The sequence below is a fragment of the Nostoc sp. DSM 114159 genome (genome assembly GCF_053470285.1).
The window spans coordinates 3,174,427-3,289,769 of record NZ_JBPFEH010000001.1 but is presented as its reverse complement, the minus strand read 5'-3'; the positions used below and the strand labels follow the sequence as shown (position 1 = coordinate 3,289,769).

The following is a 115,343-nucleotide window of genomic DNA, read 5'->3' as shown; positions in this document are numbered from 1 at the left end:
CAAACAAGAAGAACAAAAGCCGATTCAAGATGTTTCATCTGCCGTTAAATCAGATAAATCAGATAAGACTCAGTATGAAGTCAGCAAAACAGTAGAAGTCTGGGATGATGATGAAGAGGATTGGTATCAGGGAACCATTGAGAAAATCCAAGATGACCAGTTCTTTATTCATTACCTTGGTTACGGTTCATCTTATGACGAGTGGGTAGGCGAAGATGACATTCGGACTCGCGATCTTCGCTCCACTGATGAAAATGGATATGCAGTAGGTCAAAAGGTAAAATGTTGGGATGATGACCAAGAGGCTTGGTATTCCGCAACGATTCAGCAAATCCAAGGCCAGCAATACTATCTTCACTACGTTGGTTATGACTCATCTTATGACGAGTGGGTTGATAGCGATGAGATTTCCTAATTGTTGAATTAGCAAGGAGTTAACGAGAATTGCAACCCGCAGCTCCCCGACTTTTCAAAAAAGTCGGGGAGCTTGTTTTTCACGAATGGATTCAGGGTTGTTCTAGTACTTTGAAAAATTCATAATTGACAGTTTGGTAATCAATTACGAATTACGAATTACGAATTACGAATTACAAATTATCTTGACACTTGCGCTACGATATCCCCTATTGCTTTCATGCAATGTACGTGAGGAGTAGTAGAGATGAAACAGATGACAGAAGAATTCAATACACAGGTCGCAGAGAATCTGGTGGCGATCGCTAACCAATTCGCCCCACTGGGGAAGGTTACAGGCGTTAAAGCTTTTGGCAGTGGTAATATAAATGACACTTTTTTAGCAACTCTCGATTCTTCAAAGGAACAATATTTTGTCTTGCAACGCATTAACACACAGGTGTTTCGTCAGCCACAACTGATTATGCAGAATATGCGTACCTTAACTGAACACGTTCAAAAAAGGTTGCAGGATACACCCCTGAATCGTCGCTGGGAAGTGCCACGCGTACTGTTGACCAAAAACGCTCAAGACCACTGGAAGGATGCAGATGGCTCATTTTGGCGGGCAATCAGCTTTATTCCAGGCTCCCAGTCTTTTGATAGTATGCGCGATCGCTCCCACGCCAAAGAAATCGGTTATGCGTTGGGGATGTTTCACAATCTAATCAGCGATTTGCCAGCAGAAAAACTAGCTGACACCCTCAAAGGCTTCCATATTACACCGTTTTATCTCCAGCATTACGAGGAAGTTTTGCCGAAAACTAGTGCGCCTCAATCTTCGGAAGTGAATTATTGCTTACAGTTTGTTAGCGATCGCCAAGCTTTTGCACATATCCTCGAAAATGCCAAAGCTGAAGGCAAGCTACCCCTACGTCTGATGCACGGCGATCCCAAAATCAATAACGTGATGTTTGACACTGTTACCCAGCAAGCCGTCAGCGTCATCGACCTCGACACCGTGAAACCCGGTTTGGTACATTACGATATTGGTGATTGCCTGCGATCGGGTTGCAATCCGGCTGGCGAAGAAACCGAGAATTGGGAAAGTATTTATTTCGATACCGATCTGTGTCAAGAAATTCTCCAGGGTTATCTCGCTGTGGCTAAGGCATTTCTGACCGAAAATGATTATGCATACATCTATGATGCCATTCGTCTAATTACTTTTGAACTAGGACTGAGATTTTTTGCTGATTATTTAGCAGGGAATGTCTACTTCAAAGTTAAGCACCCAGAACATAACTTAGCAAGAGCGATCGTTCAGTTTAAGCTGACTGAAAGTATTGAATCTCAAGAAACGCAGATTCGCAAAATTATCCAAGATATGAAATGAACAAGCAGACATTTTCCCTGCAATCCTTTTCTTCCACCGAGTCTTTTCCTGATTTGAAAATTACAGGCAATATCTGCCGAAATGCTAATCAACTTACTATCTACTACAACCTTGGAGGTGACTTCAAAGAAATTGCAATTGCTCCAACATCAAATGCACCATCACGCAAGCATAAACTTTGGGAAGATACCTGCTTCGAGTTTTTTCTTGGCATTAAAGATTCTGCACGATATTGGGAATTCAACCTCTCCCCCGCCGGACACTGGAATGTCTATCGCTTTGATGGATATCGTCAAGGGATGCAAGAGGAAACTGCCTTTAAAAAGCTACCATTTAGCGTTCAGAATCAAACCGATGCTTTGGTACTTGCGTTAGATGTCGATTTGGATCGAATCGTCTCGGCAAACCAAGCCATCGAAATTAGCATTACTACCGTTATCAAACACAGAGATGGTGAAGTGACTTACTGGGCGTTAACTCATCGAGGCGCGGAGGCTGACTTTCATCTCCGAGACAGTTTCATCGTTGAGTTGTGAAATGTGGTTACTGCTACCAATATGCCAAAACGAGAAGGCGGCAACAAGTCACCCATTTGGATGAAAGGCAATTCAACCATTTGGGTGAGTCAATTGTATGAGGTTAATTTCTATAAATAAGGGGAATCTATTAGTAGAAACTATTAATTCCACTTCACTATAGTTAAGGAGTACCTGATGAAATTAATAACATTGATAAATTCTACAGTTATCATTGCCTCTCTTGCCTTCACATCTGGCATTGCTAGCGCTCAAACAGCCAGATCGATAAACACAGCAGTTAATCCTGATGCATTAAGCAGTAATTCTACCAATGCCAGCTACATTCAGCCGTTTAATCTTGTTAATCTTGCTTACCAAGGTGCTTTCAAACAGCAAGGAGTTCCTAGCGGAGGAGCTTTGATTTCTCAAGGTCAGCGCGGAAATATTACTGCGAAAGATTTAGTCAAAGCTGCGATCGATGCTAAAAAATTACCAGCACAAGTTTTAAGCGATCGAACTTACATAAGTGCTGTTAGTTCACAATTGCAAACATTAACCGGGGTAAGTTATCCTGAATAAGTACAGCTTTGTCTATGGCTATGTTTAAGTTTTTAATTGGATGAAATACAAGTTAACCTTTTCCTTAAAGCATTCCGTACCAGTTGAAATAACCCCTGTACATCTAAAGTATGGAGGTTTTAGATTAGGGGTCTGCTAAATAATTTTGTTTAAGGCAAGATACGCGATAAATCGCCGTCTCTACAATCATCAGATAATAAACAAACTAATTTACTTCTTTCGTTTGATAGAGTTAATTAAAAGATAAGTAAGATATATAAATAAAAGCCAATTATCGAATATTAGCTTTATGCAAACAAAATATGGCAATCTTCAGGGTAGAAAATATAGTAAAACAAAACAATTACAACGGTTTTTTAAACAAATTTACCCAAAAGGTAGATTGATTTTACCGAATTTTATTAAATACTTAGCTGCAATTACTAAAGAAATTGTCTTGAACCAAGATCGGGTTCTGCTGGCAGGAGTGCAGACAGAAAATGTATCTGTCCAATTGTTTGAGGATGGGGTTTTTGGGAGGGCTAAATGAACTCAAAATATAACTTTCAATACTTTCAAGGAAGTTCTCTTTCCGATCTGTTTGCTCAAGATATCACAGATGCATCTTATGGGTTTATCCTCAATTACCCTGCAACTGCTAGTTGGGCTGCTTATCCCAATCTAGAAAAATATTTTATTCAAGATGGCAGTAGTGAAGCCACCAAAACCTCCTTTGACAAGATTTGCCAAAAGGAACCTTGGAAAATTTTAGCTGTGTTAGGCGATCGCATTCCTGGAATTGTGATTAATCCGCCGCCAAAGTCGCTGCTTGCATACTGGCAAGAGCATTTTGGCTTCAGCTACTCCAATAGGTTGATAATGGATCGCTTAACTTATTTGGACGATCTCAGCCACAGCGATCGCTTTGACAAACTCATCACTCTATTTCCCTTCGATCGCCTCAAAAAAGAAAAACACGCTGTTGATTCAGACACTCATTACCGTTTACTCAGCAAAGTTACTTTAGCCGAATTGGGAGTGCAATGTCCAAAATACCAGAGTTACAATTTGCACGCTCATAGTCTAGAAGACATTCATTTACCACAACAATTTCCCTATTTAATCAAAACATCGCACGGACTCTCAGGGGAAGGCACTTATATCATCAAAAGCCTCAACGATTTGAACTACTGCTTTGAGGAAATCAGAAAATATCTCAAGATTAAGTCGCTCGATAGAATTATTGTCTCGGAGTTCGTCAAGAATGAGGTGCAGAATTACTGCGTACAGTTTTATGTCAACAAAGCGGGAGAGATAACCTTCATCGGCACTACCAGCCAACTCGTCACTCCAGAAGGCAACTATTTAGGCGGACTAATTGACTACCGCAACACTGACACGAGCAAATTCTTTGAAATGATTGCCGCCATTGGTCAGTATGCTTACAAACATGGTTATTTCGGCGTGATTGGGTTCGATGTGCTAGAAGATCGAGACGGAGAATTTTATGCGATCGATGCCAATTTCCGAGTCAATGGATCGACTCCGTTGTGCTTACAGCGTCACACCCTACTGGAACTGGGAAAGGAAGTTGCTAAATATTCTAGTAGCTACCGCATGGAAGGTACATTGGATTCAATTTTAGTCACCTTAAAACCAGAACTAGATCGCAAAGACTTAATCGTTCTGTCCGCTTTAGAGAAGGTCAAATACGGAAAAATCTACACCGAAATTTATGCGATCGTGACTGGAGAAACTATCCAGGAAATGCAGCATATCGAGCAGAAATTACAGGATAAGGGATTACAATGGCTCCCTTAAACAGGTTGGGGACAAGGGGGAATTTTTGAACAAATCTCTCCCAAGTCTCCCCCCTCTTCCTTGTCTCTTCTCCATGCCCTCTGCCCCTCGGTCACTGAGCGTAGCCGTACCCCTCCGGGGAAGCAAGCTACGCGGAGCGTCTCGCAGAGAAGTGCTGCCCCTCTGCTCCATCAAACGCCTGAAGCTTGTGAGAAATGCGGGTAAAGCGTCCTTACTTTAATCCCACTTTTTAAACGTGGGTTCCTCCTGCTTCCTGAAATCTACTTCCTGTGGCGCTTTCAAATTCCCCAATAGACAGAGAAATGCAACCGTAATAATAATTAACGTATATATGTACTAGGAGAGTTATTAAGAAATATTTTTAATAACAACTGATACTAACAAAGTGGCTGAATTACCTATTGAAGCTATCTCTAAGATTCTCGAAGCCAATTCCCAATCCCTAATTTATTTTAAAACGTAACACTTATGCAATTAAAGCCAATCAATCAGCAAGTCGTTTCTGTCGTCGGAGCCTCCAGCGGGATCGGACGTGTCACAGCTCTTGAGTTTGCTAGACGCGGCGCAAAAGTCGTAGTCTCGGCTCGGAGTGAGTTGAAGCTAAAGTCTTTAGTGGAGGAGATTCGCGGCTTTGGCGGTGAGGCAACTTTTTACGTAGCTGATGTGGAAGTATTTGAGCAAGTTAAAGCGATCGCAGATAAAACTGTGGAAGTGTACGGGCGACTCGATACATGGGTACATGTCTCTGCGATCGGCATCTTTGCCACTTTCGACAACATCACACCAGAAGAGTTTAAGCATGTCATTGATGTCGATCTCATGGGACAAGTGTATGGTGCAATGGCAGCCCTACCCCATCTAAAGCGTGAGGGACGGGGGGCACTGATCCACGTCTCTTCAATGGAAGGTAAGCGATCGCTCCCCTACCAAAGTGCTTACTCGGCAGCCAAGCACGGAGTCGAGGGCTTTATCGAAGCCATGCGCCTTGAGTTACTACATGAAAAATGGCCGATTAGCGTCACGAGTGTGAAACCAGCAGTGATTAACACCCCCTTTTGGAATAATGGTCTGACGAAATTAGGCGTAAAGCCTTCCGGGATACCACCTTACTACGATCCTAAACTTGTAGCTGATGCTATCCTCTACGTAGCCGAACATCCAACTCGTGACTACTTAGTTGGGGATGTAGCTAAAATATTAGATGTGGTACAGCGCGTCTCACCATCATTAGTAGATTCACTGTTACTGCTCGTCGGCTTTGATTTACTACGTTCTTCTGAGGCGAAATCTGAAGATGCACCAAATAATTTTTACCAATCTGTTCCTGAAGACGACAGAGTTAAGGGTGATTTTAGTAACTTAGTTATACCTAGCGTATCCGACTGGCTAGAAAAAAATCCGCTTCTTCAGTGGGGTGCGATCGCTGGTACAGCAGCATTAGCGTTGTTAGCAGCTAAAGTATTCAAAGATTAAGGATAAATAGACTTTTCGGAAAATTTGCAATTCAGTTTTTACAAGGATTTGAGAGAAATCATTGCAAACTTTTTAGCAACATAGTGATGAGATTTTGAGATAATTACTAATAATGCCATTTGGTAGTTATAAAAATCTTTTTAACTATTGATACTTTGCACAATCATAAGTTTCTTGTAATTAGAGTAAATCTCAGCAGTCAAATTTTCCGATCCAGGAGCATTCTAGCCAATGACAGACTATCAACGCACCTTACCGCCTCTGTGGATAGGTTCGGCGATCGCTTTCTATGCCTTTATTGCCATTGGTATTGCTGAAGCAGGATTAGGAGTTCTTTTGCCCTCGATTCTGTCTACCTATAACCTAACTCCCGCAACCGTCACTCTGCTGTTTCTCAGTCAAATTAGCGGTTACATTCTGGCAGCATTCACCAGCAGTCTGGTGAGTAGTCGGCTGGGGTTAGCCCGAATGCTGTTGATTGCTGCGGGCGCGCTGACGATGGCACTGACGATCTATGCCATCTCACCCTCCTGGTTTCTCATGGTTGCGGCTGGATCGGCGTTGGGATTGGGCATTGGGTTGATTGATGCAGGCATTAACACCTACATTGTCCAAGATTCCCGCAGTGCCAGTTTAATTGGTTTGCTCCATGCTTTCTATGGTATTGGCGCTCTTTCAGGCCCGGCGATCGCTACTACTTTATTAGCAGTTGGCATGAACTGGCGACAAGTTTATGGGGTATTAGCTGGAATTGTCAGTCTATTAATTGTGAGCGTGCTGGGTGTTATCATCTTCAACTACACACCAATGACAGTACGGATATTGCCATCAAAGACAACTGCCTTAGAAAATCTGGGCAGAGCGCTGCAAACTCCGATAGTACTGCTAACTGGGCTACTTTTGCTGGTTTATGTTGGCACTGAAGCCTGCATTGGTAACTGGGCATACACTGTGCAGTCTGTCGCTCGTCACACTCCCACGCTGATTGCTGGTTACAGCGTTAGTGCTTACTGGGTGGGATTAACATTAGGACGTTTCATCTTAGGTTATTTCTTGCAATCCCTTGGGGCGGTGCGCACAATCAGTATGTCGCTCAGTCTTGTAATCATTGGATTGCTTGCTTGGTGGCAATTGCCCGATCAATGGATTAGCTTACCGTTGATTGGCTTTGGGTTGGCAGCCATCTTTCCTGCAACCATTTGGTTAATCCCTCAACGATTACCAGATCCCCATGTTCCTGCGGCTGTTAGCATTGCCACTAGTGCCGCCAGTTTGGGCGCTGCGATCGTACCCACTGGAGCCGGTTGGGTTGCAAGTTGGACAACTTTAGAAATCATCCCAATGTTGATGCTGCCATTGGCGCTGTTAATGGTGGGCTTACATTGCTGGCTGGTACAACATTCGGTAACTGACTTTTCTCGTTAAGTCTCAAAAAACTTACCCATATTTGTTATCCAAAGTATCTAATACCCCCCCTAACCCCCTTTTCAAGGTTACGGTGTATACACAAGTGTTGGTGCGGTGTATCTATCCCGCCTCGGAATTTATTCCGAGTCTCATAACCAAAGTCCTCTAAAAGACAATACAGTTCAGTTAAGAAAAATTGTAGGTTGGGTGAAGCAAAGCGCAACCCAACAAAGCTATGAAAATGTTGGGTTTCGTTCCTCAAACGCCACGTGCTACAAGTCGGCATAGCCGCCCAACGCAGTGGCTCCCCAACCTACACAACTTAAGTTTTTTGGCGCTAACTGAACTGTATTGCTCTAAAAGAGGACTAAACAAGAAATTTAGTTTAGTCCTCTAAAAGAGGACTGTTAGCTATCAGCCCGGAACTTTAGTTCTGGGCGTTATGAGCGGGATATTTGCTCAGTGTGCGACTTTCACTTGAACAGAAATATTGGGTGGGTAGGATTTTTAGAGATGTGTGTACACCGTAGCTTGTCAAGGGGAGGGGAAATAGTTTCTTAAAGCCTCCCAATACATCGGGGAGTTGGGGGGATAATGTCAAAATTTAATATGCTATAGGACACTTTTTTAACATTCTCTAAGCAATAACTAATGCCTTTAACTCCTCAGTTTTTAATCTTGGCCCATAGCATGTAACAATCTTAGAAGCTGCGGCCGATGCTAATTTTCCGGCTTCTTCATAGCTCATACCTTGGGTAATTCCATAGAGGAAAGCTCCTGCATACATATCTCCTGCTCCTACTGTATCTACAGCTTTTACTTGAGGTGCAGCGATTTCGATTAATTTCTCACCGTCAAATACTACTGATCCCTTGGAACCGCGAGTGATAGCAAATTTCTTACTCAGGGTTTTTAGTTTGTCTACAGCTACTTGAAAATCTTCTGTATCTGCTAGTTCTAATGCTTCACTTTCATTAGCAAAAATCAAGTCTAAACCAGGCCCAATGATCTCTAATAAACCATCTTTAAAAAATTTCACCATGTTGTAATCAGATAGGGACATGGTAGTTTTTACTCCCGCTTTTTCAGCTATTTCTCTAGCCTTTATAGCTGCTTCTTTTCCTGTAGGAGAAGCCACTAAATATCCTTCTATATATATATATTCTGAATCAGCGATCGCTGATGATACTAATTCTTGTGTAGAAAATTCTCCAGTAATTCCCAAAAATGTATTCATGGTGCGATCTGCATCGGGAGTTACTAACACCAAACATTTACCTGTAATTCCTGATTGGCGATCGCCATTTTTTAAGTTGGTATCTACCTGAGAGTTGACTAAATCTTCGATGTAAAAGTCTCCAAATTCATCATTAGCTACTTTGCAGGAATAAAAAGTTTTTCCTCCTAGTTGACTAATTGCCACTATTGTGTTGGCGGCTGAACCTCCACAACTCTTATGGCAATCAAGATTTTTGAGATTTTCCAAAATATGATTTTGACTGTCTTCATCTAGAAGTGTCATTACACCTTTATCAATCTTTAGCTTTTGTAGTAACTCTGGAGAAACTTCGTATTCTATATCTACTAAAGCATTACCTACACCATAAACATCATATTTCTTGCCCATTGTCGATCTCCGAGAATAATTTCTATCTGACTTGAACAGAACTGATGATAACAGATAGACAACTCTCGTAGGTAGAAAAAGCTTACTCGTTGATGAAATACTTTCAAAAAAACGAGCAAGCAAATATAATTACTACTACTGTGACGCTACGAGTACAAATCCTCAGAATGGCACGAAGAAAAACTCAGGCGATCGCTACATCTAAAACGTGACGATTTTACACGAAGTTATACTTAGTGAGACAATTGTGCTTTCAGATGGTCAGCTAATCGAATTGCCAAGGCGATAATGGTCAGCGTCGGATTAGCATAGCCTCCTGTAGGGAAAACAGAGCTACCTGCCATAAATAAATTAGAGATGCCGTGAACTTGACAATTTGCATCAACTACTCCTTGTTTTGGGTCGTGATGCATACGCGTTGTTCCCATATTATGATGGGTACTAAGAGAAGCAACTGGACGATCTCCATCTAATTCAATTTGCAACTCACCCAGTCCGGCGCTAGCAAACTCTTGTGCAAATACTAACTGCGATCGCTTCACACTGCAAATATCTATTTCGCTCCAATAATTAATTAATTTTGCTTGCGGACAACCCAGCTTATCTAGTTGATTGCTGAGTGTCACTCGATTATCTGGATTTGGGGTTTGTTCAGTTTGGCTGAGAACTTCAAACTTAGTATATTTCTGTTCATTACCTTCATGCTCAGACCATCCTCCATGACTTAAATCAGGGAATAAATATTCTTTTTTGAGATTATATTTATACCAATCAGCGACTAAATCATCAATATTCGTTATGACATTTTGCAAATGCTGAAAAATATTTTTAGGTAACTTTTTTTGTCGAACTGAAGAGAACAAAATTTTTGCAGAAGCCTTTGCTGCCGATCTAAATCTTTCATCTCTGGGATATAACAACGCGGTCATATTTAATAATTTATCGCGGCGCATCACTTGTTCCGTCAGAGCAAATTTTCCCATGACTGTGACATTGTTCACGCGGCGTAAATCATACAAAGCCATCGAATTAAATATTTTGCGATTTGGCGGAACAAGCATACCACAACGGATAAATGGATGATCCATGAAGAATCTACCCACTAAATCATGTTGATTGCCTAATCCATTCTTTTGAATTCTGTTTGATAGTAATAACAACCGCGCGTTTTCAATCCCACCTGCGGCTAAAATAAATACTTTTGCAACAACCCAAAATTTATTACCAGATAAACAAGCAACTTGCACGCGTTTCACTGTTTGGGCTGTTTCGTCTGCCTCAATTTCTACCACATTGGCGTTGAGGTATGTAGTTATATTAGGAGATTGATTGATTTGGCGGCGATATTCATTAGTAAAAATATCGCGCGGGCCAAACTGAAACATACTAGTAGTAACTCGGTCACTTGTGAAATGTGTCCGAGGAGATTGAGCATTTTCCCAAGCCTCAGCTTCGTAAGCAAAAGAACCGAGTTTACAGACTGCTTGAGCGCGCTCATAAAATGGATTGAGGTGAGATTTACTAAAAGGCCAGCCACTATATGGAACCCAATCTCGTTTTTCAAAATCTATTGCGTCTAACGGCACGTGCCTCAGACCAAGTTGATTTTTATTAATTTCAATATTCCAGACATTAGCCATTCCACCAAATTGACGATGACGCATATCTTGTAAGGGGGGAAAAGGATCTCCAACCGTTTCACCTTTACCAAGAGATGCAGTTTCTCGATCAAATTCTAAATCACCACTTTCTAGTAAGCACACTCGAAAGTCTTGCCCAATTAATTCTCGTGCAAGTGTAATTCCGGCTGGGCCAGCACCAACTATACAAACTTCCGTATTGATAATTTCATCTATTGGTAATTTGCGGCTATCAATCAACATTGATTTAATTCCTTTTGCATAAATATTTTTTATATTGCGCAGATGTATAGAGGATATTAATTACGAAGTGTAAATGCGTTTGTAGTAAGGACTTTAGTCCTGAATTTTTAAGCACTAAAGTGCTTACTACAAACCGATCAAAACTTTTGTGATAGAGGGCTAGGCATTACAGAGCGGATTGCATTAATAAAATTTTGGGCATAATTCTGCGTTGAAAAATCGAGGGCGCGTTGTCTAGCAGCTATTCCCGCACTTCGGGCAAATTCTTGCTCGTCAAGATAGCGGAGAATTGCGATCGCTAATTTATCCGCATCGCCGTAAGGTGTTAATAATCCATTCATTCCATCGGTAATAATCTCTGTCGGCCCGCCTGCACTACCAGCAATTACAGGTTTACCCAGCGCCATCGCCTCAATAATCACAATCCCAAACGGTTCTTTATCCGATGCATGAACAAATACATCCATTGCTTGCACCCATTCCGGGATATTACGCTGTAGTCCAGCCATAATTACTTGGTCTTCCAAGCCCAAAGCGGTGATTTCGGCTTTTAAGAAGTCCTCATAATCCGGTTCCAAATCGTGCTTACCGCCAACTACCAGACAATGGGCATCGGGATACTTCTGTAAAATTTTGGGCATCGCTTGCACCAATACGTGCATTCCCTTCCATCGTTGCAATCGTCCCACAATTCCAATCAACGGCCCGTGTAAAGGTAAGCCTAATTTTCGCCGTGCTTCTTCTGGAGTTGGTAAAGCATTCGGCTCAAATCGGTCTAATGCGACACCAGGATAAACCAAAGGCGTTGGTCTGTGCGGCCAAATCTCTGCCTGTGCTTGCTTGCCATCTTGCGAAAGAGTGATAATTGCCCGCGCTGGGATTAAAGTAGCAAGTCGCACCAACAAAGTTCGATCGCTAGGTACTTCTAGTTGATACCACACAGCAGGCAACCCTGCCAGCATTGCCGCCAAACCTCCAGATATATGCGTAATCCACATCCAATTGACAATTATATCTGCACGTTCGCGGCGTGCGATCGCAGCTATCCGCAAAACAGCGCCAATAAAACGGTGGATTTGGCGTAAACGTCCACTTTCTACAACTCGCGCATCAATACCGAGAGACTTTACTTGTTCCACCATCGGGCCGGATTCTAAAAATATCACCAGCCACTCAACACCAGCATTACGTCCCTGCTGCACCAAATCCCAAAGCATCATTTCACCACCGCCTCGTTGCTCGGCTAGTGGCATGACAATAATTACTTTCATAATCTATATCAGTCCTATTTAAGTTATAAGATTTATGAGATTCTCGACTTATTAGAGAAGTTAGAAATATTGGAGAACATCTGAGGATTGCTATAGTACTTATGTCCTGCCATAGCCATAGCTAAAAATCCCCAAAGAATCATCCCTGAGACGCTCAACATCCCGCTACCGATAACTAACTGTGAAGCAGAACTGATGCCAATGGCGCGGGCAGCACTGACAAAACTATCGAAACGACCTTCACTATAGCTGCTAACAGTAATAATCAACAAGATTAATCCACCCATATAAAATATGCCTCCAAACCAACCAAGGGTGAAAAACATATCTAAAATGCCACTATCAATTACCACTACTTCAATTTGACCAGTTTTTTCGTTGACTTTCCAAATATTTCCTAAGCCGTTACCTAGACCATTAGAAAGGGCTAAACCAAGATTTCTGTCATAAGTTCCCGATCTATCTTTAAAGCTGCCATCTTCTTGAATATTAGAAAAAGTTTCAAAACGTGCTGCTACTACTCCAGCAATTGGTTCGATAGTTGTCAATGGCACAACACAAATAGCCATGATTACAATTATGGTAATTAAGCGCATTTGAATTTTGGCTTTGACTGAACCCATAATCATAATTATTCCAAATAACCAGCCTCCCCAATTAGTACGTGCTTGTGTTAATAGAAAAGATAAATAACCAACAGCTGAAGCCGGAAAAATTAAGCTTCCCGAACCGGTCAATAATAAGAGTAATCCAGCCTGCATAACCGAACCAAAGGGGCCGACTGAGTGTAATGTACTCCAGACGCGCATCCCGAAAGGTACAGGGTTTCCAGAACTCATGAATAATTTTGATTGGATGAGCCAGTATCTATCCCACTCAGGAGCTACTACAAATTGATATACGCCATAAGTTCCTAAAATCAACACAGACCAGAGAAATGTTCGCTGAATGTTCTGGCGATAACTGGGATAATCTCGCCAGTTGATAAATAAGTGAAAAGCGAAAATCACCGGACTGAGCCAATCCATTAATCCGCGTGCTACAGGGATAGGTGGGTTGTAAATTAGACCGATGAGAAACCCATAAAAAACTCCAATAAAAGCCAAAACAAACGGCAAACCCCCTTGGCGAGAAGCGCGGGGAAAGTGTCGCAAAAATGTTGCTATAGTAATAAACACCACCAAGTAGGGTGCTATGAGCATTTGACGGCTAGCATCCCAGCCTACCCGATAATCAACTAAGCGAGTCGCTAAGGGTGTGAGAAACCAAATCCACCAGGTAAAGCCAATGTAGAGAATGGGATGCCGCAAGTATAAAAATACGGCTACTACTAAAGCTGTCGCCGGGTAAATTAGGCGCAATCCGGCAGTAACACCACCAAAATAGCAAACTACAGTTAGTAATATAAAGCCTGCGATCGCCATCCAACCTTGTAGCGATCGCTCTTCGGGAGAATAGTTTTCTTGTAAAAAACTATTGAAAAGTATCTGCTTAGAATTCATTCAATTTTAGATGTACATATAAATAAGTTCAACTCGTTCCCAGGCTCTAGCCTGGGAATGAAGTCATTCGAGGCTCTGCCTCATTCTGAATTGCGAATTCTGAATTTTGAAATGTTTATATCCCTGCCAACGTCCACGCCAGGATGCTAATAACTTTTTCCCCGCCAACTGCCCTTGACTAGGTAAAAATCTCAGCCATTGTACTAAGCCCAAACTATCGCATGTACCCACAAATACTGCCCAGAACAAAAATGCAATCCGGCGGATAAATGGTAAATGCTCTAGTAAAACTAAGGTTTCATTATGGACTAAATTAATAAAGGCAATTTCATTAAAGTTATTTCGCTGATCTTCATCAAAACGTTGTGCTGGATAATGATCTACAGCAACGCGAGGATCGTAAATTATCTTCCAACCCGCCCGCTTTAATGCCAGGGTGAATGCCATTTCAAAGTGTACTTGCGCTCCAGTACCGCGCATCCGCTCGTCAAAGCGTAGTTGTCCGATAGCTTGGGTACGAAAACTCATGTTCACGCCCTTGAGAATATCGACTTCGCGGGGTTCTCCCACTCCCAGGTGATGGTTGCCAATGACTCGCCCAAACCATTGCAACTGTCCCACTACTGGGCGGGATTCGTCTTCTAATTTGCTGCCGTGGTATATCCAATCACGCCCTCCCAGACCGCCGAGGCGACGATCGCAGCTAAAGTAAGCCGCAATCCGCTCTAACCAATCGGGATGGGGTGCGGCATCATCATCAGTAATGGAAACAATATCGCCCTCCACTGCTGCTAATCCGGCGTTGAGAGCTGCTACTACCCCCGGTTGTGTCACTTTCACGGGATGCAGTGGCAAATTGTGCGCTGTGTATTGGGCCAGAAATTCCCAAGTTTCTGCATCCGTATCGCGGACAACCACGATCGCTTGATCGACTGGTTTAGTTTGCTCCTGTAGCGCCAAAAGGCAGCGTGAGAGGTCTTGTGGACGGCGATAAGTCGGTATCAGAACAGTGTTCCGCATTGCTTAACTCCTCGAATAAATCCACATAAGTTTGTGCCATAGTAGTCCAGCTATGTTGTTCTGCCACAGAACGAGCAGCTTGACTCATTTGCTGTATGAGCATATCTCCACTTACCAAGGACATCATCGCCACAGCCAAAGCATCGATATCATTTGAGTCGGTTAAGACGATGCCACATTCTGGTGTCACCAACTCTGCACCCCCGGTAGCTGTGGCAGTAATTACTGGTAGTCCTGAAGAAAGTGCTTCTAACAATACGAGGCTACAAGCTTCATATCGGGAAGGAAAAATAAATAAATCTACTGACCGCATAATTTCGGGGATATCACGGCGAAATCCGACAAAATGCACGCGATCGCTTAACCCCAAGGATGCCGCTAGTTGTGGGAAGGGACTACCTTCGATATGACCTACCACCGCCAAATGTAAATCGGGAACTTTCACCAAGGCGTGTAGTACTGTATCTAAATTCTTTCTGGGTGTGCGGATATCTCCAGCAAACAAAGCTAGGGTGACATTCTCCGGTAAACCTAATTTTTGGCGATTGCTTTGGCCAGGGGTAAACTCTTCTAAATCTACGCCATTGACAATTACCCGAATTCGAGAACGCGGTACACCAATGTTGACTAATTCTTGGGCTACCTTTTCCGATACAGCTACAACAACCTGCGCTTTTTGGAAAGCTTGTTTTTCCCAACGGGCATTAAAAGCCGTAAATAGCCACTGGTAAAAACCATAGAAATCGCGGCGGTTGCGAGAAATATGAACTGGCGATCGCAACCATGAACTGTGGACAAAATGCACAGCATTCACATCAGCCGCAGCCAGATTAATTGCTCCATTGACTTTAACTAAATCAATTTCAGAGCGATGTTTGCGCAACCAATCTGCACTTTTTTGAGCAAAGATGAAATTACGCACAAATTCTGTAGGATAGCCTTTGACTGAAATTTGAATCCAATTAACTTGGCTATTTTCTTCTAGTTCTGGTGCGACTTCACTAGCTAATAATGTCAAATGATGACCGCGACGAATTGCTTCCTTAGCAACCTCATAGTTTACCCGCCCCTGACCATCACCTTTTTTGATTTTATGAGTAACAATACAAAGTTTCATACACTATTTCCTTAAGGATAAAATCCTTGAATCACCCCTCCCCAACCCTCCCCGTATGTATTGGGTAGGGGGCAATATTTCAAGTTTCCCCCCTTTATAAAGGGGGATTAAGGGGGGTCTATTCGACTTATGCAAGAGATATCTTTAAGAAAGAAATTCCTCAACTCAGAGATATTGAGATATTATTTCGATATTCCGATTAACTTACTTGTTAAAAATCGCGGCGTAAAACTAAGACTAAGTGCTGCCATAGTTCGCACATTAAATTTTTGTTGATTCAGCGCTTGCCAAAAATAAGGGCGTGCTGCGGCTATCTGTTCGCTTCGTAGCAAACCAATTCCCAAAGTAGTATTAGCTTCTAACCATTTCTCCTGAAAATGAGTTCTAAATTCCTGTAACCGAGGATCTTCCATAAATACTTGATAGCAAAACATTTCGCTTTTCGCTTTGCGAATTTTTGCTTGTACATCTCGACTACCACTGAGCATAGTATCAGTTTGCTCATGGGCACGATATCGCGTCAATCTTTCTGGACAATAGTAAGCACCATAACCAGATATACAGAATAGATAGGTTAAATATAAATCCCACATCCCACCAACTTCTGAGGGAATACTATACCAATCCACCAAATTATTCCGAATCACGCAAGATGCAGCAGTAGGTATACTTTTATCTACCAATCCAATTTTGGAAAAAGGCTTATAAATTCCTTTGGCTAGTTTGTCTCGCTTGTAAGCGCGTGTATTTTCTTCAGTACCAGCATGATTAATTATGCCATCAGCATCTATAATATATTGGTCACAAAAAGCGAGAATTAAATCAGAATTGGCTTCTAGTGGTGGTACAAGCGTTGCTAAAAAATCTTCATGCCAAATATCATCGTCATGGAGACTAGCAACATATTTACCTTGCGCCATGCTAAAGCCATACTGCTGATTAGCTAACATCCCCACATTTTGCGGATGCTGCCAAAATTTGATGCGTGAATCACCAAAAGATGCGACAATTGCTTGGGGATTTTCGGAACTACAATTGTCAGAAATAATAATTTCAATATTTTGATAAGTTTGTTTTATCGCACTTGCGATCGCTTGCTTGAGATAGTCTGGTCGATTATAGGTGGGGATAACAATACTGACTAAAGGTTGTTGACATTCTTGATGCAATGACATATTTTTCTCCCTTAATATTTTCTAAGTAAAAGATGCAATATTTGATGTTTTTAGTAAATTCAGCTTATTTAGCTGGAGAGATACTATATACTTTGTTCGCTTGGGAAGGAAATTCAGCTATTGTTTTTGCATAAATTGTTCGGAGATTATTTACATGAGCAGCCATTGTAAATTCCTTCATCAATAAAGTATGACCTTGCTCACCCATGTATCGGCTTTTTTGATAATCTCTAGACAATTCATTAATAGCATCAGCCAGCTTTTGAATATTATTGCCTGGAACAAGAATACCCGTTTCTCCATCTTGTAAATGTTCTGGAATTCCTCCGACTGCACTACCAATTACAGGACGACAACGAGAGTATGCTTCTAGAGTTACAAGACCAGCAGGTTCAGGCCAAACACTGGGAAAGATGACTGCAAAACACTGTTGATAAAGTTTATCTAATTTATCCGAATCGCACCAACCATGCCAAGTGATTCGCTTATTCAATCCGAGTGTGCTTGCTAACTTTTCTAACCGCGGCCGTTCCCAACCTTCACCTGCAATATCAAGTTGAATTTTTGGGTCTGTATGTATTAAGGTTTTCAGTAACCATTCCAGACCTTTATCAGAAACAATTCGTCCAGCAAACAAAATTCGATGATTTTGATGTACTTCCAAACTTAGGGGTGAACTTGCTGTTTCTGGTATAGAGATTCCACAGTGTAGGGTTATAACTTGTTCAGGGGATACACCGTTTTGAATTAACTCTTGCCGCACATATTCGCTATTCGCAATGAAAGTAATTTTTAGCCTTTTTAAGACATCTAAAAACTGATGAGTGGTTTGAAGTTCTCTAAGAGTTCTTAAAGGTCTACGGCTACCACATTTATCTGCTAATTTACCCCAGGTACACCCTAAATAAGAGAAGTTGCGATCGCAGATTGTCCGTTGCTCTGCTAAATACTTTGTGCCGCTAGGGCAGTAGAATGAGTGATTATGAACGCTGAAGATAGCAGGACATTCGCCTGTAAGCTGCAATAGCAAATCTGGACTGTGGATGTGCAGCAGTTTGAACTGTTTTTGATCGATATTTTTAAGTGATTTTATCACGCGATCGCTAACATCACGTGGTCGATGTTCAAACAGAGAAGCTAAATAAGTTTCAACACCTCCGCTCCCACCGACACCAAAACTTGAGCATTGATAAATTAGGTCTTTGTCAAAGATTTCCTGGGACATATTTTCTATGAATTTTAAGTATATAGGATTAATTTTAATAACTTATTTATAGATAGAATAAGTGGTTAAAATTTTTTTGTTTTACTATTTTGCAAAATTACTGATACATATTTGAGAGTTTACGGCTGTAGAGATGTACAGCCGATTAATATGTTGTAATTACTTTGGTAATTGGATGTTGTTTTTAATCTGGCTGCCTTACTTCATATTGCATTTGATGATATTTCCAAAGCTTGCCTTTTAGTTCCAATAGTTCTTGATACTTACCTTGCTCTACTATTCGTCCCTGTTCTAAAACTACAACTTTATCTGCTTTAGAAATAGTAGAAAGACGGTGAGCGATCGCAATTACTGTTTTACCCACAGATAGCTTTTCTAATGAATCTTGAATTAAGCGCTCAGATAGGGAATCTAAGGCACTAGTTGCTTCATCCAAAATCAAAATTTCTGGGTTCCGCAGTAGAGCGCGTGCAATAGCAATTCGCTGTCTTTGTCCTCCAGATAACCTAACACCCCGATCTCCTAATTGGGTATCAAAACCTTCGGGCATTTCCAAAATAAATTCTAGTGCATTCGCTAGTTTAGCTGCTTCTTGAATTTCCTCATTCGTTGCCTCCGGAGTTCCGTAAGCAATATTTTGCCAAACATTAGTATTGAAAATAAAAGTATCCTGACTGACGACAGCTATTTTGCGACGGAGAGAGTTAATTTCAAACTGTTGAATCTCGATTTCATCAATATAAATATATCCATCTGTAGCATTATAAAATCGGGGAATCAAATCAGCAAGAGTTGTTTTACCAGCGCCAGACGAGCCGACTAATGCTGTCATCTTTCCCTTTTCAATCGTCAGGGTAATATTATGCAACACTAGATTTTCATCATCATAGCCAAAATCCACAGATACTAAATCTATTGACCTGTTTAATCCCTTAAACTGAATTCTGCCATTTTGAAAGTAATATTTTTCATCACTTTTCAACAGATTTTTAATATTGTCTGCTGAACCATGTAAAGTGCTAAGATATGCTCTCGTACCATTAATATCTTGAACAAATGGAATAAAGCGAAATAGTACAAAGAAAAAGGTTAGTAAAGAAGCAACTTGTAGCGTTCCATTAGTCACAAGACTAGTGAATGCCAAAATAATCATTCCGATCAATACCGTAGTCGCTACCGCTTCGGCAATTGGCTTCACAAGTGTCCAGGTAAATACAACCTTTGTTGTGCTACTTATTACTTTATCGCTAGCTTTATAGTAACGCTGACGTTCAAATTCTTGAGTACCACAAGAATGAACAGTGCGAATGCCATTAATAAATTCTATGGCTGTTGATGTGAAATTAGCATTAGCAGTTGTCATGCCAAAACTTGATTCTCTGACTCTAGCATTCAGATTTGACAACCCCACACCTAACAGTGTAAATAGCAATGCTGAGATTATCGTCAATTGCCATGAGATCAAAAACATTGATATTAAGTAGACAAAGGTTGTGAGTCCTCTAGTTACTAAAAAAGCTCCGCCACTAAAACCTTGTCTGATTCTCTCAATTTCTGTAGTAATTGTGTTAATTAGTTCGCCAGAACGAGTTTTACTAAAGTAACTTAGCGATAATGATTGTAACTGTTCAAAAATTTGCTTGCGTAAGCGATCGGCAAGATGTAGTTGAGATAATTCAGTATAAACTTGAGAAAAATAATTGAAGGTGGCACGTAACCAAGTACTCAATAAAATCAGCAAAGATACGCGATATAAACGATTAATTGCTGATGTCTTGGCTCCTAAAATCCAAAGATCGAACCATTCTATTCCTGTTTGTACGGGTTGAGCATTGGGGCTAGTTAAGCTTTGCAAGAATGAAAGTAAGAAACCAATACTTACACCTTCAAAGGTTGCCGCCAAAATTGAGAAAACCAGAGCTGAAATTGCAATTTTGCGAAAGTGTTTAAATTCTCGCAATATCAAATAGTTGTCCTGCCAAAAGCTACTAGCTTTGAGCAGATTACTGACTGGTTGAGGAAGCTGTAAATTCATTAATTTTCTCATAATATTTTGGCAAGTTACATAGACATCTATAGATCGATACAGTTCAGATAAGCTCAAAACCCTGACGTAAAGATGCTATTTATCGCGTTTGAAAAACTAATTATCTAGAATCTGATACTACATAAATAATTTTTTTGAGTCTCAGTGCGATAAATGAAATCATCAATTACCGCACCGATAAATTACAGGGTTTGGCTATCGAGATGTAACAGATGAGACTGTGCCTCTACTTCCCAGGAAGTTGTAATTTCTGGTAATTTATTTAGCTGTACTGCATCTTCCAAAGTCCAACAACGAGATCCGGTTAAACTCATGTCACCCCGTAGCACATTAAATAACTGTGGCAGATTGTCGAGATTGTATTTACCCATCCGACGCCCTAGTGGTGTGGTATTGTCGGTGCAAAAACTCATCGCTTGAAAGAGTTTACCCCGTTCCCCAACACGCCATTCATGACAAAAAAGAGGCCCTGGCGAGTAAACCTGCATTAATACAATCAATCCCAACATGACTGGACTTACTAATAGCAGCAATATAAAAGCGGCAATCCAATCAATTACTCGCTGCAATTGTCTGAAGGGTTGGTTAGGGAGTTTTTTGCTAGCGGGTATGCTTAGGAATATTGGTTTTTGAGCTGCTTCACATGCATCTGCCCAAAATTTGAGCAAAGTCTCACCCAATTTTGGATCTATGCTGACCAAACTTACTGGAGAATGTTGTAAGCATTCTACTAGCGATCGCTTATTATCTAATGAAGCCAGATATGGTTGTTTCACTCCTCCAAGCGGCTTCACCAACAGCTTACCCCGTCGCCACTGGAGTGTGCAGTACCCACGATTATCTTGGTGTGACTGGGTTACATCATATAAATTCTCTAGAGTTGGAATTATTGAAGTTGTCATAATGTCTTTGGGTTTATACAGGAGTGAATTACTGAGGCGTTATCAAAGGCTATTAATGCCAAAGACCCAAATCCGAATCTTGTTGTAAGTCCAAAAATATGCTATAGTATTTGCCACTCAGCCAAGCATGTATTGCGTAGAATTCTGCTGGTGTAGAGATTTACAAATTAGACAGATACTAATTACATAAGTAGCAATCACCGAATTTTAGATTTTAAATTTTGGATTTTGGATTGAAGATTCAAAATCCAAAATTTAAAAAGGTTTGAAGCCCCCGAATTTATTCGTGGAATAAATCTCAAATCCAAAATTCTTTATTCAAGCCCCTGACTTGATTGCTGGGGTCAATCTAAAATCTAAAATCTAAAATCCAAAATTGTGTGACCGCTACTATTAACATTCATGGGCAAATCTTGATTTTCCGGAAACTACTGACAGTAGAGAAGTGTAGAGAGAAATTACCCATGAATCTATATCTACGTTGAATTACGCTGAGGTGTCCATTATCTTGATAGATTTGAAAAACCAGTCTGCTCTTGTCTTCTAGCCTTTATGAAGGTGCTTTAATCTCTAGAATATAAGACTCTGTAGAAATAGCGATCGCTCAAATAACTTCTTTATCTATTCTTTAAAGAGTCAGTGATTTCTCTGAAAAACCATAAAGATAGCATAAATATACTGAATTCTTCCCGATAGCAACAAAATTAAATTTGGTTCATCAAAACGCAGAAACAATTCATGAATCATTGCTATCAATTTAAGGTAAAAACTAGCTTTTAGCAGATTGCCTCGTTCCCAGTCTCAGACTGGGAATGCCCGTCCTTGAGGCTCCGCCTCTTTTACTCGCGGCAGCAGCCCAATGAACCAATACGCTTAGATTAAGCATTTTTTCTCTTCTCTCTGTTTCCTCTGCGCCTCTGCGGTAGCCTGCGGCAAGCCGTTCGCGTAGCGTCTCGTAGAGAAGCGTCTACGTTAAAAATTTGACATTTACTCGCGGCAGCAGCCCAATTAACAGCATTTCTAGCCTCTAGCTAGAAACGAAAAAAAATCCAAAACGCAAAATCCCCGACTTCTTTAAGAAGTCGGGGATTTATCATCTAGCCGTACTAGCTACTTTTCTACAGCTTGACGTAGAGCCAATTGTTGTTGTTTGACATTAGGTACGTAATTATTACTATTTGATACCCCATTAGCTACAACTCCAATCAGATTTAACTTACTCAGCATCGCTGTCGCTTGATTCAGCTGACTTCGCGTCACAATACCAATGCTTGCCACCATAATCACACTACGACAAGATGATGCAGTAAGCATGGCATCCACCAAACCGAGAACTGGGGGCGCATCTATCAGAACCAAATCATAGTTTTCCTCAAATGCTGTCATTAATTGGATCATTCGAGGAGAACTCAACAGATTAGCTGGGTCGGCAGGTTTGGGGCCAGCGGTCAAAATATCGATGTAGGCGGAACCTGAGTATTGAAGACTAATTTGGTTGGGTAGAGTTGTATCACTCGCCAATAAAGTTGAAAGTCCCTGCTCATTAGGAAGATTCAGTTGGTGGTGCAAACTGGGATCGCGTAAGTTGGCATCAATCAGCAGTACTCTTTTGTGTAAACGAGCAGCACTCATTGCCAAACCCAACGCCAAAGCTGATTTACCTTCATCGGCTAAAGCCGAGGTAATCATCAAAGATTTTAAATTAGTAACAGTATTTAAAAGTTCAATGTTTTTGTAAATCAGATCCAGCGATTCCCAACGCGGTGGAGATTGCAATACCTGAATCGTCCAAGGAGCGAGAACTTCTGGCTTGCCAAAAGGCAACTTAATCATTGATTCTCTAGGTTTGGCTGGCGGTAACTTGGGAGTTGTTCCCAACAAAGGCATAGCCATTTGCTTCTCTAATTCAGCAGTGGTGTGAACTGCATCATCAGCCGATTCGCGAATAAAGGCAGCAATACCTCCTAACATTAACCCAACCACAGCACCTAACAGCAAATTCTGTTGAAGATTGGGGCCTAATTTTGCACCTTTTTGAGGATCTTCTACCACTTCCCAATTGAATCCACCCTTGGAAAGTTCTTGCCGTAATTGTTGTTCTGCTCTTAAAAGCTGCTCTAATCTTTCACGACTAAATTGCAACTGTGGTAGCATTCGATTGTAATAAGCCAACAGAGGCGGGAAACGTTTGATTTCCAAACGCAGCTCGTTTTCTTTCTGAGCCAAAGTTTGATCGCGAGCAGTTAAAGCAACTATAGTTGTCTGCGTTTCTACTAACTGACCGGCAAGGCTGAGATCGATTTGACCCAACTGCCCTTTTTCGAGAAGAGAATCTCCAGAAGTGAACGCGCCAGCAGACTTTTCGCCTAAAGTTCTTCCTACCTCTTGTTGCAATAATTCCTTTTGGCCCTGAAGCTGTTCTTTGAGCTTTTGCACGCTCGGAGTTTGATCTGTAAAGCGTAAGCGTTCTTGTGCTAGTGCCAATTCGCTTTTTTGGATTTCGTTTAGTAAGCCTTGATAGCGAGTAGACTGACTCAAACGAGAAGCAACTAAAGCATTTTGGGGAGAACGGTTAAGTTGTTCTTCTAAAGATTTTTGGCGTGCTAAAGCTTCCCCATACTGAGCGCGAGTTGTCTGTCTTTCTTGGGAAAGATTGTTCAAAGCTGTTTCAATCGCTTTCGCCTGTGACTCTGGATCGATTAAGTTTTGATTTCTACGAAATCTTTGTAAATTTGTCTCAGATGCGTTTACTTCTTCGCTGGCTTTACTTAACTGTTCCCTAATGATTTGCAGACCTTTTTGTAAACGCGCAGTCTGTTGTTGTTTGTTATATTCCAGATAAACTTGTCGAATGGCATCTAGAACTTTTTGGGTTTTTTCAGGATCTCCAGCGGTATATTCAACTTGAAAGATTTTAGTAGCGACATTATCTTCTTTGCTCCTAATTTGAGTTAAGACCAAAGAAGCTTTAATTTCCGCCGAAGTTATATCTGGATAATTAGACTGAAGTTTATCAACTGCTTTTTGAATGAGTCCCGAACTTTGCATCAAGTTAAGCTGGGTGGCAGTATCTATGACCACATTAGAGTCAGTAAACTGATTGTCTACTCCCGCACCACCTTCCGTTTTACCTTGATAGTTAGGTTCTACTAGCAGTTGCATAGAACTTTTATAAGTAGGCTTTGTTTTTACAGTTACTATGCTGGCAATAACAAGAGAACTAATTAATACTGCTAAGAACCAAGGAAATCTCCGCACAAATACGGCAAACATTTGCCCGTAACTTGGTTCACTTTCAGAAGCTAGGGCTAGATGAGGATTTAGACTATTTTGAACCACTTTTATATCCTTGTCTTCAAGACTTACGCTAAGAGATTCTCCGAAAATTACCTATTTTTTTGACAAATAAATAGGTAATCTGATAGTGGAAAATTCAGAAATCAAATGAATAATTGCTGCACGCCACAAGCTTGGTTAATAATTTGCTCAACCTTGCCAAAGAATGCATTTTCTGAAAAGTTTGCTACTGCATGATTGCGGATGCGATCGTAATCCCAAGAAATGCCATTGGCTTCTAGTAAGGCAACTTGGAGAGATTCAGGTGTTTGTCTTTTGAAAAAGACTCCTGTTTCACCTGGTATTTGAGTATCTAATACTCCACCCGCTCCATAAGCGATGACTGGTGTACCGCTAGCGTTAGCCTCTACTGGCACTAACCCATAATCTTCTAAGGCTGCGACAATAATAGACTTGGCTTTGGAAAACAAGTCTTTGCGGGTTCTATCACTTACGTGTCCCAAGAACACAATATTTTGTAATGCTTTGGATTTTAACCGTGCTAATTCTGGCCCGTCACCAGATATTAATAGCCGCCACCCTAACCAATTAAAAGCTTCGACTATTATATCAAGTCGCTTATAACCGATCATCCGGGCGGAGGCCAGATAATATTCATCTTTTATATCGGAAAAAACAAATTTACTAGTATCAATTGGATAGTTCACCATCATTGCCTTTTTGCCATAAATTTTTTCAATTCGGCGGGCAACAACACTAGAATTAGCAATGTAAAGGTCAGGCTCCTGTGCATATTTCAAGTCTACCTTTCTCATTACTTGAAATATTTGTTCGATTAAAGGAGCAAAATATCTATAGTCTCCGTACTCTCTTAAATAAGTTGCTGTATCCCATAAGAAACGGGTGACGTTATGGCAAAAACAAATATGGTGGGCATTGGGATTTTTTCGTACTGCTTTGGCGAAGCTGGTGCTACTACTAATAATTAAATCGTAGTCTTGCAGATCCAAGGCACGAAAGGCAGGAAAATATAAAGGAGCCATCGACCTAAAATATTTTGCTGCACCAGGAATCTTTTGTAAGAAGGTTGTATTAACTATGCGATCGCCTAGATCGATAGTTTTTTGGGGATCGTACAAAGATGTGAAAATGTCTGCTTCAGGATAGCGCTTACAAAGCAGTTCAAACACACGCTCTGCCCCACCTCGCTGGGTTAAATAATCATGGACGAGAGCAATTTTCATGAAATTTGACCTAAAGTTTCGATCGGGTTTGTTGAAACGCTCCCCAGCAAGTTGTACCAATTCAAAATTCAAAATTCAAAATTAAGAAAGCCAGACAAAACGGAGGTTTGGAAGTGTTTATCTGTCGCATTCTTTTTTAAAATTGGTATTACTATCAACAACTTTAGTGTCCCGCAGTATAGCTTTCTATCCTCTTGATGAAATTCTGGCGACAAATATATAGGGGCTTCGGAGATCCCCCCAACCCCCCTTAAAAAGGGGGGCTTTTTCTCCTCTTTACCCCTTTTTTAAGGGGGTCGCCGCAGGTGGGGGGATCTTATCCGAAACGTATTAGGGGCGTACAGCTGTACGCCCCTACAGCTAATTCATTTGTGGCGAATATTTTTAGAACCGATATTATCCAACTGCTACTAAGATTTTTTCTGGAGCGAAATAGGCATTTTGCTCGGCTCGTAGTCGGTCGCAAAGTCTGCCTTCGGGTAATTCTACATCCTCATAAGTGAGGACTCGATCTTTAGAAATATCTCGTTTGAGGCGGCACCCTTCAGCTAAACCCATTGGTAGAAGATTTTGCTGTTGGACGATATCGGAATTTTCACATTGTCCGTAGGTCATGTAGTAGCCGATGCCATCTAGGGTTTCTCCTGCTTTCAGGTCGATTTTGGCGGTGGTGACAACATCTACTAGCGGGCCTGCTAGTGGAGACATAACGGCATCACCAAATAAAACAGCACGCGCTACGGACAAGGGAACTTCAAAATGACAGAGGTGATAAGGAGTATAGAAGCTGTAAAGTGGGCCTTCGCCTAATTTATATAAGTTGAGATAGTGGCGTTGCTTGGGGTCGTCGTGAGTGGCAAATACATATACGCCTGGGCCTGGTTTTGCTCCAACTACATAATCGACAATACCGCCTAGTTCTTTGAGTTGTTCAACATCATATAACTGGGTCATTTCATCGACATGACCGCTGAAGTCATATCCCAACATTCCCCGTTTGGCGACTTTCATGCCTGTGGCATTGGCAACGATCGCTTGCTCGAAGGAAATTTTGCTTCCGTCGGCGAAGCTAGCCACCATGTGGGGCTTTTGACCCCAACGTTTAGCAAATCCTTCCTGGGTGGTGGGATTGCGATAGGGGTCTTGAAGTCCTTTAATGTTACCGCACAATAAGGGAGTTAAACCAATGCTTTTTACAAAGCGATAAAGGTTCATTTGCACCCCTGGCTGATCGCCATCACAAGCGCTGAGAATCACGCCTGCTTTGTCGGCATACACTTTCAGGATGGGGCCAATGGTGCCATCGAGTTCGGCATTCATCATAATCACATGTTTGCGATGGGCGATCGCTTCCATAACGATCCCAGCACCAAATTCCACTGCACCCGTGACTTCGATTAATGCATCGATGCCTTCAGCCTGACACAGTAACTTAGCGTCTTCTGTGACTGCATACTTACCGTTAGCGATCGCATCTTCTAATTCGCTGATAGTTGCAACAACTTGAATATCTTCAATCCCTGCTTCCGAATAAGCTTGTTTAGCTGCACCAATCTGACGATTAGAGATAGCAACTAACTCCATTCCTGGCACTGAATTGACAATTTGGTTGGCAATTCCTCTACCCATAAAACCAGCACCGATCATTCCCACTTTGATAGGATTTCCTGCTGCTGCACGGGCTTGTAAGGCGCGATCGATAATAATCATGAACTAAACTCCTTTTTGGAACTGTTTGTTGTGTTACAAATTCTCGATAATTTTGCACTTAATAATTTTTTACAGTTCAACATTAAGTACATTTTCATGGTAATTATCATTAATGATAGCTACTAACTGGTTGCTTGCTAGATGCCATAACAGCAGTTTGTTTTTCCGGCTATGATTTTTGATAATTTGCTTGACAGTATTTCTGTAGGCTTGGGCAAACTTTTCTTATTGATTTGCTCTTGCATATTCCCTCCCCTTGCCTCTATAGCGATGGTATTTTTTTGGAAGTACCTTACCTCATACAGAGGAGCCAGTGTGTTGTGTGGAAAACACCTGGCACAGAGAAATAGTCTATACGCCAACAGTCATCATTCTCAACAAAGGCCAATTTAAATCTTTTTCGGAGATTTCAGTCACATCTAGAGGCCAATCAATGTTAAAAAATGGGTCGTCATAGCGTAAACCTCTTTCATATCCTGGGGTGTAAAATTCGCCCACTTGATATACAACTTCTGTCTCATCGGTGAGTGCTTGATAGCCATGAGCAAACATTTCTGGAACATATAAAGCGCGGCGATTTTCTGGAGTTAGCTCTACACCAATATGTGATAAAAAGCTAGGAGATTCAGGACGCATATCAATAATTACGTCGTAGATTGCACCTTTCGTACAGCGAATTAATTTTGTTTCTGCTGCTGGCAAAATTTGATAGTGCATTCCCCGGATAGTGCCTTTTTTATAATTAAAAGACAGGTTACATTGAGCAACTGTTGGCTTTAATCCGTGTGCTGCAAATTCTTGAGCGCAGAAAGACCGAGCGAAAAAACCACGGTGGTCTGGCTTTTCTTCTAAATCAATAATGAATGCGTCTTTGAGTGCAGTTGAAGTGAAGATCATGAATGAATAACCTTGAGAAGAATATTGAGGACAACAAAACTTGTTACAAACCTCATCAAAAATAGTTTTGAGTGGGTTTTTAGATTAACAATTAGCTTGCTTGGACTGAACTATATGGTGCTAACTTTGGTTGGGGAAAAGTATTGTCTCGATATTGAGTACAAACTTCTGGACGGTCGGGAGAAGTAGATGTGTAGCACGAGAATAAAGTTAACCTATCTTCAGTGCGTGATGTACCGTGATGTATGGCTTTTTTGGGATCGACAATAATGACTGTTCCTGCCGATCCTGTACAAGATTTCCAAGCCTGTTTCGGGATGATTTCATTTAGTTCTTCATTGGTGATACCTAAATGACCAGATTGCCAAAGCTTGTAGTAAGTACGGTAATAGTTTAATTTAAATAAAGAGGTTAAAGAAGCTGGGATATATTCAAAGGGCCCGTGCTTTTCTTCAACATCATTTAAGTAAATAATGATTTTGATCATCCGGCGGTCTTCTGCATCTTTATGCCATAGTTGTGTACCAAACTGATTTTTATTAGGGAAATCTTTGCGGAGATGTACACCATGAAAAATGATTGGCAGACCAATGTAGTTTTCAATGATGTTTAGGAGCCTTTTTTCGTTTCCCCAAGTAGCAAATTCAGGTAAATATGTAACTGTGTAAACTTGGGGAATTTTTTCATGTGAATCGTCATGATTGCCAGATTCCATTTGGGACGAATAAGCATAAGCTGCCTTGAGCAATTCTGCTGTTGAATCAAATCCCAATTCAGCAAGTGTGGTAACATGAATACCATCACATTTAAGGTCATCAAGAATTTTGCGATCGCTTGCTTCTAGTACAGGCAAATTAGCAGCGTGTTTCCAAAGTGCTAATCTGTAAACTAACTCAGATCCCAGTGAAAATATTTTGCGTTTAATCTTGAGCAGCATGGCATGACTACCTTTAATAGACTATCGGCTATTTTCTACTTGTTGTCTTAACTCTGCTCTGGGATAAGTATCATCCCAGTATTGGGTACAGAGTTCTGGTCTTTCAGGAGGGTTGGCGGTATAACAAAAGAATAGTGTTGAGCGTTCTTCTGTGCGGACTGTGCCGTGATGCAAAGCATTTTTCGTATCTACAATAATCACAGTACCTGCTGGGCCTGGGCAGGATTTCCAAGCTGATTTGGGGATGACTGGTTTCACTTCTTCATCATCAATGCCCATATAGCCTGATTTCCAAAGTTTGTAGTAAAGCTGAATATAATTCCAACTAAACAAGGAAGTTAAAGAGCGGGGAATGTATTCAAAAGGCCCAGTTTTTTCTTCGACATCATTCAAGTAAATAAAGATTTTGATAATCCGACGATCTTCGGCATCGCTATGCCATAGTAGCGTGCCAAACTGATGTTTGCTAGGGAAATCTTTACGTAAGTGTACGCCGTGAAAAGCAATCGGCAGACCAATATAATTCTCGATTAGATTGAGAAGTCTTTTCTCCATTCCCCAGGCATAAAATTCTGGTAAACCTGTAACTGTGTAAATTTGTGGCAACTTTTCGTCTAGATGGTCGTTGTTGGGATTTTCCATCTGAGACAATTGCTGGTAAGCAGCTTTGAGTAGTTCGGAGCTAGAAGTTAATCCTAAATCTGCTAGAGTTGTGACGCAAACGCCGTCTTTTTTAAGAGCCTTGAGGATATTGCGCTCGCGCCCTTCCAATGCTGGCAGATTTCTGCTATGCTTCCAACGAGCTACATAATATTCAAAGTCAGCAGACAGCGTAGATATTTTGCGTTTAATTACATTAAACATGTGGTAAACTCTTTCTAATTTTAATGTCGATTTCTCAGTAATTTAGTAGCTTATGGCTTATAGCTTCGTACTTCTTGAGCAGGTATTTCATTTGATTCGGCTAAACTAAATTCTTTAGAAATCATCACGTCAAAAGCACATAAACCGACTAAAGCTAAAAATGGGACTACTGTCTTAATGGCAGACATAGGCCATCTTCTTAAAGCACCTAAGAAAACTTTCAAGTTGACTTCTTTACCGTTTTGCAAAAGCATCCGCCGACAAAACTGCTTAGAATATCCACTCTGCTCCAATTTCAAAATTACTTCGGGTATGTGTTTGTATTGCATTAAAAGTGCAGATTTTGGTTCTTTCTGCCAATAACTCACACCCACAACACATTCCAAATAAGTCTCTTTCGTGACAATTACACGACCATTAGAAGCACAATACCCGGCTAAATATGCTAAAGATATCCAATTATTCTCAGCATCTTGCCAATTTTGTAGAGCGCGTTTCACTAAATCAGTGCGGTAGATTGTCGCAGTCAGAAAAATGACTGCACCGACACTTTTTGAGAAACAATGCTCAAATATAGCTTTACCATCACCATCACCATCTTCACTCTCTATATCAAACCAGCGATTACCAACAATTGTTGGTGGATGAACTGGTTCACCAGTAATTTGGTTCCGACCGGAAAAGTTGAGAAACAACAATGATAAATCTTCATATTGCTTAAGTTTGCTAATCACATAAGCAATAGCTCTATCTTGAATTGGGTCATCATCACCAATCGTCCAAACATATTTTGTTGTAGTAGAATTTAGGCAATACATAATATTTTTGACAACGCCTAAATTTTGAGGATTTTTATTTGATTTAAATGGAATATTGCTAAGTATTATTTGCCATTTTTTGATTGTATCTTGAGTATTGTCTGTTGAACAATTATCAGAAACCAAAATTTCACAATCATCTTCAAAACCTTTGATAGCTTGAGCTAGCCATGCTAACTGTTTATCCAGCAATTCAGCACGATTATAAGTTGGTATAGCAATAGTTAGTAATTTCTGCATGGTAAGAAATAGTAGTTAATAAATTGATATATGAATAGTTACAAATTACTCTCTAGCTGTTTGGGTGGAAAAAGAATTGCCCAAGCTGATATACTTAACAAACGGAGGTAAGGAAGAAATATCTTGATTGTCAATAAAGGCCAACGTTTGAAAGCACCTAATAGGATTTTCAAGTCAGTTTTTTGATGGAAATTCTGCCAAATCATTTCCTGACAAAATTTATGAGGATATCCTACTTTTAGTAGTTTTATATAAACTTCAGGTATGTATGCATATCGCATTTTAAAGTTCCATGTCGGATCGAGATCCAAAAGACTAGCGCCCATAGTACATTCTAAATAAGTGTCTTTAGTGACGATGACACTCCCATGAGCAGCACAAAATGCAGTCCAATATGCTTGAGATGCCCAATTATTAGTAGCAGACGGCCATTTTTGTAAAGCGCGTTGCACTAGATTTGTGCGATAAATTGCTGCTGATATAAAAAGTACACCGCCAAAATTTTCATTCAGATAACTTTGAAATACAGTTTTACCATCAACTTTTAGTTCGTCGTTATCGCTATTCAACCAGCGTTCGACAACCAGTTGACCTGTTTGTTTTTGACGACCAGAGAAGTTTAAAAACATTAGTGCTAAATCTGAATGTTTTTTTAGTGTTGTTAGCACATAATCTAGGGTTCTCTCTTGAATTGGGTCGTCATCACCAATTGTCCAAACATATTTACTATTTGGAGCTTTTAAGCAACAAGCAATATTACTCATTACCCCAACATTTTCACTATTCTTATTTGATCTAAATGTGACATTACTAAGAATTATCTGCCACTTTTTAATAACTTCTTGAGTATTATCTGTAGAACAATTATCAGAAATAAAGATTTCACAGTCAGACTCAAACCCTTTAATAGATTTAGCTAACCAAGTAAGTTGTTTATCTAAAATCTGGGCACGATTGAATGTAGGGATTGCGATAGTCAGCAATTTATTCATCTTCGACTTTGTTTATTTGGCTTTTTCTCAAAATGTAGCGATGCAGTCCAGCGACAATCTCTTTAGTTTTCAGATGGCTAACTCGTTTACTAATGCTGACATGAATGCCATAAATTTTAACTCGCTGATTGCAAATAACTTGAGGAATAGAATAAGCCCGAATCAATACTATTTGATTCGGAAGCTTAGATTCTTTTTCTGTTGCAGCTAGGCAGCTTTAGTATTTTTTATTCCAGAAGAAATCTTTGTCAATTTGCTCTGTCCGAATTAGATACTCTAGCTGTTTTAAACGAGTAAATCCTCTAAACAAGAAAGTATCTTCAGCCATGTGTATTTGACTGAATAAATCAAATAGCTGCTGGGCACCAAGTCGGGCATTCCAATCACATTTAAATCCAGGTAGGATTGTGTTGATTTTCTCGAAGGATACGCGATAGCTGCGGTTATCTGCGCCGTTGTCACCAAAGGACAATTTGCAATCTGGAAAAACATCAGCAATAATTTCTGCGATTTCTTTAACGCGATAGTTATTCGCTGTATCTCCCACGTTGAAGATTTGGTTATGTACAATGTCTCGTGGTGCTTCTAAGGTGCAAACTATTGCTTTGCAAATATCCAATGCATGGACTAATGGCCGCCAAGGTGTGCCATCACTAATCATTTTGATTTCTTTGCTAGTCCATGCCAACCCTGCTAAGTTGTTTAAAACAATATCGAAGCGCATTCTGGGAGAAGCACCAAAAGCTGTTGCATTCCGCATAAAGGTGGGAGAAAAGTCATCGTCAGCGAGTGGTGCGACATCTCTTTCTACAAGAGTTTTGCATTCTGCGTAGGCTGTTTGAGGATTAACTGCGGATTTTTCTGTGACATCACCTGCGGTAGCAACACCGTAGACACTGCACGAAGACATATATACGAAGCGACGCACACCCATAGCCTTAGCTAGACTAGCTAGACGAACTGAACCTACATGATTAATTTCGTAGGTAATATTGGGTGCTAATTGTCCGGCTGGGTCGTTGGAGAGTTCTGCCATGTGAACTATGGCTTCAATACCTTCCAAATCATCAGGGGTGATGTTGCGGATATCTTTGTTAAGGGTTTTGGGTGTGACTCCACTAGGGTTGTACAGCCAACCAACTTTATAGAAGCCGGTATCTAGACCAATAACTTCATGTCCTCGTTCGATTAACAAAGGGGGTAATAACGAACCTAGATAGCCTTCTGTGCCAGTTACTAATATTTTCATTGTGGTTAATTCCTTTGTATTGTATTGATGAGTTAAATTCTTCGTTTAGCTGGACGCACAGATGTATGTCCTAGAGTGTTGTTGCATCTAGAAGGGAACCGCTATATTTTTAGTTTGTAGGCTAAAAACTAAAACTGGTGTAGGTTGGGTTGAGGAACGAAACCCAACATTGTCAAGGCTTTGTTGGGTTTCGCTGTTGCTCAACCCAACCTACTATTCTTCTTAACCCAAGCGTATTGTCTTATACCAATTCAATTAATGATTACAACACATCCTTGGGTCAAGACGCGATGAATCGCGTCTCTACAAATGGTGTATTTGTCGCATTCTTTTTTCCAATTGGTATTACCTGTTTCTTGTATTTTCAGGCAGGTAAAGATGCCCACTATACAAGATTCATCCCTTAATTCAGCAGTCCCGGAAATAACAACTGTGATATCTATGCAGTGACTACACTCTCTAGATGCGAAAGTTGGGGAATTTCTGCCACAAGTGCTTTGCCGATTTCTAGAGAGGATGTCGCAGCAGGAGAAGGAGCATTGCAAACATGAATGGAGTTTTGACCGGAAACAATCAAAAAGTCGTCTACAAGCTTGCCATCGTTCATTAAGGCTTGAGCGCGAACTCCTGCATGGGTGGGAACTAAATCTTCTGCTTGCACTTCGGGAATTAGTTTTTGTAAACTTCTGGTGAAGGCTGCTTTGCTAAAAGAACGAATGATTTCTTGGATGCCTTCATCAGCGTGTTTAGCTGCTAACTTCCAGAAGCCGGCATAAGTGATGACTTCCATAAAATCCCGTAAGTCAAAGTCGGTTTTTTTGTAACCTTCGCGTTTGAGGGATAGAACTGCGTTTGGCCCTGCATGGACGCTACCATCAATCATCCGGGTAAAGTGGACACCCAGGAAGGGGAAATCTGGATTGGGAACTGGGTAGATTAATGTCTTGACTAGATAGCGTTTTTCTGGGGTGAGTTCGTAGTATTCTCCCCGGAATGGGACAATTTTGGCTTGGGGTTCAACTTGCCCTAGTTTAGCGGTGCGATCGCTATGCAATCCAGTACAATTAATTACAAAGCGGGTTTCAAAGCTACCCTTGTTTGTTTGCAGTACCTGATTTTTACCACTTGGAGAGATTTTCAGGACTTTTGTATTCAGGTGTAAATCTCCACCCTGCTGTTGAATTAGCTGGGCATATTTCAAACAAACTTGCTTGTAATTAACAATACCAGTTGAAAATACCCGAATGCCACCTACACATCTTACGTGAGGTTCAATTTCCCTGACTTCTTCAGGACTAATTCTCTGGACTTCTATGCCATTCTCTAAGCCGCGTTGGTAGAGATTTTCTAAGCGTGGTAGTTCTTGTTCTTCAGTTGCAACAATTACTTTACCACAAACTTCATGGTCAATTCTATGCTCTTGGCAGAATTCTACCATTGAACGAGAACCATCACGACAAAATTTAGCTTTGAAACTCCCTGGCTTGTAGTAAATACCAGAATGAATTACCCCGCTATTATTGCCAGTTTGGTGAAATGCCCATTGACTCTCTTTTTCTAGTACTAAAATGCGGGCATTGGGATAGCGTTTTCCTAAAGCTAACGCTGTCGAGAGTCCAACTATTCCCCCACCGATAATCGCAAAATCATACATTAGTATTATCGCACTTCAAATTACAGTAAATCTATAAAGTCATTTGTCATTTGTCATTTGTCATTTGTTATTTAACTCCTGACTCTTAACTTTTGTACAGACAAGGGTTAATCGCGTCTCTACTCCTAACTCTTCTCTTACCATACCTTCCAAGGAGCCTGATTGTTTTTCCACAGCCCTTCGAGATAGTTTTTATCGCGTAAAGTATCCATTGGTTGCCAAAACCCATCATGTTTGAAAGCAGATAGCTGCTCCATATCAGCTAGCTTTTCTAATGGCTCTTGTTCCCATACCGTAGAGTCATCAGCAATTAAGTTGATTACTTCTGGTTCTAACACAAAATAACCGCCATTAATCCAAGCTCCATCACCTTCCGGTTTTTCCCGAAAGCTAGTGATTTTAGTTTGCTCATATCCTAAAGAAATAGCACCAAAACGTCCAGCTGGCTGAACGGCTGTAAGTGTTCCTAAGCTATTTTGTTCTCTGTGAAATTTAACTAGCTCGGTGATATTAATATTACTAACACCATCGCCATAAGTAAAGCAAAAAGTTTCATTACCAAGATGTTCGCTGATTCGCTTTAAGCGTCCGCCTGTCATTGTATTATCACCCGTATTTACTAAGGTGACACGCCAGGGTTCTGCATAACCAGAATGCACGTTCATCTGGTTAAAGCGCATGTCAAAGGTAACATCTGACATGTGTAAGAAGTAGTTAGCAAAATACTCCTTAATGATGTAACCTTTATAACCACAACAAATAATAAAGTCATTAATGCCGTGGGCAGAGTAAGTTTTCATTATGTGCCAAAGAATTGGCTTACCACCAATCTCAACCATCGGCTTGGGTCTAACACTGGTTTCTTCACTGAGGCGTGTACCAAGACCTCCAGCCAAAATCACCGCTTTCATGCAATTACCTCGGAGATTTGTAGGGATATGATTATTCGACTTTTGCGAGATGAAGAGGATGCACTTTAAGGCAGAGAAATGTATTTCTGATTTCTGTTTCTCCGTCAATAATCTAACTGTAATTTACGATGAAATTATAAAGGTAAGATAAATTAAAATCTTTTCTATATAAAAGCTCTATGAATATCTATAAATACAGAAATAAATTACTCAATGAAATAAAAATATCACCTATAAAATAACTAGGATTAGCTGGCGCTAACCCTAGTCATACTTGATTTTTTCAATCAAAATCAACAAGATGCTAGTAACAAAACTTACTCATTTCTAGTTAGTTTTTTCCACATTACTTGAGCCTTGGAATAAAGGGTCACATTTGTTTTCGATGACTACACACATATTACTGAGTGCTTGTTGATAATTATCCATGTCATCTTGCTCAAGAAATATTTTGGCAGATGCCTGTATATCTTCGACAGCTTTCGCTTGGTTTTTGTTAGCTTCACTACCGCCATATTGTGCCAGTTCATAGCGAACCATACCTCGTTTGAGATATGCTTTTGCTAGTTTGGGGCTGAGAGTTAATGCTTGGTTAAAGTCAGCGATCGCTTGATTATATTCTTGCTGATAATTGCTGCTATATTGCGCAATTTGATAATAAACAACACCCCGCTGGAAGTAAGCTTCGGCTTTGGAGATATTACGTTTTATTGCCTGAGTAAAATCTGCGATCGCTTTTGTGTAAGCTTGTTGAGATTCACCGCTGTATTTAGCCATTTGGGCGCGGACAATTCCTCGTCTGATATAAGCTTCAATTTCATTATTATCCAGACCAATGGCTCGATTATAGTCTGCGATCGCTAGATTATATTCTCGGTCGGGATCGTTGCTATATTCGGCGAGCATATAGCGGGCATTGCCCCGATTTACCAGAGCTTTGGTTTGATTGGGATTGATTTTCAAAGCTTGGCTATAATCTGTAACTGCTCCTTCGTAGTCTTTCAGGTTATAGCGGGCATTACCACGATTTACAATTGCTCTAGCATGTGTCGGTTCTTGTTCAATTGCTTGGCTAAAGTTGACAATTGCTTTGTCATAGTCTCGCTCTTTATAAGCAATATAACCTTGCTGATAAGAATCAGCGAAGCTAAGTTTATTATTTGGCTGGGAAGACTTGATTGTTTGTTGGGTGTAAGCATTTTGGGAAACCAACGGCTGAGTAAATTTAATCATCACGTCTGCATATCCCAATAAACCAAAGCCCAGCAAACAACAAATAATCGGGTACAACTTTGACTTTTTGGAAGGTTTGTATGAACCGCTGGGAGTCATTATTGGCTGCCAGTAATTAGCTAGCTGCTGCGGTGACATGGCTCGCTGGGGAAAATGCGGTGTCTGATTGTAGCGTTTTCTCGCTTTGACTCGCGGTTGGAGATGTTCTCTAGCTTCTATAGCCCGATGTGATGGGAAGGGGTCGCGTCCGCCTAATCGCACGGTGCGTTCGCACCACGGACAGCTACGCATATGGTTGTTGTAGCGATGCTGGGGATTTGTTGTGCAGGTAATTAGGGACTCTTCGGCTTCAGCGATGGCTGAGAGCCAAGTCTGGGCACTGGGGCGCAGTTGGGGATTGTTATGACCCTCTTCAAAACAACGGACAAATAATTCCTGTAAGCTGGGATGGAGAATTTCCCAAGGGGGGGCAATGGGTGTCGGCAGGTAGGGTACGTAACGCTTTTGGCTGTAAGTGAAATGACCCGACGCAATGCGTGCTTCGTAGGGTGGTGGCTCAATCGCACCTTGAAAAATCCCCGAAAATGGGTGGGTGCCTTCCATTAAGAGTTGAAATACTAACACCCCTAACCCAAATAAATCGTGAGAAATTTCGCGATCGTGCTGGGCAAAAGTTTTATTCTGTAATTCTGGCGGAGTAAACTCTGGTTTACCTACTGGGCAACGATAAACAACATTGCTGTTTGGGTCGGTTACTTGGAAAGAGTCTGTGTCTATCAAGGTCACCAGTGCTGTATCACTGACGAGGATATTGGACTCGTTCACATCACCAATGCAATATCCACTAGCGTGCAAAGCGGCAAAAGCCGCCGCCAAGTTACGAGCCGTGCGGAGCAGGTACTGATAGTTGAATAGGGGGCAATGTTGCCGACGGGTTCTGGGGTTGTAAAAGTCGATGATTGGACGCATCCCCTGAATACGTGGCATCAAAAAGCCCAGGATGCTATTTTTGCCATCTGCCGCCCGTAATAAATCCTCTGGCCAAGCGATAGAGATATGCCCCAAACTCGCCGTCGGGTTTTCTGGCGGGTTGGCAAGCATCGCCTGGAGTTTTTCTGCATGAGCAGTGGTTGGCTTGTGGTAAATCTTTGCCACGAAGTCGTTATCGGATGGCACTGCATAAACACAAGCTTCACCGCCACGTCCCAAACTGACATTGAGACTGAGGATTTCTTTTCTGGGGGAACAACGTAGTACCTGCATAATGAAATTACCGCTAACGGAAGTTATTGTAAGATGTAGAAACCTGTAGATTTGTTGCTCATGAGTCGTTGAATGCAGCTATAATGAGTGTCAAATCATCATCAGTGCGTTGCGTAATCCGCTCTGAGCGTAAAAATTTTACCAATTGCTCCTTTGCTTCTGTCTTATCCTCGGTATTGGCGACAAATTCAAACAGCGGAAAAAAGAATGGTTTGTGAGGTTCGCCAACAACCATATTCAAAGCCAGCATTTGTAATCCGTCGGTGATGATACCAACGTTTACTATGTCTGTGCGCCATAGTCTCATTTGTGCTGTATCTAAAGCATTAGGCGAAGTTAAAAAAGTAGTTTCGTTAATGTATTCACCACTGTCAGGCATAGTTAGTGCCAGCAGATTGCCCAAACGATCTTTTGCCACTGCCAAACCATCACCTATCTGAACTACAGCTACAACTTCTGGTGTGGCAACCAGCATAATTAAGGTAGTTGCTAAATCTTGAGGCTGTTTGTCACAAGTAGCCGCCTCATCCTCCACAGCTTTTTTAGCGGCGAATATGGCATCATTTAAGAGCGATCGCACTAATGTATCATCAGTCAAACTTTTTCGGGTCAGCCCAATGGTAGAAATGTTTTCTATTGCTGTCTCTACAGCAACCATCGCTCCCACTTTCCCAAGGCTAGCAGAACCCGCGCCATCTGCTGCGGCCGCCACTAAAACATTATCTGACAATATCTGCCAGTGATGAGCATCCTGACATAATTGATTGTTTTTTAAGTGACTTGTACCACATACAGATGCAGCCACAATCCGCCATTGAGCAATCTGTTTTGATATGTTCATAAATTTTTTTCAAGCAGCTAGCTGGGTAAACATCAAGCTGCGATTTTTCATTAAACAGTCCCCCAACCAATCGGCGGTAGTGCTACCTGTTCGTCTACTTGGGAATGAGAAACAGCCGACATACTAGTTGACAGCCAGACAAACATCTCGATAAAATTTAATCCTTTAAGCTTTAAGGGAGTACGTACAGTTATTTGATTTAAACGCGTCATATTTGCATTTTCTACTCCAACTGTAAAGAATGCTACCCGCTTGTTCGCCTCGTCTCCCTGTAGGCGCACAGATGCTTGCTCTACCACTTGCTCTAACTCACCTTGGGGTTCTCCATCGGTAATCATAAATACCCAAGGACGATAGTAAGCAATCCCGTTGGCACGATACTGAGATTTCCGCTCTTGAATTATGTCCAAAGCTTTATGAATTCCCGCACCCATTGTTGTCAAGCCTTGGGCTGTCAAAATCGGTGGATTGAATTGATCGGCAGTCACAAAGTCTTGTACTACATTGATATTACTATCAAAAGTGACGATCGCCACTTCCACCCGTCTCGCGGCTAAGGAATTTTTGACTAGTTCATCCTTTAAGCTTAGTAAACCTTGATTTAAAGCCTCAATCGGCTCTCCTTGCATCGACCCAGATGTGTCTAATAAAAGTACACAAGGACAACGGGGTTCTGGGTTCTCAGCAAATTCTACTACTTCATCAAGTCTTAATGTATCATGCATAACTTTTTGTGTTATGTTAAAGTTCAAAGCTTTATTTCCCTTTGCTCAGAGTATATAGTTCCAATCGCCGAGGCGACTACAGAATATAGTATCTATTGGTAGATGCTCTAATCTTTATTAAACAAATTATTTTCATGAAGTTCTCTATATATTTAAGATGAACTTGAGTACAGCTTAGTTTAGCAAAAAAGAGTTTATCAAAACCCAGCATTACCTGTTGTAATGTATCTACCAAAAAGTTATATCCATTAACCCTACAGTACAATAAATACGTAAACTTTTTTAGATAATTTTTTAAAGATTTTATGTAGAAGAATCGTTTCTTGAAGGAAAAGTAATTAACCATAATTAAGCTCGTTAACTCTAGAAGGATACCAGTGTAACTACGCGAACTCGGAATTAAATTTGCTTCTGGAAGTGAGTGGGCATAAAGAAACGTCATTATTAAGGTCTTCACTCAAGAGTTGTCAGTAATTAGTAAAATCCAGAATTAACCAACATCCACTGATAATCTCGTTATGATAGATGCTTACCTTTATTCATACCTACTTACTTTTTGAGATAGGTTAAGTAAAATGTGCTAAATGTAACAAAGTACTTATAAGCCTTACAATTTTTAATATATGTACATATTTTCAAATAAATAATTTGTGGTTAGAAAAATATTACAAAAAAGAGAATACTTTATAGCTCATATTTTCAATCTACAAATGTTCGCTTGTTGATTCCGCAAAAAACTTGAAAAATATGAATAACTCAGGTACATTCACCAAACTACGTCCTCTAAGTTTGTTAAGACAATTATCCAATTGTTCCGACAGTACTTGTTTACAAGTATTGAGTAACTCAGTTTCTTGGTCGATTTACTTAGAACAAGGCAAAATAACTTACGCTACCCATTCCGTGGAACCCTTCGATCGACTAGAACGCCATTTGCGACGCCTCAGCCAGCAAATTCCACTCCTGACTAATGAGGTTCGCCATCAAGTACGGCTGATGTTTGAACCTGACTCACACAGTCAGTTAATCAAAGATGACACTAATTCGAGAAGCCACCCTCCTGAGTATCAGGCTATATCCTGGCTTGTTAGTCAACAACATCTACATTCTACACAAGCAGCAGTACTGGTTCAAGAATTAGTTAAAGAGGTAATTGAATCATTTTTGCTCATCAAAGAAGGTACTTATGAATTAACAGAATCACTTGATAGGATGCCAAAAATTTGTCGGCTAGGTGTCGAAAAAATTCTAGAGTATTGCCAATTAAGATTACAAAATTGGCAGGCTTTTATACCTAAAATTTCTTCTGCATATCAACGTCCATATCTATTGATTAATAGCAAGTTTGATGACCAAGATTTACCAAATTTACAGCCAGATTTAATTAACTGGATGAAGGGTTTTAGCTTGTGTCATCTGGCTGTAATTTTAAATCAAGATGAAATTCAACTAGCTCGCAATTTATACCCTTACATTCTGAAGGGTGCGATTATCCTTCATGAACCCGATCCACCTTATGATAAGTTACCAAGGATTTTTGAGGAGCAATCGCTTTTCTCAAAATTGATTTCAGGGTTAATTGACACGAAACAAGAACTAAGTAACACTGTCAATTCTTACCAAAATATTCCTGAAGAGAAAATAGTGCCTGTTCAGCGATTACCACAGATTTCTACTCCTTCCAAAGAAAACTTTCAGGAACCAACAATATCAAATAACATAAATTCTGCTTCCCCAAGAGTAACGGCTGCTACTGTAACAGTAAAAAAAGTCCACAAAATCGTTTCTGTAGATGATAGCCCTACAATTCTTAAAGAAATCAGTTATTTCTTAGAAAATGAAAACTTTTCTGTAGTAACTATTAACGATCCAGTGAAAGCAGTTTTGTCAATTATAAGGCACAAACCGGATTTAATTTTGTTGGATTTAAATATGCTAGGAATTGATGGCTATGAGTTGTGCCGAATTATACGAAATAATTCACTATTTCAAAATACTCCTATTATCTTTGTCACTGGGAATAAAGGAATCGTAGACAAAGTAAAGGCGAAATTAGTTGGGGCTTCTGGATATCTGACTAAACCGTTTACTCGCGCCGAATTACTGAAAATAGTTTTTATGCATTTGACTTAAATTAACTACCTTACCCATTACATTTAAAAGAGTAATACTTCTGGGTTAATTACAGATTAGACTTACGCAAAAAGTGCTAAAAAGCTTAATTTATCGAACTGCCAAGAACGCCAATAACGTCAAGAATCGTAGAGTTTGCGTAAGTCCTAACAGATTGAAATTCTTGAAGTACTAGAAGGTTGATTCTTGCGCCGCTCAATGAGAGCAATGTCAACTGCAAAGCTTAACCCAGAAGTATTGTATTCAAAATGTAATCAACTCAAGTTGGTAAAAAGGGCCATTGCCATAATAGACAGGCTTACCGATGCAAAACAGGTTCCTTTCTGTTACCAACTTTTAGGCTATGGTAGAGAAATCATAATTTGGGTTGTTGTAGCCTGGATTTGATATGGCGGATGTTACAAGGTCAGAACTGCTGAGTAAACTGCTGACATCAGTTCCTATATTTTGGCTAGGTTTAGTACTACCTAACGATATCAGTTCGCCACTAACAGAGAAATTCCAGCCTTCATTACCAATGAGTGTTTTGTCATCACCACTAGCTTCAATCCGGTTTCCCAGGAGATTGCTGTTAGTTACATTGGCAGTGTTGCCACTACCAAGGATATCGTTTTTACTACCAGGTAGTGTATTGGCATTACCAAGGATGTCGTTATTATTGCCTAAGTTCCAGTTACCGTTACCGTTGGTTGTATTCTCGTTACCAAAGCCCCAGTTGCCATTACCTTCGGTTTTACCGCCATCACCGTAGTTCCAGTTACCGTTACCGTTGGTTGTGTTACCGCTACCAAAATTCCAGTTACCATTACCGTCGGTTGTGTTGTTACTACCATATAGCCAGTTACCGTTACCTTGGCCACTGTTATCGGTAGCATCTGCACCATCTAATTTTTGAATATCAGATATCCAGTTGTCGCTCTTATAAGGTACAGGTTGACCGTTGCCAGTTTCAGGTAGGTTGCTACCACTTTCCTTGGAGGGCGGAGTGCTGCCAAATGGTAAGTTACCAGGGAGGTTGGCGCTACTACCAGATGCGTTACCACTAGATGCGCCACCACCAGCAAAGGGGTTGCTACCGCCACCAGATGCGTTACCGCTAGATGCGCCAGCAAAGGGGTTGCTACCGCCACCTAAGGCACTAATATCACCGCCAACGACGCCGATGAGTTGATTGAACGGATTATTGGTATCAGTTAAAGCCCGCTCGTCAAGTGGTCGCTCGTAATTATATTTGTACTTTCCATCTTCACTGGTTGTGGATGAGTTACCACCACCGATAAAGGAAGCGAAAGGATTACTACCGCTAGCAGCGCCACCAAAACTACTGCCACTATCTAAACTACTGCCATCGGTAGACTGCCATTTGCCATCACTGAAAGAAAAATTGCCATTACCAGTTGAACTGTTGCTAGTACTTTGTGAGCCAACAGTTTGATTGCTATTGTTAGAAGTTGCCATTAGAATTAAACTCCTATTACTCAAACTGAAATCCCTCTATCAAGAGGAAGATCGACGACATGAATGAAAGCATTTTTTTACTTTTATTTTCACTAAAAAATACTAATAAAAACAGCAATCACCGCATTTAGTAAAAGTGTACAAAATCAAATTTATATTTAAAATGAACAAAATTTCGATTGGATTGCCGATTTTTTAGATTAGATTGTCTATTCTTTCGATCTTGTTGAGTTAGATTTCAGCAAATTATCCGATAATTTTGATATAGAAGGCTTTAGAGGCAGTTTATACAGTGATTTTTTCGGCTCAAAAAGGGGCAAATTTATCTCTTTGGAGTTATACAACACAATGCAATATAATTCCACTACAAAAAAGAGTAAGTGTAATTTTTGTAGTCTCTTGAGTTATAAAATATTACTTGTGAGGTTTGATCGAGTTTTAAAGATTCAAGTTATGCGATCGCTAGAGCAAACACATCTAAATTACTCGCGATCGCAACCAATGTTAAGAACCAACGAAAAAATCAGCATTTCTCATTTGATTTATTTTTCAAGTCTCAAAGCCATATCTCCGATGGGTGGTTCCTGAGCGCAGCCGTACCACTTGCCTACGGCACGCTGTTCGCGTTCGTGGAAGCAAGCTAGCAAGAGCGTCTCCGATAGGAGAAGGGCTACGCCTCGTGAAATTGTGGTCATTGCTCATCTCAAAAAACTGGGCTTGTTGAGAATAGAGAAAAAATAATGTCCCTTTTACATAATGTAATAATTGCTAAAATATGGACTAATAATGCTAGAAAGTAAAACTAGGTGAATCTTCAAGATAAGTAAGTCGGGGAGAATAAACCCAACTATATTAATAAACATAAACATATTTTAAACCCTTACAAATGACCAATGACAAATTACAAATGACGATTATTGCTAGTTAGCTTTATTTGTATCGTTCTACTGAAATTCAGCAAAAAATTCCTTGCAAAGCACTGTTGAAGTTTTTGAAATCAGAAAAAAACTTGTGTATTTAGATTGCTGGTTTTATGGTATTTTAACTTAAGCGTGAGAAAGCAAACGGCTCTCACTCGTAATGGTTATGTAAGAAGCGATATCTACGACGGGTTGCACCAACGCACAAAGGTGAACTAATTGCGTTTTGTGTTTTGAAGCTTCACTCTAGCAGAAAACAAAATAATTTATCAGTCTGCTTTCTAGTTAAACTAATAATAAAAATTCCTGACTATGGAGTATAAAAAATGAAAAGTGTAGTAAGCGCAGCAGTTATATTAACATTGATTGGTGGAGCAAATTGTCTTCCTAGCTATGGAATATCATCAAATATCAAGCCTTCAAGCATAGAAGTTAAATCAATTGCTCAAGGTAGTCATCAACAATTGATGGCTAGAGTTGGAACTACTTTAAATACTCCATTTTATCTGAGATATGGAAGGACAGCTTACCTCCCCACTGAAAATATTGAAATCAAATTTTCAAAAGTTATCCAGGATTCTCGGTGTCCTTCTGATGTAACTTGTATTTGGCAAGGGCAAGTTATTATTGGATTAGACATCATAAAAAATGGTCAGCAAGTTTCAACATTAACGCTAACCTTGATACCAGGTCGTGATGCTTTACCAATTCAATTTTTAGATAAGTATTCGGTAAAATTAATAGAGGTTTCCCCGTACCCAAATAGCAAAAAGGCGATCGCACTCAAAGACTACATTGCTAAAATTGTTGTTAGTAAAAATTAGATGACCAAATAATTCGTAATTCGTAATTAAAAAAGTTAGATTTAATCTGGGTTTTCAGCTTTACATCTGTAGCCTGATTTTGGAAAATCGGTATTACTTCCCTGCGTAGATACATTCTCAGTATTTACTTATTTTTACATTGGCTGTCTAACGTAGTAGGATTGTTCAAGTGAAAGGGTACACCTTGCAGGGCGAGTAGCCATCGAGCGCTTCTTGCACCCTAAAATAAGAGCAAAAGACGATTCCTAAAACAAGCACACTCCATGCGTATTTCTCTAAATTGGCTGCGCGAACTAGTAGAGATAAAACTTAGTCCAGAAGAATTAGCTGAAACCCTGACAATGGCGGGGTTTGAGGTTGAAGAGATTGAAGACCGCCGCACTTGGGCAAATGGCGTGGTCATCGGCAAAGTGCTTGAGCGTCAACCCCATCCCAACGCCGATAAATTGAGTGTTTGCCAAGTGGATATCGGTACAGGTGAAACTTTAAATATTGTCTGTGGTGCTGCCAATGTGAAGGCAGATATCTATGTCCCAGTGGCAACTACGGGTACTTACTTACCCAAAATAGATTTAAAAATTAAACCTGCAAAACTACGTGGTGTCCCATCTCAGGGGATGATTTGTTCTTTAAAGGAACTCGGTTTGCCCACCGATATAGACGGAATTCATATTTTTACCCAGGAAGATTTACCATTGGGTAGTGATGTCCGGCCGTTGTTGGGTTTAGATGATGTAATTTTAGACCTGACGGCAACTGCAAATCGCGCTGATGCTCTGAGTATGGTAGGTGTAGCCAGAGAAGTAGCAGCTTTAACGGGTGGAAAGTTGAGCATTCCTGAACCTGCTGAAGTATCTATTCCCAAAAATGCCGGAAATTTAGCTTTAAAAATTGCCGATACCCAAGCTTGTCCTGCATACATCGGTACGGTAATTGAACAGGTGAAAATTGCTCCATCTCCCGAATGGTTGCAACAGCGTTTGCGGGCGGCTGGGGTACGTCCTATCAGTAATGTGGTGGACATTACTAATTATGTTTTGTTGGAATGGGGACAACCACTGCACGCCTTTGATGGCGATCGCCTAAAATCTGTTGCAGGTAGCGAAAATTTAACCATCGGCGTTCGCTTCGCTAATAATGGAGAATCGCTCAAAACCCTGGATGGACAAACTCGCACCCTGACAACCCAAAATTTGTTAATCACCGCTAACGAAAAACCCGTTGCATTGGCGGGAGTCATGGGTGGAGAAGAAACAGAAGTCCATGCAGGTACTCAAAGTTTAGTTTTAGAAGCGGCTTTATTTGATTCCGTGGCAATTCGCCGTTCTTCGAGGAGTGTTGGGTTAAGAAGTGAGGCTTCTGGCAGATACGAACGGGGAGTTAACCGGGCGGAGCTGGAAATAGCCAATCGCCGCGCCTTATCCTTAATTAGCGAATTAGCGAGTGGAATTATAGTCCAGCAAGAAATTGCCGACACCCGCCCCGATCCGTCTACCTGGAGTCGTTCTATCGCCCTGCGTTTAGAGCGAGTTAATCAGATATTGGGGCCCATCGATTTGGAAGAGGACACAGGCGAACTGCAAAAACAAGATGTTGAGCGCATCCTGACTGCATTGGGGTGTCAGTTAACTTCTTCAGGAGAAGATAACAGCCATCAACCTACATGGTCAGTTTCCGTCCCACCCTATCGTTACCGCGACTTAGAGCGAGAAATTGATTTAATTGAAGAAATCGCCCGTCTTTATGGTTACAACAAATTCTGCGATACCTTACCAGAAAAAGCGGAAGCTGGCTATCTGCCTTTAGATGAGGAAGTGATTCGCAAATTACGAGCTTTCCTCCGGGCTGAAGGATTGACAGAATTAATCCACTATTCTTTAGTCAAACCAGGAGAAGACAGAAATATAGTACTGTCAAACCCGTTATTTGTCGAATATTCAGCACTGCGAACCGATTTGATCTCTGGGTTGATTGATGCTTTTCAATACAATTTAGAGCAGGGTAATGGTGCCCTTAACGGTTTTGAAATCGGGCAAATTTTCTGGCAAGAAGAAGACGGTTTGCAAGAAACAGAAGCCTTGGCGGGAATTATGGGAGGGGATGTTTCCCTTGGCAAATGGTCAAAAAGTGGACGTGAAGAACCCATCACCTGGTTTGAAGCCAAAGGCATTTTAGAAAGTGTATTTCGGCAACTTAGCTTGCAAATCGAATTTCAACCCGATCGCCGCGACGATCGCTTACATCCAGGACGCACCGCTTCCCTGTGGATTCGGGGTAACAGACTGGGGATTTTTGGGCAACTCCATCCCCAACTGCGACGAGAAAAAGGTTTACCAGATTCCGTTTACGTTTTTCAGTTGGATCTAGATGTACTTTTAGATTCTCTCGGAGAAGATGAAGTTCTCGTCCCCACATTCCAGCCTTATTCTACATATCCAGCTAGCGATCGCGACATCGCCTTTTTCGCACCCGTGAAAATCTCAGTTGTCGAAATTGAAAAAGTAATTACTAAAGCTGGTAAAGATTTGCTCGAATCGGTGGAATTATTTGATGAATATCGGGGTGAAAACGTCCCCGAAGGACAGCGGAGTTTAGCATTCCGCTTAATTTATCGGGCAAGCGATCGCACTTTGACTGAGGCTGAAGTCGAACCAGTACATAATAAAGTCCGCGAAGCCTTGGTGGAAAAATTCGGTGTCAACTTGAGAAGTTAGTCATTTGTCATTTGTCATTTGTCATTTGTCATTTGCTAGGAGTGAGAAATTAATCATTTCTTACTCCCCGATGCACTGGCTGCAAAATCTAAAATCCAAAATCGTTCGACTGAGCGACTTGCCTTGAGTTTCGACTGCGCTCAACTATCGCGAAGTCGAAAGGAGCCGAAGTCTAAAATCTAAAATCCAAAATTGGTAAAGTTATGCCTAAATATGTACTCTGGGGAACTTACTGCGAAGACGTTATCGAAAAACGCGCCCCCTATCGTCAAGCTCATTTAGACGGATTAGCAAAACAGAAAGAATCCGGTGTGCTGATTACCATCGGCCCTACTAAAGATATTACAAAAGTTTTTGGCATTTACGAAGCCGAAGACGAAGCCACTGTGCGCCAGTTGATTGAAAATGACCCCTACTGGAAAAATGGCATCTGGACTGAATATTCTGTCAAAGAATGGATTCAGGCTTTATAAATTGGGCATTGGGCATGGGGAATAGGGGATGAGTCTTTAATACTCGCTGACGAGTCTTTTATACTCGTGAATGAGTCTTTAATACTCGCTGACGAGTCTTTTATACTCGCCGATGAGTCTTTGATACTCGCCGATGAGTCTTTTATACTCGCCGACGAGTCTTTGATACTCGCCGATGAGTCTTTGATACTCGCCGATGAGTCTTTTATACTCGCCGATGAGTCTTTGATACTCGCTGACGAGTCTTTAATACTCGCCGACGAGTCTTTGATACTCGCTGACGAGTCTTTGAACTCCACTCTTGTGTCCCCTTGCCCCCTTGTCCCCTTGTCCCCTTGCCCCCTTGTCCCCTTGTCCCCTTGCCCCCTTGTCCCCTTGTCCCCTTGCCCCCTTGCCCCCTTGTCCCCACCTATGAAAACTTGGCAAGTTGATTTTTATCGTCGTCCCTCACAAGATGCGTCTGGACAAATTTTATGGGATTTGTTAATTTGTGACGCAACTCGCAGCTTTGAGTATGAAGCCACCTGTCTCCAGTCAGCAGCAAATTCTAATTGGGTTGCGACTCAACTTAAGTTAGCTGCTGGTGAAGAATTGCCAGATGTAATTCAGGTGTTTCGTCCTCAGTCTCTAAGCTTAATTGAAGCGGCTGGACGTAACTTAAGTATTAATGTCGAACCTACCCGCCACACCTTGGCGTTAAAGCAGTGGTTACAAGAAAAGCAATATCCCGCAACGCTGGATAAACCACCTCCAGCACCATTACCAGAAAACCTTTGGGGAGAACAATGGCGTTTTGCAAGTTTAGCTGCTAGTGATGTAGAAACGAGATTTAGCGATCGCCCCATTCCCATTTTGCACATCCCAGAACATTTCAAACCCATCAATTTAGGTTTGGCATCAACAGTTCCCGTTCCTGGTGTCGTCATTTATGGGGGACGGCAATCAATGCGCCTAGCACGGTGGTTGCAGCAAGCCCGTCCTGTAAGCTTCAACTACATTTCTGGCGCACCGGATGGCTTAATATTAGAAGCTAGCTTGGTGGATAGGTGGATTGTTGCCACATTTGAAGATCCAGAAGTTACAACAGCAGCCCAAGCATTTGAACAACGCAAAAAGCATTGCCGAGGATTGCATTTTTTGTTAGTTCAACCCGATGATTCTGGTATGACTTATAGTGGCTTTTGGTTATTGCAGGCAGAAAATTAATATTAATTGCCAAAAATATTTGTCTGCTTAATTTTGATAGCTAAATTAGAGGTATTAAGAAATAAAAATAGAGATAAAAGTGAGGCAAAGGCAATGAAAAAATTAAACTATTTCTTCCTGTTTTTGACTGAAATACATCGCAATTCCTTTCTCGTAGTAAGCTGCTTCATTAATAAAAATAGGATAAACAGTAGACGCTCCCTCATAGAAAATATCTTTTCCTTCAAAAGTCAAAAACATTGGATCGCCTGGATGCAAAGGTTCATAATCCCTAAACTGAAGCTGGGGATGAATCATGGCTTGAATTTCCCTGTGTTGGCGCAGCCCACTGTAGGTATCGCTTCTCGGATAATCTATAGTCTTAATATATTTATAAAGTGTAAGGTAGTTGCTTGTCTGCGGAATATTACCCTGATTGCACCTTTCAAAATAATCTAAAACTGCATAAATAAGCTGTTCTGTCTCCTGAAATAATTTAGCGTTTAAAACATTTTGAGCTACAGCACCAACTTCTATCACAAAACCCAATTCGCACAAAGAACGGAGAAAACCATTTTCTTTGGATTCCTGATTAATAAAGACTTTCACCAAAGGATTGATAGAACTTAAATAAGCGCCTAACCGAAGCAAGAAAGGATGCATATCACAAAAAATCAGACTTAACCCCATATTGGCAGTTGTGCTATGCAAATCAACAATTACATCTACAAAGGGCTGATTTTGCGGTTGCAATATCTGTTGAATTGCTTTTGCCCGCATATCTTCATAACTTAAGAGTTGAGGATTTTGTAAACCTTGATTAGTGAAACAACGATTTAAATCTTTTTCAATGTATCGTTTGCCTTCTTCAATAGCTTTGAGATTGCCAAGTAATGCCAGAGTTTCAAAACTTGCCCTATTAATTAAATTAGGATATTGCTGAAACTTTTTGACTAAATGTACTCCTGTTAGCTCATTGCCGTGATTTCCTCCAACGATCGCAACTCGTTCAATCTGACTCATAACAACCTCATCTCTAAAAAACTACACTAAATCTTGTAAAAGCCTGACACAATGTCTACGAAGGGCTACGCCTACGCTCCATATTAGAGCCAAAATATGATAACTGTTAAGCTGTTAGATTTAGTACAAAAAGGGAGGAAATTTATGGAGCAGGACTTTCAAGCGATGGCTGAACTTTACAAAAACGCCCTCCTCAACGACGTACTCCCCTTTTGGGAAAAATATTCTCTCGATTGGCAGCAAGGCGGCTATTTTACCTGCCTCGATCGCGAAGGCAAAATTTATGATACAGACAAATTCATTTGGCTGCAAAACCGCCAAGTGTGGACTTTTTCGATGCTTTACAACCAGTTAGAAAAGCGCGAAAACTGGCTAAAAATTGCCAGCAATGGCGCTAATTTTCTCGCCCAACATGGCAGAGATAGCGATGGTAACTGGTACTTTGCCCTCACCCGTGAAGGAAAACCATTAGTTCACCCTTACAACATCTTTTCTGATTGCTTTGCAGCGATGGCATTTAGTCAATACGCACTCGCTGGCGGTGAAGAATGGGCAAAAGATGTAGCGATGCAAGCTTATAACAACGTATTACGCCGCAAAGATAACCCCAAGGGCAAATATAATAAAACCTATCCCGGCACACGCCCGATGAAATCATTGGCTGTACCGATGATTTTAGCCAACCTGACTCTAGAAATGGAATGGTTGTTACCAAAGGAAACACTAGAGAATGTCCTAGCTGAGACAGTCCACGAAGTAATGACCGATTTTCTCGACCAAGAACGGGGACTAATGTACGAAAACGTTGCCCCTGACGGTTCCCACATCGATAGTTTTGAGGGAAGGCTGATTAATCCAGGTCACGGTATCGAAGCGATGTGGTTTATCATGGACATCGCGCGTCGTCAAAACGACACCAAAACTATTAACCAAGCCGTTGATATAGTGCTAAATATTCTGAATTTTGCTTGGGATAAGGAGTACGGCGGATTGTATTACTTTATGGATGCAGATGGTCATCCCCCACAACAACTGGAATGGGATCAAAAATTGTGGTGGGTTCACCTAGAGTCATTGGTTGCATTAGCGATGGGTTATCGGTTGACAGGGCGTGAGGTGTGTTGGGAATGGTATCAAAAGATGCACGATTTCGCCTGGTCACACTTTGCTGATTCCGAGTATGGTGAATGGTTTGGCTACCTGAATCGGCGTGGGGAAGTATTGTTGAACCTCAAAGGTGGCAAATGGAAAGGATGTTTTCATGTACCGCGTGCATTGTACCTTTGCTGGCAGCAATTTGAGGCATTGTGATGCCTGCGGCGGTAAACAACGCAGTCAGTTTAATCTCTGCTAGTGTACAAGTACTATTGGAAAGATGTCTCATGAATGTTGTGACACCTAAACGATTTACGATCGCAGAATACCATCAATTGATTGAACTCGGATTTTTCACAGAGGGCGATCGTATTGAATTGATTCGCGGAGAACTGATTCAAATGACAGCAAAGGGAACGCCTCATACAGTTTGTAGTTCTATCCTATGCCGTCAATTGGATCGGCTTCTAGGCGATGGAGCAGTCATCCGTGGACAAGATCCGATCGCCCTTCCTAATCAAAGTGAGCCTGAGCCGGATGTTGTCATTGCACGAGGGAGAGATGAAGATTACCTAGCTCATCATCCCTATCCCGAAGATATTTTATTAGTGATTGAAATTTCAGATAAAACAATAGATTACGACCAAACAACCAAGCTGTCTTTGTATGCAGAAGCCGGAATTTCTGATTACTGGATTGTGAATTTATCGGCTCGTCAACTTGAGCGTCATAGCCAGCCATATCAAAATGCTCAAAATAAGTTTAGCTATCTCAGCAAGCAGATTTCTTTATCGAATCAGTCAGTGGCAATTCCTGGATTTGAAGATACATTATTAGATTTGAATCGGTTGTTTCCAGAGAGTACTAGTGAATGATTTTCGCTCATTTTCTAAAGTGAGTTAAGCTACTTATGCTTATTAGACAAACTAAACACAAAATGATGTAATTAAAAGTATTGCTTAAACAAAAAACTTTTAATATGAGAAAACTGTCTCTGATTCTTCCCTTAGCTATCCTAGCTTTTGGCAGTGTAGTTGTTAAGAGCCAAAAAATCTCCTCACCCAATACTTACACTCAATCTGTTACCCGTGAAGTTTTAGCGAGTGGTTATCCTGCTCAAGATCAAAAGCAAATTCTTGAGCTTGTACGCTATACCATCGCACCAAGAGTAAAACTCCCTACTCATACTCATCCGGGAATGCAGATTGAACGAGTAGAGGCGGGAAGTTTAACTTATACTGTTGTGCAAGGAGAAGCTAAAGTAACGAAAGCTAATGGCACAGAATTGATTCTTCAAAAAGGGAAAACTATACAGCTTACAGTGGGAGATTCTTTAATTGAATCTGCCGGAATGGTTCATTATGGAGAAAACCAAACAAACAAACCGATTATTCTGTTGTCTGCTTCTCTATTTAATGCTAATCAACCAAAAGCTATTTTAACCAATACTGAAAACAGATGAATTCGATGAGAATTGCAGGTTTGATTGAGTTTTATTCCTATACATTTTTATTTTTAGGCAAAATCTAAGCAGTATTGAGTAGATAGTAAGTCGAATTGTAGAAAAATACTTTCTCTAATGCTTGTTGCTAACTTAAGTAATCTTACAGTGGGGTAGTAACAAACAGCAAAGCTATAAAAGCAACAAAGCTTTGGAGTCACGAGCAAATGACAAGTCGAGAATTGCCAGATTCTAATCAAGAAATTCTGTTAGAAAGGTATCAAGTGCAACAGGAATTAGGCAAAAAAGCCGGACGGCGATCGCTGCTAACTCGTGACTTACAAACTCTAGAATTAGTAGTAGTCAAAATACTGTCCTTTGGTAATGAATTTGAATGGAATGACCTCAAACTATTTGAGCGGGAAGCTGAAACTCTCAAAGCACTCTCTCACCCAGCAATTCCCCGTTACCTTGACTACTTTGAGCTAGATTCACCCAACAGTAAAGGATTTGCACTCGTACAAAGTTATATCCCAGCCCAATCTCTAGAAGTACAACTCAAAGCTGGGCGTAGTTTCAGTGAAGAAGAAGTTAAGGAACTAGCAAAAGCCATTCTAGAAATTCTCAAATATCTGCATGGCCGTCAACCGCCCGTAATTCATCGTGATATCAAGCCAAGCAATATTCTACTAACAAATCGCTCTGGTAATAGTGTGGGTGAAGTCTACTTAGTAGATTTTGGTTCAGTGCAAACCATCGCCAGAACAAGCAGCACTATGACAGTTGTGGGAAGTTACGGCTATATGCCACCAGAACAATTTAATGGGAGAGCTACTCGTGCTTCAGACCTTTACAGTTTGGGCGCAACTTTAATTTACTTAGTAACAGGTCAACATCCAGGCGATTTACCCCAAACAGACCTACGAATTGAATTTGAAAAGGCTGCTAATATTAGTCTTGGTTTTAGCAGCTGGTTAAGGCGGATGACAGAACCTATTATGAGTAAACGCTTGGCTTCTACTGAAGATGCTATGCGAACCTTGGAGAAAGGAGGAGAAAATAATCAGAGTCAGTTTGAGAGTAGGGCAATTAATTCAATTCCTAAAAAACCTCCTGGTAGTAAAATCTTGTTGAATAAGAATGCTACTTTTATAAATATCATCATTCCAGGGGCAGGATTATTATCTATTCAAACACTTACATTTATAATTCTCTACTTTTTTATACTTTTTATGATGAGTATTCCGCTTTTAGGTGGTGATGGGAGTAGTTTATTTAGAGGTATTTTAGTCATTTCCCCTGTAGCTTTTTTTCTGATTTGTATATGTGTATTTGGGCGAAAGCAACTTTACATAAATCGCCAGCAGATTTATTTGATTTATAAAATATTTAAGCTTGAGCTTCACAATCCCTTTCCAAGTTCTAGACAAGAGATTTTACGTTTGGATATAAACAAAAGTGATTTCAATAAATATTATTTAACAATATGGGCAGGTATAAAAAAATATGTAATTTCTAATAATGAACTCGATATTTTTACTGTAACTCTTTTGGAACTAGACTGGCTAGCTCATGAACTTAGCGATTGGCTAGGCTTACCAATTACAAAAAAGTAAACTTTGTAGAGTAATGTGCTTATTTTTATTATTTAGTCTCTTCATCATTAATTACAAACTAAATTCTGCTGCGCCATCTTCATCCACATCTGCATCTCCACCTACACCAGTAGGTTTAAATTTAGAGCCATGAATTAATTCACCAAATACAATTCCTGGATTTTGGTGAAGAATATTCAGCACACTCATAAAATCTCGCACAATTTCCCCTGGTGTCAGTAATGCTTCTGCACCCAAACGATTAATAATTTCTTGCACAAACTCCTTCAACTCACGATTTGTCAAAGTCTGTTCATACCCAAAATTGAGTGCATGAATCTCGGCTAAACGTTGCAAGAGCGTCAATATTTCTGCTTCACTCAACGGATTTAACCGAATTACTGGCCCTAAATGTTCTTGAACATTAGCTTGTGCAACAAAACGACTTTCTTTTGTACGTCTTTGCCAAGCTTGGTCTGCAAAAAGTCCCCGTTTGGGGTCTTCTAAAAATTTAGTTGTTCCACCAACGACAATGCCAAGATGTTCTGCTTTACATTGCATGGTGTCGTTAAACATTGCCAGGAGTCGATTATAATTCTTTTCCCGCGTGACTGTAGTAGATATTTGATATAAATGTACGGCTTCATCAACTAAAATTAACAGTCCTTTATAGCCAATTTCAGCGACAAATTTAGCAAACAGTTTTATATAATCATACCAACTATCATCATCAATAATGACGCGTACTCCTAAAGCTGCTTTCGCCTCAACTTTAGTAGTAAATTCTCCCCGCAACCAACGCATTGCCGCATTTTTTAAATTCTCATCATCCATTCGGTAGCCACGCCAATAAGCGATAATCACGCTACCAAAATCAAAACCGTGAACTAAGTCTTCAATATACTGAACTACTTCTCTAATTTTCGATTCAACTTGGTCATCAAAACCATCGTCATTGGGACGCATTCCAGTTTCTTTAACCACTTCTTGTTGAATTTTATTAATCCATCCTTCTAAAATTGAGACTAAAGCACCACCATCAGGACGAGTTTTTGTAGCTAGGTGGCTCATTAATTCTCGATAGGTAGCGACACCTTCATTGTTACTTCCAGCTAATCGCCGTTCAGAAGATAAATCAGCATCAGCTACTACAAAACCTTGCTCCATAGCACGGTTACGAATTAGTTGCAGTAAAAAACTTTTGCCAGAACCGTAGTTACCAATTATAAAACGAAACGCTGCAACACCTTCTGCAATATCATCGAGATTTTGTAATAGGCTTTTGAGTTCTTTTTCTCGACCTACTGCGATATATTCAACTCCTACTCTTGGTACTACCCCCGCACCAAGAGAATTGATTAAAGCAGTGGATATTTTCTTCGAGATTTTGAGCTTTGCCATGTATTACACTTTGATTTATTCTAAACTCATAAGCACGCAGTAAGTAGCTAAGATACATCACCTTACTACTAAATATTACGACGGCAATAACAATTTAATTTGACGAAGTATGTCTGGTCATGAGGTCTTCATACATTGCAATCATTTTTTTGACATCTGTTATATGCTCCTGATAAACTTTTGGACTTTCGGAATCAGAATTGATTATTAATTCCCCAATCGTATCATTTGCGCGTTCATTTATAGAATCGATTAATAAATTTGGCATAGTGATATTTGCTTCGGCAATTGTTTTAATAGCACTATTAGGATTATCTTGTTCAACTATAGCTTTTAATACTTGTAACTCATGTCCAGGGAGATTTACTAAAAAATTAGTCCATTCTTCGGAGATATTTTCCGATGTCTCAATTACCGAATTTTCACTGATATCAGAAGATTCAATTATCTCGGAAAATGGAAACAATTCAATATCATCTTCTTGAGAATTATCAGACAAAGGCTCTGAATTAAACGTTTCTACTTGTTGTAGTAATTCCCATACTTGATTTTGTAATGAGTCTCGTTCTTCTTGCAATAATGAAACTTGGCCTTGTAATTGCTGTAATTCGGCCTTGTGTTCTGCTAGTTGGGTTTGTGAATAATTAAGAATAGCTTGGATATTTTCTCTTTCAGTTTTGGTTGCTACCAGCAATTGATTATTTTGGGTTGTCTCAACTTCTAGCTCTTGAATTGCAATTCGCAGTTCGTATAATTTTTCTTCTAATTGGGGTTTGAGTCTGCCTAAAAGAGTTAAATTACTTTCAATTTCTTGTTTCTCGTGTTGTAGCTCAGAAATTTGACTTTGCAATTGAGTGATTTCAGCGCGAGATACATTACAATTTGACTCTAAACGGCGCTTCTCTGCTGTGAGAATAGAAAAAGCATTGTTCAATTCAGTTTGATTGTTCTGCAAATTATTAATTTCAGTTTGCAGGCTACTAACTTCTGTTTCTAATTGCTTCTTTTGTCCGGCAAATGTTCTTAATTCTCGATGTAGACTATCTCTTTGGCTACGGCTTTCTATAACTTGATTTTGCAGTTGTTGTGATTCAGCATAAAGTAAATTATGATGTTCTTCAATTTGATTGATTTCTCTAACAACACGAGCCTTTAATCCCTCCATCTCTTTAATTCGCTTACGCAGAGAACCTAAAACAAACATTTCATAATTTCTGCGCCGCTTATCTATGAATAATGCTGTTGTATGGATAGTAACGGCAGTAATTACACCTGTGAGAAAGGCTTTATTAAAATCCCAGCTTGGGACAAGGCTAAGACCAAAACTCACACTAAAGGCAACTATCACTAGTATAAATCTATTGCCGATCGTTACTGATTGCATATTGCTGGTTTTTAGCGTAGTTAAATTATCTGAATAAGTAGCTCTCATAGTAATTTGTAATTCCTAATTCGTAATTCGTAATTTGTAATTAAAAAACACATACACATAAAATACTTAATCCAAGTGGTTTATCTGGGAAATCAAGATATTTTTCTCAATTTTGGTATCAGAATTGTTATGAAATCTCTAATTTTAGTTAATATTGCATAACATTGTTCTGTAAGTTACAAAAAAGCGCAATCATTAATGAAATAATTTTAATGTTAAGCGTTGGATATATTTTTATTTGCATGAAAAATTGTTAAATCTGCTTTTAAAAAATCAACAAACTGCCGTGCTGTACGTCCAGAACGACCATTATGACGAGTTGCCCATTGTAATGCCTGAAATTCTAAATCTTCTTGGGTAATATTAATTTCAGCTTGTGCCACTAGATGTTGTACAATTTTTAAGTAAGTTTTCTGATTGGCTGGTTCAAATGTCAAGGTTAAACCGAAGCGATCGCTAAACGAAAGCTTCTCCTGCATCGTATCCCAGGCATGGATTTCCTCGTTATCCTTGGGAGTAGGTCTATCCACAAAAAACTCCCGAATCAAGTGGCGGCGATTGGAAGTAGCATACACAACTACATTTTGCGGTCGCGCCGTTAAATTACCTTCTAAAACTACCTTGAGGGCTTTAAAGGCATCATCATCTTCTTCAAATGAAAGGTCATCGACAAAGATAATAAATTTTTGTGACACACCCCGTAAATGTTCCACGATTTCTGGTAGGTCTTTTAAATCAGATTTTGCTACTTCCAATAAGCGGAGGCTGCGATTGCTATATTCATTCAACAAAGATTTCACTAAAGAAGATTTGCCAGAACCGCGACTACCGTAAAGTAATACATGCAGTGCCATCTCTCCTGATAATAAAAACTCAGTATTTTTCAGCAAAGCATCTTTTTGAGATTCGTAACCGACAAGCGAACTCAGTTTAACCGGGTCAGAATACCTAATACCGATAAACTGCCCAGATTGCCAGCGTAAAGCGCGATATTCTGCAAATAAACCAGAGCCACATTGCCGATAATAAGCTGCTAATTCTTCTACAGCATCACCCCAATTATCTAACTCTTGTAGATATGTAATGAATTTTGTCTCTACTCCTAGCAATTCTTGCTCTTTATACCACACTACTGGTGAAATCGGCATGTGAGCTACGCTTTGTACCCACTCGCTCAAAGAAGCGCTGCTACACTCATAGAGACTTTGCAATACTTGTAAATCATGCTGAACTGCTGTTACTAAAGCTGGGGGCAAATCTTCAAATTCTTGCACTCCCGCTAGCTTTGTAAAGGGATTCTCAGAGAAGAGAATTTGAGTAATTAAATAGTCTTCCCAGTTTTGATTTCTAGCAGCCAAAGCGTAAAAGTAATTGCCGTAAGCTTGGAGACAACCCCGTGCATCGGTGTCAGTGTAACGTATAGCTTGCAACAGTTCCAGAAATGCCATCCCGACTTCGCCTTGCAGAACAGATTGGTACAGTAAAAGTGAGGCTGCTTGGCGCTGGAGATATTGAATTTTTGTATATGAAGAAGTATTTGCCATTGGCATCGCTTGATTATCCATCAATTAACTGTGTGGTATAGCTAAATAGCTATGGTAAATTGTCTGCTGACCCTGGCAGTAAAGTCAAAGTCTACATAGGTTTTAACAATGAATTTAAGTATAATTGCTGCTTTTGCCTACGGTATTTTAGCGATTGTTGGTGGGGTTATTGGCTACATTCAAGCTACAAGTAAAGTTTCACTCTTAAGTGGTAGCATTAGCGGTTTATTACTAATACTTGCCGCTTACTTTCAACTCCAAGGACAAACTTGGGGTGCGATTTTAGCAGTGTTAGTTACTGCTGTTCTAGTAGCTTTCTTTGTATTAAGACTAGTAAAAACACGCAAATTTATGCCTGCGGGATTAATGACAATTTTGGGTATGCTGGCATTGGCGGTGATGGTGAATCAATTTGTGGCTTTAAGGTAGCATTAGTCTCTCAGCAATAACCACCCTCCTGTTTTTTTTGGTATGGCATGACTTTCCCTGCTTTGAATTATATTAGTACATGTATATTACTGTGACTTGTTACCTTTGCCTAATAACTTCTAGCATTCTCAATGAGTTATAGCGATTCTGTCTAAATAAGGTAAACGGGTAGAGGCGCACAGTACCTTTATCAAGGTGAGTCAAATTGTTGGCAAATATAGCTGAGTGTTGTTAGCGTCAGCGAGGCGTTTAGTTTGTGCTGAGTCAAAACCCAGTTGTTTCAAAACAGGACTTACGCAACTGGCATATTATTTTCAATTCGTAGTGTTCGCGTAGTGTCTCGCAGAGAGGACTTTAGGGACTTCCAAATAAAAAAACATCCCAAATTTTCTTGTGGGATGGGTGTCCCCACCCGTCCCAGATTTAGGGCGGGCTTTTCGGCCCACCCCACAGAAAGGGACAATATAGAACCTTTTCCCCTTCCCCTCGCCCCTTATCCCCTTCTTGGGACCCCACTTTCCCCTTTTCCCCTTCTTGGAACCCCACTTTCCCCTTTTCCCGACAAATGCCAAGAAGTCTACTTTAGTAGTTCGGCACCTCCTCGTTGTGGTGGCTGTGGGCTAGTTGATGTAGTCGGACTGGGTGCGGTATTGGAATTAGGAGATGGGGTATTTTGGGAAGCAGGATTAAATATATTGACTAAGACTTGTACTAGGGCATCTCGTTGGCTGCGGGTGAGACTTTTGATAGCTTTGCGATCGCCTTCTATCGGATTTTCCCGTAGTGAGTCATTCCCTGGATAGGTAGTATCATACATAATTTCGTTCACACCCAGGTAATCAGCTAAAGTCAGCTTCCAATCTAAGCGATAAATGGGGGCCCGCCCTTTGGTATAAATGTGATATCTAATGAGGCGATTTGCTAAAGTGTTGTTTTCGGCAACTTTCCCATTTTCTTTACTGATATACTTATTTTCTCGTGGAAAATCTGGCAATTGTTGATACACTAGCTGCCAAACATCACTAGGCGTGACTCTCTGGGCAGAAGCAGGTTGGATACTAAATAAATTTCTATGTATTGATTTATCCGCTCCTGAACCTAAAACAATTACACTCACTAGTATTAAGGTAAGCAGTAGTGGTGTTAGCAGGAGCGGGGCGTTTCGCTTGTACTGAGTTGTGAGTTTTGAGAAAATTAATTTAAATAGAAATTTTTTCTTTTTCATAAAACAATATTTTGGGCGTTGCTGAGTGAAAAGATGAATTTGCCTGATTCGGCACTCAGCACTCAGCAATCAGCACTAAATCTTATAGTTCGCCGATAATTTCTGGTTGAGTCAACTCATCGGACATTTCGATAATTGCCCTTAGCACCGGCTTCATCATCGCATCTTCGTTACTTTCAAAGTCTTCGTAACGCCGACGTTTAGCACGATTTGCTACCTGAACCGTAATGCGGTATCGATTTGAGGCTGCACTAATCAGATCCTCAGCACGGTGCATAATCTGAGATTGAGTTGTCTCGAACTTAGAACGCTTTAGCATAATCAGTGGTTCTTGGGGTCATTCTCCAGTGTAACAGTACGAAATCAGTCTACTGCTGTCTGTTAAATCGCCAGCAACCTCTCTATTGATAGAAGCTAAAAGTATTTTACTCACTTTATAAGTAACTTGTAGTATTAAATAACGCACCCTCATGGCTGACCTTGTGGAAACTGCGATCGCAGCAGGTAATTTCAATACCTTAATAAAAGCTGCTAAAGCTGTAAATTTCATCGAAACTTTGAAAAGCCCTGGTTCTTTCACGCTCTTTGCACCGACTGACGAAGCTTTTGCTAATTTGCCAGAGGGAACTTTAGACTCGCTACTACAAGATATCCCCAAGCTCCAGAAAATTGTGGCGTATCATATCGCTAGTGGGGATGTTAGGTCTGATGATTTGGTACAGATTAACGAGGCAGAGACCCTTGAAGGGTCAATTGTCGCCATTGAATCTGCCGACGGTAAATTTAAGGTAAATAACGCCAATGTCCTCAAAACAGATATTCTGGCAGACAATGGCGTGATCCATATTATTGATGCGGTGTTGGTGCCTGCAATGGTGGCGGGGAAGTAAGGGCAGAGGTGCAGAGGTGCAGAGGCGCTGGGGGGCTGAGGGGAAAGACTTACTGCAACTGACTTCTCCTCGGTCACTGAGCGTAGCCGTTCGCGCAGCGTCTCGTAGAGAAGTGCTGCTCCCCTACTCCCTACTCCCCACTCCCCACTCCCAGAATACAGCCATTGCGTGCGGGAATAGTTAATGACAACTGCCGATCTCCTTCACTATTCCACTCAACTTCAGCAGTGCCATATAAAAGTTTGTTGGGTTGAGTACGCAAAGTAGCGATATCTGCATTCGCTGTTGCCGAACTTGTGCCAGCGTTGAGGGCAATTATTAATTCTTCTGTCCCCAAAGTCCGTGCAAAGATATAAAGTTGTCCTTGAGCATAGAGGACTTGGTAATCACCTGTACGCAAGGCTGGATAAGTGTGGCGGAGGGCAATTAACTGGCGGTGAGTATTAAAAATTTCTTGATTCCAGTTACTCTCTAAAGGAAAGCCACGGCGGGAGTCGGGATCTATTGCACCAGGTAAACCAACTTCATCACCATAGTAGATGCTGGGGGCGCCGGGAAAGGTGAGTAACAGTAGAGTTGACAACTCTATACTGGCGATATCGCCGCCTGCAATGGTCATCAATCGGGCTGTATCGTGACTTGCAAGCAAATTGAGTTGAGTTAACTGAATCTCCCAAGGGTAAAGTTGCAGTACTTCTTGGATTTTGGTAGCGTACTCGGCAGCAAATAAGGGTGGGTAGGGTTGATAGTCGCGGCTTTGGACTTGTTCTAAGACTACGCGATCGCCTGCTGCAAAGGCAATTGTCGGCCCAGCAAATAGATAATTCATCACGCCGTCAAATTGCGTTCCATCCAACCACTCGCGGGAATCTCCCCAGACTTCGCCCACAATATAAGCTTCGGGATTGATGGCTTTGACGCGATCGCGAAATTCCTGCCAAAAACCAGGAGTTTTTATTTCAAATGGTACATCCAATCGCCAACCATCAATGCCGAATTTAATCCAATATTCGGCAATTTCCATAATGTATTCTCGTACTTCTGGATTGTCGTGGTTAAATTCTGGCAAGGCGCGATTTCCCGCCCAACCTACGTAATTGGCAGGGAATTCGCCATTGTAAGCCGAAAGGGGCCAGCCTTCTATTTTGAACCAATTTACCCAAGGTGAATGGGGGCCATTTTCTAAAACGTCGTGGAAAAAGAAAAAGCCCCGGCTGGAATGGTTAAATACCCCATCCAGAACAACTTTGATATTCCGTTGATGGGCTGCATCAAGTAATTCTTTAAAAGCCTCGTTGCCCCCTAACATCGGGTCAACTCGATAATAATCGTGGGTATGATAGCGGTGATTGCTGGCGGATTGAAAAATGGGTGTGAAATAAATCGCGTTAATCCCCAAATTCTGGATGTAATCTAAACCCTCCATAATGCCCCATAAATCGCCGCCTTTATAGCCCTGAAGGGTTGGCATAGAATCCCAATCTTCCCAACGGGCCTCTTGCAATAACCGTTTGCGTGGCTGTTTGCTTCTGGCAAAACGATCTGGGAAGATTTGGTAGAAAACAGCGTGCTTCACCCAGTCTGGTGTTTGAATTTGCATGAAATGAATAATTTTTTGTATGTTCAGAAGCGATCGTTGCAAATATTAGCTTCTTTATGGCTCTTACTTATGATAGAGAATCTGTGATTTCTCAGTATTCATTAGTGATTTAGCCTTTTTGATGCTGTTTTATACGCAAATGTTATCAGTCTTAACTATTTTGACTACAATTTATTTTAGTTTTTAACAGTTCATATACACAGACTCGTCACTGATTGCATTCTGAGTCTTAAATCTTCTTTAATAAATTTATTTATTACTTAATTCTTCTTAATTTTATTTTCTTCACTTTGTCCGTAATGATTTAGGCAGATGATGGATTAGTTTAATATAACGCCATGTGCGACTTTCTCTCAAACCTAACCCCTTCCCTACTAGCGTTGGGGAGCAAAAATCAAAGCCTCTCTCTTTTTAGGAGAGAGGAATGGAAGTGAGGTCAGAATATTAAGTTGCACATCGCGTATAGCAATCTTAAATGAGATTGTGAAAATTTTTGTTATGGTTGTCCTTGGCGATTTGTCAAGAGTAATTTGTGATTAGAAAGGACAAATGACTAATGACAGCCGACTCCAAAAATATTTCACAAATAATTTAGGACTACTATAGTTTCAGAAAAATTACTGTTACCTTAGATTTCGGTAATTCTTAGATGCAACCGAGCGAAAATGTCTCAGTTACCACAGAAAATCACTATGAGGGATACGCAATTTCAGAATATGAGTTAAGGGACTGACAAATAATAAAATATCCCAATATTTCTTGTAGGATGGGCGTCTCGCCCGTCTTGTGAACTGGGCGCTCATGTTGCCATTGGTGTCAACTTCACGTCAAACCGAACGTCCGCCAGAACGTCCGCCAGAACGTCCGCCAGAACGTCCGCCAGAACGTCCGCCAGGGATTAAAATCCCTGATAGCAAAAGTCCTCTGAAGAGGACTGAAGATTACAGTCCATTTTAATGGACTTGGATTATTAGACCGCCGTTTTAACGGTGGGCGGACGCACAACTGAAGTTGACACCACTGGCTTTTCGGCCCACCCCACAATATTGGATAATTTATTTTTTGGAGTTCCCTAAGAATTAGCAATTGTCTTAAGAATAACTCTTACGTCCTAAACTTATTTGATGTTATCTATAAAATAAATAGATAACTATAGTCGCATCAAATAATCGAAGCGACAAAACTACATAGACTGTGTTAATCCTAGAGCGACTTATCCTGCTATAACCACTACTTTGTTGACGGCAACTCAATTCAATTTAAGGTAAAAATGAGACACGAAAAACTTTCTCCTGGACTACTTTTAGCATATCAAGATTATCAAAATGAAGGAGATCGAGCTTTAGTTACACACAAGCGATCGCTTGGCATCATTGCCCATAAAAGCCCGGTTAAGCCCACTAAAAGCGTCGTTTTTATCTACTGCGATCCTGATGCAGACTTAAGTTATCTATCACAATATAATATTGAAGTCAATCAAAACTCCGGGAGTGTGCGAACAGCTTTCTTACCCATAGAGAGTTTAGATGTCTTATCTGAAGAAGATGTGATTGTGCGGATTAAGCCATCACGCAAACTTCATTTGAGGATGGACACTGCAATGGGAACAGTCAAACTGCCGGAATTTAAGCATCAAACCGGATTGACAGGTAAAGGAGTAATCATCGGTATTATAGACAGTGGCATCGATCCGAAACACCCCGCCTTTGCTGGACGAATTTTACACATTTGGGATCAAACACTACCAGGGCCAGGAGTCACAGAGGGCGGCTATGGGGCTGAATTTACCGGAGCGCAACTGACAGTTTCTCAGGATACTGGCGGTCATGGTACTCACGTCGCTGGCATTGCCGCTGGTGCCGATGCTAGTTATGGTGGTGTCGCACCAGAAGCGGAATTAGTTGTCGTCAGGTCAGATTTACAAGATGCCCACATTGCAGATGGTGTGCGTTACATTTTTCGAGTTGCTAGAGAGTTGGGACGCCCAGCAGTGGTCAATCTCAGCTTGGGCGGACACGCTGATGCTCATGATGGTAGCGATTCCTTATCCAAAGTTATCGATGCCGAAACTGGCCCTGGAAGAATTGTTTGCTGTGCAGCCGGTAACGAAGGAAACGATAACATTCATGGACAAGCGACAATACCCAGTGGACGCACTCGTGGTATGCGCTTCAATGTCCCTTTGAATCAAGTAGGCATCGTTTGGTTAAACGCTTGGTATGCCAAAGACAGCGAATTAGAAGTATCTGTGCGGAGTCCTAACGGTTTTGTTACTCCCTTCCAAAAAATTATTACTGAAGGTAATGCCGCCCAAGATTACCAATTACCAGATGCACGAGTGCAATTAGCGACACCAGCACCAGATAAAGCTAACGGCGACCATAATTTCTTTGTACAAATACGCGGTATTGACCCCTCGCCAGTAATGGGAGGTATTTGGCAGTTGCGAGTCCGCAACACTTCTTCAACTGACACATGTTTAAATGTGTGGACACTAGATGATAGTTCATCAGTATTTTTCACTGGTAAAAGTGTGAAAGATGCCTTAAAAATTGGTTCGCCGGGAGCCGCCAGCAGTGCAATTACAGTTGCCGCCTATACTACTAAAACCAAGTACACAGATATTGATGGCCAAGTGCGAGAAATGGGCTTAGAATTGGATACTATTTCGGAATTTAGTAGTGAAGGGCCTCTACGCAATGATGGACAGAAGCCTGATGTAGCAGCACCAGGAGCAATGATTGTTTCCACCCTTTCCGCCGATGCTAATTTTGACCGCTCATCGATGATTAACTCCAAGTTTGTGGTGCAGGCTGGTACGAGTATGGCGACACCGTTTGTTAGTGGGTTAGTAGCACTGCTGTTGCAGCGAGATCCTAAACTCGATCCGGCTGCTGTCAAAGACTTGCTACGTAAAAATAGTGCGATTCCCGGCAAACCCGCAGGCACATTTGATGACAAATGGGGTTATGGAGTAATTAACGCTTTGAATCTGTAATTAGACTGAAAATGATGGATATTATTTCTGTACAAGGGTAGGTAACAAAAATCTATAAATTTGATAACTTAGGGTAGACAATTATTGCCTACCCTGTTTACCAAGGAGTTGCTGGTGAATTATCAGAAACTAGATGCCGCTCTTGCGACAGCGCTAAATGATGTTAAAGATTCCGAAGAAAGTAGTTTGGCAGTTTTTATCCATACTGAACCAATTTTAAACCCTGCTGCAACTGCTATTTTAGAAAGTTTAGGCGTTAGTGGTGTTAGCAGTGGCAAAGATATTTTCACAGCAACACTTTCACCAAATGCCATTTCCCAGTTATCAGAGCAACCTTGGGTGATGAGTCTGAAGCGATCGCAGCAATTAAGTTTGGTTAATAGAAAAATAAATATAGGCAAGTTGGGCGTTTAATGGGTATTGTCTACCTTTTGTACAGATAATTTTTTGCTGTTACTGTGAATCAGGTTTTGGTTTTTCTGGAAACTTACACTTCACTTGAATTTCCAGATTACTTTCAGCAGAGCCTTCGGTAATGTAAGGAATGCCAGCCTTCCCACCCAGCTTAATGCCAAATTTAAGACTTACCTCCTCAATCTCCGCAGTATTAAAGTCTTTAAAAGCACTCAGAGCATAGATAGTATAAGAGCGAATCATTTGCCGAGCTTGTTGCATCCGAGCGATCGCATCTGTTCGCACATCCTTGTATTCTATGCCATCGTCGTCCTCCTCAATTTCCGAAGTTATTTCGGTTGCTGTAACATTAATCTCAATCTGCTCAATCTCCCCGTCTGCTTCAAAAAATAGTTGCTGTACTTCTGACATAAGCTACCTCGATTAAAGTTTTGTAACGTATCTGAATAAATTTCAGTTTGCTTGCGGAAGAATAACAGATGGTGTTGTTTCTAGTAACACAGCCATCATTGTGTCTGTCAAGATTATCCCGCATTTACCAACCCAAGGTGTGTTAAATGGCACGGTACGCGCTTGTTATTGGTATCGCCGAGTATGTCAGCCCATCATTAACGCGTTTGTCAAAGACTACAAATGATGCTGAAGCTGTAGCGCAACTCTTAGAGCAGTATGGTGATTTCCAGTCTGTGCAAAGACTACCTCAGCGCTGGAATAAAGATAAAAACGGCTATGAAATGGCAGCGCAAAAAGTTACTGGCGCTCAACTTGGGCAAGATTTGAGAACTTTTTTACTAGAGCAAGCTGCTAATAATGAAGCGCTGATTTATTTTAGCGGACACGGTTTTACTATTTCCGACAATTTGGGGCAACAAAAGGGATATTTAGCAAGTTCTGATTGTCAGATTGAATTTAAAGAAAATGAAAATGTTGAACAAAAATATGGTATTCCTCTGGATAGCCTCAACGATTTAATTCAAGAGTCGCAATTGAGTAGTTTGGTAATGCTACTAGATTGTTGTCATAGCGGCTATTTCTTAGAAAGACAATTAATAGAAAAAAGTCTGAATGCTTTCAGTTTGCAAAAAGATTATTACTTAATTACAGCTTGTCGTGGCTTTGAACGCGCCGGAGCGATTAAGAGTGAAGAATACAGCATTTTTACAGGTGCAGTTGTTAAGGGATTGGCAATAGAAAATGCAAGTAGTAATAGTAGGCGAATAAGTGGCGATCGCTTGTTTGATTTTGTCAGCAACGAACTTAAAGGTTCAGTACAGGAGCCGATTCGGATGGGTTGGGGACGTTCGATTACCCTGGTTACTTATCCCCAATTAGATATTCCTACAGGAGAAAAAGTTGCTTTCAATCAGGAAAATCCCTATCGGGGACTTTATGCTTTTGAATCAGAGCAAGCGCAATATTTTTGTGGACGAGATGAAGCAGTTCGCACACTAATTTCGCGTTTAGCAGAGAGTCGATTTTTAGCTGTAATTGGCTATTCAGGTAGTGGCAAATCTTCTTTAATAAAAGCGGGTTTGTTACCGCAACTGGGAGGCGATCGCCTCCCTGGAAGCAGTCAATGGGAAATCGTATCTTTTACGCCAGGAGAGCATCCTTTAGGTAAACTTGTTGATATTTTGACTCGACAACAGCAGCAAAATAAACCACATCTATTATTTATCGATCAATTTGAAGAAGTATTTACCCTTTGTCAAGATGATGAGGAACGCAAAGCTTTTATCCGCTTAATAGCACAGGAAGTAAAAAAGGGTGAGGCAGAAACGCGGATAATTTTGACAATTCGCGGTGATTTCTTAAATCGTTGTGCTGACTATTTAGAAATTATTACTCTCATCAATAGCATTCCTCCCACATCATTCATCGTTACACCGATGTCTTTTCCTGAATTAGAAGAAGCAATAGAAAAACCAGCAAAATTACATGGGGTAACATTTGAGCATGGTTTAGTTTCGCAAATTGCTGCCGATGTTATCAACCGTCCGGGTGCATTACCCATACTGCAATATGCGCTTAAAGAGTTATGGCGAGTTTGCATTGAAGAACCGGAATCGCCACAACCGCTTTTGATTTGTAAAGGCTATGAGGAAATTGGCGGGGTTAAAGGAGCTTTAGACAAAAGAGCGACAATTTTATATGAAAGTTTGACAACTATAGATCAAGCCTTTACGCGTCGTTTGTTTATGGAATTGGTGCACTTAGGTGAAACAGGAGAAGTGACGCGGCGGCGTGCTAGCTGGGAGAGATTAGAAGCAATTTCAGATTCTCCACAACAACTGCAAAGGGTTGTAGGATTGCTGGCAGGTTCTCAACAACGTTTAATTATCACCGATGAAAAGACGGTTGAAGTTGCTCATGAAGCACTTTTATCTGAGTGGAAATTATTAAATACTTGGATTGCTGAAAATCTGGAGAATATTCGTCTGAGTCGTTCTTTAGAAGAAGATTGCCAAGAATGGCTACAAAGATTTAATAAATTAGATGAAGCACTATTGGCGGGTGCAAAGTTGGCTGTAATTTCTGAGTGGGTGAATAAAACTCAGCCAAGACTTACACCCTTAGAATCAGAATTTTTGCATAAGAGTTTGGAGAGACGCGATCGCCAAAATCAGGCAGAATTAGAGCAAGCAAAAAAACTTCAACAGCAAGCAGAAGCTAAAGCCAAAGCTGAATCACAAAGAACTAGATTTGCGATCGCTTCTGCAATACTTGTAGCTGTATGTGGGGGATTAGGAGCGTTTACATGGCAACTTAGCACAAAGAATAGTCTGAAGGATAAGATCGCTTCTGGAGCATTAATTGCATCGCCTGAGCTACTTTTACAAACAGGGAATCAGCTTGATGCGATGATAGCAAGTGTACAAGTACTCAAGCAATTTCAAGATTTAGGTATAGATAATGCTAACGCACTTAATCGACTTAAATTAGTGATGGATAAAGTGCAAGAACACAATCGTTTAGAGGGACATACAGGTTCTGTTAGCAGTGTAAGTTTTAGTCCTACAGAAAACCTCATTGTTTCTGGAAGCAGAGATAAAACTGTAAAAATTTGGAAGTTGGATGGCACTTTAGTTAATACTATGAGACATGATGCTGCTGTCTATAGTGTAAATTTTAGTCCTGATGGTAAGTATATTGTCTCTTCTGATGAGAACAAAGTTAAACTCTGGAATAAAGATGGTACTTTGATTGATTCAATTAGAGAAGATAAAAAAATTTATTTTGTCAATTTTAGCCCTGACAATAAAATAATTACTACTAGGGAAAATGGTACTGTAAGGTTATGGGAATATAATTCATCAAAAATTATAAAAAAACCTTATAAAACTATTTCACAAAATGTCCAAAGTAAAGTTTGGAGTGCAGAATTTAGTCATAATAATAGTGGAAAATATATTGTTACTGCTTGCGATGATGAAAAAATTAGAATATTCACTAAAGATGGTACTCTTGTTGCTGCTGTACCAGGACATATTGCAGCAGTAAGTTATGCAACTTTTGGTCTTAATAACGATACTATCATTTCTTCTAGCTACGATAATACAGTTAAAATGTGGCAATGGAAAAATAACAACAAACAATGGTCAGAAATAAAATCGGTGACGGCTAACAATCCCTACAAAGTTAAATTTAGTCCAAACTATAAAATTATTGCTGCTACTAGTGTTGATGGAAATATCCAACTATGGAAAGATGCTCAACTCACTCAAAAACCTCTTTTTATAGGAAAACACACAAATAAAATAACTGATTTGAGTTTTAGCAATGATAGTAAATGGATTGTTACTGCTAGTCGTGACCAAACTTTAAGGATATGGAGCTTAGATTTTCAGCTTGAAAATACATCACAGGCAAACACTGCTAGTTTATTAAAAAAAGGCTGTAGTTGGCTATCGGAATATTTAAATAATAATCATAAGGCACAGCAAAAATATGTTGATGTTCGTCAGATTTGTGAAACTATCAAAAAATAGAAAAATTTAATATGATATGAGTAGAATACATATTTCATGTGTATAATAAAGATGAAAATTATAAGGAATTATAGTAGTATGGAAAACTTAGAAGCTAATTCTGATAATTCCGAATCCACCAGCCTCAAAGTCAGGATGCTAGGAAAAAATACAACCCCCTTTGAAGAATCAGGAGAACCTGGACCCGATCACACTGGACCACATGCCCCTAAACTCCCCTTTGAAGAATCAGGAGAACCTGGACCCGATCACACTGATCCACCACATGGACCACAACATAAAGCTGATGAGTAGCCGTCTGACGAGCAAAGCAATTGTCAGTGCAGGAATTTGATAATCGCATAAATGGCAATTATTTCATTAGTTAGATTCTTCTCGTACAATTCTCTTTGGAGGGAATTTTATTGCTTAACGGATTTTAAGCGATCGCCTGAATCCATAACCATAACTAGCAAATGGGTTATTAGTAAATAGACCTCTTGCAAAAGTCAAAAAATTAAAAATGTCATTCTGAGCGGAACGCAGTGGACAGAAGAATCTCACTACTCTGTTTAGCTCCGCTCAATATGACAATTTAAGCATTTATGCAAAAGGTCTAATCTCTTTAAACTTATGTTTTTTTACCATAACCTGAAATTTAGTTATGTCTCTCAGCACGAGTGTAGTAAGCGCGATCGCACCCCATTTTTCATCTCAATTAATACAAATGTTCTATCTTTTCTCTTTATCAGCCGCACCATCCATCACTAGTAGCATTCTGTAAAATTCATCCCAAAGAATCAGACGATCCCCCTTACCTGTGGTGGCAGACAGTCCTAAACTGAAGATGAGAGTTGAAAGGCAGTCTGGAGAAATTTTGTGAAAAAAGTATTATCAATCATTCTTGGTGGTGGCGCGGGTACTCGGCTTTACCCGCTAACCAAACTCCGCGCTAAACCAGCAGTACCAGTAGCGGGGAAGTATCGGCTAATCGATATCCCTGTAAGTAACTGCATAAATTCCGAAATATTCAAAATTTACGTCCTGACACAATTCAACTCAGCTTCCCTGAATCGTCACATCGCCCGTACCTATAACTTTACAGGCTTCAATGAAGGGTTTGTGGAAGTTCTCGCGGCACAACAAACACCAGAAAACCCTAACTGGTTCCAAGGTACAGCCGATGCTGTACGTCAGTACCTGTGGTTAATGGAAGAATGGGATGTAGAAGAATATCTCATCCTCTCTGGCGATCACCTCTACCGCATGGATTATCGCCAGTTTATCCAACGCCATAAGGAAACGGGGGCTGATATTACTCTCTCAGTCATCCCCATCGATGAGCGCCGCGCCTCAGATTTTGGCTTGATGAAAATTGACGATTCTGGTAGAGTCATCGATTTTAGCGAAAAACCCAAAGGTGAAGCGTTACGCCAAATGCAAGTTGATACAAGTGTACTGGGATTATCAAAAGAACAAGCCCAGCAACAGCCTTACATCGCTTCAATGGGGATTTATGTCTTTAAAAAAGATGTTTTGTTCAAGTTGTTGAGAGAAGGTACAGAAAGGACTGATTTCGGCAAAGAAATTATTCCTGATGCTTCTAAAGATTACAACGTTCAAGCTTACCTTTTTGATGACTACTGGGAAGATATTGGAACAATCGAAGCATTTTATCATGCCAATTTAGCCCTAACTCAGCAGCCTCAACCACCCTTTAGTTTCTACGATGAACACGCACCAATTTATACCCGCGCTCGCTACTTACCTCCAAGTAAACTTTTAGATTGCCAGATCACAGAATCAATTATCGGCGAAGGTTGTATTTTGAAAAATTGCCGCATTCAACATTCAGTGTTAGGAGTGCGATCGCGAATTGAATCTGGTTGTGTCATCGAAGAGTCTCTACTCATGGGTGCAGACTTTTACCAAGCTTCTGTAGAACGCCAAACTAATGTAGAACAAGGTGTTATTCCTGTAGGTATTGGTACTGACTCAATTATTCGCGGTGCTATCATTGATAAAAATGCTAGCATTGGTCACGATGTCAAAATCATCAATAAAGATAACGTGCAAGAAGCTGACCGAGAAAATCAAGGTTTCTACATCCGTAGTGGCATCGTTGTCGTGCTGAAAAATGCTGTAATTCCTGATGGAACTGTCATTTAGTCATTAGTCATTAGTCATTAGTCATTAGTCATTAGTCATTGGTTAATAGTTACAAGCAACAAAGGACAAAGGACAAAGGACTAATGACTAAACTCATTTTACTGATTGGTCTTCCAGGTAGCGGTAAGTCAACTTTGGCAAAACAATTACTGGCAGAATGCCCCCAAATGGCGCTAATTTCTACCGATGCCATTCGGGGGCAATTGTTCGGTTCCCAAGCCGTTCAAGGGCCATGGCTACTGATTTGGCGCGAAATTGAGCGGCAATTTCAGCAAGCTATTTCTACAACTAATACAGCTATTTTTGATGCCACCAATGCCCAGCGCCGTCATCGTCGTGAAGTGATTACTTTCGCCCGTAACCAGGGCTTTACCCACATTAGAGGAATTTGGGTAGATACACCAGTTTGGCTATGTTTAGCACGGAATAAAAAGCGATCGCGCCAAGTTCCAGAAGAAATTATTTTGCGGATGCACCGTCAACTCCGGGATGCTCCCCCAAGCCGCGAAGAAGGACTAGACAGCCTGAGCCGCTTATCAGAAAAATTGGAGTACGGGAATTGCGATTCCTTGGTGAGCAAGAACCACACTTGATTTTCTATATTTTTTGTTAATTTGAAATCAGATTCTTTTTGTTTGGCACTATAACCAGGCAAATTAAATATCTTTCATCTTCAAAAAAAACATAACGGGAATTTCTATAGGAGGCTGGTAGATGGCTGCAACCGACTTCAAGGACTATTACGCTATTTTGGGAGTCAGTAAGACTGCCAGTTCAGAGGAAATTAAACAAGCCTTTCGTAAACTAGCCCGCAAATACCATCCTGATGTCAACCCAAACAACAAACAGGCAGAAGCACGCTTCAAAGAAGTTAGCGAAGCCTACGAAGTTATATCAGATCCAGATAAACGCAAAAAGTACGACCAATTCGGTCAATATTGGAAACAAGCTGGTGAAGGTTTCCCATCTGGTGGTGCTGCTCCCGATATGGGTAACTTTGACTTTAGTCAATACGGCAATTTTGATGAGTTCATTAATGAATTGCTAGGACGCTTTGGTGGTTCTCCCCCTCGTGGTGGGGCGCGCCAAAGTCAGGCACGAAGTCACTCTTACCGCACTTCTCCAGGTACCTCAACTCATTTTAGCAGCAGCTTTAACGATTTTGGGTTTCAAGATGGAGGTGTGGGTACTGGCCAGGATAGTGAAGCTGCGATCGCTCTAACTTTTGCTGAAGCATTTAATGGTGTGAAAAAGCGCTTCAGTTTAGGTAATGAAACCATAGATGTCAACATCCCATCTGGAGCTAAAACTGGTACTCGCCTACGGGTGCGAGGCAAAGGTCAAATTAACCCCATGACTCAACAACGGGGAGATTTATACTTAAAAGTTGAACTTCAGCCGCACACGTTCTTCCAAATGGAAGGCGATAACTTGGTATGCGAAGTGCCAATCACACCAGATGAAGCGACTCTGGGAGCCTCTATTGATGTACCCACTCCCGACGGTTCAGTTAATGTCAAACTACCAGCAGGAGTGCGTTCTGGTCAATCTCTACGTTTACGTGGCAAAGGTTGGCCCCTCCCTAAAGGTGGACGCGGCGATCAGTTGGTGAAAGTGGCGATCGTTCCACCAAAAGACCTCAGCCAACAAGAGCGGGAATATTATGAAAAAATCCGGGCTATACGTACTTATAATCCCCGTAGTCATTTGAACCAATTCAGGCTTTAACAAGCAAAAAGAGAATCCCCATAATTGAAAATCTCGTCATTACCCACATTTTGCTAACAGTCAAAGTATTATGCTAAACCACATCCTGTCTATAACTTAAGTTCTGCGGCTTTGAGCTACTGTTCACTTAAGTGGACTTGAATCATTTTCGGGCGAGTTTTAACCGAACTTGAGATAAATTGTTGTTTAGTCCAGTTAAGAGAATTTGAACTATTAGCCTTGGAGTTGTATTTCGAGGCACAATAGTTCTACTTGGTATTCAAAAGCCGGCTGATTGTTTATTTTAAGTAGTTTGTTTTTATATAAAAATTGTATTTTTATATTGGCAGAAATCTGATGATTAAATTGCTAAAAACAAAGCTAAATAATGTTGTTATCTTTTAATTATTAACTTTTCTGATACCGCATACCTGGTAGTTGCGAAATAAAACCCATAAGTTCCAACTGTAACAAAGCACTGGAAACTGAGCCAGCAGCCATACCGGTTTGTTGGACAATAAAATCGAAGGGTAAAGCATCACTTGCGAGTGCCTCCGGCACGCCTGCGGCGATCGCATTCATTACTGTTTGCAATTCTGGCGATAAAGTTGGCATTAACTGTTCTGGTGCTGTAGAAGCTTCAATCGCATCAATTTGTGGTATTGCTCCTAGCATTGTTAACAGTTCGTCTAGTTCCTTAAGAATGAAGGAAGCTCCCTGATTCAGTAACTTTAAGCATCCTTGGGATGGATAATCGTCAAGTCTTCCAGGTAATGCATAGACATCTCTACCAAATTCATTTGCGTAGGTAGCAGTAATTAAGGCACCAGATTTTAAAGGCGCTTCCATTACTAAGATGGCGCGGCTTAAGCCTGCAATAATCCGGTTGCGACGGGGAAAGTGAGTCCGATCGGGTGGGGTTTTTGTCGGGTACTCACTTACAACTAGCCCAGCCGTCAAAATTTGCTTGTACAAATCCCGATTTTTATGGGGATAGATGACATCTACACCAGTTCCCAAAACTGCGATCGTGCGTCCACCTGCTTTCATAGCAGCGATGTGGCTTTCAGTGTCAATTCCCTCTGCCATACCAGAAACGACTGTAAAGCCATTTTTAGCCAAAGCTGTACTAATTTGGCGAGTCCAACGGATACCATATTCTGAGGGTTGGCGGGTTCCGACAATCCCAACCATTGGTTTTTGTCCGAGATTTTCTTGGAGTTCGACTTCACCGCGATAGTACAAAATTGGCGGTGGACTCGGAGTTTCTAGCAGTAAACGGGGATAATCTGCATCTGCTGGCGTCCAGAAATGAGAATTTTCCTGCTGGTGCTTGGTGAATAGTTGTTCTGGGTGCAAACGCGATCGCTGTTGTACTACTTTTTCTAGTGTCTGAAAACCAAAACCCTCTACTTCTCCTAACTGTACCTTAGTAGCGTTCCAAGCTGTTGCCAGCGTACCAAAATGCTGTTGTAGGCGTCGCAGTAATACTGGCCCAATTCCCGAAATTTGTGCCCAAGCTAGCCAATATGCGCCTTCTTCTACCACGGTTCTATCCTCACGCCTACTGGATTGAGTATTCCCAAATTAAGGTTGGCTGTTGATGGAGTAGGGGCGATACTGTGCGGTTAAGGCAAGAGACGCGATGAATCGCCGTCAAGACAAAGACCTCTTTCCCAATTCCCCTTGACTTTTGACTCTTGACTCTTGACTATTAACTATTGACTATCTATCTTCTTATCCTGTGTGATGAAATATTTCTATCGTCTTCTAATAAGCCTATCTGGGTGCTTAATATTTTTACTGGTGCATAGTGGCCTTGGTTTATTACCTAGTTTGGCAGCCGAAAAAGTTACCGTCAGGTACGGATTGTTTGAGCAATCGATTCCGGTGGCAGATATACGCAACTATGACAAGACACAAAAGGTTTCTAGCGATCTGAAATCTTTTCTAGATTACCTTAGCGCTGAAGAGAAACAGAAATTTCAAGAAGCCCTTCAGGTGAAAATGTCGCTTGATATTGTGGCTTTAGATAAGCTGGTAAACACAGGAATGGGCAAGCAAATTTTATCTTTTGCTTCCCAAGCGATCGCTCGTCGCGATCAGGCTAGTATACAAGCACTACGATCTGCCCTGATCGTCGGAGCAAGATCGCCAGAAGGTCTAGGAATAACCAGCTTTCTAGAAGCCTATCCCAGCGATCGACTAGTTATTGAGGTGTCAAAAATTAAGAAGCTGGTCGGTATGGCAAATTCTTCTGCTAGTTCTGCTGATGCGCCGCCGAAAGATGATGTCAGTTCTTCACCTTTAGGGAAAATTGCCCTACAATATCAAACACTCGCTGCCCAGGATAAACAGTTCTCAGGTTGCTTATTTGGCGATTCTATTTCGGCTGGACTTGGCAATACCCTAGGCAGTGGTACTTTTAATTTTGGGTTAAATGGTCTGAGTACAATCTCATTACTAGAACAACTGAAAAGTTTAATTCCTACCAAGGTGAAATGCGAAAAAGCCATTATTGCTGTAGGTGGAAATGATGCTTTGTATAAAATTAGTGATGAATTATTTAGCAAAAATCTCCAAGAGGCGATCGCACTTCTGCGCACAATGGGAACTAAAGAGATTTTTCTAATTCCGGCTTTTTATTCGACAGTGGCAGCAAGCTCAGATCCAACTGTAGCAGCCCCACTGAAGAGAGTTGAACAAATTAATGTTCTGATTAATCAAGTGGCTGAAACAGAAAAAGTGCCAGTTGCCGCAGCCGGACTAGCACCATTATATGAAAATAATGTTCTGAAAGAAAATTTCACCAGTGATGGCGACCATCTGAATGCAGAGGGTTTGAAAATTTATCGACAAGCATTATTACAAATCCTGGGTAAGTAATACCATTTTGGATTTTGGATTTTGGATTGACTGAAAAATCTAAAATCTAAAATTCAAAATTCAATGGCTGTCGCAGCCAATATTTCTGCTGTATTACTATTAGGCTTTCCAATTCAAAAACCGTGCATAAAGATAAGCTATACCTTCATCAAGAACCATCCGCACGCCTTCGCTAGAACTCCACCATTTGTTTGGATTATAATCTTGTGTTGTCGCAGCAATCACACCAACATTAATTTGAGGGTTAAGTATTTTTTTAAAAAGAAACCAACTCCTACGGGCATGAACGTCCAAGGAAAAAAGATTAATCGATTCTATCTTTAAATTTGAATTGGATAGCCAACGTTCAAATTCAGCAGCAGATGCATAACTACGATCTTTAACCACAAAAGGTGTCGGAACGGCTACTACTTTTTCTGCTTCTAAACCGAGTTTTATGAAGGTGTCAGCCGATACGTCTGCAAAGTTCTTGTATCCGGTAAGATAACTTCCTTTTCCTAATGTACCTCCGGTAGTAATTATTTGATGATAAGAACCGTTTTGAAATTCAGTCAAAGCTTCTTCTATAGCGTAATCTGGTAGCCATCCTTCAACAACTAATACTTCTGCTGATTGGATCGGGGAAGTTACGGCGAGAAATGAGTGTACATGAGTAAAAATGAAAAATATTAAATAAACAATCAAAGCGATCGCAATCGCCCACCCTTGAGCCGTAAGTGTCCACATTTCTTGGCGTTTGATTAGTTTGATTTTGGGAAATTTTTGACACCGACGATTTTTTATCCGCATTAAACCTTAGCTAAACGTTGTTCTTTCAAGTAGGTAAATACAGACTTATCTCCAATATCAGCAGGAATTGCTTGAACTGTCTTGCGCAGGGCAAACACTAAAAATAATATTGCCCAAGTTCCTAATAAAATACTTTCTACCTGGGTTGGTAAAATTCCTACCAAATGTCCTAACAACAGTAGCGGTACAATTGGGGTTAATACTTTGGTTTCCAGGCGATTGAAGCAAAAAGCCTCTTTAAAATAAATACCTGTTAAAGCTACGAAAATAAAACCAACTCCAAATAAGGTAATTGGCTGATTGTAAACAGCAAGAGCTAAAGGTTCACTACTACTGATTGCCAGAATCACTGATGCGATACTACCAATCGCCCAAAAAACTTGCAATGCTCGGTGCAGTGATGCCATGTAAATATGGATGGTAAATAAACTTACACCAAGAGCGAGACTAAAACAAGCATATAGAGGTGTCAGTAAATTTACAACAGTTGGGTTATTGTTGAGTAAAATCAAGGCGCTGCCGATGGCAAAGCTCAGTGCTGCTACCATTAACCCAGCACGGTAGATAATTACGCCAGTGCGATCGCTCTGAGTAATTGTAAATTCCCCAAACTGACCTTGATAAACTTCTGGTGCAGAGAGTGTTTGTGTAGTCATAGCTAAGAATATAATTATGATTCTCTAGGAGAGTACAACAGGAAATTGCTCAAGGGTTACTTTTATTATTATGAGCAATAAGGCGAACTTCATGTCACCATTTTTAAACTTACATATTTTAGCAGTTGCTTTCTGGAAATTTTTGTCGAATCGGCACTGCCTACGGTGAATGAAAATGCTTATTTTTAAGTGATGTGTAGTTGGCTATGCTCCTTTTTATATCTAGAATTTTCCTCTTTTTTTGACTTTCCCACAAATTACCAACAGGCACTTTGCAGCCTGGGAATTTTTCACTGTCTTAACTTTAGCAAGATTCACTGGTCTGATTTTCTTAAAAAAACAAGACTTCTAGCGGATCTTGTAAATTAATCTGTAATTGTGAGTGAGCATGTCCGCAATTAATGGCAATTTCTACCCAACCGTGACTGCCAACTAAAGCTATTATCTCTCCCACTTTCACCTCACTGTAAGTTTCACAGCCTGGTACACTCAATCCAGCAACTTGCACATACCAACTTTTGCCTTGCACGTAACTGGCTGGAATGTTACTCACCAAGTTGCCAAAGTGGTCAATATATTGAATGCAACCCACTACACTGGTGGTTGTCTGCTTGCAGTTGCCTATATCCAGGTTTACCAAACTTGCTGGATCGATTTCTTGCCCTAGCTGTTTGAGGGGGACACCACTAGCAAGATTAGCTGCTACTGGTGCAAAAATATCCCTACCGTGAAAAGTCTTGCTTGGTTGAGGAGTGCGCCAATAATTAAGATTTGTAAGTTCGACGGCTGCGTAGGCGTAGCCCGTCGTAGACATCGCCAGACTTTGACTGAGTACCCCGCTGAATATACCATTATCTGGGCCGACCAAAAACCCTTGAGCAAATTCTACTGCGATCGCTCGTCGCTTGCTTCCCACACCTGGATCGACTACTGCCAGATGCACTGTCCCAACTGGAAAATGGGTATAAGCATTCATCAGGCTAAACCTGGCTGCTTTGATGTCTTGCGGCGGAATTTGGTGCGTTAAGTCTACCACCGTCAGTCTGGGGTTGATTTGGGCTATGACTCCCTTGATTATGCCTACATAAACATCGCGATCGCCAAAATCGCTCAGTAAAGTCACAAGGGGCTGTCGATCTATCTGGTTATTAGACATATTCTGGTAAAAATATATAAAAAATATATTTTCTGTAGCAACAGCTACAAAATGTATGCTATGTTAAGAATACAAGACATAAATGGAAAAACTAAAGCAGGTAATCACTATGAGTCAAAATAGACTACAAAGTTTGAGCAAATCACGAGAAACTCACAGAGCGAATATTCAAAGAAGCCTAGAGCATCGCTTGGAAATAGCTAGAGCAAAAGGCGACGAACAGTTAATTCGTCAACTGGAAGCTGAAATGAGGTATTCCAGCTAAATCAAGTTTTCATTGTTCATAGTTTTGTTGTGTAACCCGCTACGGCGGGTTTTTTCTTTTTAGAGGGTTTCCTGGCAATTCTGCTAAAAGCTCATCATCCTTACTCAAGCGACGAGATTGATTCCACTAAGCGAAAGTTCGTTCAACAATTTCTCAAAGGTATTGGTGAAGCGATGTTTACGATGGTCACTAAGCGGCTGGTAAGCAAAGTCGAATTATGCCGTCCCGTCTGCGTCTCGTAGAGAAGTGCGGGCTGCACCTACGCTCCTGTATTATGACCGAATAATTAGCAGAACTTGAAACACCGCAATTAGTGTAAAACTTTGACCGCAAAACTTCCCATGTTTAGATTAGATTACAGATTTTTACGCCTGTCTTGGCTCAATACTAAATATAAGTATCGATACTAGCTAGACCCCCATCATTGAAGACGTTGACTAAATCATCTCTCCCGTCTGCGTTAAAATTGCCGACTAGCCATTTTTGAGTATCCCCAAACCCGCCTTGACCTGTTGCCCAGCGCTGGCTATCAAAACTCTCACCATTAGATAAGTGAGTATCGATACTAACTAGACCCCCATCATTAAAGACGTTGACTAAATCATCTTTCCCATCTGCGTTAAAATCGCCGACTAGCCATTTTTGAGTATCCCAAAACCCGCCTTGTCCAGTTGCCCAGCGCTGGCTATCAAAACTCCCACCATTAGATAAGTGAGTATCGATACTAACTAGACCCCCATCATTAAAGACGTTGACTAAATCATCTCTCCCGTCTGCGTTAAAATCGCCGACTAGCCATTTTTGAGTATCCCCAAACCCGCCTTGGCCTGTTGCCCAGCGCTGGCTATCAAAACTCCCACCATTAGATAAGTGAGTATCGATACTAGCTAGACCCCCATCATTAAAGACGTTGACTAAATCATCTTTCCCATCTGCGTTAAAATCGCCGACTAGCCATTTTTGAGTATCCCAAAACCCGCCTTGGCCTGTTGCCCAGCGCTGGCTATCAAAACTCCCACCATTAGATAAGTGAGTATCGATACTAGCTAGACCCCCATCATTAAAGACGTTAACTAAATCATCTTTCCCATCTGCGTTAAAATCGCCGACTAGCCATTTTTGAGTATCCCCAAACCCGCCTTGTCCAGTTGCCCAACGCTGGCTATCAAAACTCCCACCATTAGATAAGTGAGTATCGATACTGGCTAGACCTCCATCATTAAAGACGTTGACTAAATCATCTTTCCCATCTGCGTTAAAATCGCCGACTAGCCATTTTTGAGTATCCCAAAACCCGCCTTGGCCTGTTGCCCAGCGCTGGATATTAGGAAAGTTTAGAGTACCACTGATAAAGTACTGCCCCAAACTGCCGTAATCCGTGTAGCCAGTTGAAAGAGGATCTTCTTTTCCTATACCATCAATTTTGAGGTAATAATTTCCAGCAACGACATTTGTTGTAATACTTGCAGATAGTAAATCTGTTGGATTGGACGATGCAATTAAGGTACCAGCAGAATTGTATAGCTCTGCCAAAATGTCTAAGTTTGGCCCTGGACTAAAAGGATTCACTGTCAAGCTAATCAGACCAGTACCTGTGACAAAACTATAGAAATCTAAATCTGTATTGCGCTCAATGATGCCACTACCACTGATAGACGTACTAGAAATGGTTAGTGGCTTTGCTGTCGCAATTGTATCGCCACAATCATCGGCTCGGTAGGTGAACCCATTTTGGGTTGTAATAATTTGCAAATCATCCTCAGTATTGTTAGCAGAAGCATACTCGCCTTTACTCCACTGGGTTAGCTCGTCGTAATACGCTGCTCCCATGATCGGTGCCCAGCCAGTCTCTCCACTAGGATGTCCTAGATAGTATTCTTGAGGGGGGGTTATTTGTCCATCATGCTTGAGTCCCAGCGTATGACCTACTTCATGAGAGATAAGTTCAGCCGTCTCCTTCTCATCGCCGAACGCATCTTCAGCAAAAACAAAGGCAGGAGTATCACTATTCCAGTTGAAAGAACCACGCTTGGCGATTCCTCCCACTCTTTCACCATACCAATCGTAACTGCTACCGCCGATCGCAATACGCACCCCCCAGCGAGTATCATTACTGCCGCTCTTAATCAGATCGTTAATATCTACTGGAGCCTGCGTTGTGACATTAACATTAAATGGGCTGAAATCCTCAGCAACACGCTGCCAGATATACTGAATTGTTTCAAGTTCAGCCGAGCTAAAGGATGCTATGTTGCCGTCGAAGTCGAAGGCAGGGATGATAATGTTAGCCAGACCTTTATCTGTGTTCCAGGAAGTACCAGAGGTGATATTGCCGTCGAAATCTAAATAAATTGTCTGATTAGCTCCTGGTAAGCTGTTGAGGAAGAAAGTTTTAGACAGGTCTAAAGAAGCTGATACTGACATATAATTTCATCCTTAAAGGAAATCTCTATTAGTTTCTCTGTATCAAGCAGATAACTTTACGTGTTTTCCTATGCAATCTTTACAAAAAGTTATAATCTGCTCTCACCGATACTGGAAATATTTGCATTTCATCTCGCAGGATGGTATCAACTAACTGACAAGAAGAGATAATGACCAAAGAATTTCAGAGTCTCGACCAAATTAATTTTGAGTTTGAGTCAGAATTGGTAAGGTAATGACAAATTCAGTTCCCTCACCAAGCGTAGAATTCACAACCAGTGAACCGTGATGTTTTTCTACCACAATAGACTGAGCGATCGCCAGTCCTAAACCCGTACCTTTACCAACTCCTTTTGTAGTAAAGAAATGGCTAAATATTTTTTCTTTGACTTCTTCACTTATTCCGTTACCATTATCAGCAATTGATATTTTTACGTTGCCTTTATGGATATTAAAAGGTACTGAAATACTGCAATTAGTGAGTAATGTTGCAAAGTAGACCGCTTCCGTCATGAGTTAGACCGCTCCCATAAGTTCGGAAGCTACTCCCATAAGTTCGGAAGCTACTCCCATAAGTTTGGGAGCTACTCCCATAAGTTCGGGAGCTGCTCCCATAAGTTCGGGAGCTACTCCCATAAGTTCGGGAGCTGCTCCCGTAAGTTGTGAAACCGCTCCCATAAGTTCGGGAGCTGCTCCCATAAGTTTAGGAACTGCTCCCGTAAGTTTGGGAGCCGCTACAGTTGCAATATTGATAACTACAGCTTAAGTATAGTGACACCAACTTCAATAGATGATACCTTAAGCATTTAAAGGTAAAGGCACGCAGCCATGCACTTCTACTGCGTATTACATCCAAAATTTTTGTATTTTCCTTATTTTGTCAAAATCCGAAATATTGCATAGTAAACTTGTATAAAATTTCAGTGATACCACCTCTCTAAAATCTATCACTAAATTCAAACCCCCAAACCCAGATTTCATCTGACTTTCTTTCTTAATTACGAATTACGAATTAGTGATTATGCCGCCAGACTACTCCGGTCAAAATCTCCGAGGTCGCTCTTTTAAAGGTCAAAACTTGACTGGAGCCAACTTTAGCAGTCAGGATATTAAAGGGGCAGATTTTACCAACGCTATTTTAAAAGATGCTGACTTCACAGGTGCTAAAGCTGGACTACAGAAGCGTTGGGTAATTGGGTTGCTGATAATATCATGGCTACTATCAGCACTATCAGGATTTTTCTCAACCCTAGTTGGTGTATTGATAGCATCTATTTTTGACACCAGAATCACTCAAAAGCCCATTACCGGGGTAGCCACTCTAATTGTATTGGCCGTCTTTTGTATTGTAACTATTCGTAAGGGTTTAACAGCCATCGCATTTGCCATAGCGATCGCCGTCGCCATCACTATCGGGTTTGCCGTTGCTATCATCATCTTCGGAGCCAGTTCTTTAGCGTTCGCCGGAGTCTTTACCTTTGCCGGAGCCATCGGCATCGCCATTTCTGGAGTCATCGCCGTCGCCATCGCTGGAGGCATTGTTGCAGCTATCGTCGAAGCCGGAGCAATTACTGGAGGCATTGTTGGAGCTATCGTCGGAACTGGAGCAATTACTGGAGGTATTGTTGGAACTATCGTCGGAGCTATTGTTGGAGCCGGAGCTAATACCAGAACCGTCGCCATTACCGCAGCCGGAGCCGTCGTCATCACACAATTTGGTGCTTACATTGGGTGGCGCAGTCTAGCTGGAAATGAAATAGATGCCTGGGTTCGCTCAACTGCTATTGCTTTTGCTGCCACAGGTGGTACAAATTTTTTTAATGCTGATTTAACTGATGCTGATTTTACTGGTGCGACTCTTAAAAATACAGATTTTAGAAAAGCCAATTTAACACGCACTCGTTTTTATGAAGCTAAAAAATTGGACTTTGCTAGAGTAGACAACTCGATATTAGCTAAACGAGATATTTTTAACTTGCTAGTAACTGGCAATGGTAGAAGAAAATCCTATGCTGGTGCGAACTTAAAAGGCGCAAACCTTATCGGTGTAGATTTAACACAAGCAGTTTTAAAAAATGCTGATATTACAGCAGCCACCTTCCAAGGCGCTTATTTAGAGTGGGCAAACCTAACTCTAGCTCAAGCTGTAGGTACTAACTTTACCAGCGCTAAAATGACAGGTGCTTGTGTGGAAGCGTGGAATATTGAAAGTACAACTAAGTTAGATAATGTAGATTGTCGCTTTATCTATCTTCTTGAAAACCCGAAGGCACAAACAGATGACCGGGAACGCCGTCCCAGTAGTGGCTACTTTCAACCAGGAGAATTTACCAAGCTATTTGAAGAGGTTTTAAATACTGTTGATTTAATTTTCCGCGATGGCATTGATTGGAAAGCTTTTGTTAACGCCTTCCAAACAGTGCAAGACCAAAATCAAGACACAGAATTAGCTCTACAGAGTATTGAAAATAAAGGTGATGGCGTTGTTGTCGTTAAGGTAAGTGTACCTATTGATGCCGATAAAGAGAAGATTCATAGCGATTTTACGGAAAATTATCAACTGGCACTGCAAGCTGTAGAAGAAAAATATAAAGCACAATTACAAGCTAAAGATGAGCAAATAGTTATCTATCGCCAACAAAGTGGAGAGATGACAGAGATTGTAAAATTATTAGCAAATAAGCCGATTAATGTTCAAGTTGACAATAAAGTTGAGAATAAAAATATGACTAACAGTAATGATGCCAGCCGCAAAATTGAAATTGGTAGTGTTGGCAGAGATTTTAATGCCAGTGGACAAGCTTTGAATTTAGGTGATATTAGCGGTACGGTAACAAATACTATCAACGAGTTACCAGCATCTCCCGAACCAAAAAAACCGGGAATTAAGGAACTGTTGACGCAATTGCAAGCAGTAATTGAGGCTGATACAAACTTAGTACAGCTTTGCATAAGTTCGTAGCGAATTGACAAGGGAAAATTTTTAAGTGTAGGGTAAGCATATACAAACATCCCTCAACCACTCAGTACTATGATTGGTCGTCAAAAAACCTACAGGGTGCAGCTAACGGAAGAGGAAAAAAAGCTGTTGCAGCAACAAGTGCTTGCGCGTAAAACAGGTCAAAGCAAAGCCAGAAGAGTAAAAATTCTACTAAAAGTAGACGAAAGTCCAGAATGGACGGATGCTCAAATAGCTAGAGAAATAGGCTGCTCAGCTGCTCTTGTACGTAAATGGCGCAAACGCTGGTGTCAAACCCGTAGCCTGGAAGAAGCTCCACGCCCTGGTCGTCCTTGCCTGTTTCAAGCGCTCGTAAAAGCACAAGTCACAGCGATCGCTTGCAGCAAACCAACAGATTTTGATCTACCGTTGGCGAGGTGGAGTTGTAGCGATATTGCGGCACATCTAGTCACACTGGGTATTGTAGTTTCCATCGCCACTTCCACAGTTTGGCGATGGCTAAAATCCGAAAGTATCAAGCCTTGGCGCTTTCATGCTTGGATGCACCAGATTGATGATAATTTCGTTGTCAAAGCAACACCCGTACTCAGATTATATGCCCAAGCTAAATTTTTACTTGATGCTGGATTTTGGGTAGTGTGTGTAGACGAGAAAACTTCAATCCAAGCACGAAGAGGCTTGCATCCGAATAAAGCAGCAGGTGCAGAACAACCAGTTCATTTTGCAGCCCGATATATCAGGGAAGGAGCAACACATCTTTTTGCGGCTTTAAGTGTTGCTGAGGGTTTGATTTATGGTTATTGTAGTCCCACAAAAACATTTATTGATTTTCAGACATTTCTACTATCGGTATTAATCCCAGAAGCCATTGGTCGTGGTGTACGCCATATCTATTTAATTCTTGACAATGGCTCCACTCATGCACCAAAACAATTACAGGCTTGGTTGAATCAGAAACAAAAACAGGAAGCTTGGAATTTTACAGTCGAAGTTGTCTGGCTGCCAAAATACGCTTCTTGGTTAGACCAAATCGAAATTTGGTTCAGCATTTTACAGCGAAAACTACTGACTCCGAATGATTTTCCTGACCTTAATACATTACAGCAACGCATCACCGATTTTATTAGTCGTCACAATGACTCTGCACAACCCATAAAATGGTCATATACAGTGACGCAGATGATGGAGAAATTCGCTACGAATTAATGCAAAGTTGTACTTAGCTCAAGAAGATAAAGCTGAGGCATTAGAACAAGTGAAAGCTTTAGCAGAAGCTGGGAAAAATCCTCAAGAAGGGGCGATGCAAAAGGCAGCGAAAACGGCTATAAAGATTTTAAAAGGTACAATCGCTAGTTTACCCAGTGCTACAAAGTTGGTTGAACAATGCAGCAATCTATTGCCGTTAATTTCAAATTTTCTGGGTTTAGGCTGAATAAAAAGACCTCTCCTGGTTTTACTATGCAAAACCTTTCCTCTCCGGCTCAGACCTGCGGTGTACACACAAGTCTAATTACCCTCCTTAATCCCCCCGATGCATTGGGCTACGGTGTACACACAAGTTTGCCCAGAGCGAGCTTCCAGCCAAAAAAGGTGGATTCAAATTGCTCAAGTCCGCGGCTCAAAGTAGTAATACCGGGAGGTTTTTGGGATTTGTAACCAGACCAACCACCAAGCCGAGCGATAATCCAAGTCGCCCAAGCAAGAGTTGAAGGAGGATAGGGATTTTGTTGCAGTCGAGTTTTACCTTCTAAAGTAGGAGCAATAGTAGATAAATATTGCTGTTGCTCATGAGAAAAAGCAATATTTGCCGGTAAATCAGGATGATCCCGTCCACCAATCAGTTGTAAAATTCGCACAGCAACAGACAAGGCTAATATAGTTAATCGTTGAATGGCGGTAACCGACTCTAATTGGGTGGCTTCGAGATTTAATCCGGCAGTTTTGAGTGTGGCAAACAGTTGTTCAATTCGCCATCGCCATGTGTACCATCGAATCACCTGTAGTGCTTGTTCTAAACAAACGACTTGGTGGGTAGTGAGTAATCGCCAATGAATCGGTGCTTGACCTGATGGTGGGTTGACTTCAACTGCTTCCACTGCGTAAAGTGTCACACTAGGGGGATAATCTTGCCCATTCAACTTATCTGGACGTTGAATTTTCACTACCGCACGGCGAACAATTAATAATGCCTCCCTTGCTGTTCTACTTTGGCGTGCATCTGACGGCACATTGACTGTATAAGTACCCTCACTGGGCTGTTCATTTAAGTATGTATAAAGTGATTGGGTTTTTCCCACAAGGCGACGGTCAATGCGCGCTCTCACCAACACATGATTGTCTTGATTTGGGACTGTAGCAAATTCCTCATACATATCGCTTTCGCGGTCGGCGATGTGAGTCACTATTTTGGCATTGCCAATAGTTAAACATCTTTGCGTTTCTTCGGCAGAACGTAGCCACTTGTATGATTCTTTCTTTTCTATTGGTAATCGGCTGTAATTGCGCTCATGCTTATCCTGATGGTTAATATCTCTCGTCCACAGTTGTACTGTACTTATCCCCAAGGGAAATCCATTTGCTGCATCTAATACTAGTGTTGGATGAATATAAAATCCTACATCCGTGTTGTTTCCGACTACACCGACACCCTTTGCTTTCAACCTGCCTACATGAGACTGCAAGTTAATTTCGCTTGTATCACTGATAGCTAATATATGCTTTCCTTCTACATGAGTTACGCATTCGTCTGATAGGCTTCGCACTAATTCCCCTACTGTCACATTCTCATTCTCCAAAAACCGATAGTATCCTACTTGTTCGGCTCTATTTTTACTTATTTGGCGAATGCTCACTGATTGATTTTTTCCCAAAGCTTCGTACAATGCTGCCCCCTTTTAGAGAGTCGCGGGTCTCCAAATGCTTTTCCCTCAACTGCTTGCGCGTGTCTTTTGATTGGATTTTCCATCACCTTTTTCTCCCCACAACTCCTTCCCTTATTACTTTACTTGGACTTGTGTGTACACCGTAGGATGCATTGGGGGGAAATAAGAAATCTGGTTCCCTCCCCTTTGCAAGGGGAGGGTTAGGGTGGGGTAAAACCGATATTTATCAACGACTTCAGACTTGTGTGTACACCGTAGCCGACTCAAAGAAGAACAGACTTGAACTTTAGTTCAAGGCAGAAAGAGGTTTGTCGATCCCATTCAACTCAGAGAGTAAGGTAAAATTATCAGTAAAAGTATTAAGAATTTTAAAGAAAATAATCAATGTCCAGCATTTCTCTTGACAAAAGTAACTCTCATGTCGTCGTTATTGGTGCGGGAATAGGTGGACTGACTGCTGGGGCATTATTAGCTCATAGAGGTTACAGCGTCTTAATTTTGGATCAAGCCCTCGTACCAGGAGGCTGTGCTTCGACCTTCAAACGCCAGGGATTTACCTTTGATGTAGGAGCAACTCAGGTGGCGGGATTGGAACCAGGGGGAATTCACCACCGGATTTTCTCAGAATTGTCAATAGATTTACCACAAGCAACGCCTTGCGACCCTGCTTGTGCTGTCTATTTACCTGGAGAAAACACACCGATTAATGTTTGGCGCGACCAAGACAAATGGCAAGAGGAACGACAAAAACAGTTTCCTGGTAGCGAACCGTTTTGGCAGTTGATGGCAGCTTTATTTGCTGCTAGTTGGGAATTTCAAGGACGCGACCCGGTACTACCACCGCGTAATTTATGGGATTTGTGGCAGCTAACTCAGGCGGTGCGTCCGAGTACATTAATTACCGTACCCTTCACCTTGTTTACGGTAGGAGATGCTTTACGGTTATGTGGACTGGGAAATGACCGACGGCTGAGAACTTTTTTGGATTTGCAACTGAAGCTGTACTCCCAGGTAGATGCAGAAGAAACAGCATTACTTTACGCAGCCACAGCGTTGAGTGTATCCCAACTGCCCCAAGGATTGTTTCACCTCCAGGGAAGTATGCAAGTATTAAGCGATCGCTTGGTACAATCTTTAGAGAGAGACGGCGGCAAACTATTGATGCGCCACACTGTAGAACAAATCAAAGTAGAAAACGGCAAAGCTACTGCTGTTGTTATAAGAAATCAGAAAACTGGCGAAGTTTGGACAGAAGCCGCCGACCACATAGTTAGCAACGTCACCGTGCAAAATTTGGTGCAGTTGTTGGGACAAGTGCCATCTGGTTATAAAAATCGGGTAGAAAAATTGCCCCAAGCATCAGGTGCTTTTGTGGTGTATTTGGGTGTAGATGCGAGTGCGATTCCGCCTGGGTGTCCTCCCCACCTGCAATTTCTGTATGATGTCAATGGCCCCATTGGCGAGAATAATTCCCTATTTGTTTCCGTCAGTCATCCTGGAGATGGTCGCGCACCGGAGGGGAAAGCGACAATTATTGCTTCTTCATTTGTCGATTCCGCACAGTGGTGGCAGACTGATGATTATGAAGGACTAAAACAAAAGTTTACCCAAGAAGCGATCGCTCGTCTTGCCCAATACTTCTATCTCAAACCAGAAACTATTATTCATCAAGAAGCCGCAACACCGCGCACCTTTGCTCATTTCACAGCCCGCGATCGCGGTATAGTTGGCGGTATTGGTCAAAGAATTCCCACCTTTGGTCCCTTTGGGTTCGCCAATCGGACACCAATCGAGAATTTGTGGTTAGTTGGTGATTCCACCCATCCCGGCGAAGGTACTGCTGGGGTGAGTTATTCAGCGCTAACAGTAGTTAGGCAAATTGAGGCGTGAAGAAGGCAGATTTAACTATAATTGAAAACTCTGCCTTGATTAAAAGGTAAGTCATACTTATAACCGATGGCAAACAGCACACAAAACTGGTCAAATTAAGTTAGTGTTGCGAATGCTGGAGTAATGACAGACAGCGTTTTAATTCTTGGTGGACGAGGGCGGATTGGTAGCAGTGTTGCTCAGGATCTCGCTACTCATACGCAGGCTCAAATTACGATTACTGGACGTTCTGCGGAGTTTGGGAAGGCTGTAAGCTTGTCTTCAGGAGGACAAGTGCAGTTTTTAGTATTGGACTTGGCAGAAGTTGACAAGTTGCGAGATGCGATCGCAAACTCTAATTTAGTCATCCATTGTGCCGGGCCATTTCACTATCGAGATACTAATGTTCTCGAAACCTGTATTGCTGAAGGCGTTAATTATCTAGATGTTAGCGACCATCGGTCTTATACCAGCAAAGCTTTGAATTATCATGAAAAAGCTGCTGCTGCTGGCGTGACAGCAATTATTAATACTGGCATTTTTCCTGGTATTTCTAACAGCATGGTACGTCAAGGTGTTGAACAATTTGATAAACCAGAAAAGATTCATTTAAGTTATTTAGTTTCTGGTTCTGGTGGTGCTGGCATTACAGTGATGCGGACAACTTTTCTTGGGTTGCAGTATCCTTTTGAGACTTGGATAGATGGAAAATGGGAAATAGTCAAGCCTTATAGTGAAAGAGAAGTAGTTGAGTTTCCACCTCCATATGGACGCACCGGAGTTTACTGGTTTGATATGCCAGAAACCTTTACACTGCCCCATGCATTCCCATCAGTGAAAACTGTAATTACTAAGTTTGGTTCCGTTCCAGATTTTTATAATCATCTAACTTGGATTGCGGCACACGTTTTCCCCAAGTGGTTAATGCAGCGTCGTTACATGATTGAATTTCTGTCTCATGTCAGCCATTCAATGACAGATGTCACTAATAATTTTAGTGGAATTGGAGTAGCAGTTCGTTCTGAGGTTACAGGGCAGAAAAATGGTGAAACAGCCGTTTATTGCTCAACTGTAGTGCATGAAAATACAGCTGTGGCTTCTGGTTGTGGCACAGGTACTATTGCCCAATTATTGCTAGAAGGTAAACTCAAAAAACCTGGAGTTTTTCCTGTAGAAGAAGCATTACCAACAAATTTATTTGAAGAAGTAATGCAAAGCCGAGGCATAAAAATTAATCACAGTTGGTCATAAGTGTTTATCCGATCAGAAAGTAAAATATCAGTCTACTTGAGCAGACTTGAGCTATTATTCCAGAATTTGATGTCTGGACGGGATGTTACTAAGCACGATAATTTGGGACTATAGCAATTCTCATTTTAAACAGATACACGGGTAAGATTACACAATTTTGTGTTACTACTAAATCATTTGTGAACCACGAGATCCTCGACTTTTCTAAGAAGTCGAGGATTTTAGTCTTGTAAATCAGATTACTATAAAAACTAAAAATTAATATACCTTGAGGTAGAAGAAAGAACTGTACCTAAACACTTAGGATGCCTTTGAGCCTCAGATATTTAATCTATCTTCTACCTCAAAAGGCTCATAACAAAAAGATTAGGAGATTTTTTTCATGCAAAAAATTCTATTAAGTTTAAAACAAGTATTACGTTCAAGCTTTTTGGTTATTAGCTTGATGGTTTTCATCGGCTTGTCAGGTTCTTTCATTTTGGTTCAGCAAACTAGTCATGCAACTACTCTTGAAGAATTAAAACTAATACCTCCAGAGTATAAACCAAATTCTGAAGAAAAAATTAATCGTGCTAACGAATACGATCCAGGTGTTGGCATTCAAGAAGAAGACAGACAACAAGCTTATGAGCAAGCAAAAAAAGATTCAAAAAACCTCAATACTATAGAGAAGACTTATGAAAGAAATTTAAAGGCTGAACAAAAACAAAATCCCCCAGAAAGTTTTGGGGAAAAAGCGAAAGAAGTTATTGAAAAAGTGACAGGTAAATAGGGAACTGTAGCGACTGTCTTGAAAGTCGCTACATCCAAGAAATCTTTTTACTCAAATTCATCTATTGTGGTGGGAGGAGTAGTCTTTCTCTTGTTAGCAAAATGGCGCTCATACCACTTCATTAATGGAGTTGCACTAATTCCATGCACAACGACCGAGGCTACAATAGTAGTGTAAGTTATCCAAGCAATTTGTTCGGCTGCCTCACCTTTCAAACCATGACTAAAGGCATAGGCTAGATAATATAAAGAACCAACTCCGCGAATCCCAAACCATCCAAATAACAACCGAGTTCCTGGGTGGAAGGTTCGGCGGCGTGAATCTAAAGGACGTTTGCCTATTGTGCTAATCCAAACTCCTAAAGGTCTGACGATCAAGAATAACAAAACTATTACTAACACAGATTGCATAGCATAATTAAGTATTGGTTTCAATAATAATATTGAACCCAATAGTAAAATTGTCCCAACTTCCAGTAGTTTTTCGATTTGCTCAACAAATTCTAATTGTTCTATCGGTTTTTCAGGATTTCTGTAACTGCGTTGGACAACTAACCCAGCAATAAATACTGCTAGAAATCCATAACCATTAACCATTTCTGTTAATGAATAAGTTAATAGAATTGTGCTGATAGCAATAAAATCTTCCATTAACTCATCGGTAGCACGGCGTTTTTGAACTTTTTTTTCAATCCAAACTATAGATTTGGCAACAATAATCCCCATAATAATGCCAGATGCGATCGCCCATATTAAATCAACTGTAATCCACTGTTGAAACCAGTTACCCCAGTTGTCATCTTCTAAGGCATGAATGCCAAAATAAACGAAGGGAAAAGCTAAAGCATCATTTAACCCACCTTCAGAGGTTAAACCAAATCTCAACTCATCTTGGTCATTTATACTGGTCAATTGTACTTCTGATGCTAATACTGGATCTGTAGGTGCGAGAATTGCTCCTAATAAAATTGCTTCTCCCCAATTCATTCCTAAAAACAATTTACCCACAACAGCCAGAGCAAAAATTGAAATTGGCATCAGAAATACAATCAATCGCACTGTAATATCCCAAACCCCCAACTTTAGAGGCCGAACAATTCTTAAGCCGCAGCTAAACACAGAAATAATTACGACAAGTTCTGTTATTCTCTCCAGCAGTTCGGTGTTAAAAACGTCATCTCGACGTAATTGAATCAGCCCTAAGCCATAAGGGCCTAAAAAAATACCAACCACTAGGTAGATGATAGCAAAAGAAAGGGGTAAGCGAGTAATCCAACCCGACCCTAAAGTTACCATCAGTAAAAGTAGACCAATTACAAATAGGTCAATAATATAGATATCTAACATATAGCGATTTACATAAATATAAGGTGCTGCTTTGTAAGCTTAGTTGCAATACCTTTGTATTAGAATTTATCTATAGGCAGATTTTGTGGGATTAAGAATTTAGAGACATCACCAAATTGGAGAAGAAAAGAATAGATAAATTTGGCGTTGGCTTTGCCCATCGTAGACATTGCGCTTTTACGAATGGTTTATAAGCTAAACCATATCTAATTTAAAATTTATATAACTCTTGTGGCATAAGCCGAAAAGCCTACGCTAATTATGCAAGTTAAAGACTTCCAGTTCAAAAAATATCCCATCCCTGCGGGACGCTTTGCGTTTGCGTAAGCGTCCCGCGGGGTACATAGGGCCGCAAGGTCTTGCGCCCCTACTACAGATATAGAAACAATTAGGGATAATTTATTTTTTGCAAGTTCTTTAAATGTGGAACGGCTTAATTGTGTCCGGTTAAAGACTTATGATTAAGACCGGAAAGGGGAGGGACTTTTGAGCTTTCTGCATAGCTAATTAGACGGAAATGATCTATTTCCTACTTTCTGACTTGGACATCGGCCAATTTAGTACAAATATACTATAATAGTATAGCGTCCACAAAGCCTAGCCAAATGCATAATGGCTCTGTGAAAACCTTCTGGAAGATGGATTCAAGGGTTAGTTCGATGATGAAGCATTATATTCTCAACCTCAATCCGACTGCCAAGCATGAATGGGATCGGTGTATTTTACGTGACCCGCTGACTGCCAAACGCCCAGACATTGCTAAACTCATTGCCGAAGCAGTTGGTGCTGATACAGGTAGTTATTTGGTCAGCGTGAATATTGAAGTTCAAGTTTTGCAGCAAGCGGCAGTACCTCAAGCCGAACAACTCTCGCTTTCATTTCCAGAGGTGAGTGTGCCGTCACAACCACAACTGCGGGAAGCAGCTTGAGCTAAAGTGTAGAATTTAGCAGAAAATAATTAGCCTGCTTATGCAGGCTTACTTTATTAGCCGCAGACTTCAGTCTGACGGCTAAATAAGTCATAGGTGTATGGGCGGACTTAATCTTAAAAGGCAAAATAAATAGTGTTATTCAAAAGACATCTTCAGAAATGAATGACGATCGACATTCATTTTTACTCCTTTGTCTAAAGCTAATTTCAAAAACTTAAAAATTTAGCTCAGACAGAGTACAGAGAAAGATGAATGAAGTTTAACTTTAAAAATTTTTGAGAGTTTATTTTAACTTTATTTTAGCGAAAATTTAGGAAAATGATTGGCATACCTGCACTTCAGACATCGCTTTTTCTCCCCTAATTCAATACATTTTGGCTATAATATATATATAGCTTCCACCAAGCTGAGTTAAGTGTAAAACTGCTCTGTGATAGCCTTTTGGTAAATGGATTCAAGGGTTGGTCTTATACTTAAACACTACATTATTGACCTGAGAGGAAAATTATTAAATGATGCAACTGAGTCATTATCCAGCTGCGATCGCACAAGCTGCCCAACGGGCTAATGAAATAGATTCTCAGTTGATGGCAGTGCAGCATCAAGTTAACCGATTTGAAGGCAATGCAGACCGCACCGCCGCTTTTGAGATGGATTTGAAAAATGATGCTCAACGTAAGGCTCGCCGCTTTGAGGTGCTGCTTGTGAATCAGGAATATCAGAAAGCAATAGACACCCAAATTCGATTAACTGTTGATAAAGCAAATGCCATCGCCCATTTGGAATATCTGCGTAACCAGTTTAGTGTAGCTAAGTTGGAAGCCAGATTAGCGATCGCTCAACAACTCTCTGATTTTGAGTCTCGTGAATTAGTTGGTTTGTAATTACAACCATAAACCCCAGATGTGAATCTGGGGTTATCCAAACAAAATCGGTGATTGTCAGATTAGGGAAGTAATTATAATCTGTGGGACAGCAGTTGGAAAATTTGCTGATTAATAGTTGAAATATCAAAACGCTTACTAGCAGTAGCCCTGGCATTATTGGCTATAGTTGCAGTTATTTCCGTCTCTTGTAAACAAGTGCTAATTACTTGTGCAAGTTCCTGGGGTTCTCCTGGTGTCACTAAAAAACCATTAAGTCCATGTTCTACTAACTCTATTGCACCCCCAGCTTTGGCTGCAACTACAGGTTTTCCAGATAGCATTGCCTCTACAATCACTCTCCCAAAGGGTTCTGGCGAAGTAGAGGTATGTGCCACCAAGTCACAAGCTGCCATTAACTGGGGAATATCAGAACGAAACCCTAAGAATTTGACGCGGTTTTCTAATCCCAGTTCACTAACTTGTTGGTGTAACTTTTGGACATAATCTTGTTCGCCAAACAGTGCGTCACCAACTAAAATTGCTATCACATTATGCGGACATTTAGTAAGGGCATCAATTAAAATATGCTGCCCTTTCCAAGGTGCAAGACGGCTAAAGTGTCCAACGACAAATTTTCCTTCTAATCCTAACTGTTGCTGTAATTGTTTAATATCAGACTCATCAGTTTGATAAATTTTGGGATTAAAGCCGTTATAAACAACTTCGATGATATCTGGGCATCCTCCTGCTTGTACAAAGGCTGTTTTACTTGCTTGAGAATTAGCAATTACTAATGATGCAAAACGATTAGCTAAGTTAACAGCAATGCGAAGATTAGTTTGGCTAAAATGTTCTTGGGAAAGAATATCATGTAAATGATAAACCAGAGGGCGACGACTGAAAAAACTTGCTAACGCTCCGACAACTAATGCTTTTTGGGTGTTGGCATAGATTAAATCGTATTTACGCGCTTTTTTAACTATCTTAGTAATCAGAGGTGCAAGTTGTCCCAAACTCTTGAATCCTTGTAGCAAACTGCTTTCTTTGCGAACTTGGATTGCTTGAGTTGCAAGGACTTCTACTGGGATATGATTTTGTTGTAGTAAATCTTTAAACGATCCATCTGCAAATAAACCTACTAAAGCGCGATCGCCATAAGGTTTAGCAATATCTATTAAACATAATTCGGCACCGCCTGGTTTACCGCTTTGATCTAAGAAAAGAATTCTCATTAAACCTCTTTTTATCTAATTTGAACCGTGTAGTGCCCCTAGTATTTATTAAACTTACTTATTTAAGCTAATAAAACATTCCGTACTTGCTGGGCAATTTGATTCCAGTCGTAGTGTGTGGTGGCGTAGTGGCGACAAGCCGATCGCGAAGGTATGGGTATATTACCCAAAATTGCTTGTTCTAATTTTTCAGCAATAGCTAAAGTGTCTATTGAAGTAGTAATTAAATCGGGTGAAAATTCTGATAAAATTTCTGGCATTCCCCCAACTGGAGTACATAAAACAGGAGTACCACAGGCTAGAGACTCAACTATTACTAATCCAAATCCCTCAAAAGATTGACTAGGCATAATAGTTAATTCAGCCGCTTGATAAGCTATAGGTAATTGCTCATCAGGGAGAAAACCTAAAAATTTAACGTTGTCATCTAGTCCTAATTCTGTAGCCTGTTGTTGTAGTGCAGCTTGGATGTGACCACGACCTGCGATCGCTAGCCAAACATCTGGTATTCTGGGCTTAATTATAGCCAGAGCTTGTAATAATTTGTCAACTCCGGTTCGATGCACTAAACGGCGTGATGTAAATATAATCCGGCGATTAGTAGGCCAGCCTAGCTTTGCACAAGCCTCTTGGGGTGATAAATTTGGCTGAAACCAGTTAATATCAACTCCGCCAGGAATAATATTAATTTTGCTCCACGGTACTTGATATTGATCGTGTAAAATTTTACCAAATGCTTTACTCAAAACAATGAAGCGATCGCAACGATTATAAGTGTTTTGTTCGATTAGCCAATGCTTGATTAAAAGACTGAGGTTTTTATTAACTACCTCTTGCTGACTCTCAGAAGCCCAAGGGCCATGAAAGTTAAAAGTAACTGGTACTCCCTTTGGCAAAATATCTAAAATCGGAAAGCTATATAATGCAAAGTGCAAATTAATAGCATCTGGTTTGCTAGTTCTTGTTTTCTGGAAGTTTGTGCGAATTGACCATAATCTTTGCCAAATAGCACTATCCGGACTCGCCAAGTTAGTCAGCTTAATCGGCGAATTTATTTCAGTCTCTGGAAGACCAACTCCGCATAATTCAATCTGGTCTTGATTTGCTGCTAATTTATGAGTTAGTTCGTAAATATACCTTTCTAGTCCTCCAGGACTTTTGGGAAACCAACCTAATCCCAGAGTGAGAATAGATGCAGATGATGAAGTAAAACTTTTTAGTTTATTTTCCACTAATGTATCTCCTATAAATATACTAAAATAGGCGCACATCTGTGCGCTTTTACATCTGTATACAAACCTGAATCAATAGAATTTATGAATACACATTACCAATAATAATTTTTGTATAGAAAACCAATTTATAAACTATTTATATATCAACGTCAATAAGGAATAAAATCGGTATGTTTATTAACTAGACTGTACCGAGATAGCTATATATGATACCTATCAATTCAGAAATGTGAATGCTATATATAGAGAGATAAAAGCTGCTGTAAAGTAATAAATTTAGAATATTTTTGTATTAATGCTTACCATTTTGATTTAAAAATAAGTAAATATTAATACCTTAATTCGACTATATCCATTTTCGTCGTGATGCGATCGCCTAAGCTGAAACCTTTGTGGGAAAGGAGGTTTGCTTTTTTTAGCTTCATCGATATCTGTGATGTGGAAAAAGTATTTACCAAAAATTTAGAATTTTTACCGTATAAAGAAAACCAACTTCTTAATTTTGGATAAAGTCGAGCTTAAATAATGTTTTAAAGATATTAACTGAAAATTTCAATAATAAGGGTAGCTACATAAAGCTTATGGGACTTACGTAAAAAACTCTCAAACCCTCATTACTCTGTGTCTCTTTGGTTCGTCTTTTCGTGACTCATGCGTAATACCAATTCACTAAAAGTGTGATACAGATAAAATAGGAATAAATATGAACGGGTGAAAATGGCTGGAATCACCAAAGTTGAAATCAAAGAATCAGTCCAAGAGTTGCATGAACTGCTCTTAAACCAGAAAACAGCATCAAGCCGCGAACGAATTCAAGCTTTGTATTTGCTGAAAATGGGCCAGGTGAGAACGGTACAGGATGCAGCTGTAGTTGTGGGCAGAGAAAGGGTGACGGTGCAAAGATGGCTCTCAATTTATACAAAGTCAGGAATAAATGGTCTGTTGTCAGTAAACAAGAGTACAGGGCGACCGCCAATTATTAATGGTTTGGCTAAAGAACAACTTTTAAAAGAACTTGAACAGCCAGAAGGATTTAAAAGTTATGAGGAAATCCGAACATGGTTGAAAGCGGTGGAAGGAGTAGAAGCGTCATACAAAGTAGTACACGATACAGTACGTTATCGAATGAAAGCGAAGTTAAAAGTACCAAGAGCAGTAGGGATAAAACACAATGAAGAAGCAGAATTAGAATTTAAAAAAAACTGCCACAATACCTAGAAGTCATTAGAAAACACGCTATAGAGCCAAAAGATAAACACAAAAGAATTAGATATTGGTGTGGTGATGAAAGCCGTGTAGGATTAAAAACAGAATTGGGGAGGCTGATTACGCTTTGTGGCATAAAACCTATCGGCATCATGCAATGGAAGAGAGAAAACTTCTATTTATACGGGTTAGTAGAACCCTTAACTGGCGAGTATTATATTTGGGAATTCTCTCATCTCAACACAGCTTGTTTTAACATTTTTTTAGAACAGTTTGCTGCTACATATTCGCAAGATATACATATTATTCAATTAGATAACGGTGCTTTTCATTTAAGCCAGACTCTTAAAATTCCCGAAAATATTATTTTCTTATTTCAACCTCCACATACTCCCCAAGTCAATCCAATTGAACGTTTATGGGAAGAAGTCAAAAGAAATCTAAGTTGGGAATGCTTTGCTAGTTTGGACGAGTTAAGAACAGTTATCTGGCAACGTCTTGAGGAATTAAACACATCAATTGTTGCTTCTATTACAGGTTGGGGTTTTATTCTGGATGCTTTATTTGTATCAGGCTTTTCGTGAATTGGTATAAGTCCTGGCTTATATAAAATAAAAAATAATTTGCTAGTTAAACCTCGTCTACCTTGAGAACCGTAGTTTTGTAGGTTGGGTGCAGCGATAGCGTAACCCAACATAAATCAGGTGGTAATGTTGGGTTGCGTTTCACTCCACCCAACCTACATAAATATATCTTTTAATATTTTTTAAAAAACTCTAGGTTTCAACATAGATGAGCTTTATATATCGCTCTGCAATCACTCTGTTCAACGAAAAATCTCAGCCAAATTTGAAAGCAAAAGTAATTGGGGTAATAAATAATGCTAACGCTTAGTACTTGTTTCGTGCGCTGATTGATAGAGAACTAAGGCGTTTTCACGTAAAATTGCTACAGAAATAGCCTCAGCTTCAGCTACAGTAATATCAGAATCTGTAATTGCTTGCTCTAGCACTTCCCCTAAAACCTGGCGACCCCATTTTGCACCCAAGTAGTACAATTCTGGAATTGAATGGGCATCAGAAGAATACATTAATTTAGTAGTGGGAGTTAATTCTAACATCTGCCTGATTGCTTCCCGCATCCCAGATACGCTTAAAAAGGGTATTGCTAAACCGAAATCTAGATAAACTTGGGGATATACAGAAGCTAGATAACCAGCCTGCTGCATATAAGGATATGAAGCGTGTAGCAATACTATTGGTACATCGCGATACTGGGGTAACTCTAGTAAATATCGCAGATTTAGAGGATTAGCCAATCGTAAATCCAAGCTGGGATCGCCGTAGCCAGTATGAAATTGCACTGGTAAGCGGTATTTTGCTGCTACTAATAATGCCTGTTGTAACAGAAAATCAATCAGCGGTTTATCTGTCAGTCGCAGAGGTTGATTGTGCAGTTGTTGCTTGAGGTTGTCAAAGCGAGCCGCCGCCACCTCGTCAGTTACCGATTGAATATCCAAACCACTCCGATAACAGGCAATACTTTTAAAAGCTACTACTCCCAACGGTGGGGGATCGAGTTCACTGTTGAATCTGGCTAGGAAAGTAGCAAAATCAGGAGATTGCAGAATTAGCTGTTCTGCTAATAGTTCTAATCTCAGAATCCTTCGCACAGGAATAAACCTTTCATGCCACGACAGAGGTAGGATAGTTTCTGGCTGCAAACCATCATCTAAGTAAATTGCCTCTAGGTTAGCAGCCCGAAAATAAATCTGCGTTAGTTCTTCTAATCCTAGACTTTCTCGCCGTGCCAAAATTGCTGTTTCTTCAGCTTCGCAGTTCAATAAAGCAGCAATATCGCGCAAGCTACGCCGATAAAAGAAGGTATGACGGGCATGGTAGTTGATGATTTCAGGTTCGTAGCCTTCAGTAAAGGCAGCCGCATAAGGAGACTGGGCAGCTACTTCTGGTTTTAATATGTTGTGGGCGTGTTGGTCAATTAAAGGAATATCAGCCAGATTCATCTGTAGTAGGGAGTAGGAGTGGGGTGCTAGTATTTTTCTAATAATATTTTCACTTCTGCCGTTAATTCCCAATCTTTCATTGCTTGCCACTCTGCTTGACGCACTGCTAAGAACGCTTTGGCTAACTGGGGATTTAAAGCTGTTAATAGGATATCGTCTTGCTGGAGGTGAGCGATCGCTTGCCCCAAATTATTTGGTAATGGGTCTATTTCCTTAGCACTGCGTTCTTCAATTGATAAATATCCAGGGTCTTGATTTACTGGGTTTGGTGGTGTGAGACTACGCTGCACGCCATCAAGTCCGGCTGCGATCGCTGCTCCCATTGCTAAGTAAGGATTAGCTGAGGCATCTACAGTTTTCAATTCAAAGTGGCTGGGACAGCCCGAAGCAGGGTTGCTAGGGACTCTCACAGCAGCTTCTCGATTATCTAATCCCCAACAACGGAAAGCACCACTCCAACTATGAGGAAGAATGCGGCGGTAAGAATTAGTACTTGGGGTAGTTAGTGCCATCAGTGCCGGCAGATGGCACAGAATACCAGCGATAAATTGTAATGCCACCTCAGAAAGACCATAGATACTCTGAGGATCGGGTAATAGATTTTTCTCCCTATGCCAAAGGCTCAGATGGATATGACAACCACTACCAGCTACATCCGGGAAAATTTTGGGTAAAAATGAAGCGATGAGGTTATGGCGGTGGGCGATCGCTCTGACAGTCTCTCGAAAAGCAATTTGCCAGTCAGCTGCTTGTAAAGCATCGGTATAGCGCATGGAAATTTCCTGCTGACCTGGGCCTGATTCAGGATAATACTGTTCGACAGGTATACCTTGGGCAATAAGTGCATCAGCGATTTCATCAATTACTTCGCGGTGGAGATCCATTGCCTGAGTTGAAGCAAAAACTGTGGAGTCAGCCGGAATGATGCCATCAGGTGTTTGCCGTAATAAATAAAACTCATTTTCAAAGGCTGCTCGTACTTCCCAACCGATTGATTTAGCTGCTGCAATCATCCGCTTCAAAAAATTTCGCGGGCATAACCCCCAAGCAGCACCATCTAGTATCATATTGCCCATGACACGAGCATGACCAGGACTATAAGGTAAAGGCTTGAGACTAGACCAATCTGGGACTAAGCGAATTTCACCTACTGGTCCTAAATTTGTTTCTGGCACAACTGCATCATACATTACGGGAATTCCCTGCTGTCCTACAGAAATCCCTACTCCATGTTCAAAGTAGTGAGCTAACATTCCCAGATGCACAGCTTTGCCACGGATAATATTAGCATTATCGCACCAAAGAACTCGCACAAATTTAACATCAGCTTCTTCAAGATATTTTCGTATTTTTTTAAAGTTATTTTTTTCAGCCATTGTTAGTTATTTTTATTTTGACTCGATTATTTTCTCATGAAAGTTATGGCAGAGTGATATCAGATGCCGTGTCCATACATAGACTGTATCTTAGCCACTTCAAAATAGTTATATTTTTTTACGGATTTCATCAACAATGATTGTATATAAATAATTAAAACCTGAAAATTATATGATAAATAAATTACTGACGCAGTTAAAAAAACTACGTTATAAGCTCAATCAGCACATCAAAAAATTATCTAATACTAAATATTTACAAAAAAATAAAACTTTCAAATTTTTACTCAGTCTGACTATTGGAGTTATTGTTACTACCCTTGGAATTACAACAGACTGGGCGACAACTGGAACGCGCACGCTTACACATAATACTATTAGCAAAAATCTGCGGGTACAAAATAATACTGAGATACCCACACTTAAAGATAAAATATCATCAATAAATAATACTATTGCCAGCGAACATCTGTGGGTGAAAAACAATACTGAAATACCCACGGTTATACACAAAATATCGCAAAAAAGTAATACTATTGCCAGCGAAAAGCTGCGGGTACAAAACAACACTGAAACACCCGCGCTTAACTACAAAACATCATGGATAGGTAATACTATTGGCAGTGGAAATCTGCGGGTACAAAACAATATTGAGGCCATGTATGTTGCTCCTGATGGCACAGTTTATACTAACAGCCATTGGGATGAGGCGGCAATGGAGGCAGGAATATATAAAGATGGTAAGGTTATTGCTGCCCTTGGGGATACTCACGGCTGGAGTCGTGGCGGTGGCAAAGCTGTAACCGCAAATAGTAAATATGTTTACATTGCCATGACTCAAGGTTCGAGGGGCGATACAAAAGAAGATTATCCACCAGAAGGAACAACTTGGTATAGCGTTAGACGCTATGACTTATCAGGAAAACCTGCGCCGTTTCCGAATGGGCGTGGTTGGGATAAAAGTATGTTGATTACCAGTACTAAAAGTGAAGTTACTGGATTAGCAACTGGGGAAAACGAGTTGTATGTGAGTGATTTTGCTGCTAACCGCATTCGTGTTTATGATACTGAGACGATGAAGGAACTCCGCAGCTTTACCGTTGCTAATCCAGGAGCAATAACTATCGATCCACAAAAAAATCTCTGGATTATTCAAAGTAAAAATGGTAGTAAGCCTGCAAAAATTTTACATTATTCCCAAAGTGGAAAACAATTGCCCCAACAGATTGCAGATATCGTCGAACCAACTGCGATCGCTATTAATCATCAAGGTAAGTTGTTAGTAGCAGAAAATGGCCCGCGTCAGCAAATGTTGACTTATGAAATCAAAGATCGGCCAGTGCAGGTGAGTAGTTTTGGCACTAAAGGCGGTATCTATGCAGGAGTTGCTGGTGAAGTTCGAGATTTGAAACTTTACGGACTTACCGGAGTCGGTACAGATGCTTCCGGCAATATTTATATAAATAGTAATGGTTTCAACAAATCAGGAACAGATTTGCGGAAATTTTCGCCATCGGGAAAACTAATGTGGCGATCGCTGGGATTGATATTCGTCGATAATGCAGATGCCGATCCGAAAACTGATGGTGTAGATTTATTCACCAAACAAGAACACTATCTGATGGATTATAGTAAGCCTGCTGGTAAGCAATGGAATTACAAAGCCTACACCTTAAATCCTTTCAAATATCCTCAAGATCCACGTCTGCATACATCGCCAGATGGAACCTTTGTTCGCCGCATTCAAGGGAAGCCGTTTTTGTTCCTCACAGATATGTATAACAGCTTTCTGCAAATCTATCGTTTTAATCCCGCCACAGATGGTAAAGTCGCCATCCCCGCCGGTATGTTTGTTGGTACTAACAGCGCAGATAAACCATTTATTACCGGAAATTGGCCGCCACATCAACCAGAAAAAGGGGAATGGATCTGGCGCGATCGCAACGGTAATGGCAAATTTGAAAAGAACGAATACGATCGCAGCAAAGATTATCCTTATCTCGGCGGCTGGTGGGTAGACAGCAAAGGAGATGTTTGGAAAGCTTTGCGAACAGAAGATGGTATTCGACACTATTCTTTACAGGGAATAGATCCCAAAGGCAACCCCATCTACAGCTATAGTTCGATGGAAAAGCAAACTACTCCCAAAATATTTAACGACTTGCGCCGGATCGAATATTTCCCTGAAACAGATAGTATGTATTTGTCAGGCTTTACGGTAGATCGCCCTGCATTTAGTGACGATGCTGGAGTTGCTGGATCTGAGATTGCCCGTTTTGACAATTGGAGTAAAGGAAATCGTACTCCCAAATGGCGGATTGTAATTCCCCACGACAGCATCGGTAAGCGTGAAGTGTCTACAGCAGCCATCAGTGTGGCGGGAGACTATGTATTTGCCGTGACAGTCAAAACCGCAGAGGTATATGTCTACAATGCCAAGACGGGAGCGCAAGTACAACACTTAAAACCAGGCCCAGAAGTTGGCGGCGAAAGTGGCTGGATTGATATACCCTACGGTATTCGCGCTTTTCGGCGTTCCAATGGTGAGCATCTAGTATTTGTAGAAGAAAATTGGAAAGGAAAAGTGATTATGTATCGGCTGGCAGGGTAATACCATTTTGGATTTTAGATTTTAGACTTCGGCTGCGCCCTTCTCCTGTCGGAGACGCTACGCGAACGGCTACGCGGTAGTTGAGCGCAGTCGAAACTCAGGACAAGCTCAGTCGAACGATTTTGGATTGTGAAACATCCATTGGATAAATGTTTCAGTTTTCCATCTGTCGCAATCATTTTTCACGCTTGGTATAAGTATTTACAGTAATTACGACACAACACAGCTTTCAATACTGCTCGGATGAGAATTTTAAACTGGAATTTGGTTTGGGAAAAAGGGAAAAGGAGAAGGGGTAAAGCTATGAAATTTTCCTTTCCCCTTTAACCTTTAACCTTTCCCCAGTCTAGTATTGCTATATGTACAAAAATATGCGATACATTTAATCGCATATTTAGTGTCAATTATTTTGTCATTTCTTATTTAGCCTGAACCCGCGCCTGCTTCACCATTGCAATCAAAGTTTGATGAGCGTCTTCCGCATCTATTAAAACACGATCGAATTGAATGCGAACTGGGACAGCTTCCCCATTTACTTGCGCTGTTAAATCCATACCCTGTGCATCAATTGACAGCATTTTGGCTGCGTTCGCATCTGTGACACCACCAAAAGCTTTAGCATAAATAACTACAGCATCAGCATGATCGTCATTCATGTGCTTGCAGATGCGCGAACTAATTTCAGCAGAAAAACCATTAGACATTGTGAACTTAAAAGTGATGAATATGGCAAGAGCTTAAATTCTCGGCTAAGTAGTTTAAATTAGCAGAAAAAGCTAGTCTTACGCCATCGTTATTATAAGTTATATCTGAAAAACAATTGCTGTTGTATATATTTGATAAGTTAAGTTTATTACTCGTACAAAAATTAAATTAAAATAAGCATTATCCAGTATTTTTACCTTTCATTGCGGAAAGCAGACAGCGTAAACTGTAGCAGAAGTATTAGCCAAAACTATTGCAGCTAAGAGACAATGAGCGAAACTAGCCCCAGACGAATTGTAATTGGGGATGTGCATGGACACTATGAAGGTTTAATGACACTGTTGGAGGCGATCGCCCCCACGTCAGAAGATCGAGTCTATTTTCTGGGAGACTTAATCGATCGCGGCCCTCATAGCGCACAAGTAGTTAATTTTGTCAAACAAAATAACTACCCATGTTTGTTGGGAAATCATGAGCAGATGTTATTAAACATTCTGACCAATGAAAGGACTTCCTCCTCGACGATGCAGGCATGGCTGTTTGGTGGAGGGCAAGCTACCGTGGCCAGTTACCACGAGGCTCCCATTCCTGATGACCATCTGGATTGGTTAAAAGCTTTGCCTACATACCTTGACTTGGGGGATATTTGGTTAACTCACGCTGGTGTTGACCCTTCCAAGTCAGTGACAGAACAAACTGCCGATGAATTGTGCTGGATACGAGAGGATTTTCACAGCATTGAAAAACCCTACTTTCCAGATAAACAAATTATCATCGGTCACACCATTACTTTTACCCTGCCGGGTGTTTCTCCTGGTAAACTGGCCCAAGGAAAGGGATGGCTAGACATAGATACTGGCGCTTATCATCCCCGGAGTGGCTGGTTGACTGGACTAGATGTCACAAATCAGTTGGTTTATCAAGTTAATATCTTTAAAAACTATATCCGTACCCTGCCTTTAGAAGAGGTTGTAAGTACAGTCGATCCAGCCAAAATTAAAGTCGATCGCCGCAATCGGAATTGAGGAATATTTGAAATCAGGGGGAGAAATCAATTCAAAATTCAAAACTTGTACTGAGCGTAGCCGAAGTATTCAAAATTCAAACATTTTAGAACTTCTGCCCCCTGCTTGGTTGTTGGGCGTAGCGATGCACTGCCTCCTCTTTCCCAGTTCCCTCAAGACTTCGCTAATGGTCGAATATTTGCTTTATAACTAGCATTATCCAAGCCAGATTTTCCATTACTAGGTTGAGCGTTAATTGCACGTCTGAGGGCTTCAATGCGATCGCTAGTTCCGGGGTGTGTACTCAAAAATGTCGGAGTGGAACCGCCCTTTTTCAGCAGCTTTTGCATAAAAGAGACCATTGCTGACTGGGCATAACCAGTACGTGTCAAAGTTCGTAGTCCTCTTTGATCGGCTTCAAATTCGTTTTTACGACTGCGTGGTAAGTCCCGTGCTACCTGTACACCAATTTGCACTGCGGCATTTCGATCTAAGCCAGCCGCCGTTAATAGACCACTTTCGAGGGCTTTTTGCTGCATCTGCTTGACTACATGTTTCCCGCCAATGTGACCAATTTCATGGGCGAGTACACTTGCTAGTTCCGCTTCATTGTCTGCGGTTTTCAGCAAACCCGTGTGGACATATACATAGCCGCCCAAGGTCGCAAAAGCGTTAATAGACTCATCTTGAACTATCTGAAAAGTATAGGGTAGATCGGGGCGATCGCTATTCGCTGCTAAACGCCGACCAACTTGTTCTACATAACGATTCACTTCGGGATTGCGGTAAAGTCGGACTTGACTGCCGACCAATTCCTGATTAATCTGCTTACCAAGATCAACTTCTTGATTAGGGGATATATTAGAAAGCTGAAATGCCTGAACTCCTTGGAGTAAAAGAGGTAAGAAATCTAAAGTTCTTCCAGGCAAGGGTGTACTCAGGCACAGACTCAGGGCGACTACCACTGAAATTAGGGGATAAAACCAGCGACGCCGCCATACACGGTAATTTGCAGCAAAACCTTTCCAGTTGAACATAATACGCTTTGAAGATTATTTCGGAAGAACATAAAATGAGGGGACAAATTATGAGACGGATTTAAAGTATTCTAAGTTGCATTCTTAACTCAATATCAAAGGAGTTGTTATACAGATAATCTTGACTCAAATCTACCGAACTGCGGGAGGCTAGAGATTCTCTCTAGAGATAGCCCTAAACACTAGATTTTACTTTCTAGGCGCGTGAGGATTACAGCAGAATTCAGAATTCAAGAGTCAAACACGCTTGATATATGGATAACAGACGCGAGCTTGTGTACCTCACTTTCCTTGAAATCTGCTATAACAGGTAAAATTTTCAGGGTTAGCTGCTGGCTCTTCGGAAATTATGAACTCGTGATAAACTGTCGCATAACTGCAACCCTTGAATACTTTGAGTTATTACCAAATAGGGAAAATTACTGTTTCCATCGAAAACTTTCTGGCTACAATCCATTACTTCGCTATTACCTCGGAAAACTTTTTATGGCTATTTTAGATTCAAAAGGTCGCTTGTTTGGCAAAATCAATCTCCTAGATTTAGGTGCTTTACTGGTAATTTTGCTAGTTATCTTTGGCATCTTTATTTTTCCTGGCACTTCTGGTTCTGTTGCCCAAGTTGGCGCGAAAACAGTACCCATAGAAGTAGACTTAGTAGTTCGTGGTTTGAATGTACGCGACCCGGAAAAATTAATCGACAATGGTTTAAAAAAAGGTGGGAAAACCAATGTGATTATCCGCAATCAGCCTTACGGACAGATTGAAATTAAATCTATTCAACAGCTACCTAGAACAGTCAATGTTTCCCAACCTGATGGCACTGTTAAAGAACTGCCAGATCCTAAGAGCAATAATTACAGTACAGATTTTCTTTTAACTTTAGATGGCAAAGCCCAAGTTACTGAAAACGGGCCAGTTTTAGGTAACAGTAAAGTTAAAATTGGGATGCCATTTGAATTAGAAGGCTTTAACTACAACTTCAATGCAACTGTCATTGATATCAGATTGAAAGACAAATAGTATTATCACTTTTGTTGATAATATTTTCTCTAGAAATCTTATTAAACATCTGGTGAAAAAGAATGTAGAGACGCGTTAGCGCACTGAGGCGAACGCGTCTCTACTACTCATGTTAATTAAGCAAAGGCAAAAATTTGCGAATTAACCCAATTGTCACTGCTGGCAATTCTAACTGTGGTGTCAATCCGACATCTTCCAACTGTTGAAAAAATCGGATTGCTAAGGGATTGATTTCAGCAAGGCGGCGACCAATTGAGGGGCCTGTAAATTGCGACTTTTGTCCCCAAATAATCGCAGTGGGAGTGACTAATTGTTGAATGTAAAGGGATAAATCAAAGCACAAATCGCCACGTACAAAGGACAGTGCTGCATACTCAGCATTAGGTTGTTGGGCAGATTGTAGATAAGCATCTACAATTTCTTCGTAAACTCGATTGGATTGAGCAAATTGCCGTTGTTCTAAAAAGCTGCGAATACCACCACTAGTAGCAATTCCAGTGCTGTAAAGTAAACGATCGACAATGGGAACGCTAACTAACTGAGCAAAAAAACTCCTAGAGTAGTCTTCGCCAAAGTCAGAAAGTCCGGCGGGGGTAGTAAGAATTAAAGACTTAAATAAATCAGGATGATTTGCTGCTACCCGAATTGTAAATGCTGCGGTCAAAGAAGAAGCGATCGCTGTTACTGGCCCAGTACAAGTCTGCTCGAAAAACTCCCGAATCGTAATCAAATAATCCTCAATTTTGTAACTCCGTGCTGGATGTTCAGACCTACCCCAACCGAGCAAATCTGGCGCAATGACCCGATATTCAGCCGCAAAAGCCGGATAAACTTTCGACCACTCATAAGCAGAAGACCCACCACCAAAGCCGTGCAAGAATACCAAAGTTTCGCGATCGTCTTTGGCAGTCACATCATCCTCCCAAGGCGCTCCAGCAGCAGTATAATATACCATTCTACCTAGTGAGGTATTTATAGAGCGTTGTTCAAATCCTAGTGGTTGAAACATAAGTTTTTTTGTTGACTGTAGTGATTCGTTGGCACAAGTAAGACACGATACCTGAGGCGCAGGCGCACGAAGAGAAGATTCGATAATTTCTCCGCCTCCCCTTTAGTCACCCTAGATGTTGACCGCACTCAGTGCTGAGTAAATTAAAAAGCACTTAATATTTGTGTACTTAGTAAGAGCAACGTCCTTTGTAGGCAGTCTTCTAACTCAGCATTCTTCATGTGTCTAGTTCAAACTCCCCACTCATTGTTATTATCAGCGAACCAATCACTCTCAGACTTCTCGCTAGCGTCAGATTAAGTAGATATAAAATTACTGGATTACTTGTAAAGATTTGGTGCTTTTTTTCATAAAAATAAAGTAACGGAACGTTGAAATTACTGTTTTATAAGGGTTTTTCATGGTAACGAGGATCGCTCCAGCGTGAATCCAGCATAAGTTTTTATGGTAGTCTATCAAAAAACCGATAAATAATTTTGAGCGTCAACACGTCAAAAATAGTTAAAACGCTTATTTTAATAACCTGTTAATTCTACTTATATATGTAGAAACTACAGCTTTTAATGTATAAATAATCTAATTTCATCTAAGTAATAGTAAGGCGGGATGTCATGGTAAAGCAGGCTACTCTTCAATCAAATAAACTACCAACGATTGAAGACCCTAAATTTGCGCTTGACAACTCGAATATACAAAACGAAATTAAAGCTTCAGCTAGGCGGGGTGAGGTTGAACCAGCTCTTGATGCTACCAGACTTACTGTACCTACTTGTATTTGTTTAGACTTAGAAGACTTGAAGTGTTTTGAAGCGGTAGAGCGCCAATATGAACGTTGGGGAGTTATTTTTCACAATTGTCTAGCAATACAGCCATCAAATCCAGCATTTCCAACCTATTCAGGGCTAATAGTCTTAATGGGAGCGCCCAAAAGCGGATTTTTAGAAGCTACCTTCTTGCGTCCAGTGAACTCGGTTAGCGCCTTTGTCACTAGTTCGCAACGGCTAGTGCTTTCCGCCTACGATCGCGATCGGCAACTACTCGCTCAAACTGCACTACCAGGCTCTAATCTTGCCAATTCCGACTCGCCAATTTCCCCCAATACCTTATTATCTATAAATGTGAATAACATTTACAGCGTTACCTTTTGTACTTTTGATGGGCAATTCACCCTTGATAACTTTCGTTTTTGTCTTTAATTAAGACTTACCTACAAGATGCCCTTGCTCTGAGCGATTGAAAATGGTATGTTAATTGGCGCTGTGCTGTATTAGTCTACTATCCGTCTATTAAATCGGGCATTTTGTGATTTCAGCCTTCATTCTTTCTTTATCCATAGTAAAACTTATACAATAGGTAATTTCATAATCAAGTAGGTAAACACTGTGGCACAGGCTTCGTCTTCTTGGCAGCAATTGATCAACCAAATCCCCAACTGGAACTGGTCGCTTCCAAAATTCAAGACAAAGGGAGCCATAAAGCAGCAAACATTTAAACGTTTCTCTGGCCCTGGGGGCTTTCTTGGGTTCCTGACAATTATCATTGCCATGTTGTTGTGGAACTGGAAACTGCTACTGGCTCTTTTGATCGGCATTGGAGTAATGGTATTGGTTTACTCAATGCAGGAGTGGGACTGGCAATTGCGCTGGTCTAAAATACGTAAGTTCTTAAATAGTTCAAATCGTCGGTTAGTTTTAGCAGTCATCAGTGGTGGTATTGCTACTGTCAGCACTTACATGGCAGCGGCAATATGGGCCGACTCTCACAGTCACTGGATTGCTGCTGGTGCGATCGCTCAAGGTGTGGGAACCCTGTTAACTTTAATTTTATTGGTATGGCAAATTGTCAACTTCTATGAAAATCGAGAAGAAGACCACCTCGATCGCTTGTTGATGAATTTAACAGAAAAAGATCCATTGAAGCGGTTGATTGCTCTAGGTCAACTAAGTAAATTCATCAGCCGTAAGCGAGTTGACTCTTCAGTGCAGCAAAATATTGTCCAATGCTTGCAACTCCTACTCAGTCGAGAGGAAGAAGTTGTAGTGCGAGAGGCAGCTTTTAAGAGTTTACAAGCCTGCGATCGCCTACAAGTCCCACCCCCCAAAACAGCAGTACCTTTCGTACCCGTATCATCAAAAGTCAAACACCACGTTTATTAGTCCTTTGTCCTTTGTCCTTTGTCCTTTGCAAATGACCAATGACCAATACTTCTCTACGAGAGGCTGCGCCAACGACTACGCTCAGTACAAGTGACCAATGACTAATGACTAATGACCAATGACCAATGACCAATGACAAATAACTATTTTCGAGACAACGTTCCATTACGAACTTGCACTACCGGATGATTGCACCTGCGTACCAATTGTTCATCGTGGGTAGTGACAATTACCGTAGCCCCAAAGGAATTTAACTTCTGGAGAATCTGGATTACTTGCCAAGAATTATCTGGATCGAGATTTCCAGTAGGTTCATCGGCCAACAGTAGGGGTGGTGTACCAACGATCGCACGGGCAATACTCACCCGCTGTTGCTCTCCTCCAGACAGTTGATCTGGAAAGTAGTCAGCTTTACTCAGCAAACCTACCAACTTTAAGGTTGGTTCTAAACGTCGTTGAATTTCTTTACGGGTATACCCTTGAGCTTGCAGCACAAAAGTGACATTTTCTGCTACTGTTCGTTGGGTAATGAGTTTGTAGTCTTGAAACACAATACCAATTCGTCGCCGCAATAATGACAAGCGATCGCCCCGCAAATCCGCTACATTACATTCATCAACAATTACTTCTCCCTGTGTAGGAAACTCCTGGCCATATAGTAGTTTCAAGAGCGTTGATTTACCAGAACCACTTGGCCCCGTGATAAACAGAAATTCTCCCTTTTTTACCTCAAGGTTTGCATTCAATAAGGCGTGAGTGCCATTAGCATAAGTCTTGGTTACAGATTGCAATTGTACCTTTGTAGTATTGCTACCGTGCTGTTGAGTTTCACTGTCTTCTCCGTGAACGGAAAAGTCTTTCTTAACTTGAGTTGTTAATACTGGCATTGTTAAACTTTCCTCATACCCACAACTAAACAGTTTGCCTGCTTAGATGTAACATTCTCCCCAAAATAAGGATTCCCAGGTTTCGCCTGGGAATTTAAATTTCAACAAAGAAAATTTAAAAGTTTTTCAAGACTTTAATACTAACTAAGTAAGAACACCCAGAACTCAGCACGGGCTAAACCTTAGCTTTCCGCTAACAGAACTCAGAACTTATAACTCAGCACTCTTAACTAATTGCACCTCTTGCTGTCAAACGATAAACAAATGCTTTCACAGCAAACGCTGGCAAAGCCAACATCCGCCGCCAGCGCCAAGGTTCTTGATAAAGGCGATACAACCATTCCAAATTATTATTTCCTAACCAGGCGGGAGCGCGAGTTTTAGTTCCCGACCAAATATCAAAACTACCACCAACGCCAATCCAAATTGCTTGGGGACACAAATGGCGGTTTTCGGCAATCCATAACTCTTGACGCGGCACTCCCAAACCAACAAAAATCACTTGTGGCTGCAATTGAGCCAGAGTTTGTCGCAATAGTGCTTCTTCTTCTAGAGAATGGTAGCCTGAGTGAGTGCCGACTATATTCAAATCTGGAATTTGCTGCTGCCAAAAATCTGCCGCATTTGCCGCCACTCCGGGCGCTCCTCCATAGAAAAATATCTTTGTCCCTGTCTTTTGTTGTCCAAGGGCTTGCAAAAGTTTTTCTGCTAATTCAATCCCTGGAAACCGCTGCACTTTTTGCCATAACAGCCACCGTAAATACAGAACCACTCCAGCTCCATCTGGAATAACTAGTTCAGCATTTTTAATTACCTGAGCTAATAATTGGTTTCGCTCTGCCTGCATAGTCATTTCTGCATTGAGCGTTACGACATGAGTTCCTCTGCCTGTGTGCAGGCATTCTAACAACCAGCCTGGATAGTCAGCCATCACATGAACTGGTATTCCCAACACTGAAAATGCTTGATTGCCGTTAGACATAGCCTATTCTTAAGTAATACTCACACCAGATTTTGCATGAATGTTAAGTTTATCAAATTTTTTTATATTAGAACTTAGGCGAAAGAGATTCCCCTTTGCCCTGCAACGAGAGTAAGCATAATTAAACTAAATAGACATAATAGTGAACAAGAATGTATATACGCAGCCCTGCTACGTAATATATAAGGGTTTTAGATAACACATAATTAATTTCACTTCTCTGTCTATTAATCTTGGGCGCTTGTACTTGGGCTAAACCAGTTCAACTTTTATTGTTAAAGTGTAAATTCACTCAGTATAAAACGCTCAACTCGCAACTCTGGTTCCGGGAATAAAAGCCCCCACTATACTGCTTGCAGCTAGTGTGGGAGTATGTCACGAAACTCGACTTTATGATTATAGTGTAACGGGCTGAAGTTGGCTATGAGTAAAATTCGTATCGCTCTGATTGAAGATCATGACCTAACTCGTGTGGGTATTCGTACAGCACTACAGCAAAAGGATGAAATTGAAGTTGTAGGTGAAGCTGCTAATGCTGCTGAGGGTCTAAAAATGTTAAAAATGCTACAACCAGATATTGCCATTGTCGATATTGGTTTACCAGATAAAGATGGCATTGAGTTAACACGGGAGGTAAAATCTACTACTAATGGCCAGCAGCTAGTTACAAAAGTGTTAATTTTGACGTTGCGGGATAACAAAGAAGCGGTGTTGGCAGCTTTTGCCGCTGGTGCAGACTCTTACTGTATGAAAGATATCAAATTTGATAATTTGCTGGAAGCAGTACGAGTAACTTACAATGGCAACGCCTGGATCGATCCAGCGATCGCTCGGATTGTATTACAACAAGCGCAACAAAATCCTCAAAAGTTGGAATCGGCTTTGGTCGATTCCAAGATTATTGTTCCTAACCCAGATTCTTTTGAGAATTTGGAAGAAATTCAACCTTACACCCTGAC

97 protein-coding genes and 1 pseudogene (2 of these 98 only partly in view) are annotated in these 115,343 nt (G+C 40.8%); 45 read left to right on the top strand and 53 right to left on the bottom strand.

Annotated elements, in window-relative coordinates:
- From ACR5KR_RS13535 to ACR5KR_RS13500, 8 genes are all read left to right on the top strand, one after another.
- Positions 1-415, top strand: partial view of a Tudor-knot domain-containing protein gene (locus tag ACR5KR_RS13535; RefSeq protein ID WP_448266871.1) — the final stretch only. It extends 899 nt beyond the left edge of the window; only the last 415 of its 1,314 coding nucleotides appear in the window; its start codon lies off the left edge, out of view; it ends in the stop codon at positions 413-415.
- 255 nt (positions 416-670) lie between these two features.
- On the top strand, positions 671-1,789 hold the full coding sequence (locus ACR5KR_RS13530) for a phosphotransferase enzyme family protein (RefSeq protein ID WP_448270191.1): 1,119 nt from the start codon (positions 671-673) through the stop codon (positions 1,787-1,789).
- Positions 1,786-2,325 (top strand): DOMON-like domain-containing protein, encoded by a 540-nt coding sequence (locus ACR5KR_RS13525; protein WP_445631930.1) that lies wholly within the window; start codon positions 1,786-1,788, stop codon positions 2,323-2,325. Before ACR5KR_RS13530 ends, ACR5KR_RS13525 begins: the two co-directional genes overlap by 4 nt.
- Before the next feature lie 177 nt (positions 2,326-2,502).
- Positions 2,503-2,886 (top strand): hypothetical protein, encoded by a 384-nt coding sequence (locus ACR5KR_RS13520; protein WP_445631931.1) that lies wholly within the window; start codon positions 2,503-2,505, stop codon positions 2,884-2,886.
- Between the two features lie 289 nt (positions 2,887-3,175).
- Entirely contained in the window at positions 3,176-3,415 is a 240-nt protein-coding gene (locus ACR5KR_RS13515; RefSeq protein WP_448266870.1) for a hypothetical protein, read from the top strand.
- Positions 3,412-4,686, top strand: a complete 1,275-nt coding sequence (locus ACR5KR_RS13510; protein WP_448266869.1) for an ATP-grasp domain-containing protein — start codon at positions 3,412-3,414, stop codon at positions 4,684-4,686. Before ACR5KR_RS13515 ends, ACR5KR_RS13510 begins: the two co-directional genes overlap by 4 nt.
- 468 nt (positions 4,687-5,154) lie before the next feature.
- Positions 5,155-6,159: an SDR family oxidoreductase gene (locus ACR5KR_RS13505; RefSeq protein WP_448266868.1), complete on the top strand. Its 1,005-nt coding sequence runs from the start codon at positions 5,155-5,157 to the stop codon at positions 6,157-6,159.
- A 231-nt stretch (positions 6,160-6,390) separates the two neighbouring features.
- On the top strand, positions 6,391-7,584 hold the full coding sequence (locus ACR5KR_RS13500) for an MFS transporter (protein ID WP_445631935.1): 1,194 nt from the start codon (positions 6,391-6,393) through the stop codon (positions 7,582-7,584).
- 619 nt (positions 7,585-8,203) lie between these two features.
- On the opposite strand, the gene ACR5KR_RS13495 is transcribed toward ACR5KR_RS13500, so the two are convergent.
- The 25 genes from ACR5KR_RS13495 to ACR5KR_RS13375 form a co-directional block, all read right to left on the bottom strand.
- The gene (locus ACR5KR_RS13495) at positions 8,204-9,193 is read right to left on the bottom strand and encodes an adenosine kinase (RefSeq protein WP_448266867.1); all 990 of its coding nucleotides are present in this window, start codon (positions 9,191-9,193) and stop codon (positions 8,204-8,206) included.
- A gap of 233 nt (positions 9,194-9,426) precedes the next feature.
- A complete protein-coding gene (locus ACR5KR_RS13490) occupies positions 9,427-11,076 on the bottom strand; it encodes a GMC oxidoreductase (protein ID WP_448266866.1) in 1,650 nt (549 codons plus the stop codon).
- A 137-nt stretch (positions 11,077-11,213) separates the two neighbouring features.
- Complete coding sequence (locus tag ACR5KR_RS13485) at positions 11,214-12,347, bottom strand: glycosyltransferase family 4 protein (protein WP_448266865.1); 1,134 nt, start codon at positions 12,345-12,347, stop codon at positions 11,214-11,216.
- 32 nt (positions 12,348-12,379) lie between these two features.
- A complete protein-coding gene (locus tag ACR5KR_RS13480) occupies positions 12,380-13,849 on the bottom strand; it encodes an O-antigen ligase domain-containing protein (protein ID WP_448266864.1) in 1,470 nt (489 codons plus the stop codon).
- A gap of 63 nt (positions 13,850-13,912) precedes the next feature.
- A complete protein-coding gene (locus ACR5KR_RS13475; protein WP_448266863.1) occupies positions 13,913-14,869 on the bottom strand; it encodes a glycosyltransferase family 2 protein in 957 nt (318 codons plus the stop codon).
- A complete protein-coding gene (locus ACR5KR_RS13470; protein ID WP_448266862.1) occupies positions 14,787-15,986 on the bottom strand; it encodes a glycosyltransferase family 4 protein in 1,200 nt (399 codons plus the stop codon). The genes ACR5KR_RS13475 and ACR5KR_RS13470 overlap by 83 nt, the downstream gene beginning before the upstream one ends.
- 182 nt (positions 15,987-16,168) lie before the next feature.
- Positions 16,169-17,161 (bottom strand): glycosyltransferase family 2 protein, encoded by a 993-nt coding sequence (locus tag ACR5KR_RS13465; protein ID WP_448266861.1) that lies wholly within the window; start codon positions 17,159-17,161, stop codon positions 16,169-16,171.
- Positions 17,162-17,225: 64 nt separating this feature from the next.
- Positions 17,226-18,386: a glycosyltransferase family 4 protein gene (locus ACR5KR_RS13460; protein ID WP_448266860.1), complete on the bottom strand. Its 1,161-nt coding sequence runs from the start codon at positions 18,384-18,386 to the stop codon at positions 17,226-17,228.
- Positions 18,387-18,570: 184 nt separating this feature from the next.
- Positions 18,571-20,421 (bottom strand): heterocyst formation ABC transporter subunit HepA, encoded by a 1,851-nt coding sequence (hepA, locus tag ACR5KR_RS13455; RefSeq protein WP_448266859.1) that lies wholly within the window; start codon positions 20,419-20,421, stop codon positions 18,571-18,573.
- A 194-nt stretch (positions 20,422-20,615) separates the two neighbouring features.
- On the bottom strand, positions 20,616-21,335 hold the full coding sequence (hepC, locus tag ACR5KR_RS13450; protein WP_448266858.1) for a heterocyst development glycosyltransferase HepC: 720 nt from the start codon (positions 21,333-21,335) through the stop codon (positions 20,616-20,618).
- Positions 21,336-22,445: 1,110 nt separating this feature from the next.
- A complete protein-coding gene (locus ACR5KR_RS13445; RefSeq protein WP_448266857.1) occupies positions 22,446-24,674 on the bottom strand; it encodes a GumC family protein in 2,229 nt (742 codons plus the stop codon).
- 101 nt (positions 24,675-24,775) lie between these two features.
- Positions 24,776-25,876: a glycosyltransferase gene (locus ACR5KR_RS13440; protein WP_448266856.1), complete on the bottom strand. Its 1,101-nt coding sequence runs from the start codon at positions 25,874-25,876 to the stop codon at positions 24,776-24,778.
- A 396-nt stretch (positions 25,877-26,272) separates the two neighbouring features.
- The gene (locus ACR5KR_RS13435; protein ID WP_448266855.1) at positions 26,273-27,586 is read right to left on the bottom strand and encodes an NAD(P)H-dependent oxidoreductase; all 1,314 of its coding nucleotides are present in this window, start codon (positions 27,584-27,586) and stop codon (positions 26,273-26,275) included.
- Between the two features lie 351 nt (positions 27,587-27,937).
- Positions 27,938-28,483, bottom strand: coding sequence for a dTDP-4-dehydrorhamnose 3,5-epimerase (gene rfbC / locus ACR5KR_RS13430; protein WP_448266854.1), 546 nt, complete (start codon positions 28,481-28,483; stop codon positions 27,938-27,940).
- Positions 28,484-28,574: 91 nt separating this feature from the next.
- The gene (locus ACR5KR_RS13425) at positions 28,575-29,420 is read right to left on the bottom strand and encodes a phytanoyl-CoA dioxygenase family protein (protein ID WP_448266853.1); all 846 of its coding nucleotides are present in this window, start codon (positions 29,418-29,420) and stop codon (positions 28,575-28,577) included.
- A 21-nt stretch (positions 29,421-29,441) separates the two neighbouring features.
- Positions 29,442-30,284, bottom strand: coding sequence for a phytanoyl-CoA dioxygenase (locus ACR5KR_RS13420; protein WP_448266852.1), 843 nt, complete (start codon positions 30,282-30,284; stop codon positions 29,442-29,444).
- A gap of 50 nt (positions 30,285-30,334) precedes the next feature.
- Complete coding sequence (locus ACR5KR_RS13415) at positions 30,335-31,342, bottom strand: glycosyltransferase family 2 protein (RefSeq protein ID WP_448266851.1); 1,008 nt, start codon at positions 31,340-31,342, stop codon at positions 30,335-30,337.
- 38 nt (positions 31,343-31,380) lie between these two features.
- Complete coding sequence (locus ACR5KR_RS13410) at positions 31,381-32,334, bottom strand: glycosyltransferase family 2 protein (RefSeq protein WP_448266850.1); 954 nt, start codon at positions 32,332-32,334, stop codon at positions 31,381-31,383.
- Positions 32,327-32,500, bottom strand: a complete 174-nt coding sequence (locus ACR5KR_RS13405; RefSeq protein ID WP_448266849.1) for a hypothetical protein — start codon at positions 32,498-32,500, stop codon at positions 32,327-32,329. The genes ACR5KR_RS13410 and ACR5KR_RS13405 overlap by 8 nt, the downstream gene beginning before the upstream one ends.
- A 51-nt stretch (positions 32,501-32,551) precedes the next feature.
- Entirely contained in the window at positions 32,552-33,583 is a 1,032-nt protein-coding gene (locus tag ACR5KR_RS13400) for an NAD-dependent epimerase/dehydratase family protein (RefSeq protein ID WP_445631953.1), read from the bottom strand.
- Between the two features lie 439 nt (positions 33,584-34,022).
- On the bottom strand, positions 34,023-35,237 hold the full coding sequence (gene lhgO / locus ACR5KR_RS13395; RefSeq protein ID WP_448266848.1) for an L-2-hydroxyglutarate oxidase: 1,215 nt from the start codon (positions 35,235-35,237) through the stop codon (positions 34,023-34,025).
- A 137-nt stretch (positions 35,238-35,374) separates the two neighbouring features.
- Complete coding sequence (gene rfbF, locus ACR5KR_RS13390; protein ID WP_445631955.1) at positions 35,375-36,148, bottom strand: glucose-1-phosphate cytidylyltransferase; 774 nt, start codon at positions 36,146-36,148, stop codon at positions 35,375-35,377.
- A gap of 327 nt (positions 36,149-36,475) precedes the next feature.
- The gene (locus ACR5KR_RS13385; RefSeq protein ID WP_448266847.1) at positions 36,476-38,644 is read right to left on the bottom strand and encodes a tetratricopeptide repeat protein; all 2,169 of its coding nucleotides are present in this window, start codon (positions 38,642-38,644) and stop codon (positions 36,476-36,478) included.
- A gap of 58 nt (positions 38,645-38,702) precedes the next feature.
- A complete protein-coding gene (locus tag ACR5KR_RS13380; protein ID WP_445631957.1) occupies positions 38,703-39,485 on the bottom strand; it encodes a PP2C family serine/threonine-protein phosphatase in 783 nt (260 codons plus the stop codon).
- Between the two features lie 50 nt (positions 39,486-39,535).
- Positions 39,536-40,210, bottom strand: a complete 675-nt coding sequence (locus tag ACR5KR_RS13375) for a vWA domain-containing protein (protein WP_445631958.1) — start codon at positions 40,208-40,210, stop codon at positions 39,536-39,538.
- A gap of 747 nt (positions 40,211-40,957) precedes the next feature.
- Between ACR5KR_RS13375 and ACR5KR_RS13370 the strand changes: the two genes are divergently transcribed.
- Positions 40,958-42,343: a response regulator gene (locus ACR5KR_RS13370; protein WP_445631959.1), complete on the top strand. Its 1,386-nt coding sequence runs from the start codon at positions 40,958-40,960 to the stop codon at positions 42,341-42,343.
- A 336-nt stretch (positions 42,344-42,679) separates the two neighbouring features.
- Here ACR5KR_RS13370 and ACR5KR_RS13365 read toward each other — a convergent pair whose 3' ends face one another.
- Together ACR5KR_RS13365 and ACR5KR_RS13360 are read right to left on the bottom strand one after the other, a co-directional pair.
- The gene (locus ACR5KR_RS13365) at positions 42,680-43,801 is read right to left on the bottom strand and encodes a hypothetical protein (RefSeq protein ID WP_445631960.1); all 1,122 of its coding nucleotides are present in this window, start codon (positions 43,799-43,801) and stop codon (positions 42,680-42,682) included.
- Positions 43,802-44,343: 542 nt separating this feature from the next.
- On the bottom strand, positions 44,344-44,496 hold the full coding sequence (locus ACR5KR_RS13360) for a hypothetical protein (protein ID WP_445631961.1): 153 nt from the start codon (positions 44,494-44,496) through the stop codon (positions 44,344-44,346).
- A 551-nt stretch (positions 44,497-45,047) separates the two neighbouring features.
- Between ACR5KR_RS13360 and ACR5KR_RS13355 the strand changes: the two genes are divergently transcribed.
- The 4 genes from ACR5KR_RS13355 (at position 45,048) to ACR5KR_RS13340 (ending at position 49,938) form a co-directional block, all read left to right on the top strand.
- Complete coding sequence (locus ACR5KR_RS13355; protein ID WP_445631962.1) at positions 45,048-45,545, top strand: hypothetical protein; 498 nt, start codon at positions 45,048-45,050, stop codon at positions 45,543-45,545.
- 263 nt (positions 45,546-45,808) lie between these two features.
- Positions 45,809-48,259 (top strand): phenylalanine--tRNA ligase subunit beta, encoded by a 2,451-nt coding sequence (pheT, locus tag ACR5KR_RS13350; RefSeq protein ID WP_448266846.1) that lies wholly within the window; start codon positions 45,809-45,811, stop codon positions 48,257-48,259.
- A 203-nt stretch (positions 48,260-48,462) separates the two neighbouring features.
- Positions 48,463-48,732, top strand: coding sequence for a YciI family protein (locus ACR5KR_RS13345; protein ID WP_448266845.1), 270 nt, complete (start codon positions 48,463-48,465; stop codon positions 48,730-48,732).
- A gap of 411 nt (positions 48,733-49,143) precedes the next feature.
- A complete protein-coding gene (locus ACR5KR_RS13340) occupies positions 49,144-49,938 on the top strand; it encodes a Tab2 family RNA-binding protein (protein ID WP_448266844.1) in 795 nt (264 codons plus the stop codon).
- A 102-nt stretch (positions 49,939-50,040) separates the two neighbouring features.
- Here the strand turns inward: ACR5KR_RS13340 and ACR5KR_RS13335 are convergent, their stop codons facing one another.
- The gene (locus ACR5KR_RS13335; protein WP_448266843.1) at positions 50,041-50,940 is read right to left on the bottom strand and encodes an aspartoacylase; all 900 of its coding nucleotides are present in this window, start codon (positions 50,938-50,940) and stop codon (positions 50,041-50,043) included.
- A gap of 144 nt (positions 50,941-51,084) precedes the next feature.
- Here ACR5KR_RS13335 and ACR5KR_RS13330 point away from each other — a divergent pair, with 144 nt between their 5' ends.
- The 4 genes from ACR5KR_RS13330 to ACR5KR_RS13315 all read left to right on the top strand — a co-directional run bounded on the left by ACR5KR_RS13330 (position 51,085) and on the right by ACR5KR_RS13315 (position 55,092).
- Complete coding sequence (locus ACR5KR_RS13330; RefSeq protein WP_448266842.1) at positions 51,085-52,251, top strand: AGE family epimerase/isomerase; 1,167 nt, start codon at positions 51,085-51,087, stop codon at positions 52,249-52,251.
- Positions 52,252-52,322: 71 nt separating this feature from the next.
- On the top strand, positions 52,323-52,910 hold the full coding sequence (locus tag ACR5KR_RS13325; protein WP_448270189.1) for a Uma2 family endonuclease: 588 nt from the start codon (positions 52,323-52,325) through the stop codon (positions 52,908-52,910).
- 104 nt (positions 52,911-53,014) lie between these two features.
- Complete coding sequence (locus ACR5KR_RS13320) at positions 53,015-53,497, top strand: cupin domain-containing protein (RefSeq protein ID WP_448266841.1); 483 nt, start codon at positions 53,015-53,017, stop codon at positions 53,495-53,497.
- A 206-nt stretch (positions 53,498-53,703) separates the two neighbouring features.
- Positions 53,704-55,092 (top strand): serine/threonine protein kinase, encoded by a 1,389-nt coding sequence (locus ACR5KR_RS13315; protein WP_448266840.1) that lies wholly within the window; start codon positions 53,704-53,706, stop codon positions 55,090-55,092.
- 51 nt (positions 55,093-55,143) lie between these two features.
- Here ACR5KR_RS13315 and ACR5KR_RS13310 read toward each other — a convergent pair whose 3' ends face one another.
- From ACR5KR_RS13310 to ACR5KR_RS13300, 3 genes are all read right to left on the bottom strand, one after another.
- Positions 55,144-56,472, bottom strand: a complete 1,329-nt coding sequence (locus ACR5KR_RS13310) for an ATP-binding protein (protein ID WP_448266839.1) — start codon at positions 56,470-56,472, stop codon at positions 55,144-55,146.
- Between the two features lie 94 nt (positions 56,473-56,566).
- Positions 56,567-57,904 carry a tellurite resistance TerB C-terminal domain-containing protein gene (locus tag ACR5KR_RS13305; RefSeq protein WP_448266838.1) on the bottom strand — a complete coding sequence of 446 codons (1,338 nt, stop codon included), beginning with the start codon at positions 57,902-57,904 and terminating at the stop codon, positions 56,567-56,569.
- A gap of 215 nt (positions 57,905-58,119) precedes the next feature.
- Positions 58,120-59,469, bottom strand: a complete 1,350-nt coding sequence (locus tag ACR5KR_RS13300) for an ATP-binding protein (RefSeq protein ID WP_448266837.1) — start codon at positions 59,467-59,469, stop codon at positions 58,120-58,122.
- A gap of 87 nt (positions 59,470-59,556) precedes the next feature.
- Here ACR5KR_RS13300 and ACR5KR_RS13295 point away from each other — a divergent pair, with 87 nt between their 5' ends.
- Positions 59,557-59,877, top strand: coding sequence for a TMEM14 family protein (locus tag ACR5KR_RS13295; RefSeq protein WP_448266836.1), 321 nt, complete (start codon positions 59,557-59,559; stop codon positions 59,875-59,877).
- A gap of 577 nt (positions 59,878-60,454) precedes the next feature.
- Here ACR5KR_RS13295 and ACR5KR_RS13290 read toward each other — a convergent pair.
- Positions 60,455-61,102 (bottom strand): hypothetical protein, encoded by a 648-nt coding sequence (locus ACR5KR_RS13290; RefSeq protein WP_448266835.1) that lies wholly within the window; start codon positions 61,100-61,102, stop codon positions 60,455-60,457.
- An 82-nt stretch (positions 61,103-61,184) separates the two neighbouring features.
- On the bottom strand, positions 61,185-61,421 hold the full coding sequence (locus ACR5KR_RS13285) for a DNA-directed RNA polymerase subunit omega (protein ID WP_094351515.1): 237 nt from the start codon (positions 61,419-61,421) through the stop codon (positions 61,185-61,187).
- A gap of 151 nt (positions 61,422-61,572) precedes the next feature.
- Between ACR5KR_RS13285 and ACR5KR_RS13280 the strand changes: the two genes are divergently transcribed.
- The gene (locus ACR5KR_RS13280; RefSeq protein WP_445631973.1) at positions 61,573-61,992 is read left to right on the top strand and encodes a fasciclin domain-containing protein; all 420 of its coding nucleotides are present in this window, start codon (positions 61,573-61,575) and stop codon (positions 61,990-61,992) included.
- 130 nt (positions 61,993-62,122) lie between these two features.
- Here ACR5KR_RS13280 and ACR5KR_RS13275 read toward each other — a convergent pair whose 3' ends face one another.
- Positions 62,123-63,592, bottom strand: a complete 1,470-nt coding sequence (locus tag ACR5KR_RS13275; RefSeq protein ID WP_448266834.1) for a glycoside hydrolase family 13 protein — start codon at positions 63,590-63,592, stop codon at positions 62,123-62,125.
- Positions 63,593-64,378: 786 nt separating this feature from the next.
- Between ACR5KR_RS13275 and ACR5KR_RS13270 the strand changes: the two genes are divergently transcribed.
- The 3 genes from ACR5KR_RS13270 (at position 64,379) to ACR5KR_RS13260 (ending at position 67,004) form a co-directional block, all read left to right on the top strand.
- On the top strand, positions 64,379-64,549 hold the full coding sequence (locus ACR5KR_RS13270; protein WP_448266833.1) for a hypothetical protein: 171 nt from the start codon (positions 64,379-64,381) through the stop codon (positions 64,547-64,549).
- 313 nt (positions 64,550-64,862) lie between these two features.
- On the top strand, positions 64,863-66,590 hold the full coding sequence (locus ACR5KR_RS13265) for a S8 family peptidase (RefSeq protein ID WP_448266832.1): 1,728 nt from the start codon (positions 64,863-64,865) through the stop codon (positions 66,588-66,590).
- A 114-nt stretch (positions 66,591-66,704) separates the two neighbouring features.
- Complete coding sequence (locus tag ACR5KR_RS13260) at positions 66,705-67,004, top strand: hypothetical protein (protein WP_448266831.1); 300 nt, start codon at positions 66,705-66,707, stop codon at positions 67,002-67,004.
- Positions 67,005-67,043: 39 nt separating this feature from the next.
- On the opposite strand, the gene ACR5KR_RS13255 is transcribed toward ACR5KR_RS13260, so the two are convergent.
- Positions 67,044-67,415 (bottom strand): CU044_2847 family protein, encoded by a 372-nt coding sequence (locus ACR5KR_RS13255; RefSeq protein WP_448266830.1) that lies wholly within the window; start codon positions 67,413-67,415, stop codon positions 67,044-67,046.
- Positions 67,416-67,561: 146 nt separating this feature from the next.
- On the opposite strand from ACR5KR_RS13255, the gene ACR5KR_RS13250 reads away from it, so the two are divergent.
- The 5 genes from ACR5KR_RS13250 to ACR5KR_RS13230 all read left to right on the top strand — a co-directional run bounded on the left by ACR5KR_RS13250 (position 67,562) and on the right by ACR5KR_RS13230 (position 74,869).
- A complete protein-coding gene (locus ACR5KR_RS13250) occupies positions 67,562-70,993 on the top strand; it encodes an nSTAND1 domain-containing NTPase (RefSeq protein WP_448266829.1) in 3,432 nt (1,143 codons plus the stop codon).
- A 78-nt stretch (positions 70,994-71,071) separates the two neighbouring features.
- Entirely contained in the window at positions 71,072-71,287 is a 216-nt protein-coding gene (locus ACR5KR_RS13245) for a hypothetical protein (RefSeq protein ID WP_448266828.1), read from the top strand.
- A 564-nt stretch (positions 71,288-71,851) separates the two neighbouring features.
- Complete coding sequence (locus ACR5KR_RS13240) at positions 71,852-73,141, top strand: glucose-1-phosphate adenylyltransferase (RefSeq protein ID WP_448266827.1); 1,290 nt, start codon at positions 71,852-71,854, stop codon at positions 73,139-73,141.
- An 83-nt stretch (positions 73,142-73,224) separates the two neighbouring features.
- Positions 73,225-73,734, top strand: a complete 510-nt coding sequence (locus tag ACR5KR_RS13235) for an AAA family ATPase (RefSeq protein ID WP_448266826.1) — start codon at positions 73,225-73,227, stop codon at positions 73,732-73,734.
- Positions 73,735-73,855: 121 nt separating this feature from the next.
- Positions 73,856-74,869, top strand: a complete 1,014-nt coding sequence (locus ACR5KR_RS13230; RefSeq protein WP_445631982.1) for a DnaJ C-terminal domain-containing protein — start codon at positions 73,856-73,858, stop codon at positions 74,867-74,869.
- Between the two features lie 387 nt (positions 74,870-75,256).
- Here the strand turns inward: ACR5KR_RS13230 and dprA are convergent, their stop codons facing one another.
- Entirely contained in the window at positions 75,257-76,396 is a 1,140-nt protein-coding gene (gene dprA / locus ACR5KR_RS13225; RefSeq protein WP_448266825.1) for a DNA-processing protein DprA, read from the bottom strand.
- Between the two features lie 258 nt (positions 76,397-76,654).
- On the opposite strand from dprA, the gene ACR5KR_RS13220 reads away from it, so the two are divergent.
- Entirely contained in the window at positions 76,655-77,734 is a 1,080-nt protein-coding gene (locus ACR5KR_RS13220; RefSeq protein WP_445631984.1) for an alpha/beta hydrolase, read from the top strand.
- Positions 77,735-77,833: 99 nt separating this feature from the next.
- Here ACR5KR_RS13220 and ACR5KR_RS13215 read toward each other — a convergent pair whose 3' ends face one another.
- The 3 genes from ACR5KR_RS13215 to ACR5KR_RS13205 all read right to left on the bottom strand — a co-directional run bounded on the left by ACR5KR_RS13215 (position 77,834) and on the right by ACR5KR_RS13205 (position 80,335).
- Complete coding sequence (locus tag ACR5KR_RS13215) at positions 77,834-78,523, bottom strand: YdcF family protein (RefSeq protein WP_445631985.1); 690 nt, start codon at positions 78,521-78,523, stop codon at positions 77,834-77,836.
- Positions 78,523-79,179 carry a DUF2301 domain-containing membrane protein gene (locus ACR5KR_RS13210; RefSeq protein ID WP_448266824.1) on the bottom strand — a complete coding sequence of 219 codons (657 nt, stop codon included), beginning with the start codon at positions 79,177-79,179 and terminating at the stop codon, positions 78,523-78,525. Before ACR5KR_RS13210 ends, ACR5KR_RS13215 begins: the two co-directional genes overlap by 1 nt.
- A gap of 331 nt (positions 79,180-79,510) precedes the next feature.
- On the bottom strand, positions 79,511-80,335 hold the full coding sequence (locus ACR5KR_RS13205; protein WP_448266823.1) for an SAM hydrolase/SAM-dependent halogenase family protein: 825 nt from the start codon (positions 80,333-80,335) through the stop codon (positions 79,511-79,513).
- A gap of 109 nt (positions 80,336-80,444) precedes the next feature.
- Between ACR5KR_RS13205 and pirA the strand changes: the two genes are divergently transcribed.
- Positions 80,445-80,600: an arginine synthesis PII-interacting regulator PirA gene (gene pirA / locus ACR5KR_RS13200; protein ID WP_292738868.1), complete on the top strand. Its 156-nt coding sequence runs from the start codon at positions 80,445-80,447 to the stop codon at positions 80,598-80,600.
- A gap of 387 nt (positions 80,601-80,987) precedes the next feature.
- Here the strand turns inward: pirA and ACR5KR_RS13195 are convergent, their stop codons facing one another.
- The 3 genes from ACR5KR_RS13195 to ACR5KR_RS13185 all read right to left on the bottom strand — a co-directional run bounded on the left by ACR5KR_RS13195 (position 80,988) and on the right by ACR5KR_RS13185 (position 83,723).
- Positions 80,988-83,024 carry a hypothetical protein gene (locus ACR5KR_RS13195; protein ID WP_448266822.1) on the bottom strand — a complete coding sequence of 679 codons (2,037 nt, stop codon included), beginning with the start codon at positions 83,022-83,024 and terminating at the stop codon, positions 80,988-80,990.
- 201 nt (positions 83,025-83,225) lie between these two features.
- Positions 83,226-83,537, bottom strand: coding sequence for a sensor histidine kinase (locus ACR5KR_RS13190; RefSeq protein ID WP_448266821.1), 312 nt, complete (start codon positions 83,535-83,537; stop codon positions 83,226-83,228).
- A gap of 3 nt (positions 83,538-83,540) precedes the next feature.
- Positions 83,541-83,723, bottom strand: a complete 183-nt coding sequence (locus ACR5KR_RS13185; RefSeq protein ID WP_448266820.1) for a hypothetical protein — start codon at positions 83,721-83,723, stop codon at positions 83,541-83,543.
- Between the two features lie 322 nt (positions 83,724-84,045).
- On the opposite strand from ACR5KR_RS13185, the gene ACR5KR_RS13180 reads away from it, so the two are divergent.
- The 3 genes and pseudogenes from ACR5KR_RS13180 to ACR5KR_RS13170 all read left to right on the top strand — a co-directional run.
- Complete coding sequence (locus tag ACR5KR_RS13180) at positions 84,046-85,986, top strand: pentapeptide repeat-containing protein (RefSeq protein ID WP_448266819.1); 1,941 nt, start codon at positions 84,046-84,048, stop codon at positions 85,984-85,986.
- A 69-nt stretch (positions 85,987-86,055) separates the two neighbouring features.
- Complete coding sequence (locus ACR5KR_RS13175; protein ID WP_448266818.1) at positions 86,056-87,189, top strand: IS630 family transposase; 1,134 nt, start codon at positions 86,056-86,058, stop codon at positions 87,187-87,189.
- 13 nt (positions 87,190-87,202) lie between these two features.
- A pseudogene (locus ACR5KR_RS13170) lies at positions 87,203-87,415 on the top strand (hypothetical protein); the annotation flags it as partial.
- A 109-nt stretch (positions 87,416-87,524) separates the two neighbouring features.
- Here the strand turns inward: ACR5KR_RS13170 and ACR5KR_RS13165 are convergent.
- A complete protein-coding gene (locus ACR5KR_RS13165) occupies positions 87,525-88,853 on the bottom strand; it encodes an IS4 family transposase (RefSeq protein ID WP_448270096.1) in 1,329 nt (442 codons plus the stop codon).
- Between the two features lie 396 nt (positions 88,854-89,249).
- On the opposite strand from ACR5KR_RS13165, the gene crtD reads away from it, so the two are divergent.
- The 3 genes from crtD to ACR5KR_RS13150 all read left to right on the top strand — a co-directional run bounded on the left by crtD (position 89,250) and on the right by ACR5KR_RS13150 (position 92,757).
- The gene (gene crtD, locus ACR5KR_RS13160; RefSeq protein WP_448266817.1) at positions 89,250-90,755 is read left to right on the top strand and encodes a C-3',4' desaturase CrtD; all 1,506 of its coding nucleotides are present in this window, start codon (positions 89,250-89,252) and stop codon (positions 90,753-90,755) included.
- Between the two features lie 123 nt (positions 90,756-90,878).
- A complete protein-coding gene (locus tag ACR5KR_RS13155; RefSeq protein ID WP_445631991.1) occupies positions 90,879-91,985 on the top strand; it encodes a saccharopine dehydrogenase family protein in 1,107 nt (368 codons plus the stop codon).
- Positions 91,986-92,367: 382 nt separating this feature from the next.
- Positions 92,368-92,757 carry a hypothetical protein gene (locus ACR5KR_RS13150; protein ID WP_445631992.1) on the top strand — a complete coding sequence of 130 codons (390 nt, stop codon included), beginning with the start codon at positions 92,368-92,370 and terminating at the stop codon, positions 92,755-92,757.
- Between the two features lie 47 nt (positions 92,758-92,804).
- Here ACR5KR_RS13150 and ACR5KR_RS13145 read toward each other — a convergent pair whose 3' ends face one another.
- On the bottom strand, positions 92,805-94,103 hold the full coding sequence (locus ACR5KR_RS13145; RefSeq protein ID WP_445631993.1) for a cation:proton antiporter: 1,299 nt from the start codon (positions 94,101-94,103) through the stop codon (positions 92,805-92,807).
- Between the two features lie 659 nt (positions 94,104-94,762).
- Here ACR5KR_RS13145 and ACR5KR_RS13140 point away from each other — a divergent pair.
- Together ACR5KR_RS13140 and ACR5KR_RS13135 are read left to right on the top strand one after the other, a co-directional pair.
- Entirely contained in the window at positions 94,763-95,032 is a 270-nt protein-coding gene (locus ACR5KR_RS13140; RefSeq protein ID WP_069069307.1) for a hypothetical protein, read from the top strand.
- Positions 95,033-95,547: 515 nt separating this feature from the next.
- Positions 95,548-95,919 carry a hypothetical protein gene (locus ACR5KR_RS13135; RefSeq protein WP_104909380.1) on the top strand — a complete coding sequence of 124 codons (372 nt, stop codon included), beginning with the start codon at positions 95,548-95,550 and terminating at the stop codon, positions 95,917-95,919.
- Between the two features lie 74 nt (positions 95,920-95,993).
- On the opposite strand, the gene ACR5KR_RS13130 is transcribed toward ACR5KR_RS13135, so the two are convergent.
- Both ACR5KR_RS13130 and ACR5KR_RS13125 read right to left on the bottom strand, forming a co-directional pair.
- On the bottom strand, positions 95,994-97,133 hold the full coding sequence (locus ACR5KR_RS13130; protein WP_448266816.1) for a glycosyltransferase family 4 protein: 1,140 nt from the start codon (positions 97,131-97,133) through the stop codon (positions 95,994-95,996).
- Between the two features lie 62 nt (positions 97,134-97,195).
- Complete coding sequence (locus ACR5KR_RS13125; protein ID WP_448266815.1) at positions 97,196-98,365, bottom strand: glycosyltransferase family 4 protein; 1,170 nt, start codon at positions 98,363-98,365, stop codon at positions 97,196-97,198.
- Positions 98,366-99,085: 720 nt separating this feature from the next.
- Between ACR5KR_RS13125 and ACR5KR_RS13120 the strand changes: the two genes are divergently transcribed.
- A complete protein-coding gene (locus tag ACR5KR_RS13120; protein WP_448265554.1) occupies positions 99,086-99,586 on the top strand; it encodes a helix-turn-helix domain-containing protein in 501 nt (166 codons plus the stop codon).
- On the top strand, positions 99,571-100,158 hold the full coding sequence (locus ACR5KR_RS13115) for an IS630 family transposase (protein ID WP_448270054.1): 588 nt from the start codon (positions 99,571-99,573) through the stop codon (positions 100,156-100,158). The genes ACR5KR_RS13120 and ACR5KR_RS13115 overlap by 16 nt, the downstream gene beginning before the upstream one ends.
- A gap of 299 nt (positions 100,159-100,457) precedes the next feature.
- On the opposite strand, the gene ACR5KR_RS13110 is transcribed toward ACR5KR_RS13115, so the two are convergent.
- Positions 100,458-101,597: an amidohydrolase family protein gene (locus tag ACR5KR_RS13110; RefSeq protein ID WP_448266814.1), complete on the bottom strand. Its 1,140-nt coding sequence runs from the start codon at positions 101,595-101,597 to the stop codon at positions 100,458-100,460.
- Positions 101,598-101,623: 26 nt separating this feature from the next.
- The gene (locus ACR5KR_RS13105; RefSeq protein WP_448266813.1) at positions 101,624-102,973 is read right to left on the bottom strand and encodes a glutamine synthetase family protein; all 1,350 of its coding nucleotides are present in this window, start codon (positions 102,971-102,973) and stop codon (positions 101,624-101,626) included.
- A gap of 172 nt (positions 102,974-103,145) precedes the next feature.
- On the opposite strand from ACR5KR_RS13105, the gene ACR5KR_RS13100 reads away from it, so the two are divergent.
- Complete coding sequence (locus ACR5KR_RS13100) at positions 103,146-105,584, top strand: hypothetical protein (protein WP_448266812.1); 2,439 nt, start codon at positions 103,146-103,148, stop codon at positions 105,582-105,584.
- A 419-nt stretch (positions 105,585-106,003) separates the two neighbouring features.
- Here ACR5KR_RS13100 and ACR5KR_RS13095 read toward each other — a convergent pair whose 3' ends face one another.
- Entirely contained in the window at positions 106,004-106,288 is a 285-nt protein-coding gene (locus ACR5KR_RS13095) for a DUF2470 domain-containing protein (protein WP_445631999.1), read from the bottom strand.
- Positions 106,289-106,558: 270 nt separating this feature from the next.
- Between ACR5KR_RS13095 and ACR5KR_RS13090 the strand changes: the two genes are divergently transcribed.
- On the top strand, positions 106,559-107,314 hold the full coding sequence (locus ACR5KR_RS13090) for a metallophosphoesterase family protein (RefSeq protein ID WP_445632000.1): 756 nt from the start codon (positions 106,559-106,561) through the stop codon (positions 107,312-107,314).
- Between the two features lie 152 nt (positions 107,315-107,466).
- On the opposite strand, the gene ACR5KR_RS13085 is transcribed toward ACR5KR_RS13090, so the two are convergent.
- Complete coding sequence (locus ACR5KR_RS13085; RefSeq protein ID WP_448266811.1) at positions 107,467-108,330, bottom strand: M48 family metallopeptidase; 864 nt, start codon at positions 108,328-108,330, stop codon at positions 107,467-107,469.
- Positions 108,331-108,816: 486 nt separating this feature from the next.
- Here ACR5KR_RS13085 and ACR5KR_RS13080 point away from each other — a divergent pair, with 486 nt between their 5' ends.
- Entirely contained in the window at positions 108,817-109,350 is a 534-nt protein-coding gene (locus ACR5KR_RS13080; protein WP_448266810.1) for a DUF4330 domain-containing protein, read from the top strand.
- Positions 109,351-109,462: 112 nt separating this feature from the next.
- Here the strand turns inward: ACR5KR_RS13080 and ACR5KR_RS13075 are convergent, their stop codons facing one another.
- Positions 109,463-110,359: an alpha/beta fold hydrolase gene (locus tag ACR5KR_RS13075; protein ID WP_448266809.1), complete on the bottom strand. Its 897-nt coding sequence runs from the start codon at positions 110,357-110,359 to the stop codon at positions 109,463-109,465.
- Positions 110,360-110,970: 611 nt separating this feature from the next.
- Here ACR5KR_RS13075 and ACR5KR_RS13070 point away from each other — a divergent pair.
- Positions 110,971-111,555: a hypothetical protein gene (locus ACR5KR_RS13070; protein ID WP_448266808.1), complete on the top strand. Its 585-nt coding sequence runs from the start codon at positions 110,971-110,973 to the stop codon at positions 111,553-111,555.
- Between the two features lie 186 nt (positions 111,556-111,741).
- The gene (locus tag ACR5KR_RS13065) at positions 111,742-112,515 is read left to right on the top strand and encodes an armadillo-type fold-containing protein (RefSeq protein ID WP_448266807.1); all 774 of its coding nucleotides are present in this window, start codon (positions 111,742-111,744) and stop codon (positions 112,513-112,515) included.
- Positions 112,516-112,658: 143 nt separating this feature from the next.
- Here ACR5KR_RS13065 and ftsE read toward each other — a convergent pair whose 3' ends face one another.
- Complete coding sequence (ftsE, locus tag ACR5KR_RS13060) at positions 112,659-113,402, bottom strand: cell division ATP-binding protein FtsE (protein WP_448266806.1); 744 nt, start codon at positions 113,400-113,402, stop codon at positions 112,659-112,661.
- Between the two features lie 226 nt (positions 113,403-113,628).
- A complete protein-coding gene (locus ACR5KR_RS13055; RefSeq protein ID WP_445632007.1) occupies positions 113,629-114,384 on the bottom strand; it encodes a WecB/TagA/CpsF family glycosyltransferase in 756 nt (251 codons plus the stop codon).
- A 423-nt stretch (positions 114,385-114,807) separates the two neighbouring features.
- On the opposite strand from ACR5KR_RS13055, the gene ACR5KR_RS13050 reads away from it, so the two are divergent.
- Positions 114,808-115,343: the 5' portion of a response regulator gene (locus ACR5KR_RS13050; protein ID WP_448266805.1), read on the top strand. 184 nt of this gene lie beyond the right edge of the window; 536 of the gene's 720 nt are visible here — the first part of the coding sequence; it begins with the start codon at positions 114,808-114,810; its stop codon lies beyond the right edge, outside the window.

What these genes read in the sequence shown, in the direction of transcription:
- ACR5KR_RS13530 (WP_448270191.1), top strand. Translation starts at nt 671, where the DNA reads ATGACAGAAGAATTCAATACACAGGTCGCAGAGAATCTGGTGGCGATC.
- ACR5KR_RS13525 (WP_445631930.1), top strand. Translation starts at nt 1,786, where the DNA reads ATGAACAAGCAGACATTTTCCCTGCAATCCTTTTCTTCCACCGAGTCT.
- ACR5KR_RS13520 (WP_445631931.1), top strand. Translation starts at nt 2,503, where the DNA reads ATGAAATTAATAACATTGATAAATTCTACAGTTATCATTGCCTCTCTT.
- ACR5KR_RS13515 (WP_448266870.1), top strand. Translation starts at nt 3,176, where the DNA reads ATGCAAACAAAATATGGCAATCTTCAGGGTAGAAAATATAGTAAAACA.
- ACR5KR_RS13510 (WP_448266869.1), top strand. Translation starts at nt 3,412, where the DNA reads ATGAACTCAAAATATAACTTTCAATACTTTCAAGGAAGTTCTCTTTCC.
- ACR5KR_RS13505 (WP_448266868.1), top strand. Translation starts at nt 5,155, where the DNA reads ATGCAATTAAAGCCAATCAATCAGCAAGTCGTTTCTGTCGTCGGAGCC.
- ACR5KR_RS13500 (WP_445631935.1), top strand. Translation starts at nt 6,391, where the DNA reads ATGACAGACTATCAACGCACCTTACCGCCTCTGTGGATAGGTTCGGCG.
- ACR5KR_RS13495 (WP_448266867.1), bottom strand. Translation starts at nt 9,193, where the DNA reads ATGGGCAAGAAATATGATGTTTATGGTGTAGGTAATGCTTTAGTAGAT.
- ACR5KR_RS13490 (WP_448266866.1), bottom strand. Translation starts at nt 11,076, where the DNA reads ATGTTGATTGATAGCCGCAAATTACCAATAGATGAAATTATCAATACG.
- ACR5KR_RS13485 (WP_448266865.1), bottom strand. Translation starts at nt 12,347, where the DNA reads ATGAAAGTAATTATTGTCATGCCACTAGCCGAGCAACGAGGCGGTGGT.
- ACR5KR_RS13480 (WP_448266864.1), bottom strand. Translation starts at nt 13,849, where the DNA reads ATGAATTCTAAGCAGATACTTTTCAATAGTTTTTTACAAGAAAACTAT.
- ACR5KR_RS13475 (WP_448266863.1), bottom strand. Translation starts at nt 14,869, where the DNA reads ATGCGGAACACTGTTCTGATACCGACTTATCGCCGTCCACAAGACCTC.
- ACR5KR_RS13470 (WP_448266862.1), bottom strand. Translation starts at nt 15,986, where the DNA reads ATGAAACTTTGTATTGTTACTCATAAAATCAAAAAAGGTGATGGTCAG.
- ACR5KR_RS13465 (WP_448266861.1), bottom strand. Translation starts at nt 17,161, where the DNA reads ATGTCATTGCATCAAGAATGTCAACAACCTTTAGTCAGTATTGTTATC.
- ACR5KR_RS13460 (WP_448266860.1), bottom strand. Translation starts at nt 18,386, where the DNA reads ATGTCCCAGGAAATCTTTGACAAAGACCTAATTTATCAATGCTCAAGT.
- hepA (WP_448266859.1), bottom strand. Translation starts at nt 20,421, where the DNA reads ATGAATTTACAGCTTCCTCAACCAGTCAGTAATCTGCTCAAAGCTAGT.
- hepC (WP_448266858.1), bottom strand. Translation starts at nt 21,335, where the DNA reads ATGACAACTTCAATAATTCCAACTCTAGAGAATTTATATGATGTAACC.
- ACR5KR_RS13440 (WP_448266856.1), bottom strand. Translation starts at nt 25,876, where the DNA reads ATGAAAATTGCTCTCGTCCATGATTATTTAACCCAGCGAGGTGGGGCA.
- ACR5KR_RS13435 (WP_448266855.1), bottom strand. Translation starts at nt 27,586, where the DNA reads ATGATTATTATCGATCGCGCCTTACAAGCCCGTGCAGCAGCAGGAAAT.
- rfbC (WP_448266854.1), bottom strand. Translation starts at nt 28,483, where the DNA reads ATGATCTTCACTTCAACTGCACTCAAAGACGCATTCATTATTGATTTA.
- ACR5KR_RS13425 (WP_448266853.1), bottom strand. Translation starts at nt 29,420, where the DNA reads ATGCTGCTCAAGATTAAACGCAAAATATTTTCACTGGGATCTGAGTTA.
- ACR5KR_RS13420 (WP_448266852.1), bottom strand. Translation starts at nt 30,284, where the DNA reads ATGTTTAATGTAATTAAACGCAAAATATCTACGCTGTCTGCTGACTTT.
- ACR5KR_RS13415 (WP_448266851.1), bottom strand. Translation starts at nt 31,342, where the DNA reads ATGCAGAAATTACTAACTATTGCTATACCAACTTATAATCGTGCTGAA.
- ACR5KR_RS13410 (WP_448266850.1), bottom strand. Translation starts at nt 32,334, where the DNA reads ATGAATAAATTGCTGACTATCGCAATCCCTACATTCAATCGTGCCCAG.
- ACR5KR_RS13400 (WP_445631953.1), bottom strand. Translation starts at nt 33,583, where the DNA reads ATGAAAATATTAGTAACTGGCACAGAAGGCTATCTAGGTTCGTTATTA.
- lhgO (WP_448266848.1), bottom strand. Translation starts at nt 35,237, where the DNA reads ATGTATGATTTTGCGATTATCGGTGGGGGAATAGTTGGACTCTCGACA.
- rfbF (WP_445631955.1), bottom strand. Translation starts at nt 36,148, where the DNA reads ATGAAAGCGGTGATTTTGGCTGGAGGTCTTGGTACACGCCTCAGTGAA.
- ACR5KR_RS13385 (WP_448266847.1), bottom strand. Translation starts at nt 38,644, where the DNA reads ATGCAGGTACTACGTTGTTCCCCCAGAAAAGAAATCCTCAGTCTCAAT.
- ACR5KR_RS13380 (WP_445631957.1), bottom strand. Translation starts at nt 39,485, where the DNA reads ATGAACATATCAAAACAGATTGCTCAATGGCGGATTGTGGCTGCATCT.
- ACR5KR_RS13375 (WP_445631958.1), bottom strand. Translation starts at nt 40,210, where the DNA reads ATGCATGATACATTAAGACTTGATGAAGTAGTAGAATTTGCTGAGAAC.
- ACR5KR_RS13370 (WP_445631959.1), top strand. Translation starts at nt 40,958, where the DNA reads ATGAATAACTCAGGTACATTCACCAAACTACGTCCTCTAAGTTTGTTA.
- ACR5KR_RS13365 (WP_445631960.1), bottom strand. Translation starts at nt 43,801, where the DNA reads ATGGCAACTTCTAACAATAGCAATCAAACTGTTGGCTCACAAAGTACT.
- ACR5KR_RS13360 (WP_445631961.1), bottom strand. Translation starts at nt 44,496, where the DNA reads ATGACCACAATTTCACGAGGCGTAGCCCTTCTCCTATCGGAGACGCTC.
- ACR5KR_RS13355 (WP_445631962.1), top strand. Translation starts at nt 45,048, where the DNA reads ATGAAAAGTGTAGTAAGCGCAGCAGTTATATTAACATTGATTGGTGGA.
- pheT (WP_448266846.1), top strand. Translation starts at nt 45,809, where the DNA reads ATGCGTATTTCTCTAAATTGGCTGCGCGAACTAGTAGAGATAAAACTT.
- ACR5KR_RS13345 (WP_448266845.1), top strand. Translation starts at nt 48,463, where the DNA reads ATGCCTAAATATGTACTCTGGGGAACTTACTGCGAAGACGTTATCGAA.
- ACR5KR_RS13340 (WP_448266844.1), top strand. Translation starts at nt 49,144, where the DNA reads ATGAAAACTTGGCAAGTTGATTTTTATCGTCGTCCCTCACAAGATGCG.
- ACR5KR_RS13335 (WP_448266843.1), bottom strand. Translation starts at nt 50,940, where the DNA reads ATGAGTCAGATTGAACGAGTTGCGATCGTTGGAGGAAATCACGGCAAT.
- ACR5KR_RS13330 (WP_448266842.1), top strand. Translation starts at nt 51,085, where the DNA reads ATGGAGCAGGACTTTCAAGCGATGGCTGAACTTTACAAAAACGCCCTC.
- ACR5KR_RS13325 (WP_448270189.1), top strand. Translation starts at nt 52,323, where the DNA reads ATGAATGTTGTGACACCTAAACGATTTACGATCGCAGAATACCATCAA.
- ACR5KR_RS13320 (WP_448266841.1), top strand. Translation starts at nt 53,015, where the DNA reads ATGAGAAAACTGTCTCTGATTCTTCCCTTAGCTATCCTAGCTTTTGGC.
- ACR5KR_RS13315 (WP_448266840.1), top strand. Translation starts at nt 53,704, where the DNA reads ATGACAAGTCGAGAATTGCCAGATTCTAATCAAGAAATTCTGTTAGAA.
- ACR5KR_RS13310 (WP_448266839.1), bottom strand. Translation starts at nt 56,472, where the DNA reads ATGGCAAAGCTCAAAATCTCGAAGAAAATATCCACTGCTTTAATCAAT.
- ACR5KR_RS13305 (WP_448266838.1), bottom strand. Translation starts at nt 57,904, where the DNA reads ATGAGAGCTACTTATTCAGATAATTTAACTACGCTAAAAACCAGCAAT.
- ACR5KR_RS13300 (WP_448266837.1), bottom strand. Translation starts at nt 59,469, where the DNA reads ATGGATAATCAAGCGATGCCAATGGCAAATACTTCTTCATATACAAAA.
- ACR5KR_RS13295 (WP_448266836.1), top strand. Translation starts at nt 59,557, where the DNA reads ATGAATTTAAGTATAATTGCTGCTTTTGCCTACGGTATTTTAGCGATT.
- ACR5KR_RS13290 (WP_448266835.1), bottom strand. Translation starts at nt 61,102, where the DNA reads ATGAAAAAGAAAAAATTTCTATTTAAATTAATTTTCTCAAAACTCACA.
- ACR5KR_RS13285 (WP_094351515.1), bottom strand. Translation starts at nt 61,421, where the DNA reads ATGCTAAAGCGTTCTAAGTTCGAGACAACTCAATCTCAGATTATGCAC.
- ACR5KR_RS13280 (WP_445631973.1), top strand. Translation starts at nt 61,573, where the DNA reads ATGGCTGACCTTGTGGAAACTGCGATCGCAGCAGGTAATTTCAATACC.
- ACR5KR_RS13275 (WP_448266834.1), bottom strand. Translation starts at nt 63,592, where the DNA reads ATGCAAATTCAAACACCAGACTGGGTGAAGCACGCTGTTTTCTACCAA.
- ACR5KR_RS13265 (WP_448266832.1), top strand. Translation starts at nt 64,863, where the DNA reads ATGAGACACGAAAAACTTTCTCCTGGACTACTTTTAGCATATCAAGAT.
- ACR5KR_RS13255 (WP_448266830.1), bottom strand. Translation starts at nt 67,415, where the DNA reads ATGTCAGAAGTACAGCAACTATTTTTTGAAGCAGACGGGGAGATTGAG.
- ACR5KR_RS13250 (WP_448266829.1), top strand. Translation starts at nt 67,562, where the DNA reads ATGGCACGGTACGCGCTTGTTATTGGTATCGCCGAGTATGTCAGCCCA.
- ACR5KR_RS13245 (WP_448266828.1), top strand. Translation starts at nt 71,072, where the DNA reads ATGGAAAACTTAGAAGCTAATTCTGATAATTCCGAATCCACCAGCCTC.
- ACR5KR_RS13235 (WP_448266826.1), top strand. Translation starts at nt 73,225, where the DNA reads ATGACTAAACTCATTTTACTGATTGGTCTTCCAGGTAGCGGTAAGTCA.
- ACR5KR_RS13230 (WP_445631982.1), top strand. Translation starts at nt 73,856, where the DNA reads ATGGCTGCAACCGACTTCAAGGACTATTACGCTATTTTGGGAGTCAGT.
- ACR5KR_RS13215 (WP_445631985.1), bottom strand. Translation starts at nt 78,523, where the DNA reads ATGCGGATAAAAAATCGTCGGTGTCAAAAATTTCCCAAAATCAAACTA.
- ACR5KR_RS13210 (WP_448266824.1), bottom strand. Translation starts at nt 79,179, where the DNA reads ATGACTACACAAACACTCTCTGCACCAGAAGTTTATCAAGGTCAGTTT.
- ACR5KR_RS13205 (WP_448266823.1), bottom strand. Translation starts at nt 80,335, where the DNA reads ATGTCTAATAACCAGATAGATCGACAGCCCCTTGTGACTTTACTGAGC.
- pirA (WP_292738868.1), top strand. Translation starts at nt 80,445, where the DNA reads ATGAGTCAAAATAGACTACAAAGTTTGAGCAAATCACGAGAAACTCAC.
- ACR5KR_RS13195 (WP_448266822.1), bottom strand. Translation starts at nt 83,024, where the DNA reads ATGTCAGTATCAGCTTCTTTAGACCTGTCTAAAACTTTCTTCCTCAAC.
- ACR5KR_RS13190 (WP_448266821.1), bottom strand. Translation starts at nt 83,537, where the DNA reads ATGACGGAAGCGGTCTACTTTGCAACATTACTCACTAATTGCAGTATT.
- ACR5KR_RS13185 (WP_448266820.1), bottom strand. Translation starts at nt 83,723, where the DNA reads ATGGGAGCAGCTCCCGAACTTATGGGAGCGGTTTCACAACTTACGGGA.
- ACR5KR_RS13180 (WP_448266819.1), top strand. Translation starts at nt 84,046, where the DNA reads ATGCCGCCAGACTACTCCGGTCAAAATCTCCGAGGTCGCTCTTTTAAA.
- ACR5KR_RS13175 (WP_448266818.1), top strand. Translation starts at nt 86,056, where the DNA reads ATGATTGGTCGTCAAAAAACCTACAGGGTGCAGCTAACGGAAGAGGAA.
- crtD (WP_448266817.1), top strand. Translation starts at nt 89,250, where the DNA reads ATGTCCAGCATTTCTCTTGACAAAAGTAACTCTCATGTCGTCGTTATT.
- ACR5KR_RS13155 (WP_445631991.1), top strand. Translation starts at nt 90,879, where the DNA reads ATGACAGACAGCGTTTTAATTCTTGGTGGACGAGGGCGGATTGGTAGC.
- ACR5KR_RS13150 (WP_445631992.1), top strand. Translation starts at nt 92,368, where the DNA reads ATGCAAAAAATTCTATTAAGTTTAAAACAAGTATTACGTTCAAGCTTT.
- ACR5KR_RS13145 (WP_445631993.1), bottom strand. Translation starts at nt 94,103, where the DNA reads ATGTTAGATATCTATATTATTGACCTATTTGTAATTGGTCTACTTTTA.
- ACR5KR_RS13140 (WP_069069307.1), top strand. Translation starts at nt 94,763, where the DNA reads ATGATGAAGCATTATATTCTCAACCTCAATCCGACTGCCAAGCATGAA.
- ACR5KR_RS13135 (WP_104909380.1), top strand. Translation starts at nt 95,548, where the DNA reads ATGATGCAACTGAGTCATTATCCAGCTGCGATCGCACAAGCTGCCCAA.
- ACR5KR_RS13130 (WP_448266816.1), bottom strand. Translation starts at nt 97,133, where the DNA reads ATGAGAATTCTTTTCTTAGATCAAAGCGGTAAACCAGGCGGTGCCGAA.
- ACR5KR_RS13120 (WP_448265554.1), top strand. Translation starts at nt 99,086, where the DNA reads ATGGCTGGAATCACCAAAGTTGAAATCAAAGAATCAGTCCAAGAGTTG.
- ACR5KR_RS13110 (WP_448266814.1), bottom strand. Translation starts at nt 101,597, where the DNA reads ATGAATCTGGCTGATATTCCTTTAATTGACCAACACGCCCACAACATA.
- ACR5KR_RS13105 (WP_448266813.1), bottom strand. Translation starts at nt 102,973, where the DNA reads ATGGCTGAAAAAAATAACTTTAAAAAAATACGAAAATATCTTGAAGAA.
- ACR5KR_RS13100 (WP_448266812.1), top strand. Translation starts at nt 103,146, where the DNA reads ATGATAAATAAATTACTGACGCAGTTAAAAAAACTACGTTATAAGCTC.
- ACR5KR_RS13095 (WP_445631999.1), bottom strand. Translation starts at nt 106,288, where the DNA reads ATGTCTAATGGTTTTTCTGCTGAAATTAGTTCGCGCATCTGCAAGCAC.
- ACR5KR_RS13090 (WP_445632000.1), top strand. Translation starts at nt 106,559, where the DNA reads ATGAGCGAAACTAGCCCCAGACGAATTGTAATTGGGGATGTGCATGGA.
- ACR5KR_RS13085 (WP_448266811.1), bottom strand. Translation starts at nt 108,330, where the DNA reads ATGTTCAACTGGAAAGGTTTTGCTGCAAATTACCGTGTATGGCGGCGT.
- ACR5KR_RS13080 (WP_448266810.1), top strand. Translation starts at nt 108,817, where the DNA reads ATGGCTATTTTAGATTCAAAAGGTCGCTTGTTTGGCAAAATCAATCTC.
- ACR5KR_RS13075 (WP_448266809.1), bottom strand. Translation starts at nt 110,359, where the DNA reads ATGTTTCAACCACTAGGATTTGAACAACGCTCTATAAATACCTCACTA.
- ACR5KR_RS13070 (WP_448266808.1), top strand. Translation starts at nt 110,971, where the DNA reads ATGGTAAAGCAGGCTACTCTTCAATCAAATAAACTACCAACGATTGAA.
- ftsE (WP_448266806.1), bottom strand. Translation starts at nt 113,402, where the DNA reads ATGCCAGTATTAACAACTCAAGTTAAGAAAGACTTTTCCGTTCACGGA.
- ACR5KR_RS13055 (WP_445632007.1), bottom strand. Translation starts at nt 114,384, where the DNA reads ATGTCTAACGGCAATCAAGCATTTTCAGTGTTGGGAATACCAGTTCAT.